Source organism: Enterobacter cloacae complex sp. ECNIH7, assembly GCF_002208095.1.
Taxonomy (GTDB): Bacteria; Pseudomonadota; Gammaproteobacteria; order Enterobacterales; family Enterobacteriaceae; genus Enterobacter; species Enterobacter cloacae_M.
The window spans coordinates 4,983,807-5,097,493 of sequence record NZ_CP017990.1 but is presented as its reverse complement, the minus strand read 5'-3'; the positions used below and the strand labels follow the sequence as shown (position 1 = coordinate 5,097,493).

The following is a 113,687-nucleotide window of genomic DNA, read 5'->3' as shown; positions in this document are numbered from 1 at the left end:
ATTGCCAAAGAACTGGGGCTCTCTGTTACCACCGTCAGCCGCGCCCTCAACGGATATGACGACGTTTCTGACGAGACGCGCGCTCGCGTTGAAGCGGAAGCCCAGCGACGCGGCTATCGGCCTAACACCTTCGCCCGCCGCCTGAAGATGGGCAAAATTGACGCCGTCGGGCTGGTGTTTCCCGTACATCCTGTTCCGCTCAATAACAGCGTATTTATGGACATGGTCGGCGAAATTAGCCACGAACTGGCGCGACATGAGATCGACTTATTGCTCATCGCCGACGACGATCTGGCGGATAAGCACAGCTATATGCGCATGGTGCAAAGCCGCCGCGTGGACGCGCTGATTGTGGCCCACACGCTGGATCGCGATCCGCGACTTGAGCAGCTGCAGGCGGCCGGATTCCCCTTTCTGGCGCTTGGTCGAAGCCAGCTACCGCAGCCGTACGCGTGGTTCGACTTCGACAACTATGCCGGTACGTACAATGCTACCCGCTGGCTGATCGGGAAAGGCCATCAGCGCATTGCCCTACTGGGCGAAAGCAACAATCAGGCGTTTATCACCCAGCGCCGTCAGGGCTATCTGGACGCCCTGCGGGAAGCCGGGCTTTCCAGCGAATGGCTGCGCGCCATGCCGCCTTCGCGCCGAGTCGGGTATGCCACCACCAAAGAACTGCTTGCCCTGCCGCAGCCGCCCACGGCCATCATCACCGACTGTAACACCCACGGCGACGGCGCGGCGATGGCGCTGGCGCAACTGGGGCGTTTATCCGGCGACAACGCCGTCTCGCTGGTGGTCTATGACGGCCTGCCGCAGGATAGCATCGTCGATATTGACGTGGCGTCGGTGATCCAGTCCACCCGCCAGGGCGTCGGGAAACAGATTGCCGATATGGTGCGCCAGCTGATTAGCGGCGACGATATTGAACAACTTCAGGTGCTCTGGCAGCCCGAATTCTCTCCCGGCAAGACGGCCTGAATCTCTCCATTTTCTAAAGTCGATCACAAAACCGAAACATTTTGGTTTGTATCCGAAACGTTTCGGATCAACACTCAGATCTTCCCGATGACAGGAGATGTCTGATGCAAGATTCCGTTTTACGACTTGAAAGCAATACGGTAGACGTGGTGATAAAAACGTACCCGTTCGCCGAAATTCTCTACTGGGGGCCGCACCTTCAGCACTTTTCGTCGCAGGATGTTGCTATGCTCGCGCGTCCTGTTGCCAACGGCAGACTTGACGTCGACTCCCCGGTCACGCTGATGGCCGAGCTGGGGCATGGACTGTTTGGCTCGCCTGGCATTGAGGGGCATCGCCAGGGGCTGGACGGTTCCCCGGTGTTCAAAACCACGCAGGTGCAGCAGGGCGTTAACACCCTGACGATTACCGCCGAAGATGAATGCGCGGGACTGCGCCTGACCAGCGAGCTGACGCTGGATGCCAGCGGCGTGCTGGTGGTTCGTCACGGTTTAACGAACCTGAAAGCGATCCCCTGGCAGGTGGACCGTTTTGCCGTCACGCTGCCGGTGGCCGAGCGCGCGCAGGAGGTAATGGCCTTCCACGGTCGCTGGATCAGGGAGTTTCAGCCGCACCGCGTAAAGCTTGAACATGACAGCTTCGTGATTGAAAACCGTCGGGGTAAAACCTCCCACGAGCACTTCCCGGCGCTGATTGCCGGTACGCCGTCGTTCAGCGAAATGCAGGGTGACGTCTGGGGCGTGCATCTGGGCTGGAGCGGTAATCACCGCCTGCGCGCGGAAGCGAAAACCGACGGTCGTCGCTATCTCCAGGCCGAAGCGCTCTACCTGCCGGGTGAAATGGTGGTTGAGGAGGGCGATACGCTCTGGACGCCGCGCCTGTATGCCAGCTACTCCACGCAGGGCCTGAACGGCATGAGCCAGCCTTTTCACCGCTACCTGCGCGACAACATCATCCGCTTCCCGGAAAACAAACCGCGCCCGGTGCACCTCAATACCTGGGAAGGGATCTACTTCAACCACGATCCGGAGTACATCAAGCGAATGGCCGACGAGGCCGCCGCGCTGGGCGTGGAGCGCTTCATCATTGATGACGGCTGGTTCAAAGGCCGCAATGACGACCATGCCGCGCTGGGCGACTGGTATCTGGACGAGAAAAAATACCCGAACGGCCTGACGCCGGTGATCGACCACGTCAAACGGCTCGGCATGGAGTTTGGGATCTGGGTTGAGCCGGAGATGATCAACCCGGATTCAGATTTGTACCGCGCGCACCCTGACTGGGTACTGGCGCTGCCGGGCTATCCCCAGGCGACCGGACGACACCAGCTGGTCCTCAATCTCAACATCCCGGAGGCCTTTGATTACCTTGTGGAGCGTATGAGCTGGCTGCTGGGCGAGCATGCGGTCGACTACGTGAAGTGGGACATGAACCGCGAGCTGGTGCAGCCTGGACACAACGGTAAAGCCGCCGCCGACGCCCAGACCCGCCAGTTTTACCGCCTGCTGGACGTGCTGGGCGAGCGCTTCCCGCATATTGAGTTTGAATCCTGCTCCTCCGGCGGCGGTCGCATTGATTATGAGGTACTGACCCGCAGCCACCGCTTCTGGGCGTCTGACAACAACGACGCGCTGGAGCGCAGCACCATCCAGCGCGGCATGAGCTACTTCTTCCCACCGGAGGTGATGGGCGCGCATATCGGTCATCATCAATGCCACGCCACCTTCCGCCAGCACGGCATCGCCTTCCGGGGGCTGACGGCCCTGTTTGGCCATATGGGGCTGGAGCTGGATCCGCTCACCGTGGACGAACAGGAGCGCGAAGGCTATCGCCATTACGCCGCGCTACACAAGCAGTGGCGCGACGTCATTCATCACGGCACCCAGTGGCGAATTGATATGCCGGACGCCACCACGCTGGCGCAGGGGATTGTAAGCGAAGATAAGGCGCAGGGGCTGTTTATGGTCAGCCAGCTCGCGATGCCGGACTACAGCCTGATGATGCCGCTGCGCATGGCGGGGCTGGAGGCCAGCGCGCGGTACCGCGTCACGCTGCTCGATCACCCGAATATTCAGATTACGGGCGAGGGAGGGCACACCATGCGCAAGCTACCGGCGTGGATGGAAACGCCGCAAACGGTGAGCGGCGAGTGGCTGATGCAGGCGGGCATTGCGCTGCCGATTCTGGATCCGGAAACCGCCATTCTGATTGGCGTTGAACGCGTGTAAGGGTGACGGGCCGGGCAGCCGGCCCTCCGTTGAGGATAAAAATAATGAACACAACAACCTGTACCCACAAAGACAACCCTAACTTCTGGATCTTTGGGCTGTTCTTCTTTCTCTACTTCTTCATCATGGCCACCTGCTTTCCGTTCCTGCCGATTTGGCTGTCGGACATCATCGGCCTGAATAAAACCCATACCGGGATTGTCTTCTCCTGCATCTCGCTGTCGGCTATCGCCTTCCAGCCGGTGCTTGGCGTGATCTCGGACAAGCTGGGGCTGAAAAAACACCTGCTGTGGATCATCTCCGTGCTGCTGTTCCTGTTTGCCCCTTTCTTCCTCTACGTCTTTGCGCCGTTGCTGAAAGCCAACATCTGGCTGGGCGCGCTGAGCGGTGGCCTGTATATCGGCTTTGTCTTTTCGGCGGGCTCGGGGGCAATTGAGGCCTACATTGAACGCGTGAGCCGTAACAGTTTCTTTGAATACGGTAAGGCGCGCATGTTTGGCTGCCTCGGCTGGGGGCTATGCGCCTCCACGGGCGGGATCCTGTTCGGCATCGATCCGTCATATGTTTTCTGGATGGGGTCTGCGGCGGCGCTGCTGTTGATGCTGTTGCTGGTGGTCGCGAAGCCAAAACCCAACCAGACGGCGCAGGTGATGAATGCGCTGGGTGCCAACCAGCCGCAGATCACTGCGAAAACGGTCTTTAGCCTGTTCCGTCAGCGCAGGATGTGGATGTTTATTCTGTACGTGATTGGCGTAGCCTGCGTCTATGACGTATTTGACCAGCAGTTTGCCACTTTCTTCAAAACGTTCTTCGCCACGCCGCAGGAAGGTACTCGCGCCTTTGGTTTCGCTACCACGGCGGGGGAAATCTGCAACGCGATCATCATGTTTTGTTCGCCGTGGATCATTAACCGCATCGGCGCGAAAAACACGCTGCTGATCGCCGGGGTGATTATGGCGACGCGCATCATTGGCTCGTCATTTGCCACCACCGCTGTAGAAGTGATTGCCCTGAAGATGCTGCACGCGCTGGAGGTGCCGTTCCTGCTGGTGGGGGCATTCAAGTACATCACCGGGGTGTTTGATACCCGACTGTCAGCGACTATCTATCTGATCGGCTTCCAGTTCGCCAAGCAGTCGGCGGCCATTTTCCTCTCCGCTTTTGCCGGGAATATGTATGACCGGATCGGCTTCCAGCAGACGTATCTGATGCTGGGCTGTTTCGTGCTGGCGATTACGGTAGTGTCGGCGTTTACGCTGAGCAGCAGGCAGGAGATAGCCGCTGCCGCGGGTGCGGCAGCGTTAACCGGTCAGTCCAGGTAAAACACCTCTTCCAGCCCGGTACTCACCGGGCTGTTGTCCGGGTTCGACGGCATTACATCACGCATGTGTTTCCACCAGCGCTGGCAGACGTCAGTAGTCGCGACCGCGTTCCAGCGCTCCTCCGAATCAATCTCCACGGTGGCAAAGAGCAGGCTGCGTTCTCTGTCGAGATAGATGGCGTAGCGGTGCGCACCGTGGTCTTTCAGTACCGCTTCCAGCTCGGGCCAGATGGGGTTGTGGCGATGCGCGTACTCCTTATGCGCGTCCGGGTTAACCTGCATAACAAAGGCTTTGCGGATCATAATGCCTCCAGATACAGCTCGCGAACCTCGTTGCGGCTGGCGGTGCGCGGATTGCATGGCGCGCACGGGTCGGCGAGAGCTTTATCCAGCCAGCCTTCAATATCGGCTTTGGTCACGCCGAGCTGGCTGAAGCCGGAAGGGATGCCGACGCGAGCGCTCAGGTCGCGAATCGCCTGAATGGCGGACATGCTGGCGGCTTCAACGCTCATGCCGCGAGTATCGATGCCCATCGCCTGCGCCACGCGGGCGAAGCGGGCAACTGCGTTCGGGCGGTTAAAGCTTTCAACGATCGGCAGCAGGATGGCGTTGCACACGCCGTGCGGCAGGTTGTGCGTCGCGCCCGGCTGGTGCGCCAGGGCATGCACAAGGCCGAGACCCGCACTGTTAAACGCCATGCCCGCCAGATACTGACCAAACGCCATCTGCTCGCGCGCCTCAAGATTATGACCGTCTTCGACCGCTTCCAGCAGCCAGAGGTTGATCAGGCGGATTGCCTCCAGCGCGTTGGCATCGGTCAGCGGGTGCGCGCCAACGGACACGTAGGCTTCTATGGCGTGGGTTAACGCGTCCATGCCGGTTGCGGCGGTCACGGAGGCCGGAATATCCAGCATCACGCTGGCATCGTCCACGGCGATATCCGGAATGATATTCGGATCGATGATCACCTCTTTCACCTGGCGCGCAGAGTCGATGATTACCGCGTTGCTGGTCATCTCCGCCGCCGTGCCTGCGGTGGTGTTGATCGCCACCAGCGGCACGCCCGCGTTTTTCACCTTGCCGACGCCGGCATAATCGGTGGACGGCCCGGGGTTGGCGGTGAGGATTTTAATCGCCTTGGCGGTATCAATCGGGCTGCCGCCGCCGAAGGCGATCACGTAATCACACTCCGCGTCCCGGTATGCCGCAAATCCTTTTTGCACCAGCGCTTCCGTCGGGTTCGGGAACACCTCGTCGAACAGGTGATACGACATCTGATGGGCGTCAAGCGCGGCAAAAAGGCTGTCGAGCAGGCCCAGCTTTACCAGCTGACCGTCGGTGACAATCAGCGCTTTTCCCCACTGCTTGTTCGCCACCAGGTTAACCATATCGCCAATAGCGCCCGCGCCGTGAAGGCTGATTTTTGGAAGTGCCAACATAAAGCTCATGATAATTCTCCTTAACTATCGCCCGTACCGTCCGGTCAGCGAGGGTTTATGCATAGATTTCCAGCGCTGACCGTAGCGGGGTCACGCCGAAGCGCTTGCCGAGCGCAATAAGCTCTTCGCGGGTAATGGTCTGCTTCATTCCTCCCATGGAATAAACCTTCACCAGCACTTCAGCCGATTTCTCGGCGGTGTCGATCAGGCCGAAAGTTTCATCCAGCGTCGGACCGCTGCCGAACACGCCGTGGAACGGCCACAGCACCAGCGAATGTTTTTGCATATCTCTGGCGGTTGCCTGGCCAATTTCGTCGGTACCCGGCACCATCCACGGCAGAATGCCCACGCCATCCGGGAACACCACCAGACACTCGGTGCTGCCTTCCCACAGCTTGCGAGTGATGAAATCGGCGCTGTTTTCCAGCACATAGGTCAGGGCGATCAGGTTGGTGGCGTGGCAGTGCATGATCGCGCGGTCTTTGCCATTAGTCGCCCTGATGCGCTCGCAGTGGGAGAGGAAGTGCGCCGGCAGTTCAGACGTGGGTACCGCCTCATCGGTCAGGCCCCACAGAATGTGGTAGCCCGCGCCGTCGCTATCCACTTTCACCACGCCGAGGTTGGCCTGTGGATCAAGCTGAACGTTGCGGAAGAACTTGCCGGAGCCGGTGACGATAAACGGCGTGTTGGCCAGCAGCGGCATCGGCTGGCTCAGGGCAATATAGCGTGGCTTCTGGTGAAAATCGCTGGTGTAAGGCGCGATATCCGCATCGTCCAGACGCAGCGTCAGGTTGCCGCCGTTGCGCTCGTCCCAGCCTTTCAGCCAGGCGTCGGAGGTGGCTTTGATCATGCCCTGGACGAACCAGGAGTGGGTGATAGTCTGCATAGTCTTTATTTTCCAGTTATCGCGGTGAGGGCAAAATTACCCGCGCTTGCTCAACACGTTGTTCTCGTACGCCCGCACGTTTTCCAGCCACTGGCTGCCTGCCGGAGCGTCGTTACGCTGGCAGTACATCTCCCAAACGGCCTGCCACGGCAGGGATTTCTGCTCTTCCAGCAGCGCCAGGCGCGCGGTGTAGTCGCCGTTTTCTTCCAGCTTTTTCAGCACTGCGGTTGGCTCCAGCAGCGCGCGCAGCAGGGCTTTTTTCATATTGCGGGTGCCAATAACCCACGCCGCGATGCGGTTGATGGAGGCATCGAAGAAGTCGAGGCCAATGTGCACGCGGTCGAACAGGTCATGACGGATAATTTCGCTGGCAATCGCCTGGGTTTCGTCATCCAGCAGCACCACGTGGTCGCTGTCCCAGCGCACCGGGCGGCTGACGTGCAGCAGCAGGCGCGGCACGTAGAGCATGGCAGCGGAGATTTTGTCGGAGATCGCCTCGGTCGGATGGAAGTGACCGGCATCCAGGCACAGCGCGGTCTGGCGGCTGGTGGCGTACCCCATGTAGAACTCGTTCGAGCCGACGGTGTAGCTCTCGGCGCCAATGCCGAACAGCTTGCTCTCCACGGCGTCGATGTGGTGCGCCGGGTCCAGCTTCTCGCTGATGGCCTCATCCAGCGCGGCCAGCAGGCGCTGACGCGGGGCCAGGCGGTCGACGGTGATGTCTTTCATGCCGTCCGGGATCCAGATGTTCATTACTGACGGCGTGCCGAGCTGCTCGCCGAAATACGCCGAAACGCGGCGGCTGGCCTTCACGTGGTCGATCCAGAACTGACGGATTTTGTCGTTGGCGTGCGCGAGGGTAAAACCGTCGGCGCTCAGCGGGTGCGAGAAGCAGGACGGGTTAAAGTCCAGACCAAGCTTGTTGGTTTTCGCCCACTCCACCCAGTTTTTAAAGTGTTCCGGTTTGATCTCGTTACGCGCTACCGGTGCGTCGGACTCCAGATAAATCGCATGCAGGTTCAGGCGTTTTGGCCCCGGGATCAGGCTCAGCGCCAGCTCCAGGTCGGCACGCAGTTCGGTGGCGTTGCGCGCTTTGCCCGGATAGTTACCCGTCGCCTGAATCCCCCCCGTCAGAGAACCGCCCGGGTTCTCGAAGCCGGCGACGTCATCACCCTGCCAGCAGTGCATAGAGACGGGCAGACGGTCGAGCTGGCGCAGCGCCGTTTCGACATCCACGCCGACGGCGGCGAAACGCTGTTTAGCCAGCTCCCAGGCTTGTTCAAGTTGAGTGGTCATGCGCAAAGCTCCTTAGTCAGTCGTTTTTGCTGAAACTGCGCCCGGTAGCGGGCTATTTCATGGCAGGGATTGGGGGTTAAGGTGGTCAGGCAGGTATTCGCGGTGACCACCGAACGGAATTCATCGACATCAGAAAGTTCGTCCAGGGTCATCAGCTGAATACCGATGTTGCCGAGCGTCGAAGCCTCCACCGGACCCGCCACCACGGTGATGCCGCAGGCATCGGCGCAGAGCTGGTTCAGCAGCTGGTTCTGGCAGCCTCCGCCCACGATATGCAACTGGTTGAACGGTGCGCCTCGCAGGTCGACCAGCTCGCTCAGTACATCCGCGTAGAGAAGGGCGAGGCTGTCAAAAATACAGCGCGCCAGCTCGGCAGGACGGGAAGGCACCGGCTGCCCGGCTTCGAAACAGGCGGACTGGATTTCGGCACTCATATGCACCGGGTTAATAAAGCGGTCGTCGTTCGGGTTAATCAGGAACGTACAGGCCTTCAGCTTTTCGGTTTCTGCGATAAGCGCGGGCAGGTCGTTAACGTTTTGCTCTTTCAGCACGCGCTGAAGCAGCCACAGGCCCATGATGTTCTTCAGAACGCGGTAGCGCCCTTCGGCACCGCCTTCGTTAGTGATGTTCGCCGCCATCGCGGCGTCGCTGGTGTACGGCGTTTTGCTCTCAAAACCCATCAGCGACCAGGTGCCGGACGAGAGGTAGGCCGCGTCTCTACTGGCCAGCGGGGATGCAATTACTGCGCTGGCGGTATCGTGACTGGCGACGGCAACGACGGGGATTTCATTCCCCTGCGGGCAAATCCACCGACCTATCACATTTCCGGGGTGCGTTGGCGTGCCGAACCAGGAGGGCGAGGCGCCCGTCCAGGTCAGCAGGGTTTCATCCCAGCTATCGGTGTTGATGTTGACCAGCTGCGTGGTGGTGGCGTTGGTGTATTCCCAGTTCATGTTGCCGGTCAGCCGATAGCTTAAGTAGTCCGGAATGAGTAACGCGTGCGTCACCTTTTTGACCAGCTCCGGCTGCTGCTCAACCAGCGCGCGCAGCTGATAGAGCGTGTTAAACGGCAGAAACTGAATACCGCTGCGGCCATAGATGTTGTCCATGCCAAGCTGTGCGATGGCGTGTGTCATCAGCCCGTCGGTGCGACTGTCGCGATACGAGACGGGCAGGCCGACGCGTTCGCCGCGGCTGTCGAGCAGAACGTAGTCCACGCCCCAGGTATCGATGCCGATGCTGTCGATGCGAATGCCGTCATTGCAGACGTTGTTCAGCCCGGTGCGGATCTCCGCTTCCAGGGCATCAATATCCCAGGTATCAAAACCGTCCTGTTTTTGCAGGCAGTTGGCGAAACGGTGCATTTCGCGAAGCGTAAGTATGCGCCGACCGCAGTCCCAGGTGGCGAGCATTACGCGGCCGCTGGATGCGCCTAAATCGACAGCCACACAATGGCGAAAAGTCATGGTCAGGTCCCTTCTTAAGTCATTGGTGCTGAGTGTAAAAAAGGGACGAAAAGACCACCTTCTCGTCACTGACAGCACGAATCTCGCGCTGGCAAGAAAGCAAAGATGATCGTGAGGAAGTTCACAATTTCCTGTTATGGCAGGGTTTTCTGGCAATGTGACGCTGACCGCATTTCCCGATTTTTCCGTCTGTTTCTTGAAAAACTGACGGCTTTTGCGCCGTTTGCTGTCAAAAATTTAAGGTGAGTGCGGAAGGCCTTAATTACTATTCGAGAACTTTCCTCATTGGTGGGGGCCGTTATGACCGTATTGCACAGCGTCGATTTTTTCCCGTCGGGAACGTCTCCGGTTGCGATAGAGCCCCGGCTCCCGCAGGCTGCGTTTCCTGAACATCATCATGATTTTCATGAAATTGTGATTGTCGAGCATGGAACGGGTATTCATGTCTTCAACGGCCAGCCCTACACCATCAGCGGCGGTATGGTGTGCTTCGTGCGCGATCACGACAGGCATTTGTATGAACATACCGACAACCTGTGCCTGACCAACGTGCTCTATCGTTCGCCGGACGCGTTCCAGTTTCTGTCGGGGTTGAACAAGCTACTGCCCCAGGAGCAGGATGGACACTACCCGTCTCACTGGCGGGTCAATCAGTCCACGTTGCAGCAGGTGCGCCAGCTGGTGAATCAACTGGAGCAGAGCGAGGGCGGGCAGGAGACGTATGCTATTGCCTCCCGCGAATTGCTGTTTATGCAACTGCTGGTGCTGCTGCGTCGCAGCAGCCTTGTGGAAGGGCTGGAAAATAACGACGCGCGCCTGAACCATCTGATGGCCTGGCTGGAAGATCATTTCACCGAGGATGTCTGCTGGGAGACGCTGGCGGATGATTTTTCACTGTCCCTGCGCACCCTGCATCGCCAGATTAAGCAGCACACCGGGCTGACGCCGCAGCGCTACCTTAACCGTCTGCGCCTGATCAAAGCGCGTCATCTTTTACGTCACACCGACGAAAGCGTCACGGATATTGCCTACTGCTGTGGTTTTGGCGACAGCAATCACTTTTCAACGCTGTTTCGCCGGGAATTTAGCTGGTCGCCGCGCGATATCCGTCAGGGAAAGGATGCTTCACTCCAGTAACGCGAATGCAATCACCGTTTTATTGCCGCAAAAAGGCTAATAATATCCGGTAATTCACCGTAGAGGTGGTGGTGTGGCCGCTCAGTTAATTCTTCGCAAAGATGATTTTTTTGCCTCCGCGAGTCAGGCCGTCGCGGTGGCCGACCGCTACCCGCAAAATGTCTTTGCCGAGCATACCCACGAGTTTTGCGAGCTGGTGCTGGTATGGCGCGGCAACGGCTTACACATCCTCAACGACCGGCCCTACCGCATCACGCGTGGCGATCTGTTTTACATCCGCGCCGAAGACAAACACGCTTACGCCTCGGTTAACGATCTGGTGTTGCAGAACGTTATCTACTGCCCGGACAGGCTTAAACTTAATGTCGACTGGCCGGCCCATATCCCCGGTTTTCTCAATGCCAGAGGCGAACCCCACTGGCGCTTAAGCAGCAACGGCATGGCTCAGGTGCGCCAGACGATCGCCCAGCTGGAGCAGGAGAGCCAGAAGCACGATCCCGTGGCAAATCCGATGGCGGAACTGCTGTTCGCCCAGCTGGTGATGACCCTCAAACGTCATCGTTACGCGACCGATAACCCCTCCGCAACCGTCCAGGAAGCGCTGCTGGACAAGTTGATTGCCCGGCTTGCGGGCAGCCTGAACAAAAGTTTCGTTCTGGAAAAGTTTTGCGAGCAGGAGCAGTGCAGCGAGCGCGCGTTGCGCCAGCAGTTCCGCACCCAGACGGGGATGACGGTCAACCACTACCTGCGTCAGCTGCGCATCTGCCACGCCCAGTACCTGTTGCAGCATACCGAGCTGATGGTCAGTGAAGTGGCGATGCGCAGCGGATTTGAGGACAGTAATTACTTTTCGGTGGTGTTTAACCGCGAGGTGGGGATGACGCCGGTTCAGTGGCGTCATCGCAGTCGAAAGGCAGCGTAATCAGTTCGCCATGCCGAGGCCCACGATATTGGCCGCGATAATAATCACCACGCAGCCCAGGCTCAGCACGCCCACCGGACGACGCCCGGCGTTATTCCACTCCTTCAGTACCAGCCCAACCAGTCCGCCACACAGCACGTAGAAGCTCATGTGCAGCATCCAGCTTATGTAATCGTACTGCGGTGGAATGCTGGCGTGGCCCCAGGCGTAGAAAAAGAACTGCAGATACCACATGAGGCCGCCCAGCATCGATAGGAGCACATTGGTGATGATTAAGGATTTTGCCAGTGAGAAATCGGCTTTTACCGACAAATCCTTCACTTTTGCCAGACGAATGAAGCAGAAGCCGAGGTTTACCAACGCGCCGCCGCCCATGATCACCACGTAGCTTGGCAGCGCCACGTACAGCGGGTCGACGCCCAGCGCGGCGGCCGCTTCGTGCATGGGTTTTGCCGCGTTCATGGCGAACGACATGCCCGCCGAGAAGATGCCGCACATCACTGCCAGCAGCAGCCCCTTCTTCAGGTTAAAGTCTTCGGCTTTGATGCCCATCTTGCGCTCTTTCAACTGTCCCGCGCGGGTGACGATACCCACGCCTATCACCGCAACAAGCACGCCAAGCAGCGTCATTTGCCCGCCTTTGGTGTTGATCAACACGTCGACATTGCCGTTAAGAATGGGCGTCATCAGCGTGCCGACGATGAGCGTAATGCCAATTGCGATGCCAATACCCATCGACATCCCGAGGTAGCGCATGGTCAGGCCGTAATTGATGTTGCCGATGCCCCACATCGCCCCGAACAGAAACACTGGCAGGAGGGTGGAGGCACTGAAGGAAGTAAAGTAGCCCCAGAAATCCGGGAGCAGCATGGCGCTAATGGTCCACGGCAAAATCAGCCAGGACACGGTACCGCCAACTGACCACATGGTTTCCCACGACCACCCTTTCACCTTTTTAAACGGGGCATAGAAACAGGCTGCACTGGCCGCGCCTATCAAATGCCAGAAGATACCCATCGTAATCGCATGATTCATTTTTACGTCCTCATCGTTTTTATAGCCGGTGGCTTCCCCCCGGCTTGATGAGTGTAAAAATTAGGCAGTTCAGGAACCTTCAGACTGTTGCCGCAATTTAGTTTTGGATGGCAATCAGCACGTTAACCGGGTGAGCAGACTCACAATTTTGTGATAAGGCAAAAATCAAATAACCTTATAAAAACTACGGCATTGATAATCATTTTCAATATCATTTAATTAACTATAATGAACCAACTGCTTACGCGGCATTAACAGCTGTGCCGCCCGACAATAATGGAGAGGATTATGAGTTATACACTGCCATCCCTGCCGTATGCCTACGACGCACTGGAACCGCATTTCGACAAGCAGACGATGGAAATCCATCACACTAAACACCACCAGACCTATGTGAACAACGCGAACGCCGCGCTGGAAAGCCTGCCAGAGTTCGCTAACCTGTCTGCTGAAGAGCTGATCACCAAGCTGGACCAGCTGCCAGCGGACAAGAAAACCGTTCTGCGTAACAACGCTGGCGGCCACGCTAACCACAGCCTGTTCTGGAAAGGCCTGAAGACCGGTACCACCCTGCAGGGCGACCTGAAAGCGGCTATCGAGCGCGACTTCGGCTCCGTAGACAACTTCAAAGCAGAATTCGAAAAAGCCGCTGCAACCCGTTTCGGCTCTGGCTGGGCGTGGCTGGTTCTGAAAGGCGACAAGCTGGCGGTAGTGTCTACTGCTAACCAGGACTCCCCGCTGATGGGTGAAGCAATCTCTGGCGCATCCGGCTTCCCGATCCTGGGCCTGGACGTGTGGGAACACGCTTACTACCTGAAATTCCAGAACCGTCGCCCGGACTACATCAAAGCCTTCTGGGACGTGGTGAACTGGGACGAAGCAGCAGCGCGTTTCGCCGCTAAAAAATAAGGTTGCATTGACGCCTGTGAGAAGCGAGTCTTATGACTCGCTTTTTTTGTATCTGTATACCCGTCATACTTCAAGTTGCAGGTGCGTTGGCTGCGTTCGCTCACCCCAGTCACTTACCTGAGTAAGCTCCTGGGGATTCACTCTCTTGCCGCCTTCCTGCAACTCGAATTATTTAGGGCATAAAAGGAGCAGCGATGCATTATCCGGTGAATGTATTTACAGGCAAGGTAAGGGAGTACGACGGCAGCCGCCCGAGTGCCATCGCCAAAATTCAGGTCGACGGTGAGCTGACGTTAACCGACCTCGGGCTTGCGGGTGACGAGCAGGCCGAAAAGAAAATCCACGGCGGGCCCGATCGCGCGCTGTGCCACTACCCGCGCGAACACTACCAGCACTGGAAAACCGAATTCCCCGAGCAGGCGGACCTCTTCGTCGCCCCCGCGTTTGGCGAGAATCTCTCCACCGAAGGGCTCACCGAAAAGAACGTGTTTATCGGTGATATCTACCGCTGGGGCGATGCCCTGATTCAGGTGACGCAGCCGCGCTCGCCGTGCTTCAAGCTCAACTACCATTTCGGTATTCAGGATATGTCGGCCCAGCTGCAAAAAGCGGGTAAAACCGGCTGGCTGTATCGCGTGGTGCTGGCTGGGCAGGTTTCAGCGGACGCACCGCTTGAGCTGGCGTCGCGCCTGAGCGATGTGTCTGTTTATGACGCCTGCGCCATTGCCTGGCATATGCCGTTTGACGACGAACAGTATCACCGCCTGCTGTCGGCGGCGGGGCTATCGACCAGCTGGACGAGAACGATGCAGAAGCGGCGTTTAAGCAGCAAGATCGAAGATAATTCGCGGAGATTGTGGGGGAAATAGTCCTCCGCAGAAAGTAGGCCGGGTAAGGCGAAGCCGCCACCCGGCACTAACACCTACGAACGCTTATACAACGGTAGCCACAGCGTTAACCGTAGTCCACCCAGCGGACTGTCATCGGCTTTCACCCAGCCACGGTGCTGCTGCATGGCAGTTTCAACAATCGCCAGACCCAGTCCCGTACCACCTGATTCCCGGTCGCGCGCCTCATCGGTACGATAGAACGGACGGAAAATCTGCTCGCGGTCTTCCGGGCTGACGCCGGGACCGTCGTCATCGACAATGACGGTGATCCCGTCTTTATCCACCGAGAACGCCACCTCAATCTTCGTATGCGAGTAGCGCAGGGCGTTACGCACGATGTTCTCCAGCGCGCTTTCCAGCGTGTTGGGGTTACCGTACAGCGGCCACGGGCCCGGCGGGAAGTTGACGGTGAAGGATTTACCCATCTGTTCCGCTTCGAACGCCGCGTTGTCCAGCACCTCGTGCCAGAGGTGATTCGCTTTCACCGTTTCGCTGACCAGCGCGTTTTTCTGCTGATTGCGCGACATGACCAGCAGGTCGTTGATCATGCTGTCCAGGCGGTGCGCTTCTGTTTCAATACGCTCCAGCTCTTTGCTCTCACCGCTGCGGCGGCGCAGCAGCGCAGTGCCAAGCTGCAAGCGCGTAAGCGGGGTACGCAGCTCGTGCGAGATATCCGACAGCAGACGCTGCTGCGCTGTCATCATGAGATCGAGGGCGCTCACCATCTGGTTAAAACTGGTTCCGGCGGCAAGGAACTCCTGCGGACCTGCTTCCAACTCAGGGTGCTGTCGCAGGTTACCCTGCGCCACCTCATCGGCGGCATTCTTCAGCTTACGCGCCGGTTTTGCCAGGCTCCACGCCAGCCATAACAGCAGCGGCGAGCTGACCAGCATGGTGACAATCAGCAGCAGGAGAGGGCGGTCAAACAGCAGGTTGATAAAATCAGACTGGGAGTTACTCGCCGGACGGATCAGGTAGAGCTGATAATTATCCTCTCCGTCCCTGACGGAGAAAGGCCCCACCATCTCTACGCGGCCATATTTCTTCTTCTGGGGATGATCGGCGTTATCCGCCTGGCCAATGAAGTTGCGGATAATCTGCATTTCATTGCGATCGGCCCCAATCACGCGGCCTTCGCTGGTCACCAGCAGCAGGCGTTGTCCGGGCGGCGCCCATTTGTCGATAGCGCGAAACAGCCTGCGCCACCACATTAAATCGTTCGGCGGATCGTTTGCCAGCTCGGCTTCCACGTGCTGCTCGATCATCACGCCCTGACGTTGCTCGCTGTCGAGAAGCTCCGTCATCTGGCGTGAGTCGAGTTTTGGCAACATCAAAACGAGCATTAAAACAAGTGCCAGCGTCAGCCAGAAGATGGCGAAGATGCGGGCGGTTAAGCTTCCTATCATGAAGCAGAAACCATCAGATAACCGCGACCACGCAGGGTTTTAAACCATGGGTGACCGTCTTTACGCTCCGGCAGCTTACGGCGCAGGTTAGAGATGTGCATGTCGATGGCGCGGTCAAACGGAGTGAGGCGTTTGCCCAGCACTTCCTGGCTTAGATGTTCACGCGAAACCACCTGGCCGAGGTGCTGCGCCAGCAGATACAGCAGGGTGAACTCCGTGCCGGTCAGTTCCAGCGTCTGGCCATCAAAGCTTGCTTCCTGACGGCCCGGGTTCAGGCTCAGGGAATCGACTTCAAGGGTGGGTGAGCTGTTGTCGGTATTTTGCTGCTGCTCGCTCCAGTGCGAACGGCGCAGGATAGCGCGAATACGGGCAACCAGTTCACGGTCGTTAAACGGCTTCGGTAAATAATCATCCGCGCCCAGCTCAAGGCCGAGTACGCGGTCAAGTTCGCTGCCGCGCGCGGTCAGCATGATTACGGGAGTCTGGTGTGTCTGGCGAAGCTCTTTCAACGTATCAATACCGTTTTTCTTCGGCATCATCACGTCGAGCAAAAGTAAATCGATGCTGTCGTCAAGGAGACTCAGCGCCTGCTCGCCATCATGGGCAACCAGGACGTTGAAACCTTCCATGTCGAGCAACTCCTTTAAAAGGGATGTGAGCTCTCGGTCATCATCAACTAACAGGATTTTATTCATTGTTTAAATACCTCCGAGGCAGAAATTACGACATCAAGGCTATCTAATCCATGACTTTACGTTGTTTTACACCCCCTGACGCATGTTTGCAGCCTGAATCGTAGACTGTCTCTCGTTGAATCGCGACACGAAAGATTTTGGGAGCAAGTGATGCGCAAAGTTACCGCTGCCGTCATGGCCTCAACGCTGGCGTTCAGTGCGTTTAGCCAGGCTGCTGAAGCTATCATCAGCGATAACAGTCCCTTACAAGAGGGTGCAACGCAGAACAGCAGCCAAAGCCATATGTTTGACGGCATAAGTTTAACCGAACATCAGCGTCAACAGATGCGAGATCTGATGCAGAGGGCACGACACGACCAGCCCCCTGTTAATGTTAGCGAAATGGAGACAATGCATCGCCTTGTCACCGCAGAAAATTTTGACGAAAGCGCTGTACGCGCTCAGGCCGAAAAAATGGCACAGGAACAGGTTGCCCGCCAGGTAGAGATGGCGAAGGTCCGCAACCAGATGTTCCATCTGCTAACGCCCGAGCAGCAAGCGGTTTTGAACACTAAACATCAGCAGCGAATGGACCAGCTGCGTGAGGTTGCACGGATGCAGCGAAGCTCAGAAACGTCGTTTTTCAGTAGCAATAGCAGTACCCGTAGTAACCAGTAAACCCTGTTTTCCTTGCCATAGACACCATCCCTGTCTTCCCCCACATGATGTGGGGGTTTTTTTTATCAGGTACTTAGAAAAAATCCCTTATAAATCAACCTTTCTTGCAACAGCCATAAGCAGTTACAAGAAGGATATAGCGTTACGGGTGTAGACAAGATGTAGACAACATTGTCACACCGCCAACCCGCCGCCGAGAGGGTTTAACGTTACTGCGTGTTGCAGGTAATCAGGTGCAAGGTGAGCATAAACCATCGTCTGTTGTATGCTGGCGTGCCCCAGAATTTGCTGTAACGCAATAATGTTCCCCCCGTTCATCATGAACCAGCTTGCAAATGTATGCCGAAGCACATGCGTGGCCTGCCCGCGTGGTAAATCGGGCTTAACCTGTCTGAGCCGTTCGCAGAAGTTTTCATAGTCAACTTTGAACAGTGGCCCGGTGTCGCTGGTCTTGATCTCTTTCTCCAGTTCTTCCGATATGGGAACCGTGCGCTTTTTCCCATTTTTGGTCTTAAGGAACGTCACGCGCCCGTGATTAACCTGCTCACCGCGCAGCGTGCTGCCTTCACCCCAGCGTGCGCCAGTGCTGAGGCATAGCAGTGCTACGCGTCGATCGTCGCCGGTCAGAGTGTCCAGTAATTTGCTGATCTCTGATTTGGCGAGATAGGTCATAGCTGGGGGCGCTTCTTTCAGTGGTTCCAGACCCTTACAGGGGTTATCCTTCCTGAACTCTTCCAGCTTTATCAACGTGCTGAACATCCCGGACAAACGGTAAATATCCCGATTGATCGTTGCTGCACTGATACCGTCTTCCAGCCTTTGGCTTCGGTGCTGTGCAATCATTCGCTTGTTCAGTCGGTTAACGGCTGGATCACCCAACGCCCTGATCGTTTTATTCAGGTGCCGTTTTTCAATCTCGCCATTTTCCTGAGTCTGTCCATACAGCAGCCACCAGGTATCTAACAACTCGCTTAAGGTGCGGCGGTCAACGCTCGCGCCCAGCCATTCTTTTTTGTCGGCGTTGGCTAGTACATAACGCTCAAAAAGAACTGCCTCTTGTTTCTTCTCAAATCGCCTGCGGATACGTTTTCCGTTACGTCCGCGCGGCCATACGTCCACTTCATATTGACCACCTTCGAGCTTCTTAATCGACATAAGAAAGCCCTCTGGCGTTTATTTCTCCATCCTGATAACAGATAGTGAAAATGTAATGTTTATAAACGGTTAACCAGTTTGTTTCTCGGAGCGGTCTGATCCAGTTGACTCTGGCCCAATGTGTGCGAGGGCCGGTGCGATTTGACCAGCTTGAGGGGCGGTCTTATCTGTCATGAGCCAGAGCGTGTATTTTGCAAAGCGGGGATGTTGTGTGATCTTTAACAAGATTTCACTACCAACGCCTTCTCTTCTCCCCATCTCGTAATGCTTTTGAGTGCCTGCCGGAATACCTGTCAATTCAAAGAATTGAGTTCTGGATAACCCTTCTGCATCCCTTATAGCTCGAATTTTTTCCCCAATCCCGCTTGACTGGGTCTCATTTGATACCATATCCTTCTCCTTGTTGGGTCTCAATTGATACCATTAAGATGAAATGGCAACCGCCAATATAAGCAGTTACAAGCCGAAATAAGCGCCTAGCGCCAATGGGGATTATGACACATGACTGAGAAAGATTTAGAGGGGTTCATTGAAGTGCGTCACGCCGTTGACGCAGTTCCATACCCAAAATTCGCCGAGTTAATCGGTAAGAAGCCCGCCACGGTTAAGAGCATGATTGAAGACGGTAAGTTGCCGATCATCCCGTGGAAGAACCCGGAAAGCCTGGGTGCCCGTGCTGAGAACTGGATCTATATTCCTGAGTTCAACCGCGCAATGCGTGACGCCTACTACAACCGTCCGAGAGAGCAGCGCGACGCTTGGTTGCTGTGGATCGGTCTTTGAGGTTATCGCGATGAGCCAGAAAACAGCCAACCACGAAAACCGGGTGCGTGAATGCAGCGACATTCTGGACACCCATTTAAAAGATATGCAAACGGGATTCATGATTCGCACCAATAGCGGCGAGTTTATGATCAGGGATAAAAAGCTGATTAAGAAAATAACCAAAGACGTGGCCCGCCATGTTGATGGTGAATTGCTTAAATTGGGAATGTGAGGGGGCTTTTGTGGCTGTGCAATTAATACAGTTAAGTCGTCATTCATATTTATATCGTGGCTTCACTATTCAGAAATGCCCGCGTAATCCTTTTACGTTTAAGCACTCTTATCGTATTTCCAGCAATGGCGATTATTACGGGCGTGACTTTGCTTTAGCGGAAGCCATGCGCACGGTTGATCAGATGTATAAGCAAGGGGGCAGTAATGCACGATGAAGGCCCATCACTGGCAAGCCTACTTAAGCACGGGTGCCAGGTCACACACTTCAAGAACTCACGCGGCTGGCTGGAAACGCCGGACGGAAGATTTTTTAAGCCCGAACCGGCGAAGGTTCAATTTATCAAAGGTAAAAATAAACCGTTTATTTATACCCAAAGAATAAATAAAAGCTTCCTGCTTACACTGGCTGAATTATTTAAAAAGCTAATTAAGTAATTCGGTTTTAAAAAATCAACTCTGTTTTCTCCGCCTCTTTATTAAGTGGCGGCGGTTCAACTCATTCTTTTTTTGAGGAGGAGATTATGACCAGACGTGATCAATATAACTTCATTTTGCATGTTCTTTTACCTGCTATCGAAAATGAAGGCTTAACCATTAAAACCCGCCGTGATGGTGAGTTAACCCTTTCTGCCACTGGATCAGTAACCACTAATTTTATCAGCAACCTGCGCCAGCACTGCATTGAAGAATTGCAGCGCCCTTCTATTCCCGCTTCCCCATACGGAGTTTAACGCGATGAAACATGTAATGATTGATATTGAAGCTTTGGATAAAAAGCCAACTGCGGCGATCGTCTCTCTTGCTGCGGCTGTATTTGATCCCATGACTGGCCGTGTTGATGCGTCAATGTATCGCACCGTCAATATTGAAAGCAGCGAGGCAGCAGGCGGAACCATCGGCGCAGATACTGTGAAATGGTGGTTTAAGAAGTCCCGCGAGGTTCAGGCCGCTGTATTAAGCGATCAGGCTGTGCAGTTGGGCGTTGCTCTCGCTGACCTGAACTTGTTTGTTCTTGCGTATTGCGATGCTGATTCGGTAAAGGTTTGGGCGCGTGGCACTGACTACGATATGCCGATCATCAGCCACGCGATGCAGTCTGTTGGTATCCGGCCAGTATGGAATTTCTGGAACGTTCGGGATGTTCGCACGGTTGAAGAAATATCTTTAATGGTTTGCGGGTACGCCTCCCGCCGTTTAGTTGATGAGAATAAGCACAATGCTGCCGCTGACGTCTGGAACCAGATTGCGCAGCTTTCTGACAATCTGAAAGCTATTGCAGCCGCTGGGAATGATAAATCGGCGGAGGCGGCATTATGATTCGCCCGTTCATCAAATGGGCAGGGGGTAAAACCCGTGTCCTTCCTGACCTGTTGCCGCACCTTCCTAAAGCCGACTGCCTGATCGAACCGTTTGTAGGCGGCGCATCGGTATTTCTGGCGACTGAGTACCGCCGCTATGTGCTGGCTGATATCAACCCGGATCTAATTAACCTGTATCGGGAAGTCACCCGTTACCCGGACTTAGTGATCGATGCGGCCCGCGAACTGTTCAACAGTAAGAACAGCCCGCAGGGATACAACGAAGTCCGCGCCGCGTTCAATAAGCAGGTGGGTACGGTAAAAAGCGGTGGGTTGCGTTATGGCGCTGAAATGGCGTGCATTATGCGCGCTGCTCAATTCCTGTATCTGAATCGCCACGGTTATAACGGCTTATGCCGATACAGCCGGAAGACCGGCTTTAACGTGCCGTTTGGCAAGTATAAGAGCGTCTACTTTCCTGAAAATGAAATCCGCCTGTTTGCCGAAAAGGCCAACGATACAAAGGCAATATTTCTTTGCGCGCCGTTCCAGCTTTCTCTACAGGTAGTCACGGGTGGCGATGTTCTCGTTTACTGCGATCCGCCTTACCTGCCTGAAAGCAAAACAGCCGATTTTACCCAATACCACACCGAACCATTCACGGAAGACAACCACCGCCAGTTAGTCCAGGCACTGCTGGAAGTTAACCGTAAGCATGGCGTGAAGGTCGTCATTTCCAACAGCGATACCGAAGCCACCCGCGCGATTTATCAGCCCTTCAAGATGCACGAAATCAGCGTGCAACGTTCCGTCAGCACTGACAAAGACAACCGCCAGAAGGCCAAAGAAGTGATCGGCGTGCTGCCTGTCTGCGACTGCTGCGGGCGTTACGGCGGCGGTTGCCCTGATTGTGGCGCCGTAATGGGTGATGCGACCTACAACGCGATGGTTGCGGCGGGCACGTTTGGCGATCAGGAGGCTTTTTAATGGCAAAAATCTATATCGCTGGCCCTATGAGCGGTTTGCCTGGATTCAATCGGCAGGCCTTTAACCGTGCAGCCGGGCACGTAGTGCGACGTGGAAACGTTGCCCTTAATCCGGCGATTTTGCCGGATGGATTAGAGCAGGCGGAATACATGGATATTTGCTTAGCCATGTTGCGTTGTGCTGACGGGATCTTCTTGCTGGATGGCTGGCAGCAGTCTGCCGGAGCTAAAGCAGAGCACGCGCTTGCTGAAAAATTGGGTTTAGAAATTCAGTGCCAAGTGATCGATCGGTGTAGCCGAAAGGCGGAGGGGCAGCAGTGACCGCCTACTACAACGAAATCGACCCCTTCGCCGCGCAATGGCTGCGCAATCTGATTGACGCCGGGCATATCGCGCCGGGCGTTGTTGATACTCGCTCGATTGAGGAAGTAACCGCAAATGACCTTAAAGGATTCACACAATGCCACTTCTTTGCCGGGATCGGGGTCTGGTCTTACGCCCTGCGCCGCGCCGGATGGCCCGATGATCGCCCCGTCTGGACAGGTTCATGCCCCTGCCAGCCATTCAGCGCCTGCGGAAAGCGGCAGGGAAAAGACGATGAGCGTCACCTCTTCCCCACATGGTTTCGTCTTATATCGGAGTGCCGCCCTGACGTTATCTTTGGCGAACAGGTTGCGAGCAAAGACGGCCTCGGCTGGCTCGACGATGTACGTGATCACCTGGAAAGAGCGGAATACGCCTTCGCAGGGTTCGATCTCTGCGCTGCGGGCTTCGGTGCTCCGCACATCCGGCAACGCCTCTTCTGGGTGGTCGACACCGAACGCGAGCAATGTCAAAAATGCTTATCAGGATCCCCAGAAGGTCATAGCCAGAATGCTGGCGGGGCGGCAATCGAACCTTCAGGACTTTGCCTGTCTGGCGGGCTGGAACACTCCGACAGCAACGGACGGGAAGGGTGGATATGTGGGCGGAAGGATTCGGAACGGGAAGATTTCAACGGATCGGTTGGATGTGACGGCACAGCTTGCGGGTTGGGCGACTCCAACGGCAGCAATGAAAATTCGTTCACCGGAGCGGTTGCAGGGACGAACACCGGCACCACACGAAGTGGAGATACTGCCAGCGCGGTTAACGGTTTCTGGCGAGATGCTGACTGGCTCTTTTGCCATGATGGAAAGTGGAGGCCAGTTAAACCCGGACTTAAGCCGCTGGTTAATGGGCTTGCCGGACGCGTGGGCCAGTTGCGTGCCTACGGAAACGCCATCGTTGCACCGGTCGCGGAAGCGTTCATAAGTGCATATCTGGAAAGTGCGCAATGACCACGGCAACCCGTGGCCGTCGCGCCCCTTCTCCACCTCCACCGTATCCGGGTAGCACTGATAATGCTATCCCTTACGCGTATGGCGGGAACAAACCATACCAGCCGATTGGCGTTGATGTAGCGCCGGGGCTGGATGGTTTCGACTATCTCACGCCGGACGGCACGCGTAAGCATATCGCGTTCAGTGAACTGGTAGCGGAAGACGAAAAGCCGGAGCGCAGCAAGCTGCTGCGCCGCCGTCTGGCTTCTCTTCCGCAGTATATCCGCCGCCACTTTGCTGCGAAGCTGGATGCACTGGACGCGAAAGACCGCAAAGCGGCAGATCACTGGCTGGTTAATACCTTTGAGCGCCACGTATTAACGCGTATTGATAGCGTGAACAGTGTTTACCAGCCTGACACTGTGATGCCCGGCATTCTGCTGCCAATCCGCGATCAGCTTTTCCGTATGCTCTGGGCAGGGAAGAAAGAGTTAAAAAGACTGGCTTATACGCTTGCCGATATCTTTACGAGCGAGTTTATACGCGAGTCCGATCACCAATTGGCACGCACCGGAGATCCTGAGTTCGCGGCGCTTTCTGGCTATGGCCGTATTGCGTCGCTGGCGGTGCATCTGAAAACGCCGATCCCCGGCTGGACGGCGTATTGCAATGAAGAACTGGAGGCGGAGGACGCGTTACGCGCGGTTCTTCGCCTTGAGTCACCGCAGTGGTGGTTAAACCGCCTGCGCCGTATCCATGCCCGGTGGCGTGAGCATTTGATGATCGCAGCGGGATACGTCCAGAAAAAATCTTCCCCATACAGTAGCGCCCCGTGCCTTACGGAATGGCTGGCCCAGAAAAAGGCTAACCGTGAATACCTTAAAGCTATGGAACTGGAAGACCAGGACACGGGCGAGCGCATTTCTCTGATCGATAAAGTCGCTGGCAGTGTTGCCAATCCGGCCAACCGTCGCCGCGAACTCATGACGAGAATGCGCGGATTTGAAGATTTGGCGAAGCTGGAAGGGCTGGCCGGTGACTTCTACACGCTGACAGCGCCTTCCCGCTATCACGCTATGCAGCATAACGGGCGCCGTAATAACAAATACTGTGGTGCGTCGCCGCGTGAGACACAGCAATATCTTTGCAAGGTCTGGGCGAGAACCCGCGCCGCATGGAAGAGAAAAGGGATCCGCGTTTTCGGTTTTCGTGTTGTTGAACCGCACCACGATGCAACGCCGCACTGGCACTTACTTCTTTTCATGCGCCCGGAAAAGGTCGAACAGGCGCGCGATATCTTCCGAAAATATGCCCTGAGAGAAGACGGCAACGAGCCGGGAGCGTGGGAGCACCGCCTTGAATTTAAACCGATTGAGGACGCTTTAGGCAGCGCAACCGGCTACATAGCGAAATACATTTCGAAGAATATCGACGGCTTCGCGCTGGATGGTGAGAAGGACGACGAAACCGGGGAAGACCTGAAAGAAATGTCACTCCGCGTTAGCGCGTGGGCGTCGCGCTGGTCAATTCGCCAGTTTCAGCAGATCGGCGGCGCGCCGGTCACGGTATATCGCGAACTTCGCCGCCTGGGCAATCGTGAACTTGTTTTACACCCTGAACTCGAAACCGCACGGCAGGCCGCTGATGCAGGCGAGTGGGATAACTACGTATTAGCCCAAGGTGGCCCCCTGGTTGAGCGCGACAAGCTGCGCATCCGTCTGAACTATGAAACCACCGAAAACGGCAACGCCTACGGCGATGACGTCCAGCGCATCACCGGTATCTATTGCCCGATAACGGGTAATGACTCTTTGATCTTCACCCGCACCGCTCAATACAAAATCGTGCCGAAGCGCCAGAGCGCTGACGGTGTGGCCGTTGACGTTGGTTTTTCAGGCGGCAGCGCCGCCCCTCGGAGTTCTGTCAATAACTGTACGCGGGATCCCGCGGCAGGTGCTGACGGTGTTGAACATGCCGCCAGCGAAGCTAAAGGACAGTCAGAAATGACTGTGCCAGCTGAGGGCGTGACGGTGAATTTTGATGCGCTTTCACGGCAGGAAAAGCGAGAACTGGCGCAGCGGCTTAGTAACGATGTGCGAAGTAAGCGTAAAAAACGGCCACCGGAACGGGAAGACGGGGCCGGGCTATCCGTGAAAGAGCAGCAGATCAGTGAACTGCTGGCGCTACGTGGGATTGATGCCAGCGCCGGAATGGTCAGATCGATGATGGCCGGTGCGTCAGTGGCGTGCGGCGATCTTGTTATGACCGTGCAGGACGGGCGGCTGGTATCGCGCAACCGCGCCGCGTCGGGGCTGGATAAGTTGCCGTCGCAGGTGATGGCGGCGAAGAAAAAGACAAGCGACCTTGTGAACAGAATGAAGGCAGCATTTTCGCGGAACTAAGCCGATATAAGCCGCTCTAAGAAGCAAATATCCATTTTTCACACAACCGAAATAGTTATGACTTTCGCCGTTTTCTGCTTATAGTGTGCGCGCTTTTGTGTCATAACTAAGCTAATAATAAACGGCATTTCGCTTACACACGCAGTTAGGAGGCTCTTATGACGAACCATAATCAGATGAGTCAGATATATTCTAAATTCGGCCGGGCCGGGTTTAATCTCTCTTACATCCGCAGGTTGTTGCCTGACTGGTGGGATGAGAAGCTTGCTGACACCCCATCAGGGCGGCAGTATGCGTGCCTGCACCTTGCGCGTATGTTTAGCATTCTCCCGGATAGCCTGAAAGATGGTAGCGAAGGGGTATGCTTTAATTTTGGTGGAAACCATAAATATAAACATCGCCAAAATGTAGCCGAGAACGATTTAGATATCGCTACTGCTGTTGCCTATACTGCGGCCGGTATTGTCGCGTCTAATTTCAAAGTCCCTTACGATGCCAGTGCAGTGCTGGATCCTTTGGCGATAAGAACCCAAATCCTCACAAAGGAATCATGGGTATCACTCGGTGGCCTAGTATCGTACTGCCATTCAATTGGCATTCCTGTTGTTTATCTAAAATCTTTCCCGCAAGCGGCAAAGAAAATGGCCGGACTGGCATTAATGAGCCACGGGCGCCCGGTGATCGTTCTTACTCAGCCTCAGAAATATGGCTACATGCTGTTTGATCTTGCTCACGAGTTAGGTCATATCGCCAGAGGGCATCTGAACGCAGAGAACGGGCAGTGCCATATTGATGCAAAAATTGAGAATGCTTCGACTGATAACATAGAGAAAGAAGCCAACGAATTTGCCTTCCAGGTAATTTCGGGCCAGAAGTCTCTACGTATCGTTCCAACTGCTGGCGCGCTTAATGCTGCTGGTTTGGCTCGTGCTGCCCAGATGTACGGTAGTTGCAACCACATTGATCCTACGCACATTGCACTCAACTATGGTTTTGCCCAGAACCGTTGGGGTGCTGCTGTTAACGCCGTTAAAATGCTTTGCGCAGGCAAGGAGTCTGATCAGGACTTTGTAAGAGCCATGATGAAAAGCGGAATGGATCTAGACAATATCCACGAAGATGATCTTAAGGTTTTAGAAAATCTAATCGGGGAGTAATAAGTGATTGTTCTTTCTGACAATGATGTCATTTTGAAGCTGGCACAGTGCAATCTTTTATCACAACTGCCAGTGGTTTTTAACCAGCCCCCCGAACAGATCTTCATTAACCCTGCTGCTCGTTTTCAGCTTCTGCCGAAAAACCCTGATAAAGCGATCAGGAAATGTGGTAGTCAGGTTGTTTACGAGCAGGTGGGTGCCTTCATCGAATCTGTGCAGGATATCCCGGAAGTTCAAGATTCCCAGCTTATTGAGCTTTTGGGGAGTGTGCCCGGAATTGATGTAGGCGAGCAGCTATTGCTTGCATCGTGCATAGAGAACCCGGAAGCCATTTTCATGACAGGTGATCGCCGCTGTTTGAATGCAATTGTTGCAAACCAACCAGCCCTTGCCGTGGTTCATCAGCGCTTATTGGATGCCGTTGTTACATTTGAGTCGTCGCTTTTGTTATGTGTCCACGGTACAGATCAGGCTCAAGTTTATGAAAATTTGGTGAGCAATCCTAAACCTGACGGCATGTTGAAATTGGCTCTTTCAAACGCAGGCGCTGCAATGTGCGAATGTATTTTTTCCCATACTCGTGAGTTTTACGATTACCTTGCCTTCAAAGATCGACTTCCTGATCGTGAGTGGGGAAGGTAAAAAATTAAGGGCTAACAAAGCCCTTTTTTATTGCGTCAAAAACACTGCAAAAAATTGCACGTAAATGCACAAATATTTCGACATTCGTATTATCAGGGCAGGCCAGGCGGGGCGGGCCTTCCGCTGGTCTGCACATTTGCACAAAAAAGCGGGGTTTCTGCGTGCGGGCGAGGCGGGGGAATGAGCGCGCGCTGAGGGGTGGGATAGGGTCGGTATTATCTGCGCCGATTTTCGCGCCGCTGCGCCTCGCTGCTGCGTCGTTTTCGGTTCGTCGTGGTGGTTTGAGGCAAAAGAAAAGCCCCTGCCAGCGGGCTGCTGAGGGGCTTACGTGCGGTGTGGTCAGTTGCGGCCGTGCTGGCCGTTCCACGGTGGTGGTGGGTGTGTCCGGGCTGGCGTCAGATTGCTGCCTGCAACAGTGCGTAAGGGTTGAAGCGCACCACGTCGATCCCCAGCCAGTCGTTTAACTCTTTCAGGCTTTCTTGTATCGGGGCCAGTTCGTTGATGGAAAACACCTTCGCCGCTTTCTCTACGTCGCCGAAGCCACCGGAGTTATTCGGCATTACCCCCATCAGAACGGGCGGTACGCGGTGCGCGGCTAACAGGTCGTCTCGGGTGGCGTCTTTGATGCCGGTAAACTCATCCTTCGCCGCCACCTGGCTGAACGGCATAATTTGCAGGCCGTCTTTTTTTCCGCCCGCCGCGTAGACAAACAGGTTTTTAAAAGCACCGTTGCCACGTGCATCTTTCAGCGACTTCTTAAGCTTTTCCACATCGTTATTATTCGCTACCGGGTCGGTGAGGTAGACGATCACACCCGCATGACTGCCGTTAATGTAGTAGTTGCGGCGGAACACCGTTGCTTCACCGTTCAGCATGGCGCTTTGTAGTGCGGCCAGATATTCCGGCGCGCCGTAGATCTCCTGGTGCGGGCTGGGGTTCTTGATCTGGCAGACGCTGCCCGGTTCGAACGCGTGATCGTCAACGTAGCGCGGAACAAACCAGAATTGCGCCGGGTCTATGCCGCGCCGCGTATATTTCGCCTGGCTGTGCCGCAGTTCAATCGGCTGGCCGAGTCGGTTGCGGCGGCATTCCATGTAACAGTTACCAAAAATTAAATAATCCTGCACCCAGGCGGTGAACTCCTGCCGGGTCAATAGCGGGTGTGGTATGTAGCAACTGGCGATAACATTGCGTTTAAATATCAGCGGTGACTGGTGATAGGCGGCAACGTCGAACATGCGCGCCAGCCCGTAAGGGCTGATCGGTGGTTCATACCAGCGGCCATTATTATGGCATTCGAGGCACTCCATAAGAGACGCGCGATCGTTGACTGCGATCGGGTCGCCAAAGCTGAAAGATTCCACGCTTTCCAGCGGGGTGGCTGCGTTGCTGGCCGTGCTGGCTGGCGCAGCAGTTGGCGCCCTGAATTTCTTTTTGCCGCTCAATTAAAACTCCTCCACAAAACTGCCGTTATCGCCGGTCACTTCCGCGCCGATCGGTTCGTTGTAAATGCCCTGCATAGTTGCCCATGCCAGATCGCCGTGATTGCTCCCACGGGCCCGATCGGACTGGTAGGTAATAACGCCGCCTGCGGTGACTTTACGCACGGTCATAAACGACTGTGCGAGATCCATCATTCCGGCGTCGAACTCAAAGCGCCCGGCACGAATGACCATCAACATTTTGAGCACCATCGACCGCTTAAGAACCGGTGAATAGTTGTATTTAACCGCCTGCGGGAAGAACTTGATCACCAGTTGATAAACCGCATCGCCGATCCCTGTGCCGTCGATAGCAATGTGCTGCACGTTGTAGCGGGTGGTGATCTCTTTAATAAATTTGGCCTGCTCTTCGTACTCCATGCCGCGTAACTGGTGGCGTTCTACCGCGCGGAACTTACCACCCGGCACGGCTGGCGGTGCCAGCACAACCAGCCCGGCGCTGTCGCCTTTGCCGCTGCTGCCGTTGGGGTCATAGCTAACCCAGACAGGGCGATTACCCAGCGGGCGGGGTGCAAACGGGTTCCAGTCCGGCCATGCGTCCGGCATGTAGCCATCAACGCCGCAGCCCAGAATTGCGTTGTAGTCGAAGGCGCGTTCCCCGGCTTTAACGAACATGCAGCCGTACAGGTTGGCGTATTCGTCGGGGGAGTTTTCGTTACGGATTTCATCGGTATCAACCAGATCGAAGCCGAGCTTCACGGCGTCTTCCAGCGTAACTATCTGGCGCCAGATGTTATCCCCGCCCAGCTTGCCGTTTTTGAGCGTCTTATAACTGGTGTCGATATCCACCCGATCGGCCCGTGAACGGTGCTTATTGAACTGATCGCCAGTCCAGAAGGGATAGGCTTCATGTTCTTCACTGGAAGGTGTCGAAAAGTAGGTGCGGCGTAGCCCTTTGTGGGTCGCCATGCCTGCGGCGACTTTACGCAGGTTGATGAAGTTGCTGATCCAGAAGGCTTCATCCATGTACAGATCGCCGGTGTAGCTCTGTGCCGTCGCGGCAGAGGTGCCGAGAAAGTACAGTGTTGCGCCGTTGCTCAATACGATGGCGTCGCCGCCTTTGAGTTCTACACCGATTTCCTGTGCCAGCTTCTGTATGAACCGCTTGAACTGGAACGCCTGGGCGCGGCTGGCTGACAGGAATATCTGGTTATTTCCGGTTTCCAGCGCACGCAACAGTGCTTCGCGGGCAAAGTACCAGGTGGCACCAATCTGGCGCGATTTGAGGATAAAGCGGTTACGCCGGTTCCACTGTTTGAACCAGCGTTTTTGATGCTCGTATAGCGAATCAAAGACCAGGGCGCGAAGCTGGGTTATCTGTTCTTCGGTGAAATGGTTTTTCGGGGTCTTCGCCTTTTTCTCTTTCTCCTGGTCGCGTCGCTCATGCCGTTCAAAGCGGTCAAGCTGGCGCGCCAGCAGGTCAATTTCTTTGAAGTCCTTCGGGGTTTTGTCGTCCTTTTCCACCAGGCGCAGGTAACGAACGTGCGTGCGATCCTGCACCCGCTGCATGGGGGTGGCTTTATCCCATTCATAGCGGCGGCGCCAACTGTAGATCGTGTTAATGCTCACCCCGATTTCCTTAGAAATCTGAGTGATGCTAAACGCCTGCCAGTAGAGGCTTTTGGCTTTTGTGCTGAGGTCTTCGGCTGTATTCATGGCAACAGGCTATCGCGCTCGCGCGCGCAACAATATCGCCGCTGGTTGTCGCCTGAGTCCGACAAAGTGAAGGCTTTGCGCCTTCCGGCTGCAAAGGGAATGATTGGGGCACTGGTTAATATCAATCGCTTACCAACCCGGAGCTTTGTCACCATGCCAATGACAAATTTTTTCCGCGTCGCAGTCGAAGGCGCAACCTGTGATGGCCGTGTGCTGGAACGTCAGCACATTATCGAAATGGCCGAGCAGTACGATCCCCAGGTCTATGGCGCCCGCGTCAATCTGGAACACATTTTAGGCTGGTCTCCAAACAGTGATTTTCGTGCTTACGGCGACGTTGCTGAAACGAAATATGAAGAAATCGCCGAAGGCCAGTTAAAGGGCAAGTTGGCGCTTCTGGTGAAGGTGGACGCCACGGATGAACTGGTCGAACTGAAGAAGAAACGTCAGAAAATCTACCATAGCATTGAGGTGCATCCGTCCTTTGCCGACACCGGCAAAGCCTACCTTATGGGGCTGGCCTGTACCGATAACCCGGCAAGCCTGGGCACCGAAATGATGAAGTTTTGCACCCAGAACGCCAGCGCCAACCCACTGGCCGCGCGTCACTACGCACCTGAATGCTTCTTCACTGAAACCCTGGAATCATCCCTTGAATTTGCGCAGGAAGAGCCGCCAGCGTCCGACACCGGGAAGAATTTCTTTTCCCGTATCAAGGAAATGCTGACCGGAACCCGCCAGCACTTCGATCGTGAAAATGGCGATATTCGCCAGGCGGTTGAACTGGTAGCAGAAAGCCAGGGTGAATTGCTGGACAAGGTGGAAAAACTGAGCGCAGGGCAGCTTAAGAATAAGCAGACCGCCGAAGCGGTGGAGAAGTTGCGCTCTGAGTTCGACGAGATGAAAGCGCAGCTTTCTACCCAGGACGCCAGCAAATACCGCCGTCCGGAAGCGACCGGCGCAACTGAAAAATCTAACGCCCAGCTTGCTGACTGCTGATCGCCGTCAGTAACGAAGGAACAGTACAGGAAAAATAACTATGCGTAATTCTACCCGTGAATTGTTTGATGCGTATCTTGAGCGACAGGCCGAACTCAATCACATCAACAAATCCCACGTAACAAAGGCGTTCAGCATTGATCCGAGCGTTGAGCAGACGCTTGAAGACAAGGTGCAGCAGTCTTCCGAAATGTTGAAGAAGATTAATATCTACGGCGTTAACGATCAGTCCGGTGAAAAAATCGGTCTGGGTGTGAGCGGGCCGATCTCCAGCACCAACAATTCCACCACCGATCGCCGCCAGCCTGTTTCCGTCACGGCGCTGGATTCGAACAAATACACCTGTAATAAGGTGAACGCGGATACTTTCGCCTCTTATGCGCAGCTTGATGCCTGGGCTAAATTCCCGGATTTCCAGCAGCGACTGAGCAATCAGATCATTCAGCGTATTGCGCTTGATCGCATCATGATCGGCTTTAACGGAACCAGCTACGCGGATAAGTCCGACCGCAACGCTAACCCGCTTTTGCAGGATTGTGGTATCGGCTGGCTGCAACAGTACCGCGCAAACGCGCCGCAACGTGTCATGAAAGATATCACCGTGACCAGCCGCGACGATTCCAACCAGGTGATCGCTAAAGGTGATTACGGTAACTACGACTCGCTGGTTTATGACGCGGTTAACTCACTGATGGACGAGTGGTACAAAGATTCGCCCAATCTGGTGGTGATCACTGGTCGTAACCTGACGGTTAGCCGTTCGTTCCCGATCATCAACGCCGTCAGCACCAATAACCCGAACTCCGAAGCGCTGGCCGGTCAGTTGATCGCATCACGTAAGACGATCGGCAACCTGCCTTCGTTCATCGCGCCTTTCTTCCCTGATGGCAGCATGTTTATCACTTCGTGGGAAAACCTGTCGATTTACTGGCAGGAAGGTGCGCACCGTCGCCGTATCGTGGAAGAGCCGGAATATAACCGCGTCTCTACCTACAGTTCGTCAAATGATGCCTATGTTGTTGAAGATTACGGCTTCGGCTGTCTGATCGAAGGCATTACCGCCGCCGAACCAGCACCGGCACCATAAATCAGCGCAGGCCAGCTAACTGCTGGCCGCTTTGGGGGCATCATGTTGACACCTGCTCAACAACATTTTAACCGCGTGATGGCTGAACGCCGCCACGCCAGCCGTGAGCCGTCGCAGCTTGAAATGACGGCCTACGAAACCATGCTTCACCGCCTGCGACTGGATAAAGCCCGTTTAAGCCGTGTCCAGTCCCAGAAGGCTAAAGCGGATTTAAAACGCGAACTGCTGCCGGACTACCAGCCGTGGATCGAAGGCGTACTTACGGCAGATTCCGGCCAGTCTGACGACGTGTTAACCACCGTCATGATCTGGTGTTGTGACTGCGGAAACATCGCCGAAGCCCTGCGCATTGGTCAGTACGTATTGCGCCATAAGTTACCGATGCCGGATCAGTATCGCCGCACCACCGCCACCGTACTGGTGGAAGAAATTTGCGATCCCGTCCTGGCTGCATTCAAAGCTAACCCGGCTGTTGCGCCGATCGCCGCTGACCTGCTGGAAGCATTGCGGGGCTTAACCCTGAACGAAGATATGCCGGATGAGGTGCGCTCAAAGCTGCTTAAGGCGCTGGGGTATACGCTGCGCCTGACTGACAACGTTGAATCGCTTACCGCTGCGGTTGAATACCTGCGCCAGGCGGCAGTGTTGAACCCGAAAAAAGCAGGCGTAACCCGTGATATTGAGCTTCTGCAACGTGCGCTTAAGAAGTCCGGGCAACCTGCTGACGGTGACGGCGCAGACGGCAAGCCAGAAGCAAACAGCACCGAAACCCAGACGGCAACGCCGCCAGCCCAGCCAAAAGCGAAGCGGGAAACCAAAAAGCCCGCCGCTAAAAGCAAGCCGGCAGCGAAGAAAAGAACCACGCCAGCCCGCCAGAAGGCGGCGTCATAACCGAACGTGCCCCCGCGCACCCAGGCGGCACGGCAGGCGAAAACAGGCAACGCCGCGTCTTCGTCCTGCCGTCCACCGCCTGACTTATACGGAGTAGAGATCATGAGTCTGGTAGCCACTGAGCCAGTACGGCCAGCATCCGATCCCGTGCCGGATGATGGCGGCGCGAAAGTTGAAAGCCTGCCATTCTGGCCGGTCATTTCGCTGGCTGAACTACGCCGCGCGATGCGCCTTGATGGGCAGGTGACAACCGATCGCCTGATGTCGCGAACGGTGGAAGCGGTGGCCCATGTTAATGATCAGCTTTTCCTGTGGCGCCAGGTGCAGATTGATGCGGGCTATGAGTCATTAGCAGAAATTCCGGCCAGTCCGGTGAATGGCACTTCCGTGAAGGTATGGCGCTATAAAAACGCCGTGTATTCACTCACTAAGGCGCTGTTGATTGAAGGCTACCGCGATATTGACACCACCAGTAAAGGCGAAGACCACGCGGCGGCATTGAGCACGCAGATCGATACGCTGTGGCGGGATGTGCGCTGGTCAATCCGTGATATCCAGGACGAAAGCCGGGGTCTGGCGGAGTTGGTGTAATGAACGTTCAGGCGCAGCAAAACGACACGATCGACCTGCTTTGCTGGCGCTATTACGGCAGAACAGCAGGCGTTACCGAGGCGGTGATCGATGCCAATAAGGGCATTTCCGCCGCCACTGAGTTGCAGGCCGGGCAGATTGTCTACCTGCCAGAGATCCAGCCGCCAGCCCAGCGGGAAACCGTGCAGCTATGGGATTAAGGGGGAGGGTATGCACGACACACCACCGGGATTACTCGAACAAACAATGAAATGGATCGCTACTTATCTGCCGACACTGTTTGCGGCTGGTGCGGCGCTGAGTATTTCGGCGCTAATGAGCCTTTACGATGGGCAGTCTTTGCTTAAAACCGCCACCGGATCGCTGGTATGTGGGATTGTCACGCTTGCTGTGGCCGGTTCGCTGGAATATCTGGGGCTTCCGTCCAACGCAGTAACATTCGTGGGCGCCTCAATCGGATTTATGGGCGCGGATAAAGTCCGCAACAAAGTTACCGGGTTTATCGAAAACCGAATCGGAGGGATGAAAGGTGGAGATGAGCAATAACGGCATCAACATGCTGAAAGGTTTTGAAGGGTGCAGGCTGGCCGCTTATCAGGATTCTGTAGGCGTCTGGACGATCGGTTATGGATGGACTCAACCCGTCAACGGCGTGCCGATTGGCAAGGGCATGACCATTACGCAGGAAACAGCCGATAGCCTGTTGCGTAGCGGTCTGGTGCAGTATGAAAAAGGCGTTACGGGGCTGGTTAAAGTCACCATCAATCAAAATCAGTTCGATGCGCTGGTTGATTTTGCCTACAACCTGGGCGTAAAGGCGCTGGAAGGTTCCACACTGCTGAAAAAGCTGAATGCTGGCGATTTCGCCGGGGCTGCGGCTGAGTTTCCGAAATGGAATAAAGCAGGCGGCAATGTGTTGCCGGGGCTGGTTAAGCGTCGGGAAGCCGAGCGCACGTTATTTCTGGCCTGATCATTTTTAACCGTGCTGGCCGTGCGCATCGAGCGCGGTCATTTTTGACAGTGCTGCAGCACGTTCAATATTGACGGTGCGAGCTGGCGAGAGGTTTAGTGATGGGGTTGTCACGCTGGAAAGTGATCGTTTGTCTTGTGCTGGCCGCTGCTGCTGTATGGGGTTTTAGCCACTGGCGTTACAGCGCCGGTTACGGTGATGCCGATCAGCACTGGCGTGAAGAGTGGGCGCAACGTGATGCACGCGATGCCACCGCGCTGGCGAAAAGGCAGGCTGAAGCAAGGGTAGAAGAACAACGCCGACAAGGTGAAATTGATGCGATCAGAAAACAAGCCAGCCAGCAGCTTGCTGGCGTGCAGGCTGATGCCGATCGTGCCCGTGCTGCTTCTCGTGGGCTGCACGACAGGGCCGACAAACTCGCCAGGCAACTGGCAGACCGTGAACGCGCCTGCGGTGCCGGAACTCCCGGCAGAAGCGAGGCAGAAACCAGCGGCGCCGTACTGCTCGCCGACTTGTTCCGCCGCGCTGACGATCGAGCGGGGCAACTGGCAAAAGATGCTGATGAAGCAAGAGCCAGAGGATTAGCCTGTGAGGCTGCGTATGATGCGGTTAAGTCCGGGAGGGATAAGTAATGCTTAAACCCGATTTGCTGCGCCAGATGATAAGCCAGCATGTGCCCTGGCTGCGTGAGAATCCCGATAATCTGGCGGTTTACCTGCGTAAAGGCCGTATGGTCAGCACCGGCCAGCGTGCTGCTGCGTTTGAGTATCGCTATACGCTGGAAGTGCTGGTGATGGATTACCCTGAATCTCTGGATACTATCAGCGTGCCGGTGCTGGCATGGGCGCGCTTATATCAGCCTGATCTGTTGTTTAACCCGGACAGGCAGCAGAACGGCATAACATTCGAAGCCGATATCCTGAGTAACAGCACGATGGACGTGCTGATCCAGATTCAGGCTGATGAAGCAGTGATAGTCACCCGTGAAGATGGCGAGATCGTCACCCGTCATCGTGCTGACCCTGCACCGGGGCCAGAAATTGGCGCGTGGTCACTGGTATTTGTTGATGAGGTCAGCGGCGAAACATGGCAGGACAACAAACCGATCCCCTCTTCCAGCAGTTAGACGACTGGCTAGCCAGTGTGGCCGCGCAGCTTTCGCCGGGGCACCGTCGCAAGCTGACGCGCGACGTTGCGATCGGGCTGCGTAAGCGCCAGCAAAAGCGTATCGCCAGCCAGAAGAACCCCAGCGGTGAAAGCTATCCGGCCCGCCGCCGCAAAATACTGCGCACCCAGGGCGGGATAAAGTTTATATGGAATGATGAGGCCAGGGAGTTACGCAACTGGCGAACCACGGGCAGAGGTGAGCACCGCGCAATCACCGGCTATGACGTGGATCGCGGTGCCCTGCGCACGTTCTATAAGCGCGATATCCAGCGCTATATTGAAATCAATCTCAACCAGTCAAAGCAAAACCGCACCAGAAAGGATCCGATGTTCCGCAAGCTGCGCACCGCACGCTTTCTTAAGGCTTACGGTACGGGCGGCATGGCTGTGGTTGGCTTTCAGGGGCATACCGCCGAAATTGCCAGCGTTCACCAGTACGGTGAAGTCGATAACGTGGTGCCGGGTGCCCGTGCACGCTATCCGGTGCGTGAACTCCTGTGTATGACCGAGGGGGATTTAGACTGGCTGGCCGATACTGTTGTCGCCTTCATGCAAGAGATTTGATTGTCACAAACCCGCCACAATGGCGCCGCGTTGTTTGCGCGCGCGCGACTCCTGATACTGACTGCATAACCCAAAAGCCGAAACGGTCGTAAAGCCTGCTACCAGGTGGAAGCGACGCCGGACAGCGTAACCGGCACCACGGGAAACAGTCAGCACTATGAATTTAAACGAACTCTATCGCCTTATCTGCAATCTCGCCCGCATTGGCACCGTGCTGGAAGTGGATACGGAAAAGTATCTTGCGCGCGTCGAAACCGGCGAGAACAAAACCGACTGGATCCGCTGGGCAGTGCCGCGCGCCGGTGAAGCTGTGACGTGGTGGGCGCCGACAGAGGGCGAACAGGTTTATATTTTGTGCCCCTGCGGTGAGATGGAGACGGCATTCATTGCCGGAAGCCTTTACAGCGAAGACGCACCGCCGCCAGATGCTGGCGCTACCACCTGCGTGATCCTGCACCCGGACGGCGCCAGAATTTCCTATGACCCGGAGGCCAGCGCGCTGGTTGTCAGCGGGGTGAAAACGGCAAGCGTCACCGCGTCGGAATCCATTACCGCCACCGTGCCGGTGGTAACGGTCAAGGCAGATACGCGCGTTACCCTGGACACGCCGGAAGTGGTCTGCACCAATAATCTGAAAACGTCCACCTTTGAAGTGACAGGCGGCGGAAAGCTTAACGGAGCATTTACCGGGGTTATGACCATTAACGGCGTTAAACCAGACGATCATGATCATGGCAACGTACAGTCGGGCGGAAGCTGGACTAAGGGCATTAAATGAGCACCGTCCGCTACAGCGGCATGAATGCTGGTTCAGGCCATGCCATCACCGACAACGAGCATATAGCGCAGTCTATCGGCGATATTCTGTTAACGCCGATCGGTTCCCGTGTAATGCGCCGCGCTTACGGTTCGCAGCTTTTCAACCTGATAGATCAGCCGGTCGATAACGCCATAACGAAGCTGCGCGTTATGTCTGCCATCTACAGCGCCCTGTATTTATGGGAACCGCGGATCTCTCTGACCAGTATCACCCTGAGCGCGCCGGGCGCCGGTCGGCTGGTTGCCACTATCCAGGCCAATCGCACCGACAATCAGACGCCATTTAACGCCGATATCACATTGAGGGGCCAGGCATGAGCGGCACGATCGATTTATCGCAGCTACCGCCGCCCGTGGTGGTTGAACCGCTGGACTTCGAAACGCTTTTCGCGCAGCGCAAGGCCGCATTTATTGCAATGTACCCGGCAGACGAACAGGAAGAGATCGCCCGCACGCTTGAGCTTGAATCGGAGCCGATCACCATGCTGCTGGAAGAAAATTGCTATCGCGAATTGCTGTTGCGCCAGCGGGTGAATGAAGCGGCCCGCGCGGTAATGCTGGCTTATTCCTCAGATAGCGATCTGGATAATCTGGCTGTCAATTTCAACGTTGAACGTCTGACCATTCAGGAAGAAGACGACAGCGTTACCCCGCCAATTGAAGCTGTGATGGAGTCAGACGCGGATTTACGCACGCGTACCCAGCAGGCGTTTGAAGGTCTGAGCGTGGCCGGGCCAACGGCGGCATATGAATTTTGGGGGCGTTCGGCTGACGGGCGCGTAGCTGATATTTCGGCGGTCAGTCCTACACCTGCCTGCGTCACCATTTCGGTGCTGTCGCGTGAGGGTGACGGAACGGCCAGCGATGATCTGCTTTCCGTAGTAGCTGCTGCCCTGAACGATGAAGAGGTGCGCCCGGTGGCCGACAGGGTTACGGTGCAGTCTGCGGAAATCGTGCCCTACCAGATTGATGCAACGCTTTATATCTACCCGGGGCCGGAAGCCGAACCCGTCCGGCAGGCATCGGAACAGCAGTTACAGGCTTATATTGCTGCGCAGAATCGCTTAGGGCGTGATATCCGACTTTCGGCTATCTACGCCGCCCTGCACGTTGAAGGCGTCCAGCGCGTTGAACTGGCGCAGCCTGTTGCTGATATCGTGCTGAGTGACTACCAGGCATCGCACTGCACCGAGTACACCATAACGGTGGGGGGGTACGATGAGTAATGACCTGTTACCGCCCAGCGCCACCAGAATGGAGCGCATCGCCGCACGCGTCTGCGCGTCGCTGGGTGAAGTGCCTGTGCCTTTGCGTCAGTTGTGGAACCCGTGGACGTGCCGCGCCGATCTGCTGCCCTATCTGGCGTGGGCTTTCTCCGTCGATCGCTGGGATGAAGTCTGGCCGACCAGCACCAAACGAAAGGCGGTGGCCGATGCGTTCTACCTGCACAAGTACAAGGGTACAACAGGTGCTATGCGTCGGGTTGTGGAGCCGTTCGGTTTCTTCATCCGGGTTAACGAGTGGTGGAACATCGACACCGAACCCGGCACCTTCACGCTGGATATTGGCGTAGAAGACCAGGGAATAAGCGAAGAAACCTATCAGGAGCTTGAACGCCTGATCGCCGATGTGAAACCGTGCAGCCGCCATATGCTGGGTATGTCGCTTCACCTGCAAACAACTGGCGACGTATATATCGGCGCTTCCAGCTATTCCGGCGATACGTTGACCGTATACCCGTATTTCCCTGAAACCATAGCCGTGGGCGGTGATGATTACACCGGGGCGGCAATCCATTTAATTGACACCGTGGAGATCGCAAGTGGCGACTAAATATTATGCCGTGCTAACCAATGTGGGCGCGGCGAAACTGGCAAATGCCACGGCATTGGGTGTGCAGGTTGAGATCACCCAGATGGCTGTAGGCGATGGCAACGGCGCATTGCCGACGCCGAACCCGGCACAAAAGGCGCTGGTTCATGAGCTGCGTCGCGCGCCACTCAATACCCTGAGTATTGATCCGAATAACGCCAACCAGATTATTGCCGAACAGGTTATCCCCGAAGATGTGGGCGGGTGGTGGATCCGTGAAATCGGCTTATTCGATAAAGACGGCGATATGATTGCCGTAGCCAACTGCGCAGAAACCTATAAGCCGCAATTGCAGGAAGGTAGCGGGCGCGTTCAGATTGTCCGCATGATCCTGATCGTCAGCAGCACCGCCGCCGTGACGCTGAAAATTGACCCTTCGGTAGTGCTGGCAACGCGCCAGTATGTTGATGATCAGATAATCCAAGTGAAAGCCTATGTAGATCAGCAACTGGCGGCGCACATCGCAGCGGCAGATCCTCACAAACAATATGCACCCAAGGAAAGTCCGGCCCTGACCGGAACGCCTACGGCGCCGACTGCTACGGCTGGTAATAACTCCATGCAGATAGCGAATACCGCATTTGTTCAGGCGGCGTTGGTTGCCATGATTGGAGGTGCGCCCACGGCGTTGGATACACTGAAAGAAATTGCTGCTGCAATCAACAATGATCCTAATTTCAGTACAACCATTGGCAACGCTCTTGCGTTGAAAGCTCCGCTGGCAAGCCCGGCTATGACCGGAACGCCAACCGCACCTACTGCGGCGCAGACAGTGAATAATACGCAGATTGCCACTACGGCATTTGTGAAGTCAGCCATTTCTGCACTGGTGGCATCATCCCCGGCTGCGCTGGACACTCTGAATGAATTGGCGGCAGCGCTGGGTAACGATCCAAACTTTGCTACCACTGTTACAAATGCGCTGGCGGGCAAGATGGAAATCAGCAAAAACGGCGCTGATATTGCGGATGTTACTGCATTTTTGAATAGCCTTGGGCTGGGTGTGGGTTCTGCCCTGCCGGTTGGTGTGCCTGTTCCATGGCCGCTGGCAACCCCACCAAATGGCTGGCTGAAGTGTAATGGAGCTGTGTTCAATAAAACCAATTACCCTAAGCTGGCTGTGGCTTACCCTTCCGGCAATTTACCAGATTTACGTGGCGAGTTTTTGCGTGGTTGGGATGACGGGCGCGGGGTGGATAGTGGGCGTGCTTTACTGAGTATGCAATCAGATGATTTTAAAACGCATGAGCATAAATTTTTAGGTTCAGGCGGACAGAGTGGGAGTGCCACTGTTTTTGGGACAACACCCAACACGAACAACATTTACACCAACGCATTTAGTCAGCCTGGTGGTGGTACTCTTAACGCGTTTCAAAACCCAGGCGGCACCGAAACCAGACCACGCAACGTCGCATTTAACTACATCGTAAGGGCTGCATAATGGGAAAGGCGAAACTTGACAGTGAATTTATTGCCACGGTGGCCGGTGATATTACCGTGTTTAATTACGATGGTGAGACACGCGAATATCTTTCTTCAACCGTTGAATGTCTGGCTGTTGGCGTTGGCCTGCCAGCCAACTCCTGCACCGATGCGCCGGGGGAAAGCAAAGAGGGTTTTGCTATTTGCCGTAACGTCGATTTTACCGCCTGGGAATACGTCGCCGATCATCGTGGTGAAACGGTATACAGTACCGAAACAGGCGAATCCGTGATCGTTTCTTTGCCTGGTGATTACCCGGTGGGCACCACCACCGTGGCACCTGCCACATCTTACGATACGTGGAACGGTAGCGAGTGGGTGACGGATACGAAAGCGCAGCACGCGGCGGACGTGGAAACGGCGGAGCAACAGAAAGCTGCGCTAGTGCTTGAGGCGCAGGCAACGATCAGTCTCTGGCAGACGGAGCTACAGTTAGGGATTATCAGCGATGAAGATAAAGCCAGCCTGATCGCCTGGATGAACTACATCAAAGCCGTGCAGACGGTGGACACCTCGAAAGCGCCGGATATTACCTGGCCGGATAAGCCGGAATAAGTTTTCATTCCGGCACGCATGGACGTTTCTGACCGTGCTGGCCATGTGCATCGAGTACAGTCATTTTTAACGGTGCTGTAGCACGGTCAGTTATGGCAGTGCCGCCAGGAGGGGAAGCGGGCAGAGGCCCGCTTTTCTTATATCGAAAGGTTGGTTTTCACCAGAGAGAAGAGATCGTCGGTGGTCGTTTCGGCCAGCTTTTCCCGTATGTCCTCGCTTACCCGTTTCAGGTTGAGCGTAAAATCAATTTTCTTTGCCTTCCCGTCTTTAAAAAACTCAGTCCGGTTTTGCGTGATCTGCTCAATTACATACATGCCGTAGATCCTGCCTGTGCCTTCTATAAGGGGCCATGGGCGCCCGGAAAAAGCCATAGTTTCCAGCATGACAAGCGACACGTCACCGCCGCTTATTTCGGGGTACAGCGTGCCGCTGAGTACGATCGGTTCTTCATCTGCGCCGATGAACTGATAGCGCGGGGATTTCCCCACGCGATCGTTTTTGACGTGCCGCCAGGAGTTGGTTTTATTCGCACTCTGGTAAGGCGTGGTTTGCAGTGAAAAGGGGAACATCCCCAGAATCATCATCATGATATTGCCCTTAGACGTGATCGGTCAGTTGGGAACGCTTGCGCCGGTCGGCCTGCTGCTTCGCTAACGCAAGTTCTTCGCGCACGCGCCTGATAATGGTTTCTTCATCCAGTTTCTGGCCGCTAAAGTCGAAGTTAAGGTTATATACATCGCCACCCGGTGCAGGCATCAGCGCAGCGACGGAAGCCGCAGACGGCGACGCCGAAACGGGCACCCGTGCGGCGGGCTTCTCAACCTGCCACGGCGTAACGGAAGCGATCAGCGATCCGGCCTGCTGCGTCACCCAATCCGTAAGGGATGGTAGCTGGCGCTGCGCCTGCTTAAGCGGTTCCGAATATCCGCCACGGATCGGGATATAGGGCTGCTTATTCTTGAAGACGATTTCGCCGGGGCCGTCTTTCTTCTCCGTGGTATTGGTGGCGATTTTGTCCAGGCTGCTGCTCATCTTCGGCACGATGTTGGCTGGGCCCTTGAGCGAGTTAATTAAGCTTTCCTGCTTTTTCTGCTGGTCAATGGACTGCTGTTGCTTCTGGTTGGTTTTCTTCTGCTGATCGTCTTTCGGCGACCAGTTCCAACCCTTTTTAACCATTTTCTTTTGCTGCGGATCCCACTCCCAGACAACAGGGTCTTTGTGCATACTTTCCGCAGCTTGCTGCGCTGCTTTTGTTGCGTCGGGGATGGCGCCGAGTTTTTCCAGTACCCATCCTATACCGCGCGCTATTCCTTCGATTATTGGTGTTAATGCAGATAGAGCGTTACCGACAACCTTACCGAACGTTTCCCCGGCACTGGTGCAGGAGGCCAGCGCTTCGCTGGAGAACTGGATAGGTTCGAATAGTTTTGTGAACCACTCCCAGACGCCACCGACAGCATTACCGATAGAGTCAAAGAGTGGGGCCAGTGGTGCAAAGGCTGTGCTAAATGCTGCGGTTAAAGGCTGTAAGCCACTCATTAACCCGGTGTAAAAGCCAGTGAAAAAGGCTTTTATAGGTTCCCAGAATTTAATAACGGCGATCGCGGCTGCTGATAAAGCGATTACCAGTATTCCAATAGGGCTAAGAAGTAATGATAACCCGCCACCCAACGCCATCATTACGGTGCGTCCAACGTTCAACAAAGCGCCGAAACCGGAGGTTGCCAGAGTTCTGAGGCCATTACCAAGCCAGGTTATAGCCGTCATAGGCCTTGTGAATAGGGTAAATAGCCCCTGTCCGGCAACAACTGCACCGCGTGAAAGTGCCATTAACGCTGTGTTTAACCCGCCAATAGCTTGTTTGCTAAATTGGGTAATGCCAGACGCAGCAGACCGGAAGAGGGCAGGCCAGTCTTTAATGCTTCGGCCCACGCCAGATAGTGAGGGGATCAGCCCCCGTAATGTGCTGGATAATTTTCCCAGCGAGCCTATGAGTGGAGTTACCCCACCGGAGCCAGCCAGCGTGGTGAAGCTGAGGCGTACAAGCGCCATCGGGCCGAGCACTGCGCCGATGGACAGCATCAGGCCGCCCACGACAACCAGCAACGCGCCTATGGCAGCGGTGACTTTCATGATTGAGCCAACCAGCGCCGGGTTAGCCTCAACCCAGCGGCGGACGCTGCCAACCACCTTACTGACGGTAAGCATGATATCCATCAGCGGTTCGCGGAGTGTTTCCCCTGCTGAACTGAATGCGTTAACCGCGCCGGTTTTGGTCAGTTGCCATTGAGCAGAAAGGGAGGCTTTATTGATATCAGATTCCCGATTCATGGAACCTTTAGCGGCTGCGCCCTGCGTCAATTCTATCTGGCGGCGTAGTTCTGGCAGGTTGTTGGCAAGTTTCTGCGCATCATCGCCGAACTCTTTGCCGAAAATTTGGGTAAGGTTGGCTACCTGTTGATCAGGGGCTAGTTTTTTGGACGCTTCCAGCACTGAAATGATTGTGCCCATTGCGTCCACTGACATGCTCTTCTGAACTTTTTCGGCGCTGAGGCCGAGGGCGTCCAGACCCTGCATAAAGTTTTTGCCCTGAACCGTAGCGATTGAGAGTTCGCGCACCATTGCATTGGTGGCGCTGGCGGCAACTTCGGCAGGGGTGCCGAGCGTCAGAAAGGTGGAACCCAGCGCGGCGGCTTGCTTGTAATCCAGTTGGCTGGCTAGTCCGCCAACGCGCTGGAGCACGTCGATAATATCGGAGCCTTTCGACTTCGCGTTATCGTCCAGGTAGTTTATGGCGTCGCCTAACTGTTCAATGTTTTGGGTAGGGATTTTATACAGCCCAGCAATCTTACCGAGACTTTCAGAAAGCTGGTCGGCGGGAAGTTCGAAGGCAACAGAAGCCTTTGCCGCCATGCTGGCGAAAGACAGCAGATCGGCTTTTTGTTTTTCCCACGGATCATCGCTGTTTGCGACGCCCATACGTGCGCCGCCTTCGACCAGTGCGGCATAGTCAACAGCACCGTTTGCCATTGGCAGCTTTTCGCTGGCATCCATGATCGCCCGCTGCATTTCTTCATATTGCGGGGTGCGGTTGCCGCTGTCGTCACGCAAGCCGTTTACCTGTTTGGCTACGCCCTTCATCGCGTCTTCAAGACTGCTGTAGGATTTCACCGCAGCGGCGACAGGTGCGAGGGTTGCCGCACCCACGGCGGCGGTTTTCATTCCCCCGCTCATCATCTTTTCGCCGGTTTCTTTGGCGCGGCTGTAACGGGCCTGCGCCTGGTTAACAGCGTCAAGCCGTCGCTGCTGTTCGGCAAGCTGGCGGTTGTATTGCGCGGTGCGCTGGCTGATCTGTTCCGTCGCCCGGCTGGCACTGCTGATCGCAATGCCTTCGCTGTAGAAGCTGGCGCGCAACTGGTTAAGTTGCGTCTGCTCGCCTTTCTGCTGCTGGGTTAACTGGCGAATGGCTGCACGTTGCTGATTGAGGGCGGCAACCTGTTCGGCACTGCGCTGGCGTAACGGGCCATAAGCCGCCGCCATTTGCCGGGCCTGTTCTTTCGCCTGGGCCAGTTGTTCGGTGGTTTTTTTATTGGCTGCGGTGAGGCGGTCAAAGCTGGTTGCCTGACGCTCAAGCCCTTTAATGCTGGTTTTGGTTTGATTGATTTGAGACGCCAGCGCGGCGGCACTCTGGCGCGCCGCGTTGACAGGGCGGGACATATTATTCAGGGCGCTGAATGCCACCCTGATATTTAAATTGCGGTCTGCCATTAGTGATCTCCACCACTGCGCGCAGCCGCCTGATCACGCCATAACAGTATTTCCTGTACCGTCATGGCGTCCATCTCTACCGGCCGCCAGTGGAATATGACGGCGATATCTGCCATCAGGTCTTCTATGCGTTCGCAGGGGCATCGGATGATTCGTTGCCCGTATCCGTCGCGGTCAGATCCGAAGAGGGTTGCAAAAAATCAACCACCGCGTTGGCTAACTGGCAAAAATCCCAGGTATCCATTCGGGCAATCTCATCGGCGGTTAATGCCGGAGCGGTAACGCGGGGAAGCAGAATAACCAGCGCGTCATAGTTGGACGTCAGCACGTCATAGGCTTTTAAGCCGCGCAGTGATCCAGCCTGTTTAAGCACGGAAGTGATCGCCACTTCGGTGATTTTGGTCTTACCGCGCGTAATAGGGGCGGTAAGAATAACGGTGTTTTCTTTGGTTTTGCTCATGGTGCCGGGTTTCCTTATAGGCCGATGTTAGCGCGGTGTTTTTCCAGCACATCCACACCGGCAACTTTGTAGATCATGTTGAGCACATCAACTTCGATAATCTCTTCGCCGTTGATGGTCAGCTTGTAATACGTGTTTTTCAGGGTGTACTTATGCGAAGTGTCATCCCCGACTTTTGCCGAACCGGGATCCAGTTCAGTGAAGCGACCACGCGTCTGGATTTCGCACGGTACGGCGTCGCCGGTCGCGTCGTCCTGATAAGAGCCAGCAAAACGTGTTTGCATTCCGTCAGCGGTGGTAACGCCCCATTTTTTCAGCAATCCTGCATCCAGACCGCCAAGCGTGATATCCATATCCAGGGCGCCAGCGTCGAAGCCCAGATCCACCGCAACCGAACCCGGCATACCGCCCGCATGGTAGTCTTCGGTTTTTTTGGTGAGTTTGGCGGGGGTGATTTCCGGCACCATGCCGAAGTAGTTATCCCCGTCAAAGAACATATTGAAATATTTGAGTTTCTTAGGCAGTGCCATAAGCGCCCCCGGTTAGTTATTCACTGCGCTGGAAAACGTAGCGAAATATTCGTCGGTGAACTCCTGTACCAGGCTGAGATTTTCCAGCGGTGGAACAGGGGTGTAGTTGTACTTAATGGTCAGTTGACCATTGCGCAGGGTTTCCGAGGTATTCGGTTCCGGGTCATACCAGCAGCGGGCGCCCAGCAGCTTGCCAGCCGTCACATATGAGGTCAGCTTCTTATTGATGCCGTCCACAATGTCCTTTACCAGCGACGGGGTAAGCGGTTTATCAACATAGGCGAAATGGGCTTCGGCGACGGTATCCGCAACGATCTGCGCGGTTCGGGTATAGCTTTCGAAGATATACGTTTCGGCGTCGCAGGTACGCGATCCCCAGATGCGGTAGCCGTCCTGCTTGATCAGCGTGGTAACGCCTGCTGCGTTCAGTTCGTCGGCGTCGGTATCGGTGCCCTGCAACGTGAAATAGATATCCCGATCCATCCCCAGCACGTTATTAACGGGCACGTTGGAAATGGTTTTATGCCAGCCCTGCGTTGCGTCGATTTTGGCGCGCATCCCAACCGCATGGGCACCCACGGGCACGGTGGCATTCGCCCCGGCGTTGGTGTCGTAGCAGATGAAATTAGGCCAGATAACCATCATTTCACGCTGGGAGAACTGTTTGCGGTATTCCTTCACTTCGGCGATGGTGTTGCAGCCGTTCGCTGCCACGTAAGCAAACGCGCGCAGCTTTTCGGCAATGACGCCGAGTTGTGCGGCCACCGCTTCCGTATCAAGACCGGGAACAGCCAGGACGCGCGGACGTACGCCTACGCGCATTTCGGCAGACAGCAGCGCGTACATGCCGGTAAAGCGTCCGTTTGCATCGGTGCCGCCAATAACCAGTTGATCCTGTGTCTGTGCGGTGCCGCCTTCTGGCGGTTCGATATTTGCAGCATCAGCAACGCGGATCACAATGGTTTGCGGGCTGGTCTGGTCTGAAATCGCTTTCAGGGTGGTAAACAGGGTGCCGGTTTTACCTGCCTTGCCCAGCATGTTAGCCACGCGGGTGATCAGTACAGGGGTATCCAGTGGGAACGCTGTTTCGTCCGCATCATCAGCGGTGCAGACAACGCCGATCACCGCCGAATCAATGTCAGTGATCATCGTGCTAAGGTCGGTGGTTTCCGTGACGGTTACACCGTGATGGTAGTTAGTGGCCATGTATTTGCCTCGCCAGTTTAATGACTGCGAATATCATTGCGGCAATGGCAGGCCGATGCGATGAATAAGGGTTGTCAGCAACCTGCAACAATGACGGGGCGTTGTTCATGCGCGCGCGCGTGGCGACGATGTACCCCATCATGATGAAGGGGTTGATATGGACACGACAGAAAACCGATATTCGCCGCGCCCGGCGTTCAGTATTGAAATTGAAGGTAATCAGCTTACGGCGCTGGATAACCGGCTGATCTCTCTTTCCCTGACAGATAACCGGGGCTTTGAAGCGGACACGCTGGATCTGACTCTGGATGATGCAGACGGGCAGGTAGCATTACCACCACGCGGCGCAAAGATATCGGTGGCGCTGGGCTGGGATAATGATCCATTGGTTTTTAAGGGCGTCTATACGGTTGACGAGATTGGACACGCTGGCCCGCCTGACCAGCTAACGATCAGTGCCAGAAGCGCAGATTTCCGCGATACCTTCAACGTGAAGAGGGAATATAGCTGGCACGATATTACCGTGGGGGATGTGGTCGCCAGCATTGCCAGCCGCTACGATCTGCGTGCGGGTGTCAGCGAAGAACTGGCGAAGATTGAGATAGACCACGCCGATCAGACGAGTGAATCAGATATCAGTTTCTTAACGCGCATGGCCGAAATGCTGGGCGCGGTGGCAACCATTAAAAACGGTATGCTTCTGTTTATCACGCCAGGTAAGGGAGTGACGCAGAGCGGCAAGCCGCTGCCGGTGATCGAGATAGTCCGGTCAAGCGGTGATAAACATCGCTTTAACGTAGCCGACCGCGACGCGTACACGGGCGTAACTGCATACTGGCTTGATCTCAACTTTGGTAAAAAACCATCCACTACCGTGAAGAAAACAATCCGCAGGCGGCGAACCAGCCAGGCCAAAAAGAAAGAGCCTGCATCCAGCAAAAAAGAGGGTGATTATCTGGCCGGGGCCGAAGGTAACGTTTTTGTTATCCGTAAAACCTTCAAGACGGAAAAGGCGGCGAAGCGTGCCGCTGCGGCTAAGTGGCGGGAGTTGCAGCGTGGAGCGGCGACGTTCAGCATCACCCTGGCGCGTGGCCGCGCAGATTTGTACCCGGAACAGCCCGCCAGCGTCTACGGCTTTAAGTCCACGATTGACAGTGGGAACTGGACGATAACGCGGTGCGTTCACGATATTGGTGGGGGAGGGTTTACCACGTCGCTGGAACTGGAAGTAAAAATCGACGACTGGACAGCGGAGAGTGACGATTCAACGTCTTAAGCGTTATACTTGCGTTGATATTAACCAGTCCTGAAAGGAGGCCCGCGTATGGCAATGCGCTGTCCTCGCTGCCGTGCAATAGCAAAAACCAGAACCAGCGTTGAGCTGAGTTTGCTTGTACGGCGCAGCTATCACCAGTGTCAAAATATGTTGTGCGGGTACTGTTTCACCAGCATGACGGAAATAGACGGTTCACTAAACCAGACCCAGCCAGCGCCCGGCGCGATGGTGCCACAAGAAGCTTTTCCACGAAGTCACCACGGCGAAGATCAGTTATCGCTGGCACTCTAAAATAACCCGCCTATATGGCGGGTTAATTTTTATTTATTCAAACAAAATCAACTGATAGGCTTTATGGCGGTTATGTAACCATGTCTATGGAGTCTAGGAAAATGGCATTAGTAAACTGCCCGGAATGCAGTAAAGAAATTAGTGATTCAGCGTTTAAATGCCCGTCTTGCGGCCATCAGGTCAGAAAGCCGAAGCGCTCATTTTTTGGCAAGATCGTTAAGTGGATATTTATCCTGTTTAACATCTTTATGATCTATTGCATTTTTGCCGGGGCTGGCGGCAGTAGTGACGTTATCAATAACGCAGCCTCAGACGCAGAACGGGCCGGAGCCGCAATTGGTACGGGGCTGGGGATGATGATGCTGGGAACCATCTGGGTTATTGGCGATATCATTATCGGAATGTTTGTTTTCTTTACCCGCCCGAAATCATGAAAGGTAATGGTATGAAAAAGATAATCATTGCTCTGGCGCTTTGCTCTTCTGCTGTATCAACAGCGTATGCGGTAGAACCAGTTAAAGCCGATATTAACAATGACGCTTTAATGAAATGCCAATCCGAGGCAAAAAGTGATGCGCGTTTAGCTTGTTACGATAAGGTTCTTCCACCGAAAGTAGCCGAAGAGGCTAAGCCAGTAGTAGGTGTTGGAAAATGGCAGGTATCCACGAAAACTTCACCTGTGGATGATTCAGAGAATGTTTATGTTAGCCTTTCTGCTAATGATTCTTTCCGGTCGCAGTTTGGGGAATCGATCACACCAAGTCTTTACATCACTTGCCGCGAGAAAAAAACAGAACTTTTCCTCAATTGGGATACCTATCTTGGGTTGAATGAAACACAGATGTTATCTCGCTTGGATAAACAGAAGGCAAAAACGAAAACATGGGACATATCTAGCGATACCAAATCCGTATTTTATCGTGGCAATGTCATCGAGTTCGTCAAGGCGCTGAGCCAGGCTAACTCAATGTTTACTCAGATCACGCCTTACAATGAAAGTCCCGTGAGTGCGACATTTGATGTTGCTGGACTGTCAGAGGCATTGAAGCCACTTCAAAAAGCGTGTGGATGGAAGTAATGCGGTGTGCAGCCCCGTAATGCACGGGGCTTTTTTTTGTCGAAGTGTAGTCAAAATGTAGACGAAGATTAGAATAAATCATTTTATTCCATTGTGTTACTGGCCGGATTTCTTCACCATCCCTGTCTTCCCCCACATGATGTGGGGGTTTTTTTTGCCCCGCATCCGCCCTGTTAACCGTTTATTCATCCTTAGACTCCCCATGCTTCCGTTATAATAGCGGCATGACATGACAGGAGCGTTTATGAATCAATCCTATGGAAGACTGGTAAGCCGGGCCGCCATTGCGGCGACCGTCATGGCCTCCAGCCTGTTACTGATTAAAATCTTTGCCTGGTGGTATACCGGCTCGGTCAGTATTCTGGCGGCGCTGGTGGACTCGCTGATGGACATTGCCGCCTCATTGACCAACCTGCTGGTCGTGCGTTACTCGCTGCAGCCAGCGGATGAAGAGCACACCTTTGGGCACGGTAAAGCGGAGTCGCTGGCCGCGCTGGCGCAAAGTATGTTTATATCCGGTTCTGCGCTGTTCCTGTTTCTCACCGGCATTCAGCATCTCGTCTCGCCGACACCGATGAACGATCCCGGCGTCGGCGTCGTTGTGACGATCGTTGCGCTTATATGCACACTTGTTCTGGTAACGTTCCAGCGCTGGGTCGTTCGCAAAACGCAAAGTCAGGCCGTACGGGCGGATATGCTTCATTATCAATCTGATGTTATGATGAATGGGGCTATTCTTATTGCGCTCGGTCTGGCCTGGTATGGCTGGCATCGCGCCGATGCGTTATTTGCGTTAGGGATTGGTATCTATATTTTATATAGCGCCCTGCGGATGGGGTATGAAGCGGTGCAATCACTGCTTGACCGCGCCCTCCCGGACTCAGAACGTAATGAAATTTTTTCTATCGTGACCTCCTGGCCCGGCGTCAGCGGTGCACACGATCTTCGAACGCGGCAGTCAGGGCCGACCCGCTTTATTCAGATTCATATTGAAATGGAAGACAACCTGCCACTGGTTCAGGCTCACGTTATTGCTGAGCAGGTCGAGCAGGCGATTTTGCAGCGTTTTCCTGGTTCAGACGTCATCATTCACCAGGATCCCTGTTCGGTTGTACCCGGTCATGTTGGGCTTTCGTAATTCGTTGTAAAAAAGTGAGCCAGGCCAGCATTTTGTGTATAAATTACCGCCGTTTGGTCTGACCTGAATCAATTCAGCTGGAAGGGATTGATATACTATTTGCAGTATTCGTTGGTCGATAAGTTTCTTCCGGCAACAGATTTCAATTTTGCATTCCTAAGTTCAGAGGTAGTCATGATTAAGAAAATCGGTGTGTTGACAAGCGGCGGTGATGCGCCGGGCATGAACGCGGCAATTCGTGGTGTTGTCCGTGCAGCGCTGACGGAAGGCCTGGAAGTTTTTGGCGTTTATGACGGTTATCTGGGCCTGTATGAAGATCGTATGGTTCAGCTCGACCGTTACAGCGTGTCTGACATGATCAACCGTGGCGGTACTTTCCTCGGTTCCGCGCGCTTCCCGGAATTCCGTGATGAACACGTTCGTGAAGTGGCTATCGAAAACATGAAGAAACGCGGCCTGGACGCCCTGGTGGTTATCGGTGGTGACGGCTCCTACATGGGTGCAAAACGTCTGACCGAAATGGGCTTCCCGTGCATCGGTCTGCCGGGCACCATCGACAACGACATCAAAGGTACTGACTACACTATCGGCTTCTTTACTGCACTGGGTACCGTTGTTGAAGCGATTGACCGTCTGCGTGACACCTCGTCTTCTCACCAGCGTATCTCTATCGTTGAAGTGATGGGCCGTTACTGTGGCGACCTGACGCTGGCGGCAGCCATTGCGGGCGGTTGTGAATTTATCGTCGTGCCAGAAGTCGAATTTAGCCGTGAAGATCTGGTGGCTGAAATCAAAGCAGGCATCGCGAAAGGTAAAAAACACGCAATCGTGGCTATCACCGAGCACATCTGTGACGTTGACGAGCTGGCGAAGTACATCGAAGCCGAAACCAAACGCGAAACCCGCGCGACCGTACTGGGTCACATCCAGCGCGGCGGTTCCCCAGGCCCGTACGACCGTATTCTGGCGTCCCGTATGGGCGCGTACGCTATCGATCTGCTGCTGCAGGGTCACGGCGGCCGCTGCGTCGGTATTCAGAACGAAAAACTGGTTCACCACGACATCATCGACGCGATTGAAAACATGAAGCGTCCGTTCAAAGGTGACTGGCTGGACTGCGCGAAAAAACTGTACTGATCGGCTCTGTTGCCCGGTGGCGGCAAGGTAAATGCAAAACGGTAACCCTTGGGTTACCGTTTTTTTATGGTTGCTCCCTCTCCCGGGGGAGAGGGTTGGAATGAGGGCATCAGGCCGCTCATCCACTTCTTTTATTCCACTACGTTATAGCCAATCTTTTTTTATTCTTTAATCCTCGATTCGCTTTCTGGCACGCTGCATTCATCAAAACACTACACAAGAGAGCTGGGCGATGAATAAATGGGGCGTGGGTTTAACATTATTGCTGGCATCGACCAGCGTTCTGGCTAAGGATATCCAGTTACTGAACGTGTCATACGACCCGACGCGTGAACTGTACGAGCAATACAACAAAGCGTTCGCGGCACACTGGAAGCAGGAAACCGGTGACAACGTGGTGGTTCGCCAGTCGCATGGCGGCTCCGGCAAGCAGGCGACGTCCGTGATAAACGGTATTGAAGCCGACGTGGTGACCCTGGCGCTGGCCTACGATGTCGACGCGATCGCCGAGCGTGGCCGTATCGACAAAAACTGGATCAAACGCCTGCCGGATAACTCTGCGCCATACACTTCGACCATCGTCTTCCTGGTGCGTAAAGGCAACCCGAAACAAATTAAAGACTGGAACGACCTGATCAAACCGGGCGTTTCTGTGATTACCCCGAACCCGAAAAGCTCCGGCGGCGCTCGCTGGAACTACCTGGGCGCGTGGGGTTATGCACTGCATCACAACAATGGCGACCAGGCCAAAGCTCAGGAATTCGTGAAGGCGCTGTATAAAAACGTTGAGGTGCTGGACTCCGGCGCGCGTGGCGCCACCAACACCTTCGTTGAGCGCGGGATTGGCGACGTGCTGATTGCCTGGGAAAACGAAGCTCTGCTGGCGACCCACGAGCTGGGTAAAGACAAATTCGAGATCGTGACCCCGAGCGAATCGATTCTGGCTGAGCCGACCGTTTCCGTGGTCGATAAAGTGGTTGAGAAGAAAGATACCAAAGCGGTGGCGGAAGCCTACCTGAAGTATCTGTACTCGCCAGAAGGCCAGGAAATTGCGGCTAAAAACTTCTATCGTCCACGCGATGCGGCGGTCGCCAAGAAATACGAAGGGGAGTTCCCAAAACTGAAGCTATTCACTATTGACGATGTGTTCGGCGGCTGGACGAAAGCGCAGAAAGAGCACTTCTCCAATGGCGGTACCTTCGACCAAATTAGCCAGCGCTAACCATTAGCCTGTGACACGGTGACCCGGCGTGAGAAATCCGCCGGGTTTTTTATTTGGTCATCATTTTGCGTTACTCTTTTGCCTCTATTGAAAACAGGGAACGCGTTGTGAAAAAAATTATCTTATTGATCCTCATTGTCATCGCCCTTGCCGCTGGCGGCGTGTACTGGATGAAAGCGGGTAATCCGAATGCGTTGCGCCATATCGTTCTCGACCAGTGTGTGCCGAATCAGATCCAGAACCGTAACCCGGCACCCTGTGCGCAGGTGAAAACGGATGCAGGCTATGTGGTATTTAAAGATCGCAACGGGCCGCTGCAATACCTTTTGATGCCAACATATCGCATCAACGGTACCGAGAGCCCGCTGCTGACCGACGCTCATACGCCGAACTTTTTCTGGCTGGCGTGGCAGTCGCGCAGCTTTATGACCCTGAAGCGTAGATCCGAGGTGCCTGATAGCGCCATTTCGCTGACGATTAACTCGCCGACTGGCCGCACGCAGAACCATTTTCATATTCATATCTCCTGCCTGCGCCCGGACGTGCGCGAGAAGCTCAACGCGGCGCAGGGAGAAATCAGCACCCAGTGGCTGCCGTTCCCGGGCGGGCTCGAAGGCCATGAGTATCTTGCGCGTCGGGTGACGGAGAATGAGCTGGTCCAGCGCAGCCCGTTTATGATGCTGGCGGAAGAGCTGCCGGAAGCGCGCGACCATATGGGGCGTTTCGCGCTGGCAATGGCGCAGCAGTCGGATGGCTCTTTTGTTTTGCTGGCGACCGAGCGTAACCTGCTCACGCTTAACCGCGCGTCTGCGGAGGAACTGCAGGATCATCAATGCACTATCCTGAAGTAACCCCACCATAAATCGCGTTTACTCGGGCTGCCTGTCACCGTAGACTTGCTGAAAAATTCTACAGGAGACAGGTATGTCGCTCTGGTTAACGTATCCTCTGCTGCTGCCCTCACTGATTGTTGGCGTCACCATCGTGCTGTGGGCGACGTCGCTATTGCCGGAATTTATCACCGCGCTGCTGTTCTTCACGGCGGCGATGACCGCCAGAATCGCCCCGCCGGAAGTGATCTTCGGCGGTTTTGCCTCGTCGGCTTTCTGGCTGGTATTCAGCGGCTTTGTGCTTGGCGTGGCGATCCGTAAAACCGGACTGGCGGACAGGGCCGCCCGGGCGCTGTCGGCAAAGCTCACCGACTCCTGGGTGTTGATGGTGGCGAGCGTGGTGCTGCTGAGCTACGCGCTGGCGTTTGTGATGCCGTCGAACATGGGACGTATTGCGCTGCTGATGCCGATTGTCGCGGCGATGGCAAAACGCGCCGGTATCGCCGACGGCTCCCGCGCCTGGTTCGGGCTGGCGCTGGCGGTGGGGTTCGGGACTTTCCAGCTTTCGGCGACGATCCTGCCTGCTAACGTCCCTAACCTGGTGATGAGCGGTGCGGCCGAAGGCTCGTACGGCATCCATCTGAACTATGTCCCGTATCTGCTGCTGCACACGCCGGTGCTCGGTATTCTCAAAGGCCTTATTCTGATTGGCCTCATCTGCTGGCTATTTCCCGGTAGCCCAAAACCGCCGAAGGAACAGGCGCCCTCTGAGCCTATGGGGCGGGATGAAAAGCGTCTTGCCTGGCTCCTGGCGGTGGTGCTGGGGATGTGGATCACGGAGAGCTGGCACGGCGTTGGGCCGGCGTGGACGGGGCTGGCGGCGTCGATCATCGTCATGCTGCCGCGCATTGGTTTCATTACTGGGGAAGAGTTTTCTGCCGGGGTGAACATGCGCACCTGTATTTACGTCGCGGGGATTCTTGGGCTTGCGATCGTCGTGACGCAAACCGGTATCGGAACGGCAATGGGCGAGGCGTTGCTTCGCATTATGCCGCTGGATGCAGACAGACCGTTCACCAGCTTCCTGGCGCTGACCGGTATTACCACGGCGCTCAACTTCATTATGACCGCCAACGGCGTGCCGGCGCTTTACACCACGCTGGCGCAGAGCTTCTCGGACGCGACCGGTTTCCCGCTGCTGTCGGTGATCATGATTCAGGTGCTGGGCTATTCCACGCCGCTGCTGCCGTATCAGGCGTCGCCGATCGTGGTGGCGATGGGGCTAGGAAAGGTGCCTGCCAGGGCGGGGATGGTGCTTTGTCTGGCGCTGGCTATCGCAACGTATCTGGTGCTGCTGCCGCTGGATTATCTGTGGTTTAGTTTGCTGGGGAAAGTGTAGTTCGGTGCGAGCGGTTTCCCCTCACCCAACCCTCTCCCAAAGGGAGAGGGAGGAGAAGAGCGGCGGGCAAGCGCAAGCGCCACCCGCCACAAAGGCAATTACGCCTGTTTAGCCGCTTCTGCCGCTTTAACGATCACCGCGAAAGCGTCCGCTTTCAGGGATGCACCGCCAACCAGCGCGCCATCGATGTCTGGCTGGGTGAACAGCTCAGCAGCGTTGGAGGCGTTTACGGAACCGCCGTACTGAATAATCACTTGCTCAGCGACCTTCGCGTCGGCTTTAGCAATGTGGTCACGAATGAATTTGTGAACCGCCTGAGCCTGCGCAGGGGTTGCAGATTTGCCGGTACCGATCGCCCAGACTGGCTCGTAAGCGATTACCGCGCCTTCGAACGCTGCCGCGCCCTGGGTTTTCAGCACTGCGTCGATCTGACGTGCACATACTTCTTCGGTTTTGCCCGCTTCGTTTTCCGCTTCGGTTTCACCGATGCACAGAACCGGGATCAGACCCTGCTCTTTCAGCACGGCGAATTTCTTCGCGATGAACTCATCGGATTCTTTGTGATAGGTGCGACGCTCGGAGTGGCCGATGATGATGTATTTTGCGCCGATATCTTTCAGCATTTCAGCGGAGGTTTCACCGGTGAACGCGCCAGACAGGTTAACGTCAACGTTCTGCGCGCCCAGAATGATGTGGCTGCCGTCAGCGGCGTGTTTAGCCAGATCCAGGTACATATCCGGCGGAGCGATAGCAACCGCGCAGCCCGTCACGCCAGCCAGCTCTTTACGCAGGTTCGCAACCAGCTCGTTTACCATGTGGCGGCTGCCGTTCAGTTTCCAGTTACCCATCACTAAAGGATGTCGCATTTCAATTCTCCACGCTAAATAAGCGAATTAAGGAATATGGCCACCCTGTCGGGCAGCATGGTCTGTGAATCAGTATAGAGATTTTCCCTCGAAAGGCTTTGCTTTTTGTCATTAATTCGCCCCGCCGAGGGTGTCAGATAGTGCCAGCTTAATCGGTTCAACAGCGAAGGTCAGTCCTTTTTCGCCGTTGTCCGCCACAACATAGCGGATCGCGCCTTCGGTATCAGCGTAGTAACGCTTGTTTTTCCCGGCGGTAAGGAGTTTTTGCAGCTTTTGCTGACTTTGTTTTTTCGTCAGCGCAGGGGTAAAGGCCTGCAGTACCGCGCTCATGTACTCCAGCGCTTTCGCCTTAGCGGCTTTCTGCTCTGGCCCCTGTATCGGCAGCCAGGTGATTTGCATGCTTTTGATTTTTAACGTACCGCGCTCCAGCGCCGTGGAAGCATACAAATTCTCATTTATCTTGCTTGCCGCACGGGTCAGTGTAGGGGTATCGCGGGAGCCATCAATGGCGCGAAACTCATCCAGCGGCAGCGTGGGGTTGGTCTGATTGAAGGTTTCACGAAACTGGCTGATGGACTGATCGAACGACGGCGCGCCCGCCAGCAGATAGGGTGCTGTGGTCGGGGCTGTGGTTTCGGCGGCGTGCAGGGGATAACCCGCGCTGAGCAGCGCTAAACACAGGAAAAGAGAACGTGCCGAACTTTTCATCAACATTGCCCCTGGCCGTAAGTGCTCATGATTAAAACGATATCTGGTCGGCTTGTCAAAAGGTCACAACTCCAGGGTAAAATGCGCGCTATACGATAATAAGGAACCTTACATGACCATACAGCAGTGGCTGTTTTCATTCAAAGGGCGTATTGGACGCCGTGATTTCTGGATCTGGATGGTGACGTGGGTTGTCGCCATGCTGCTTCTGTTTTTCGTTGCTTACAACGCCTGGCTGAGCACGCAAACGGCGGCCTTCGCGCTGGTCTGTCTGCTATGGCCAACGGCGGCGGTTGTCGTAAAACGGCTGCACGATCGCGGACGTTCCGGCGCGTGGGCATTTCTGATTATTCTGGCGTGGATGCTGGTGGCGGGAAACTGGGCGATGCTTCCGTCCATCCTGCCGTGGGTCGTAGGCAGGCTGCTGCCGTCGGTCATCTTCGTGATGATGATTGTCGATCTGGGCGCGTTTATTGGCACCCAGAGCGAAAACAAATACGGTAAAGACACCCTTGAGGTGAAATACCGCTGATCACCAGTAGTGTTCGGCGGTCATATGGCCCGGTCGGCGGCGAAGATGTTTCGTCATCTGCCGGGTATCCTTCAGAAGCTGCTGCGTGTCCCGCACCATCTGCGGGTTGCCGCACAGCATGACGTGGCTGGTTTCAGCGTTCAGCGGCAAACCCACCGCGTCTTCCAGGGCTCCACTCTCAATTAACGCCGGCACGCGGCCGGTAAGCGCTCCTGCTACGGTTTCGCGGCTGACCACCGTCTGAATCTTTAACTTCCCGCCGTACTGCTGTTCAAGCGCCTGCATCTGCGGCAAATAGCTCAGGTCCGCGGCGTAGCGCGCAGCGTGTACCAGCACGATGTTTTTAAAGCGCTCCAGATCTTTGCCGTACTGCAAAATAGAGAGATAAGGGCCGATGGCCGTACCGGTTGCCAGCATCCAGAGCGTGTCGCAGTCGGGGATCTCTTCGAGCACAAAGAAGCCTGCCGCTTCACTCACAATTTGCACGTCGTCGCCGGGCTTAAGGGCGGCAAGGCGCGGGCTGAGCTTACCGTCAGGAACGGTGACCAGATAGAACTCGAGATCCGGGTTATCAGGCGCGTTAACGTAAGAATAGGCGCGCTGCACGCGCTCGCCGTCGACGTCCAGCCCCAGCTTCGCAAATTGCCCGGCCTTAAACGGGTGAACGGGAGCATGTACGGTGAGACTAAATAGCGCATCGGTCCAGAACTGTACCTTTGTGACTTTACCTGTTACCCAGTCCGCCATGATCTTCTCCTGTGCTGTTTCTCTGTTCTATCTTCCGTACTTGTGGTGATAATTTCCAGCCCGTCAGGGCCGGAAAGCTCTATCGATCAAACGGTTTTACAGAATGTGCGTCTGCACGTCCGGGTCTTTGCGGTCGAGATAGTGGATTGACTGGATGCGGCGAATGGTGCGTGATTTACCGCGAATCAGCAGCGTTTCAGTGGTGGCCATATTACCCTTGCGGGTGATGCCGTCCAGCAGATCGCCTTTGGTGATGCCGGTCGCCGAGAAGACAACGTTATCGCTACGCGCCATCTCGTCCAGAGGCAGCACTTTATTGGCCTCGATGCCCATCGCTTCGCAGCGCGCCAGCTCGTTTTCCCCGATACGGCGGTTCTCTTCGCTGTCGCCTTTTACCTCATGGCGGGGCAGCAGACGGGCCTGCATATCGCCATCCAGCGCGCGGATCACCGCCGCAGAGACCACACCTTCCGGCGCGCCGCCGATGCCGTACAGCACGTCGACTTCGCTGTCCGGCATGCAGGTCAGGATCGAGGCGGCAACGTCACCGTCAGGGATAGCAAACACGCGCACGCCGAGCTTTTGCATCTGCGCAATAGTGGCGTCGTGGCGCGGTTTCGCCAGAATGGTGACGGTGAGTTCGCTAAGGGGTTTGCCCAGGGCTTTGGCGATGTTTTGCAGGTTCTCTTCCAGCGGCAGGCTAAGGTCGATTGCGCCCTTCGCGCCTGGGCCGACAATCAGCTTTTCCATGTACATGTCCGGCGCGTTCAGGAAGCAGCCCTTATCGCCGACGGCCAGCACCGCTAACGCATTGGCCTGACCCATCGCCGTCATGCGGGTGCCTTCGATCGGGTCGACGGCGATATCCACGGCATCGCCTTTGCCGGTACCGACTTTTTCACCGATATAGAGCATCGGCGCTTCGTCGATCTCGCCTTCGCCGATTACGATGGTGCCGTCAATGTTGACCTGGTTAAGTACTATGCGCATGGCATGGACGGCAGCGCCGTCTGCGGTATTTTTGTCGCCACGGCCCAGCCATTTATAGCCTGCAAGGGCTGCTGCTTCGGTGACGCGGGAAAACTCGATAGCAAGTTCACGTTTCATGAGGTACTCGTGCAATCAAAAGGAATTGCACGAAGTTTATCACAGAGTGGGTAAGGTGCGGTCTGTACTCCCCTCACCCTAACCCTCTCCCCAAAGGGGCGAGGGGGCCTAAAACACCCTCTCCCCTTTGGGGAGAGGGCCGGGGTGAGGGGGATTACTCTTCGTGCTCTTCCCACGCCAGGGCGCGTTTCACCGCTTTTTTCCAGCCGCTGTAGCGGAAGTTACGCTCGGTGGTTTCGATGCCCGGACGGAATTCGCGTTCAATAACCGCTTTTTCCTGCAGCTCGTCCAGGTTCTGCCAGAAGCCTACCGCCAGACCGGCAAGGTACGCCGCGCCCAGCGCCGTGACTTCACGCACTTCAGGGCGCTCAACGCGGGTGCCGAGAATGTCGGACTGGAACTGCATCAGGAAGTTATTCGCTACCGCACCGCCGTCCACGCGCAGGGCGTGCAGACGAATACCGGAGTCAGCCTGCATCGCTTCCAGCACGTCGCGCGTCTGGTAGGCGATGGATTCCAGGGTAGCGCGAATAATGTGGTTAGAGTTCACACCGCGCGTCAGCCCGAAAATTGCGCCGCGTGCATACGGATCCCAGTACGGTGCGCCCAGACCGGTGAACGCAGGCACCACGTACACGCCGTTGGTGTCTTTCACTTTGGTCGCGAAGTACTCGGAGTCGAACGCATCGCTGATCAGCTTCATTTCGTCGCGCAGCCACTGAATGGATGCACCCGCCATGAACACCGCACCTTCCAGCGCATAGTTCACTTCGCCGCGCGGACCGCAGGCGATGGTGGTCAGCAGGCCGTTTTCTGATTTCACCGCCTTCTCGCCGGTGTTCATCAGCATAAAGCAGCCGGTGCCGTAGGTGTTCTTCGCCATCCCTTCCTTGACGCACAGCTGGCCGAACAGCGCCGCCTGCTGGTCACCGGCGATACCGGCGATAGGAATACGGGTGCCGCCTTTACCGCCGATGTTGGTCTGACCGTACACTTCTGAAGACTTACGCACTTCAGGCAGCATCGCGCGCGGAATGTCCAGCGCGTCCAGCATCTTGTCATCCCACTCCAGGGTATTGATGTTGAACAGCATGGTACGCGAGGCGTTGGTGTAGTCGGTGACGTGAACGCGTCCCTGGGTCATCTTCCAGATAAGCCAGGTATCGACGGTACCGAACAGCAGCTCGCCGCGTTTAGCACGCTCGCGTGAACCTTCTACGTGGTCGAGGATCCATTTCACTTTGGTGCCGGAGAAATACGGGTCAACCACCAGACCGGTGGCGCTGCGCACGTACTCTTCCATACCGTCGCGCTTCAGCTGTTCGCAGATCTCGGATGTACGGCGGCACTGCCAGACGATAGCGTTGTAAATGGGCTTACCGGTTTCACGTTCCCAGACAATCGTCGTTTCACGCTGGTTGGTAATACCAATCGCGGCAATCTCGTCGGAACTGATATCGGCTTTCGCCAGCACTTCGACCAGCGTGGAGCTTTGTGACGCCCAAATCTCCATCGGGTCGTGTTCTACCCAGCCTGGACGAGGATAAATTTGCTCAAATTCGCGCTGTGACACGCTGACGATGTTCGCGTCATGATCCATTACGACAGCGCGGGAGCTGGTAGTGCCCTGGTCGAGCGCAACGATATATTTTTTTTCGGTCATGGTATGTGTCCCGTAGTCAGATTACAGCGAAGCTTTTTGTTGTGCGGTAGAAGTCGTTTCCTTCTCCTCTTCCACACAGGTGTCGCACGGTAAGTGGCGACCAATTAATTTGCGGTAGCTAAACGCACCCAGCGCAGCCCCGACAACCGGCGCAAACAGCGGTACCAGGAAGTAAGGAATGTCTTTGCCACCGGTGAAAGCGACGTCACCCCAGCCGGCGATAAAGGCGAAGACTTTTGGTCCGATATCACGAGCCGGGTTCATCGCGAAGCCGGTCAGCGGGCCCATGGATGCGCCAATCACCGCAATCAGCAAACCAATCAGCAGGGGTGCCAGCGGGCCGCGCGGAATGCCGTTTCCGTCGTCGGTCAGCGCCAGGATAACGCCCATCAGAATAGCGGTAATCACCATTTCAACTGCGAACGCCTGCACAAAATTGATATGCGGGTTAGGGTAGGTTGAGAAGATGCCTGCCAGATCCAGACTTTCGACGCTGCCGCGTACCATATGATGCGTCTGTTCGAAGTCGATGAAAAGATTGTAATAAAGCCCGTAAACTAACGCCGCTGCGCAAAACGCGCCGGCAAACTGAGAAAGAATGAAAGGAACAACTTTGCGTCCGTCAAAGCACGCGAACAGCCACAGTGCGATTGTCACCGCCGGGTTAAGATGTGCACCAGAAACCCCTGCAGTCAGGTAGATGGCCATCGCCACGCCCAGACCCCAGATGATACTGATTTCCCACTGACCAAAACTGGCACCCGCCACTTTCAGTGCAGCAACACAGCCCACTCCGAAGAATATCAACAACCCGGTACCAAGGAACTCGGCAATGCACTGGCCTTTTAAGGTTGATGTCTGACTCATAATCGGAATCCTGAAGAAATTGATGTTTATTGTTAGCATGGCCGCCCGTGACAGCCACGATGCCCTGTAGACATAGTGTTAATTTATCGTTAACGAGCAAAAACGAGAAATATCGAAATCAAAATGTGTGGTCTGTGTCAATAAAATGAGCGTTTTCGCGCCATAAAGCACATTTTTGCATCAGTACAGGAATGTGAGCTGAATCATTTCATTAACGAATCAGTTAACAATTTAGGGGTATATGACGCGAACACACCAGGACCAGACCTAAAAGTGTTGCAAACCGCGATCTGCGCGGTGTGTCGCTGGACACAGAGCGCCGCGCTCCATACAATCGACGGTATATGTCGTGCGCGTTTATGTTAAAGCGTCGCCTTGCAATTCAGGAGAGGTAGCATCATGTCTTTAGAAGTGTTTGAGAAACTGGAATCGAAAGTACAGCAGGCGATTGATACCATCACCCTGCTGCAGATGGAAATTGAAGAGCTGAAAGAAAAGAACAACAGCCTGGCGCAGGAAGTTCAGAACGCTCAGCACGGCCGCGAAGAACTGGAGCGCGAAAACAACCAGCTGCGCGAACAGCAGAACGGCTGGCAGGATCGCCTGCAGGCGCTGCTGGGACGTATGGAAGAAGTCTAATTTCTCTCGGGAAATACAGATGAAATAAGCCGGGTAAGGCGTCGCCGCCACCCGGCTTTTTTATGGTTCTCGCTGACTTTTTACTACTCGATATCCAGCGGATCTTCGGAAAGGATAATACCGGTATTATCGGCGTAGAGATGATCCCCGGAGAAGAAGGTCACGCCGCCGAAATTGACGCGCACGTCGCTTTCGCCGATGCCGTCACCTGCCGCCCCTACCGGTATGGCCGCGATGGCCTGAATCCCGATATCCAGGTCTTCCAGATCGTCCACCTGACGTACGGAACCGTACACCACAAGGCCTTCCCACTCATTCTGAACGGCAATGCCGGCCAGCTCAGCATCTATTAATGCACGGCGCACGGAACCGCCGCCGTCGACCACAAGAACGCGGCCGCGGCCATTCTGTTCGAGCAGATCGTACAGCAACCCGTTGTCCTCGAAACATTTCACCGTGACGATTTGACCGCCAAACGACGACCTCCCACCAAAGTTGGAGAACAGCGGTTCAACGACGTTGACATCTTCCTGGTAGATGTCACAAAGCTCGGAGGTATCGTATTTCATAGGTTTAACGCTCAGTTGCTGCGAATGTGTTCAGTATATCGTGCGAAATGCGTTGTTGGCAAAATCATCAATTGTTAATTGATATTTGTCAGCTAACGCAGCGTCTGGCTTAAAACAATCCCGATGACGAACAACAGGTTAGTCAGCAACGCGCCTTTTACCGTACGTTCCAGCATCGGCGGCATGGCGGACGGGCTGAGTTCACGCATCACAAAGCGGGCCTGCTTAATCAGCAGCGGCGCGGCAAGCACAAACAGCCAGCCCCACAAGCTCTGCAAGGAAATCAGGTTAAACAGCGCCAGGCAAACCAGCGCGCCAATGAGCAGACAGGCGTGATAGCGGCGCGCATTGACCGGCCCCAGACGAACCGCCAGGGTGTTTTTGCCGTTCTCGCGATCGCTGTCGATGTCGCGCAGGTTGTTGATGTTGAGCACCGCCGTCGCCAGCAGGCCGCAGGCGGTCGCGGGCAGGAACAGGGCAGGGATCACCGTATGCGCCTGCAGGTACCAGCTTCCCATCACGCTCAGCCAGCCGAAGAACACCAGTACGGAGATATCCCCGAGCCCAATATAACCGTAAGGACGCGTGCCGACGGTGTAGGTGATGGCCGCGATAATGGCCAGTAAGCCCAGCACCAGGAAGCCAATGAAATCGCTGGTGGTCTTAGACGCCACCGTCACCAGCGCCAGGCCGGATACGCAGATCAGCGCTACGGTGATAATCAGCGCGCGTTTCATCTGCGCCTGGGTAATCACCCCTTTCTGCATTCCGCGCAGTGGCCCTATGCGGTCCGGCTTGTCGCTGCCTTTTACCGCGTCGCCGTAGTCGTTGGCGAGATTGGAGAGAATTTGCAGCAGGCCGGCAGTAATCAGTGCCAGCGCGGCGACCAGCGGATCAAAATAACCCTGCCACCAGGCAAGGGCGGTGCCGACGATAATTGCGGCAAAGGCCAGAGGAAGCGTTTTAGGGCGCAGACTTTCGAGCCACGCCTGAGTACGGCTGATGTCAGTCATAAGTATTTAGCCAATAAAAATGGGGGCATTAGCCCCCATTAAACGTGATGAGAATCCAGTAACCGCGATTATAGGATAAAACGGCTCAGATCTTCATCTGCCACTAACGCATCCAGATGTTTACTCACATATTCTGCGTCAATGGTAACGGTTTGACCGTTAAGGTCGCTCGCGTCGTAAGAGATATCTTCAACCAGGCGTTCCAGCACGGTATGCAGGCGACGCGCACCGATGTTCTCGGTGGTTTCGTTGACCTGCCATGCGGCCTGGGCAATACGCTTGATACCGTCTTCGGTGAACTCGAGGTTCACGCCTTCGGTCGCCATCAGCGCTTTGTACTGTACGGTAGCAGAGGCGTTTGGCTCGGTCAGGATACGTTCGAAATCTTCGGTCGTCAGCGCCTGCAGCTCAACGCGGATAGGCAGACGGCCCTGCAGCTCCGGGATCAGATCCGACGGGCTGGCAACCTGGAACGCCCCTGAAGCGATAAACAGGATGTGGTCCGTTTTCACCATGCCGTGCTTGGTGGAGACGGTGCAGCCTTCAACCAGCGGCAGCAGGTCGCGCTGAACGCCTTCGCGGGACACGTCCGGGCCGGAGCTGTTGCCGCCGCGCTTACAAATTTTGTCGATTTCGTCGATAAACACGATACCGTGCTGCTCAACCGCGTCGATAGCGTCCTGCTTCAGCTCTTCCGGGTTTACCAGCTTCGCCGCTTCTTCTTCAATCAGCAGCTTCATCGCGTCTTTAATTTTCAGCTTACGCGCTTTCTGCTTCTGGCCGCCCAGGTTCTGGAACATGGACTGCAGCTGGCTGGTCATCTCTTCCATGCCCGGAGGCGCCATGATTTCCACACCCATTGGCGCGGCAGCGAGATCGATCTCAATCTCTTTGTCGTCCAGCTGGCCTTCACGCAGTTTTTTGCGGAACGCCTGGCGCGCAGCGGACGGTTCCGCCTGCTGCTCTGCCTGGCCCCAGTTGTTTTTTGCCGGTGGGATCAGCACGTCGAGAATGCGCTCCTCGGCCATCTCTTCCGCGCGATAGCGGTTTTTCTCGATCGCCTGGACGCGCACCATCTTGATCGCCGAATCGGTCAGATCGCGGATGATGGAGTCCACTTCTTTACCCACATAGCCCACTTCGGTGAACTTGGTAGCTTCAACTTTGATGAACGGCGCGTTCGCCAGCTTCGCCAGACGACGGGCGATTTCGGTTTTACCGACGCCGGTCGGGCCGATCATCAGGATGTTTTTTGGCGTCACTTCGTGGCGCAGCTCTTCGTCAAGCTGCATACGACGCCAGCGGTTACGCAGAGCAATAGCCACGGAACGCTTGGCGTTATCCTGGCCGATAATGTGTTTGTTCAGTTCGCTGACAATTTCGCGTGGGGTCATTTCAGACATGGGAGATCCTTACGCTTTGGAGGTCAATTCTTCGATGGTGTGGTTGTGGTTGGTATAAATGCAGATATCGCCTGCAATATCCAACGCCTTCACCGCGATATCACGCGCGTTCATGTCGGTATTCTCCAACAGCGCGCGGGCTGCAGCCTGGGCATAAGGGCCGCCGGAGCCGATGGCAATCAGGTCATTTTCCGGCTGAATGACGTCACCGTTACCGGTGATGATCAGCGAGGCGGTTTCATCGGCCACGGCCAGCAGCGCTTCGAGCTTGCGCAGCATGCGGTCGGTACGCCAGTCTTTCGCCAGCTCAACGGCAGCTTTCACCAGATGACCCTGGTGCATTTCCAGTTTGCGTTCAAACAGTTCAAACAGCGTGAAGGCGTCCGCCGTGCCGCCAGCAAAACCGGCGATCACTTTGTCGTTGTAGAGACGGCGCACTTTCTTCACGTTGCCTTTCATGACGGTATTACCCAGCGTGGCCTGGCCATCACCGGCGATTACCACATGGCCGTTACGGCGTACACTTACTATTGTTGTCACGAGCAGACCCCCTGGTTACAGAATCGGGAAACAGAAGCCCTGAGCCTGTGCTCAGGGCTGAATTAAATGATAGATGGGGGGGATTTTGGGGGTTTCAACCCCCGGAAGCGAGTCGAATGCAGTTTGTGTGGCCGGCGATTTTCAACCGCGAAATGGTGCCATCGGCATTTTCTTTGCCTTTGACCGGCCCAATCACCACGCGATTCCAGCCGTTATTGGTGGTAATACGCGAATCAAACCCTTCAAAGGCCAGCTGCGCGCGCACCGTTTCCGCCTGCTCTGCGCCTTTGAACGAACCGCACTGCACCATCCAGCGGCGCTCGTCTTTTTTCTCTGCCGTCTGCTTCGGCGCTTCGGTCTCTTTGGTCACCGGCGCTGCCTGCTGCGTTTTCGGCTGCTGCGCGGTGGTATGCGCTGGCGTCTGGAGCAGATCCTGATACGGCTGAGCCGCCTGTTTCTGCGGCTGCGTTTTCGGCTGCTGCTGGACAGGCTGAGACTGCGCCGTACGCGTCTGCTGTTGGTATGGCTGTTCCGTTACCCGCGGCTGTGCTTTCGGCTGCTGCACCGGCTGGGTTTGCGCCCACTGCTGCTGTTGTTGCTGGATCTGCTGTTGCGCCTGACGTCGCTGCAGCGTTTGCTGGCGCTGTGCCGGCGTCTGCTCATTCCACGGTACTTCGTTCAGCTGCGTAGGCTGCTGGCGCATATCGGCCTGCATTTGGGCCAGCAGCTGACGCTGTTCATCCGTCAGCTGATTCGCATTCTGCACTTCACCACCCGCAGAAGGTTCGGTTGGCGCACGCACCCCGGGCTGACGGCTTTCCAGCTCTTTGATATAGCGCCAGCGCTCTTCAGGCTTCGGAGGAAGGCCATTTCCGGCAACTTTACTGGCCTGAAGCGCCTCAGACTCTTCTTTTTTATGGTGCGTGATAAAGTACAGGCCACCAATAAAGGCGACGACTACAGCCGCAGCAATAGCGACCATTGCTGGCGAGACAGCAGGCAGGTTACGTTGCTTTTTCCTTGAGCTACTCTTTTTGCGTCGCGAAGGTGCCGGCTGGCCGCGACGTACATAATCTCGTTGTGCCACTATCGTTTCGCTGTATTTATTCGTTCGTCAGTCCGCCATGTTACTTAAGCGGCGGGGCTTTGACCAGATAAGGGTATCCGAAAGACGTTTACTTTAAGTCAATGCCTGGGTCGTGCCGCGGACAATCAGTTCACAGTCCAGCAACCGCGAGCCGCTGCTAACTGTTTGACCGTGAAGCTGATCCAGCAGAAGAAGCATCGCTTCGCGGCCGATTTGGTAGCGCGGCTGAGCGACCGTTGAGAGCGGCGGATCGCAAAATTCTGAAAGCGAAATATTGTCGAATCCGATGATCGATAAATCTTTCGGTATCCGCAGGCCGCGGCGTTTGGCGTACGATAATGCGCCCAGCGCCATCACGTCGCTGTGACAAAATACGGCGGTTGGCGGTTCAGGCAGGTCCAGAAGTTTCTCCAGCGCTTGTCCACCCGCGGCGAAGGTAAAGTCACCGCGCGCAATGTAGTGCGGATCGACGGTGACGCCGGTACGGCGCAGCGCCTGCACGTAGCCCTGTAAGCGATAGTGACACAGCGGCATCTCTTCCGGCCCGGCAATACAGCCAATGCGCTTGTGCCCCAGTTCCTGGAGATAGTTTACGGCGTTGAACGCGGCGGTGAGGTTATCAATGTGGACCGTCGGCAGCTCCAGCTCCGGCGCAAACTCGTTGGCCATCACCATCGGCGGTAAATTACGCTGCTCTTCAATGCTGGCATCAAACGGCAGGCGAGAGCCAAGCAGCAGCATGCCGTCGATCTGCTTGGTGATAATGAGATCGATGAAGGTTTTTTCCTGCTGGTTCTGATGAGCACAGTCGCCAATCAGCACCAGGTAACCCTGTTCCGCTGCGGTGACTTCAATACCGCGGATAATCTCGCTGAAGAAGGGGTCACAGATGTCCGGCACAATCACCAGAATGGTGCGCGACTCATTGCGTTTGACGTTACGCCCCATCGCCTGTGGGAAATAGCCCACTTCAAGCGCAGCCTGCTCTACCCGGTTACGGGTCGCCTGGGAGACTTTATCCGGGTTCATTAATGCGCGGGACACGGTTGCCGTAGAGACTTGTGCTTTCTGGGCAACGTCTTTCATGGTCGCCGGTGCAACCTCTTTCCTGGACTTCAACGTCTTCTCCTCGCCTGAACACCGAACTTCTGACATCACCATTTTTACAGATAGTTAATGGAATCGGTTACAGAATTTTCATAAAAAGTGTGAGGAGCGTTAAATTTTTCGATCCGTCTTCAGCCTTCGATGGGATCGACGTCCAGTACCCACTTCACTTTTCGCGCTTCCGGCAGCGTGTTGATGAGCGCTAGCGTGCCGCTGACGATGTGCTGAAGACGAATGCGCGAGGGGTGCTGAAGTAAGATTTGCCAGCGAAAACGCCCGCCGCGCTTTGGTGCGAGTGCCGGCACCGGGCCCAGGATCCACAGCTGATTATCCACCAGCGGGCTGGCCTGCAGGAGATTTCTCAGCTGCTGCAGGAAAAGCGGCGCCTGCTGGTTGTTGTGATCTTCCGCGCGGATGATGACGTGGCTGGTCCACGGCGGCAGCTGCATGGTCTGGCGTTCGGCCAGCGCCTGTTCGGCAAAGGCGTCATAGCCTTTATGCAGCAGGGTTTGCAGCAGCGGATGCTCAGGGTGGTGCGTTTGCAGCACCACTTCGCCCTGTTTACCGGCGCGACCGGCACGCCCTGCCACCTGGGTATAAAGCTGGGCGAAGCGCTCGGCTGAGCGGAAATCTGCCGAAAACAGCGCGCCGTCTACGTCCAGCAGGGCAACTAGCGTCACGTCCGGGAAGTGGTGGCCTTTGGCCAGCATCTGCGTACCAATCAGAATGCGTGCGCCGCCGCGATGCACTTCCGCCAGCTGCTGTTCCAGCGCGCCCTTGCGGCTTGTGGTGTCCCGGTCGATACGAGAAATCGGCACGTCCGGGAAGAAGGGGCCAAGCGCCTGTTCCAGCTGTTCCGTCCCCAGACCGACCGGCACGATATGCGTTGAGCCACATGACGGGCACTGGCGCGGCACCGGGCGCTGGCTGTCGCAGTGGTGGCAGCGCAAATGCCGCTGGGCCTGATGGAAGGTGTAGTAGTGGTCGCAGCGCGGACACTCGGCAATCCAGCCGCAGTCGTGGCACAGCAGTGCGGGGGCAAATCCGCGGCGGTTGAGAAACAGAATGACCTGGTTCCCCGCCTGCAAGTGCTGGCGCATGCGGGTAATCAATGCCGGCGCAAGCCCGGCCTGAACCTGCTGGCCTTTCAGATCCAGCACGTGCTGAATGGCCGGACGGGCATTCCCCGCACGGCGCGTCAGGCGCAGCATGTGGTATTTGCGCTGGCGCACGTTGTGCAGCGTTTCGAGCGCCGGCGTGGCGGAGCCGAGAATAATGGGAATCTGCTCACTGTGCGCGCGATAAACCGCCAGGTCGCGGGCGTGATAGCGCCAGCCTTCCTGCTGTTTATAGGAGCTGTCGTGCTCTTCGTCGATCACGATAACGCCAAGATTTTTAAACGGCGTAAACAGCGACGAGCGGGTGCCGATCACAATCGCCGCTTCGCCGTTTTTCGCTTTCAGCCAGGCGCTGAGGCGTTCGCTGTCGTTCAGGCCGGAGTGCAGCACCTCAACCGGCGCGTTAAAGCGCTCGCGGAATCGGGCGATGGTTTGCGGCGTCAGGCCAATTTCCGGCACCATCACCAGCGCCTGTTTGCCCTGCGCGAGCACGTTTTCCAGCACGCTCAGGTAGACTTCGGTCTTGCCGGAACCGGTGACTCCCGCCAGCAGCCAGGCAGAGAAATGATCGGAGGCGCTATGAATCGCGCCCACGGCGGTGGCCTGCTCGGTATTCAGACGCAGGCGATCCCCTGAAACGGAGAAACTCTCCCGCCAGTCGTAAAGAGCGGGAGCTTCGCTGGCCAGTTCGCTCAGCCCTTTCTTTCTTAAGGCCTGTAGCGCCGTTTCGCTGACCTCAAGCTCGTCGACCTGATGTCGCCAGATTTTTCCCTGACGCAGCGCCGCCAGCGCCTGCTGCTGTTTCTGCGATCGCTTCAGGCTGTTGATATCCACCGCCTGGCCCTGCTCGGTGGCAAACCAGTACCACATCGGCGCATGGCTGGCGCTCTTGCCCTGACGCAGCATAATTGGCAGGGCGTGGAACAGCACGTCGCCGATCGGGTGATGATAATAATCCGCCGCCCACAGCAGCAGTCGCCAGGTGCTGGTAGAGTAAACCGGCTCGCTGTCCAGCACCTCAACGACCGACTTCAGCTCGTTAAGCGGCAATTCGCTTTTATCGCTGACGGAGACGACGATCCCCACGCGCTGCTGTTTGCCAAACGGCACGGTCACGCGGCAGCCCGCTTTGGCGCTCATGCTGTCGGGCAGCAGGTAGTCAAAGGTGCGGGGAAGCGGAACGGGCAGGGCAACGTGAGCGACGGGCATCGAATCTTCCTGACTTGAAAAGTGGCGCGTTAGTATACACATTAGTAAAAGCGGCGTGCGGATCAGTTTGCATACGTTGGTCAAATTCTGTATGATTCGCCGCCTTTGGTGTACTTTACGCCAAAGAACTTACAATCAACATCGCGTGGTGTCTGGCGTTAGGGCTGGAAGAGCGACGCGGCCTTAACTGAGGTTCTCCCATGAAAAAAGATATTCACCCGAAATACGAAATGATTACTGCAAACTGTTCTTGCGGTAACTCTATCCAGATCCGCTCTACCGTGGGTCACGATCTGAACCTGGACGTGTGCGGCAAATGCCACCCGTTCTACACTGGTAAGCAGCGTGACGTTGCAACCGGTGGCCGTGTTGACCGCTTCAACAAGCGTTTCAGCATCCCGGGCGCTAAATAAGTTTCCCGAAAAAAAGGCACCGCAAGGTGCCTTTTTTGTATCCGCTTCTCAGTATTCCCACGTATCCGGGTCAATACCCAGTTCACGCATGATCACCTTCGCCTCTTCCGGGATTTCATCACTGCGCTCTTTGCGCAGATCTTCATCGTTCGGCAACGGTTGACCGGTAAACGCATGCAGAAACGCTTCGCACAGCAGTTCGCTGTTGGTCGCGTGGCGCAGGTTGTTCACCTGACGACGCGTACGTTCATCGGTGAGGATCTTCAACACCTTCAGAGGAATGGAAACCGTAATTTTCTTTACTTGCTCACTCTTCTTACCGTGCTCAGCGTATGGGCTGATATATTCGCCGCTCCATTCAGCCATGAGATACCTTTAATCCTCTCAGTCATTTATTTAAAGGTGCAAAACCTGTAACCACCCGTTTTGAACCGCAATCTTGTCTAGTTTACCGTAGAGACGATACCGTGGCACGGATATTGCCGCTGCAGCGTGCACTAAAGCATATAATTTTAACGGCTATTTGCGCATTGCTCAATCTATACGCAAAGAAGTTTAGATGTCCAGATGTATTGACGTCCATACTTTCAATGTTTACTCTGGTGCCTGACTTTTCACCTCATTCGCCAGGAAGCCCTCACCATGACGCGTAAACAGGCCACTATTGCAGTGCGTAGCGGATTAAATGATGACGAGCAGTACGGCTGCGTTGTCCCGCCGATTCATCTTTCCAGTACTTATAACTTCACCGGATTTAATGAACCCCGCGCGCATGATTATTCGCGTCGTGGCAACCCTACGCGTGACGTGACCCAGCGCGCGCTGGCCGAGCTGGAAGGTGGCGCAGGTGCAGTATTAACCAATACGGGGATGTCCGCCATTCACCTGGTGACCACGGTGTTCCTGAAGCCGGGCGATCTGCTGGTCGCGCCGCACGACTGCTACGGCGGCAGCTATCGTCTGTTTGACAGCCTGGCGAAACGCGGCTGCTATCGCGTGCTGTTTGTCGATCAAAACGATGAAAAGGCGCTGAAACAGGCCCTGGCAGAGAAGCCGAAGCTGGTTCTGGTGGAAAGTCCAAGCAATCCGTTGTTGCGCGTTGTCGATATTGCGAAAATTTGTCAGCTCGCAAGGGATGCGGGAGCGATAAGTGTAGTGGATAATACGTTCCTCAGTCCGGCCCTTCAGAACCCACTCGCACTGGGTGCCGATCTGGTATTGCATTCATGCACTAAATATCTGAACGGCCATTCTGATGTGGTGGCGGGCGTGGTGATAGCTAAAGATCCCGACGTTGTCACCGAACTGGCATGGTGGGCCAATAATATTGGCGTCACCGCGGGGGCCTTCGACAGCTATCTGCTGTTGCGCGGCATCCGCACGCTGTCGCCGCGCATGGACGTGGCGCAGCGCAATGCCCAGGCGATTGTCGATTTCCTGAAAACCCAGCCGCTGGTGAAGAAGCTCTATCACCCGTCGCTGCCGGAAAATCAGGGGCACGAGATTGCCGCGCGTCAGCAGAAAGGGTTTGGCGCGATGTTAAGTTTTGAACTGGACGGTGACGAGCAAACGCTTCGTCGCTTCCTGAGCGGGCTGTCATTGTTTACGCTGGCGGAATCCTTAGGTGGGGTTGAAAGCTTGATCTCCCACGCCGCGACCATGACGCACGCAGGTATGGCACCGGAAGCTCGTGCCGCCGCCGGAATTTCCGAGACGCTGCTGCGTATCTCAACCGGCATTGAAGATTCTGAAGATTTAATTGCCGATCTGGAAAATGGCTTCCGGGTCGCAGCCAAGGGGTAATCATGAGTGTGATAGCGCAGGCAGGGGCGAAGGGTCGTCAGCTGCACAAGTTTGGTGGTAGTAGTCTTGCTGATGTGAAATGTTACCTGCGCGTTGCAGGCATCATGACGGAATATTCACAGCCGGGTGACATGATGGTTGTCTCGGCGGCGGGCAGCACCACCAACCAGTTGATTAGCTGGCTGAAACTGAGCCAGACCGATCGCCTTTCTGCGCATCAGGTGCAACAGTCCTTACGCCGCTACCAGAGCGAGCTGATTGCCGGCCTGCTGCCTGCGGACGTGGCGGACGGGCTGATCGGCGCCTTCACGCATGACCTTGAGCGTCTGGCTGCCCTGCTGGACAGCGGGATTACCGACGCGGTGTATGCCGAAGTGGTGGGCCACGGTGAAGTGTGGTCCGCGCGCCTGATGGCCGCCGTGCTGCAGCACCTGGGCGTGGAAGCGGCCTGGCTCGACGCGCGTGATTTTCTGCGCGCCGAACGCGCCGCGCAGCCACAGGTGGATGAAGGGTTGTCCTACCCGCTGCTGCAACAGCTGCTGGTGCAGCACCCGGGCAAACGTATTGTCGTCACCGGCTTTATCAGCCGCAGCAACGCGGGCGAAACCGTTCTGCTGGGCCGTAACGGCTCCGACTACTCGGCAACGCAGATTGGCGCGCTGGCGGGCGTCTCCCGCGTCACCATCTGGAGCGACGTGGCCGGTGTGTACAGCGCGGATCCGCGCAAAGTAAAAGATGCCTGCCTGCTGCCGCTGCTGCGTCTCGACGAAGCCAGCGAGCTGGCGCGTCTGGCCGCGCCGGTACTGCACGCGCGCACGCTGCAGCCGGTTTCCGGCAGCGATATCGACCTCCAGCTGCGCTGCAGTTACACTCCGGATCAAGGCTCCACGCGCATTGAGCGCGTGCTGGCGTCCGGTACCGGGGCGCGTATTGTCACCAGCCACGACGACATCTGCCTGATTGAGTTCCAGGTGCCTGCGGGCCAGGACTTCAAGCTGGCGCATAAAGATATCGACACGATCCTGAAACGCGCCCAGGTGCGTCCGTTGGCCGTTGGCGTGCATAACGATCGTCAGCTGCTGCAGTTCTGCTACACCGCTGAAGTGGCGGACAGCGCGCTGAAAATTCTGGATGAAGCTGGCCTGCCGGGCGAGCTTCGCCTGCGTCAGGGGCTGGCGCTGGTGGCGATGGTGGGCGCGGGCGTCACCCGTAACCCGCTGCACTGCCACCGCTTCTGGCAGCAGCTGAAAGGCCAGCCGGTGGAATTCACCTGGCAGTCGGAGGAGGGCATCAGCCTGGTCGCCGTTCTGCGTAAAGGGCCAACCGAGAGCCTGATCCAGGGCCTGCACACCTCTCTGTTCCGCGCGGAAAAGCGCATCGGTCTGGTGCTGTTCGGGAAAGGCAACATCGGTTCCCGCTGGCTGGAGCTGTTTGCCCGCGAACAGGTGACGCTCTCGGCGCGTACCGGATTCGAATTCGTTCTCGCGGGCGTGGTGGACAGCCGCCGCAGCCTGCTGAACTACGAAGGGCTGGACGCCAGCCGCGCGCTTGCCTTCTTTAATGATGAAGCCGTAGAGCAGGATGAAGAGTCGCTGTTCCTGTGGATGCGCGCGCACCCGTATGACGATCTGGTGGTGCTGGACGTTACCGCCAGCGAACAGCTTGCGGATCAGTATCTGGATTTCGCCAGCCACGGTTTCCACGTTATTAGTGCGAACAAGCTGGCGGGGGCGAGCAGCACCGATAAATACCGCCAGATCCACGACGCGTTTGAAAAAACGGGGCGCCACTGGCTTTATAACGCCACCGTTGGGGCTGGCCTGCCGGTCAACCACACCGTGCGTGACCTGATTGAAAGCGGCGACAGCATTCTGGCGCTGAGCGGTATCTTCTCCGGCACGCTCTCCTGGCTGTTCCTGCAGTTTGACGGCACCGTACCCTTCACCGACCTGGTGGATCAGGCGTGGCAGCAGGGCTTAACCGAGCCCGATCCGCGCGTTGACCTTTCCGGCAAAGACGTGATGCGTAAGCTGGTGATCCTGGCGCGTGAGGCCGGTTACGATATCGAACCGGATGCCGTACGCGTCGAATCGCTGGTGCCTGCCGGCTGTGAAGAAGGTTCTGTGGATCATTTCTTTGAAAATGGTGAAGAGCTTAACGAGCAGATGGTACAGCGTCTGGAGGCGGCGAACGAGATGGGGCTGGTGCTGCGCTACGTGGCGCGTTTCGAGGCCAACGGAAAAGCGCGAGTCGGCGTCGAGGCGGTGCGTCCTGAACATCCGCTGGCGGCGCTGCTGCCGTGCGATAACGTCTTCGCCATCGAAAGCCGCTGGTATCGCGATAACCCGCTGGTGATCCGTGGTCCGGGCGCGGGGCGCGATGTCACCGCTGGAGCCATTCAGTCCGACATCAACCGTCTGGCTAAGCTGCTGTAACTCCTCACCCTGGCCCTCTCCCCGGACCGTACAGTGGGAGAGGGCACCTGTCAGGACAGATTAAACCAACCGGTTTTTCGCATCCGCTATCGCCTGCGCCACCTGCTTAGGCGACACGCCGCCTTTCGCGGCACGTTTATCCAGACAGGACTGCAGCGCAAGGATCGGATACACATCATCCCCGATAACCGCGCTGAACTTCTGCAGGTCGGCCAGCGCCAGATCTTCCAGCGGTTTACCCTGACGAATGGCTTCCACCACCGCTTCACCCACAATATGGTGCGCTTCACGGAACGGTACGCCTTTCGCCACCAGATAATCCGCCAGTTCGGTAGAGTTCGCATAGCCCTGCTGAGCCGCTTCCTGGCAGCGCGGACGTTTCACCTGAATGCCGTCCAGCACCAGCGCGCCCATATGCAGACAGTCCAGCCAGGTGTCGAGCGCGTCGAACAGCCCTTCTTTGTCTTCCTGCATGTCTTTGTTATACGCCAGCGGCAGCCCTTTCAGGGTCATCATCATACCGGTCAGCGCGCCCTGCACGCGGCCACATTTGCCGCGGATCAGCTCAAGCGCGTCCGGGTTTTTCTTCTGCGGCATCAGGGATGAGCCTGAGGTCACGCGGTCAGACAGCTCGACGAAGCCCGCTTCGCCAGAGTTAAAGAAGATCAGGTCTTCGGCAAAGCGCGAAAGGTGCACCATTCCGATAGACGCATTGGATAGCAGCTCCAGCACGTGGTCGCGGTCGGACACGCTGTCCAGGCTGTTACGGGTGGCTGAGGCAAAGCCCAGCCAGCCTGCCAGTTGCTCACGGTCGATTTCATACGCCGTACCGGCCAGCGCGCCGCTGCCCAGCGGGCTGACGTCCAGACGTTTCAGGGTATCCTGAAGACGGCTTTCGTCACGCGCCAGCATCTCGACGTAGGCCAGACACCAGTGTGCGAAGGTCACCGGCTGCGCGCGCTGCAGGTGGGTATAACCCGGCATCACCGCGTCCTGGTTGTTCTGCGCGGTCTCGACCAGCGCGCTCTGCAGCTGACGGTTAGCCGCCAGCAGTTCGCCAACGGTATCTTTACACCACAGCTTCAGATCGGTGGCGACCTGGTCGTTACGGCTGCGGCCGGTATGCAGCTTTTTACCCAGCTGGCCGACTTTGTCGATAAGCTTGCCTTCCACCCAGCTGTGAATATCTTCAGCATCGCTTTCGAGGATCTGCTGCGGATTAAGACGTACCTCTTCCAGCAGATTGTTCAGCGCCTCTTCCAGCCGTAATTGTTCGTCTGCGGTCAGTACGCCCACCGTCACCAGCGCTTTGGACCAGGCCACAGAGCCGACAATATCCTGTTCGGCCAGGCGGTAGTCGAAGCGCAAAGAGTCGTTGAACTGTTTGAACCGCTGATCCGCTGCCTGTGTAAAACGCCCACCCCAAAGTGCCATAACATGATTCCTTTATTCGTTAGTTCTGCCGGGTGGCGCTTCGCTTACCCGGCCTACGGTCATTCAATAAAAACTTACGCTAAAATACGCGTGCCAATCGGCGTGCCGTTAAACAGCGCCGGCAGTTGTTCCGCGTGGCGCCAGGAGGCGATATCCACCGGGCGGCCCAGCGTGCGTGCGGCATCCAGCGCGGCGTTCACTTTGACGATCATGCCGTCGGTGATAATGCCCTGCGCAATCAGCTGCTCGGCTTTCTCAGCCGTCATTTCCGCAATGCGCTGGCCTTTGCCGTCCAGAATGCCGCTCACGTCGGAGAGCAGGATCAGGTCCGCGCCCAGCGTTGCCGCCAGTGCCGTCGCCGCCTGGTCAGCGTTGACGTTCATCAGCTCGCCCTCTTCGGTCACGCCGATAGAGCTCACCACCGGCAGGAAACCCCCTTCCAGCAGCGTGTTAATTAGCTTAGGCGAACCTGGCTGCGCCAGTCCAACGTGGCCGAGCTCTTCGTCGAGCTGGGTCACTTTTACGCTGTCGCCATCGCCCAGATAGAGGCCAACGGACAAGATGTAGTGTTTCTTCGCCCACGCCAGCAGCGTTTTGTTCGCCGTGCCCGCCAGCGCGCCGGTAATGATGTCAATCTGGTCAGCAGGCGTGACGCGCAGGCCGTTCTTCTTTTTCACCGGCAGGTTGAGCCCTTTCATCAGCTCGTCCACCACGCAGCCGCCGCCGTGCACAATCACCAGCGGACGCTGGTGTGATTCGCGATAGTTCACCAGCGCGGTAAACAGACGCTCCAGCGCTTCTTCGCTGTCCAGCAGTACACCACCGAGTTTGATAATTAATGGGTTCATCATCACACCTTAAATAAGAGCCTGCGTTTCAGGGAAGCCGAAACGAATATTTGCACACTGCATTGCCTGTGCGGCAGCGCCTTTCAGTAAGTTATCTTCTGCGGCCACCACGATGAGATGCTCACCCTGAACGGCAAAGCCGATATCGCAGAACGGCAGACCGACCACGTTTTTCAGCGCCGGCACGCCTTTGTCGTACAGGCGCACCAGCGGTTTGTCCGCATATGCCTGCGTGAAGGCCTCGTTCACCTGCTCTTTGGTCACGCCCGGTTTCAGGCGGCAGGTAATGGTTTCGAGGATCCCACGCGGGAAGCTGCCCAAGTGCGGGGTGAAAATGACGTCCGCGCCCAGATGCGTCGTGATTTCAGGGTGATGACGGTGATTAAACACGCCATACGGCTGAAGGCTCACTTCGCAGAAGCTGTTGGAGATAGCCGCCTTGCGGCCTGCGCCGCTCACGCCGCTGGTGGCGTTGATCACCGGCCACTGGCTCAGATCCAGCAGGCCCGCGTCGATCAGCGGCTTCAGGGAAAGCTGCGCCGCCGTCGGGTAGCAGCCCGGAACGGCAATCAGGTCCGCTTCTTTCAGTTTATCTGCGCTCCACTCCGCCAGTCCGTACACCGCTTTTTCCAGCAGATCCGGATGCTGATGGGTGAAGCCGTAATATTTTTCGTAAAACGCACCGTCGTTCACGCGGAACGCGCCGGAAAGGTCGAAGACCACGCAGCCGGCCGCCAGGAACTGCGGCGCCAGGTCGTGGCTGACCTCGTGCGCGGTGGCTAAAAACACCACGTCGACGCCGTCGGTAAACTCGCTGATGTCAGACATGGGCTGCAGCGGCAGATCGACAATGCCCTTAAGCTGCGGATGCAAATCGGAAATTAACTTTCCTGCATCATTGCTTTGCGCTGACACGGTCAAAGCGGTTATGGTCATATGTGGATGGCGATTCACGTAGCTTACAAGCTCTGCGCCCGCATAACCGCTAGCGCCTACAATCAGCGTATTCAACATCGGGTTCCTTTATGCTCAACGTTAGTGTATTTTTATTCACATTTATTGCATGAATATTGATACTATCACGACCTAAGGTGTGTCAACAATGAAAATGAACTTACCGCCATTTATCGAGATCTACCGCGCCCTGATTGCCACACCGTCCATCAGCGCAACGGAAGAAGCGCTGGATCAGAGCAATGAGTCTTTAATCAATCTGCTGGCGGGTTGGTTTAGCGATCTTGGGTTTAACGTTGAGGTTCAGCCCGTCCCAGGAACCCGCCACAAATTTAACCTGCTCGCCAGCACCGGAACCGGTGCGGGCGGCCTGCTGCTGGCCGGTCATACCGATACGGTGCCGTTTGACGACGGCCGCTGGACGCGCGATCCGTTCACCCTGACCGAGCACGACAACAAGCTTTATGGTCTGGGCACCGCCGACATGAAAGGCTTCTTCGCCTTTATCCTCGACGCGCTGCGTGACGTGGACGTGACGAAGCTGAAAAAACCGCTCTACATTCTGGCGACCGCCGATGAAGAAACCAGCATGGCGGGCGCGCGCTACTTCTCTGAAAACACGTCGATTCGCCCGGACTGCGCGATCATCGGCGAGCCGACGTCTCTGCAGCCGATCCGCGCGCACAAAGGCCATATTTCTACGGCCGTGCGCGTGCTGGGCCAGTCCGGCCACTCCAGCGATCCGGCGCGCGGCGTGAACGCCATTGAGCTGATGCATGACGCCATCGGCCGTATCATGACCCTGCGCGACGATCTGAAAGAGCGCTACCACTACGACGCGTTCACCGTGCCGTATCCGACCCTGAACCTCGGCAGCCTGCACGGCGGCGATGCCTCGAACCGCATCTGCGCCTGCTGCGAACTGCATATGGACATTCGCCCGCTGCCGGGCATGACCCTCAGCGATCTCGACGGCCTGCTGAATGAAGCGCTGGCTCCGGTGAGCGAGCGCTGGCCGGGCCGCCTGACGGTCTCCGAACTGCATCCGCCGATCCCGGGTTACGAATGCCCGCCGGACCATCAGCTGGTTGAGGTGGTGGAAAAGCTGCTCGGTGAGAAAACCGACGTGGTGAACTACTGCACCGAAGCGCCGTTTATTCAGACGCTTTGCCCTACGCTGGTCCTGGGCCCCGGCTCCATCAACCAGGCGCACCAGCCGGATGAATATCTGGAAACCCGCTTCATCAAGCCAACCCGCGAACTGATTACCCAGGTTGTGCATCACTTCTGCTGGCATTAAAACCGCACCGTACATCCCATAGGGGAGAGGACTGCGCGATGCGGTTTTTTCCCCTTTACCCAAAGGGGTGTACGGTCCTGGGGAGGCGATGTCTCACTCCCTACCACCCATCATGAACTTTCTTCATCTTTCCTGAGCAAACCTCACCGTTATTGTTGATTATTTATGTTGACGTCCCTCTGCTTTTCCGTCATTTTTACATCTGGACGTCTAAACGTATAGAAGTTCACAACACAACAAATAACGACATGCGATTGATAGAGGTAAGGTATGAGCTTTTTTCACGCCAACCAGCGGGAAGCACTGAATCAGAGCCTGGCCGAAGTAAACGGCCAGATTAACGTCTCTTTTGAATTTTTCCCGCCGCGCACCAGTGAAATGGAGCAAACCCTGTGGAGCTCTATCGATCGTCTTAGCAGCCTGAAGCCGAAGTTCGTCTCCGTGACTTACGGTGCTAACTCCGGCGAGCGTGACCGTACGCACAGCATCATTAAAGGCATCAAAGATCGTACCGGTCTGGAAGCGGCGCCGCATCTCACCTGTATCGACGCGACCCGCGACGAGTTACGGGCCATCGCCCAGGATTACTGGAATAACGGCATTCGTCATATCGTCGCACTGCGCGGTGACCTGCCGCCGGGCAGCGGTAAGCCGGACATGTATGCCGCCGATCTGGTCGCGCTGCTGAAAGACGTGGCTGACTTTGATATCTCCGTTGCCGCTTATCCTGAGGTGCATCCGGAAGCGAAAAGCGCCCAGGCCGATCTGCTTAACCTGAAGCGTAAAGTGGACGCCGGCGCGAACCGCGCCATTACCCAGTTCTTCTTTGATGTGGAAAGCTACCTGCGTTTCCGTGACCGCTGCGTCTCCGCGGGCATCGACGTTGAAATTATTCCGGGTATTCTGCCGGTCTCTAACTTCAAACAGGCGAAGAAGTTTGCTGATATGACCAATGTTCGCATTCCGCTGTGGATGTCCAAAATGTACGAAGGGCTGGACGATGATCCGGAAACCCGCAAGCTGGTGGGGGCCAATATCGCGATGGACATGGTGAAAATTTTAAGCCGTGAAGGGGTGAAAGATTTCCACTTCTATACGCTGAACCGCGCGGAGATGAGCTACGCCATTTGCCATACGCTGGGCGTTCGTCCAGCGTAATAAGCACAAAGCCCTCGTTTTACGAGGGCTTTTTTGTCACGCGAATAGTTAAAAGGTATTAGCTATCGAATCTGTGGATTAATTCAACTATAACTTATTGCTAGTGGTGTATATCGTAACGGTAACACTGTAAAAGGGAGCATAGCGATGAGCACGTCAGACGAGACCAATAAAGCGGCATCGGTCGGCAAATGCCCGTTCCACCAGGGCGGCGTCGATCACAGCGCGGGGGCAGGTACAGGCAGCCGCGACTGGTGGCCAAAACAACTCCGCATCGATCTTCTTAATCAACATTCCAATCGTTCGAACCCGCTGGGTGAAGACTTCGACTACCGCAAAGAATTCAGCAAACTTGATTACTCCGCCCTTAAAGGCGACCTTAAAGCCCTTTTAACCGACTCTCAACCGTGGTGGCCTGCCGACTGGGGCAGCTATGCGGGCCTGTTTATCCGTATGGCCTGGCACGGCGCGGGTACCTATCGCTCCGTTGACGGACGCGGCGGTGCCGGACGCGGTCAACAGCGCTTTGCGCCGCTGAACTCCTGGCCGGATAACGTGAGCCTGGATAAGGCGCGCCGTCTGCTGTGGCCCATCAAGCAAAAATACGGACAAAAAATTTCCTGGGCCGACCTGTTTATCCTCGCGGGTAACGTGGCGCTGGAGAACTCCGGCTTCCGTACGTTTGGTTTTGGTGCCGGGCGTGAAGACGTCTGGGAACCAGACCTGGACGTGAACTGGGGTGATGAAAAAGCCTGGCTGACCCACCGTGACCCGGAAGCGCTGGCCAAGCGTCCTCTGGCCGCCACCGAAATGGGCCTGATCTACGTTAACCCGGAAGGGCCAAACGCCAGCGGTGAACCTCTGTCTGCTGCGGCGGCAATTCGCGCGACCTTCGGCAACATGGGGATGAACGACGAAGAGACCGTTGCGCTGATCGCGGGCGGCCACACCCTCGGCAAAACCCACGGCGCGGGTGAAGCCACGCACGTCGGCACCGACCCGGAAGCCTCGCCGATTGAAGCGCAGGGCCTGGGCTGGGCCAGCACGCACGGCACGGGTGTTGGCGCAGATGCCATTACCTCCGGTCTGGAAGTCATCTGGTCGCAAACCCCGACCCAGTGGAGCAACTACTTCTTCGAGAACCTGTTCAAATACGAATGGGTGCAGACCCGCAGCCCGGCGGGAGCGATTCAGTTTGAAGCCGTGGATGCGCCGGAAATCATGCCTGACCCGTTCGACCCGTCGAAAAAACGCAAACCTACCATGCTGGTCACCGACCTGACGCTGCGTTTTGACCCGGAATTCGAGAAAATTTCCCGCCGTTTCCTGAACGATCCGCAGGCCTTCAACGAAGCCTTCGCGCGCGCGTGGTACAAGCTGACCCACCGCGATATGGGGCCAAAATCGCGTTACCTTGGCCCGGAAGTGCCGAAAGAAGATCTGATCTGGCAGGACCCGCTGCCGCAGGCGGTGTTCAATCCGTCGAAAGAAGACATTGAAAGCCTGAAGGCGGAAATCGCTGCCTCTGGCCTCTCCGTGAGCGAACTGATTTCCGTTGCCTGGGCGTCAGCTTCAACCTTCCGCGGCGGCGACAAGCGCGGTGGCGCCAACGGCGCGCGTCTGGCGCTGGCCCCTCAGCGCGACTGGGATGTGAACGCCGCAGCGGTTCGCGCGTTGCCGGCTCTGGAAGCTATCCAGCGCACCACCAACAAAGCCTCTCTGGCGGATATCATCGTGCTGGCGGGCGTGGTGGGCGTTGAGCAGGCGGCGAAAGCGGCAGGCGTTTACGTCAACGTTCCGTTCACCCCGGGCCGCGTCGATGCGCGTCAGGATCAGACGGATATCGAGATGTTTAACCTGCTCGAACCGATTGCCGACGGCTTCCGCAACTACCGTGCGCAGGTGGATGTGTCCACGACAGAGTCACTGCTGATTGATAAAGCCCAGCAGCTGACGCTGACCGCGCCTGAGCTGACGGTGCTGATCGGTGGCCTGCGCGTGCTGGGTGCCAACTTTGATGGCAGCAAGAATGGCGTGTTCACCGACCGCGAGGGCGTGCTGAGCAACGATTTCTTCGTGAACCTGCTGGACATGAACACCCAGTGGAAGGCGACCGACGAATCTAATGAACTGTTTGCCGGAAGCGATCGCGCCAGCGGTGAAGTGAAATACACCGCCACCCGCGCCGATCTGGTCTTCGGTTCTAACGCCGTTCTGCGCGCGTTGGCAGAGGTTTATGCCAGTGATGATGCGCATGAGAAGTTTGTTCGCGACTTCGTTGCCGCATGGGCGAAGGTGATGGATCTGGACCGGTTTGACCTGCAGTAACCCCTGTGCCGGGTAGCGCTGACGCTTACCCGGCTTACGGGCAAAAAAATCCCCGCTGATGCGGGGATTTTTATTCACGCTATTTACTCCCACTCCTGCAGGAACCGCTGCCCATACTGGTCGGCCACCAGCAGCGCCGCATACACCTGATCCGGCGTTACGCCGCCGGGCATGTTGTGGATAGTTTCCCCTTCGGCACAGGAGGCTTCCGCGATCAGACGCATTTTGGCCGGAATATCCTCTTTGATGTTCAGCTGCGCCAGCGTGATCGGCAGCCCAACGCTGTGACAAAGCGCCGCGACGGTCTCTATTTCCTCTACCGGCGCGTTTTCCAGTACCAGCTGCGTCAGCGTGCCAAACGCCACTTTTTCACCGTGATAGAAGTGGTGCGCGTCCGGTACCGCCGTCATACCGTTATGAATAGCGTGCGCTGCGGCCAGTCCGCCGCTTTCAAAGCCCACGCCGCTGAGATAGGTGTTGGCTTCGATAATGCGTTCCAGCGCCGGCGTAACCACATGCTGTTCCGCTGCAAGCATGGCCTTTTCACCTTCTTCAATCAGCGTGTTGTAGCACAGCTCGGCCAGCGCGAGTGCAGCCTGCGTACATTTGCCGCCCGCCATGGTGGTCGCGCCGCTGCGCGAGCAGGCGCGTGCTTCGAACCAGGTCGCCAGCGCATCGCCAATCCCGGCGGCCAGCAGACGTGCCGGCGCCCCCGCTACTACTTTGGTGTCGACGATAACCATGTTCGGGTTGTGCGGCAGCATCAGATAGCGGTCGAACTCGCCGCTGTCGGAGTAAATAACGGAAAGGGCGCTGCACGGCGCATCGGTGGAGGCAATCGTCGGGGCAATAGCCACGGGAACGTCCATAAAATGGGCCAGCGCTTTGGCGGTATCCAGCGTTTTACCGCCGCCAATGCCTAGCACCGCCAGACAGTCGGCGCTGTCGGCCAGCTTTTTCAGACGATCGATTTCATTTTGTGAACATTCGCCACCAAACGGCGCGATTTCGGCATGCAGTTCGGCTTTTTTAAAACTCTGGCGCAGGGTCTCTTCGGCAAAACCCAGAACAAATTTATCGCCGACAACCAGCCAGCGATTGGCCAGGGGTTTCAGATAGTCGCCGAGACGGGTAAGCACATCAGCGCCCTGGATGTATTTTCCCGGCGATTGAATGATACGGTCCATAACAGTTCTCCCTTAGAGGTTGAGGTTACCAAACGCGTTTTTCCAGTCCTGCTCGAACTTCTCTATGGCTGACTCTACCGCTGGCGTGCCGAGCATTTGTTGCGCTACGTCTAAGGGAAGCGTGATTGCCTCGCATCCCGCCAGCAGGCAGTCCAACGCCTGCCGCGGTGTTTTGAAGCTGGCGGCCAGCACTTTGCTTTCCGGCGCGTGCAGTTCCAGCAGGGACTGCAGCTCCTGGACCATGCGAATGCCATCACCGCCCTGAGCGTCAACGCGGTTCACATACGGCGCGACATATTTCGCGCCTGCCAGCGCGGCAAGCAAACCTTGTGCCGCGCTATAAACGGCGGTCCCCAGCGTGGTTATATCCTCTTTTTTCAATGCTTTAATCGCGATGAGCCCCTGAGCCGTCACCGGGATTTTCACCACGATGCCGGGGACTGCGTTACTCAAACGTTTTGCCTCCGCTACCATGCCTTCTGCATCGCGGCTCATGGTTTGAGCAAACAGCGTGCCTTCCGGTCCAATGGCTTTTTGCAGGCGCGGGAGCACGTCCCAGATGGATTCACGGCTGGCGGCAATGATGCTCGGGTTGGTGGTAACGCCCGCAATAGGGAAGATGCGGGCCAGACGTTCAACTTCCGCCACGTTGGCGGTATCCAGATACAGTTCCATTACTCTTCCTCGTTTCAGAGTTCTAATTCGTGTTGCAGCAGGGAGGCGATGGCCTCTTCTGAGCTGGCGTTGACCAGCGCACTGCGGAAATCGTCATGCATGATGCGGCGGGCCAGGCGGGAGAAAATACGCATATGCTGATCGCCAGCGGCGTGTTTGTTCAGCGTCAGCATGATGATGAATTGTGCTGCTTCATCTCCCCACATGACGGGGGATTTCAGGCGCGCAACGCTGATGGTGGATTGCTCAATATGCTCAGACTTGCTGTGCGGAATGGCGAAGCTGAAGCCAAGACCGGTAGAGAATACGGCTTCTCGCGCCCACAGGTCGGCCTCCAGCTTGCGAGGGTAGCGGCAACGTCCGGCGAGCAGCAGGTTATCGGTCATCCCTTTCATGACCTCTTCTTTGCTGTTCCAGTCGTTATCCAGTGAAATGCAGCGAGGTGTGACCAGCGGTGTGTCCTGCTGATTCATGCGGAACTGCGCCAGCAGGTGTTCCACTTCAAGCGAAGTGCGACACGACATGGCCTGATTCAGCAGCTGGCGGCAGGCGCGGCTATCAAGCTGTGCCAGGCGCGCTTTGGTTGCCGGAATAGCGGGCGACCCCATGCTCAGCTCGTCCAGTCCCAGACCCACCAGCAACGGCAGCACTGAACCTTTTGCGCCCAGCTCTCCGCACAGGCCAATCCATTTCCCCTGGCGATGGACGGCCTGTACCGCATAATCCAGCGCCCTCAGGAAGGCCGGGTTCAGGCTGTTGTAGTGGCGTGTGACTTTGGCGTTGTCGCGGTCGACGGCCAGCAGATACTGCGTCAGGTCATTGCTGCCGATGCTAAAGAAATCAATTTCTTCGCAGCACTGATCGATAATGAACATCACCGAAGGCACCTCCAGCATGATGCCGAGCGGGATTTTCTCATCAAACGGAATGTGTTCAGCGCGAAGCTGCTGTTTTGCTTCGGCAAGCTTCTCTTTCACCCACAGGATCTCTTCCATGGATGAGATCATCGGGATCATGATCTTCAGGCTGCCGTGAGCAGAGGCGCGCAGGATCGCCCGAAGCTGGGTGGTGAAAAGGGCGGCATACTCTTCGTAAATGCGTACGGCGCGGTAGCCGAGAAACGGGTTGTTTTCGGCCGGGATATTCAGGTACGCCACCGGTTTATCGCCGCCGATATCCATGGTGCGCACGATAATGCTGCGCCCGTTTGCACTTTCCAGCGCCTGACAGAAAATGTTGTACAGCTCGTTTTCGCCGGGCGCGCTGGTACGGTCCATATACAGCATTTCGGTGCGAAACAGGCCAACGCCCTCGGCGCCGTTCCCGAATGCTGCCTGCGCTTCCACCGCGTGGGCGATGTTTGCGGCGATCTCAATGCGCAGGTCATCGGCGGTTCTGGCTTCCCGGTCAAGCCAGATGCGCTGCTGCTCGCGTAGTGCCTGCTGTACCCGTGCTTCCTGGCGGTAGTAGCGCGCCACCGCATCGCTGGCGTTGACCACGACCGCACCGGCATTGCCATCAATAAATACGGGTTTATTGCGCCACTGCAGCAGGCTTTCACTGTCGACGCCGACCAGCGTCGGAATATTAAAGGAACGTGCAAGAATAACGGTGTGCGAGGTTGTTCCGCCGCTTTTTAACAGCAGCCCCTTAAGCAAGGTTTTATCGAGCTCCAGGAACTGGCCGGGCGTAAGATCATCCGCCAGACAAACGGTCGGCTGCGTCAGCTGGCCCGGTGCGGGGAAGCGCTGTTCACCGTAGATTTGCTGCAGCAGCTGATAGCAAACATCGCGCACATCCAGCACGCGTTCCTGCAGATAGCTGCTGCTGGAACGAGAGAACGCATCGCAGAAATGGTTAGCTGTGGCGATTATAGCCTGCGCGCAGCTCAAACCCTGGCTCACTCCTGCAAGGAGATGCTGACGCAAAGAGGTATCCGTTGCCAGCGAACGATGTGCCTCAAGAATGGCGCTGGCGGTGCTGTCGCTGTCCAGCGCGCGCAGCTCAATGTTTTTCACCAGCAGGGTGAGGCCTTTATCCAGCGCTGACTGCTCTTCTTCCACGTTTTTCGCGTCGGGTAAATCCGTCAGTGCATTGAGATCCAGCGAGGTCAGCAAGGTTAACACGCCCCGGGCGCTGCCGCTGCAAACGGGCAGGGCGCGGAAAAGCGTTGGATTAAGGCGCGCGAGGGATTCTGGCAGCGGATCGCGCTCAATATTGATGGCTTCTGCGAGCGGCGCGTCGCAGTGTGGAAACTCTTCCCGGAGCCATTGTTCCAGCTGTTGATGGGCGCTCTGCTCATCTTCACCGTGGATCACCAGACGACAGGCGTCGCCTGCCAGCGTGTCGGTGCCAATAAGTGCCAGTGCGCTCTTGGCATTTCCTTTTCGGTCAGTGCGCAGGTTATGCCACTCGATCTGTGAGATAAACGTATTGCACAGCGTCTCTACATGACTTGCCGGACGCGCGTGAACACCGTTGGGCAATTCACAGGTAAATTCCACTACCAGAGCCATACACACTCCTGAAACTCATCATCATTCATTTGGGAACAGCATACGAGTGCGTTGATGGCGCGCGCCATGTGACAAATCTGCCAAAAGCTGGACAAATGTAATATCACGTGAAAAGTGAGATTTGACTCACAGGTTATGGTGGTTTGTCTTATGCGTAACGTCTATCCGAAATGTCGAGGCGGATCGCATTTTTATTTCGATATTACAAAAATCCAGTAAATGGCCTTTTTGTCTCCTGTCCGCCGTCTTCCTGATTGCCTATTGTTTGCCACAACATCTTTATGGTTTTAAGCCAGGAGCGACATATGAAAGAGTTGGTGCATATTCTCAAGAACACGCGGCAGCATCTGATGACCGGGGTGTCGCACATGATCCCGCTCGTGGTCGCGGGCGGTATTTTGCTGGCGGTTTCGGTCATGCTGTACGGCAAGGGCGCGGTACCGGATGCCGCAACCGATCCCAACCTCAAAAAGCTATTTGATATCGGCGTGGCGGGGTTAACGCTGATGGTGCCTTTCCTGGCCGCCTATATTGGCTATTCCATTGCCGAGCGCGCCGCGCTTGCTCCCTGCGCTATTGCCGCGTGGGTCGGTAACAGTTTCGGTGCCGGTTTCTTCGGCGCCATTATTGCCGGGATCCTCGGCGGGATTGTGGTCTGGTATCTGAAAAAACTGCCGGTCCCGAAAGTTCTGCGCTCCGTCATGCCTATCTTCATCATCCCTATCATCGGCACCTTTGTTACCGCAGGCATCATGATGTGGGGTCTGGGCGAACCTGTTGGTGCGTTGACGACGGGCTTAACCCAGTGGCTGCAAGGGATGCAGCAGGGCAGCATCGTTGTGTTGGCCATCATCATGGGGTTGATGCTGGCCTTCGACATGGGTGGCCCGATTAATAAAGTCGCCTATGCCTTCATGCTGATCTGCGTTGCTCAGGGCGTCTACACCGTGGTGGCGATTGCGGCAGTCGGTATCTGTGTGCCACCGCTGGGATTAGGCCTGGCGACGTTGATTAATCGCAAGAATTTTACCGGTGAAGAGCGTGAAGCGGGTAAGGCTGCATTAGTGATGGGCTGCGTGGGGGTTACCGAAGGGGCCATTCCGTTCGCCGCTGCCGATCCTCTGCGCGTTATTCCCTCCATCATGCTGGGATCCGCATCTGGCGCAGTGACGGCTGCCGTGATGGGGGCGCAATGTTATGCCGGCTGGGGCGGGCTTATCGTTCTCCCTGTGGTGGAAGGCAAACTGGGCTACATCGCGGCGGTTGCCGTAGGGGCGGTGGTGACGGCCATTAGCGTCAACGTGCTGAAGAGTATTGCCCGCAAGAATGCAAAACAGGTCGAGGAAAAAGAGGACGACCTGAATCTGGATTTTGAAATTAACTGAGTGAGGAAGAGAAGATGGCCCGAATTATCGCAGTAACAGCATGCCCGTCTGGCGTTGCCCATACCTACATGGCGGCCGAAGCGCTGGAAAGCGCCGCTAAAGCCAAAGGCTGGGAAGTAAAGGTTGAAACGCAGGGGTCGATTGGTCTTGAGAACGAGCTGAATGCTGAGGATATCGCTGCAGCGGATATGGTGATCCTGACCAAAGATATCGGCATTAAATTTGAAGAGCGCTTTGCCGGGAAAACCATCGTGCGCGTCAACATTAGCGACGCGGTAAAACGCGCCGACGCCATCATGAACAAGATTGATGCCCACCTGGCGCAAACCGCCTGACGCTCTCCCGCCCTTCGGGGCGGGCTCGTTTTCCGTTACAGGAGTTCCCTCATGACGAATCGTACCCAGCGTTTGAAAGACGCACTTTTTGCCAGCCCACGTGAAATCTCGCTTGAGCGTGCTTTGCTCTATACCGCCAGCCATCAGCAGACGGAAGGTGAGCCGGTTATCCTCAGGCGTGCAAAAGCCACGGCGTACATTCTTGACCATGTGAACATCGCGATTCGTGATGAGGAACTGATTGCCGGAAACCGGACCGTTAAACCGCGTGCGGGCATTATGTCGCCTGAGATGGATCCGTACTGGCTGCTTAAGGAGCTGGACCAGTTCTCCACTCGTCCACAGGACCGCTTCGAGATCGGCGAAGCGGATAAACAGATCTACCGTGACGTGCTGTATCCCTACTGGGAAAAACGGTCAATGAAGGATTTCATTAACAGCCAGATGACGGATGAGGTGAAAGCCGCTGTGGGGACGCAAATTTTCAGCGTCAACCAGACGGACAAAGGGCAGGGGCATATCATTATTGATTATCCGCGCCTGCTCAATAACGGCCTGGGTGTGTTGGTGGAGGAATTGCGCGAACGCTGCGCCCGCGATGCGCAGAACACGTTCTATGCCGCCGCGTTGATTCTGCTTGAAGCGTCCCAGCGTCATATACTGCGCTATGCATCACTGGCTGAAGAGTTGGCTGCAAGCAGCGATGCAGCACGGCGTGAAGAATTACGGAAGATGGCAGAAATCTCGCGCCACAACGCGCAGCATAAGCCGCAAACGTTCTGGCAGGCGTGTCAGCTCTTCTGGTACATGAACGTTATTTTGCAGTATGAATCCAACGCAAGTTCGCTCTCCATCGGGCGCTTTGACCAGTACATGCTGCCCTTTTATCAGGCCTCGCTCTCACAGGGCGAAGCGCCCGCTTTCCTGAAAGAGATTCTGGAATCGCTGTGGGTGAAGTGCAATGATGTGGTGCTTTTACGCTCGACCAGCAGCGCCCGCTATTTTGCCGGATTCCCGACCGGGTATACCGCACTATTGGGCGGCCTGACGGAGAACGGTCGTAGCGCGGTGAATGTGCTTTCCTTCCTGTGCCTGGATGCTTATCAGAGCGTTCAGCTTCCTCAACCGAACCTTGGCGTGCGGGTTAACGAACTTATCGACCGTCCTTTTCTGCTTAAAACGGCGGAGACGATCCGCCTGGGCACCGGTATCCCGCAGATTTTCAATGACGAAGTGGTGGTGCCCGCTTTCCTGAATCGGGGGGTGTCGCTGGAAGATGCGCGCGACTACGCGGTGGTTGGCTGTGTAGAACTGTCAATTCCGGGTAAAACCTACGGTCTGCATGATATCGCGATGTTTAACCTGCTGAAGGTGATGGAAATCGCGATGCAGGAGAACGAAGGCAACGCAGCGCTGAGTTATGAAGGCTTGCTGGACCATATTCGCGCCAAAATTAATCACTACATTGCGCTGATGGTTGAGGGGAGCAACATCTGCGATATCGGCCATCGAGACTGGGCACCGGTACCGTTGCTCTCTTCATTTATCAGCGATTGTCTTGAATCAGGGAAAGATATTACCGACGGCGGGGCGCGGTATAACTTTTCTGGCGTTCAGGGAATCGGGATAGCCAACCTGAGCGATTCACTGCACGCCCTGAAAGGGCTGGTCTTTGAACAGCAGCGCTTAAGTTTTGATGAGCTCTTAGCCGTGTTAAAAGCGAACTTTGCCACCCCAGAGGGCGAAAAGGTGCGTGCAAGGTTGATCAATCGCTTCGAAAAATACGGCAATGATATCGATGATGTCGACAATATCAGCGCTGAACTGCTGCGCCATTACTGTAAAGAGGTCGAAAAATACCGGAACCCGCGCGGCGGACAGTTCACGCCAGGCTCTTATACCGTATCGGCACACGTGCCGCTGGGGGCGGTGGTGGGAGCTACACCGGATGGCCGCTTTGCCGGAGAGCAACTGGCTGACGGTGGGCTCTCGCCGATGCTTGGGCAAGATATGCAGGGCCCAACGGCGGTATTAAAATCGGTAAGCAAGCTGGATAACTATCTGTTATCTAACGGTACGCTGTTAAACGTTAAATTTACCCCTGCGACGCTGGAAGGCGATACCGGGCTGCAAAAGCTGGCGGATTTCCTTCGCGCTTTCACCCAGCTTAAGCTGCAGCATATCCAGTTTAACGTGGTGAACGCGGAAACATTGCGTGAAGCGCAACAGCGTCCACAGGATTTTGCCGGGCTGGTGGTGCGCGTTGCCGGATACAGCGCCTTCTTTGTCGAGTTATCGAAGGAGATCCAGGATGACATTATCCGCCGCACAGCACATCAGCTGTGACGTGGTTGAAACGCGCGTCGACGTGGCGCGTATTTTCAACATCCAGCGCTACTCACTGAACGACGGAAGCGGCATCCGCACGGTGGTTTTTTTTAAAGGCTGCCCTCACCGCTGTCCGTGGTGTGCGAATCCGGAGTCGATCTCCCCGAAAATCGAGACGGTGCGCCGGGAGAGTAAATGTCTGCACTGTGCTCCCTGCCTGCGGGACGCTGAGGAGTGTCCCTCCGGCGCGTTCGAGCACATCGGGCGCGACGTGACGCTGGATGAGCTTGAAAACGAGGTGATGAAAGATGATGTCTTCTTTCGTTCCTCGGGAGGCGGGGTGACGCTTTCGGGCGGGGAAGTGTTGCTGCAGGCGCCTTTCGCGACACAGCTTCTACAGAGGCTGCGTCGTTTCGGCGTGCATACGGCCATCGAAACGGCAGGCGATGCGCCTTTGTCGCGATTAATGCCGCTGGCTCACCAGTGTGATGAAGTGCTGTTTGATTTGAAGATCATGGACACGGCGCTGGCCCAATCCGTTTTGGCTATGAATCTCCCCAGGGTGCTGGATAATTTCCGCCAGCTGGTGGCTGACGGGATAAACGTGATTCCCCGCGTCCCGCTTATTCCTGGCTATACGCTTAACGAAACGAACATGGCGCGCGTGCTGGCTTTCCTGTTACCTTCAGGAATACGGCAGCTGCATTTATTGCCCTTCCATCAGTATGGGGAGCCAAAATACCGTCTGCTGGGACAGGTGTGGGGAATGCGGCAAGCGATCCCGCCGACAGAAGATGAGGTGTCAGCGATGCGTCAGCTGGCCGAGTGCGAAGGTTTCAATGTTACCCTGGGAGGCTGAACATGACAGTGATAGCGGGACGTCATCTGGTGGCGGTGACCGCGTGCGTCAGTGGCGTCGCACATACCTATATGGCTGCCGAACGGCTGGAAAAGCTCTGCCAGCAGGAGAAGTGGAGCGTTAACATTGAGACGCAGGGAGCGCTGGGCGTTGAGAGTGAGCTTACGGAAGAGGACATCCGGCGTGCTGATGTCGTATTGCTCATTACTGATATCGAACTGGCGGGCAGTGAACGTTTCGAGCATACGCGCTACGTGAAGTGCGGTATTAACGCCTTTTTACGTGACCCACAAAAGGTGATGGGCGCGGTGCGTAAAATGCTATCCGCTCCGCAGCAAACTCAGATCATTCTGGACTAGCACCCTTTCCGGTGAGCTGGCTGTGATACTGGCGACGGTATTCTGACGGCGAACGCTCCGTGTTCTTGCGAAATAACCGACAGAAATAGTTGCTGTCGACAAATCCGCAGGCATGCGCCACCTCTTTCACTTTTAAATCATACCCTTTTAACAGCTGGCGCGCGTGTTCCAGCCGGGTATGCGTCAGGTATTCATTAAAACCCACTGCGCCCGTTTTCTGGAACAGATGAGACAGGTAGTTTGGGGAGATATAGAACGCCTGCGCGACGGATTCCCGGGTAAGGGGAGTGGCGTAGTGTTCGTCAATATAGACCCGAATCGCTTCAAACAGAGCCTGACTGCGGGAGGCGGTTTGGATCTGACTCCCCAGAAGGTCCACGCAGTGGCTAAGCAGGCTGGCGATAATTAGCCTCGCGGTTTGCTGCTCATGCGGTTGCATCTGGATTTCATGGAACGTCTGTAAGAGTAGCGATCCAATACGCGGACCGCGGCGGGCAACGTGCTGCTTTGCCAGATTTCGAACGTCTTCACCGTCCCAATGCAAAAGGCTAAACCCAAGCTGCTGTTTGCCAAACAGGATACTCAGCGTGGTTGCGGGAGCTTGCCAATGTGGATTATTCCAGCCGCCAGCCGGGACGTATAAAACATCCCCCTGCTGTAAAACGCTGCCAGCCTGGTCTTTCATTGAACCTTCGATCGCGATCTCCAGACGTGGGAAATCGACCTGCAGGGCAAGTTCGGGGGCGGGGATCGCTGGGTTCGCAAAATGCACCTGACGCAGCGGCGTTGTGCCGTTGATCAGGTCAGTCAGGATGTGGGTAATGTCGTGGTGCATGGTGTGGATACCAGGGTATTGCTGGGCGGCGCTAACGCTTACCCGGCCTACGTATCGTAGGCCCGTGCAAGCGTAGCGCCGCCGGGCGTAAAGCATTAGCCGGTGTTACGCATACCTGCCGCAACGCCCGCAATCGTCACCATCAGCGCCTGTTCAACGCGCGGATCCGGCTCTTTCCCTTCTTCTTCTGCCAGACGCGAACGGTGCAGCAGCTCTGCCTGCAGGACGTTCAGCGGGTCGGTGTAGATGTTACGCAGCTGAATAGACTCGGCAATCCACGGCAGGTCCGCCATCAGATGTGAGTCGTTGGCGATGTCCAGTACCACTTTGATGTCGCCTTCCAGCAGTTCGCGCAGCTCTTTACCTAGCGCCCACAGCTCTGGTTTCACCAGACGCTGGTCGTAGTATTCCGCCAGCCACAGGTCAGCTTTCGAGAAGACCATCTCCAGCATGCCCAGACGGGTAGAGAAGAACGGCCAGTCGCGGCACATGGTTTCCAGTTCGTTCTGTTTACCGTCTTCCACCACTTTTTGCAGTGCGGCACCGGCACCCAGCCAGGCGGGCAGCATCAAACGGTTCTGCGTCCAGGCGAAGATCCACGGGATCGCGCGCAGAGACTCTACGCCACCGGTCGGGCGACGCTTTGCAGGACGTGAGCCCAGCGGCAGTTTACCCAGCTCCTGCTCAGGCGTGGCCGAGCGGAAGTAAGGAACGAAATCTTTGTTTTCACGCACGTAGCCGCGGTACAGATCGCAGGAGATATCAGACAGCTCGTCCATGATATGGCACCAGGATGCTTTCGGCTCCGGCGGCGGCAGCAGGTTTGCTTCCAGGATCGCGCTGGTGTAGAGCGACAGGCTGCTGATGGTCACTTCCGGCAGACCGTACTTGAAGCGGATCATCTCGCCCTGCTCGGTGACGCGCAGGCCGCCTTTGAGGCTTCCCGGCGGCTGCGACAGCAGCGCTGCGTGTGCAGGCGCGCCGCCACGGCCAATCGAGCCACCGCGTCCGTGGAACAGGGTCAGCTCAATACCGGCTTTCTCGCAGGTTTTGATCAGTGCGTCCTGCGCCTGATACTGCGCCCAGGATGCCGCCATCACGCCCGCATCTTTCGCGGAGTCGGAATAGCCAATCATCACCATCTGTTTGCCCTGAATAAAGCCGCGGTACCAGTCGATATTCAGCAGCTGGGTCATGACGTCGTTGGCGTTGTTCAGGTCGTCGAGGGTCTCAAACAGCGGGGCGACCGGCAGAGCGTAGTCGATTCCCGCTTCTTTCAGCAGAAGGTGAACGCCCAGCACGTCTGACGGGGTCTTCGCCATGGAGATCACATAGGCGGCCACCGATCCTTTCGGCGCGTCCACGATCGCTTTACAGGTGTTGAGTACTTCGCGGGTTTCGTTGCTTGGCTCCCAGTTGCGCGGCAGCAGAGGGCGCTTCGAGTTCAGCTCGCGGATCAGGAAGGCCTGTTTGTCGGCTTCGGACCAGCTTTCATAGTCACCGATGCCGAGATAGCGGGTCAGCTCGCCCAGCGCTTCGGTATGACGGGTACTTTCCTGACGTACGTCGATACGCACCAGCGGCACGCCAAAACACTTCACGCGGCGCAGGGTGTCGAGCAGTTCGCCATTAGCGATGATGCCCATCCCGCAGGCCTGCAGTGATTTATAACAGGCATACAGCGGCTCCCAGAGCTGTTCGTTCTGGCTGAGCAGACCCTCTGGTTTTGGCAGGCGCTGACCTTTCAGACGCGCTTCCAGCCAGGCCTGGGTGGCCATCAGCTGACCACGCAGTTTCTTCATCAGGAAACGGTACGGCTCGCTGGCGCCTTCTTCTCCGGCCAGCGCGCGCAGTTCCGGCGTCGCTTCAACCATCGACAGCTCGGAGATCAGCACCTGAATGTCTTTCAGGAACAGGTCGGTCGCTTTCCAGCGGCTCAGCAGCAGGACGTGACGGGTAATTTCTGCGGTCACGTTCGGGTTGCCGTCGCGGTCGCCGCCCATCCAGGAGGTGAAGCGGACCGGAACAAAGTCGACCGGCAGGCGGTAGCCGAGGTTCTCTTCCAGCTGTTCGTTCAGCTCGCGCAGGTAGTTAGGCACCCCTTCCCACAGGCTGTTTTCCACCACCGCAAATCCCCATTTCGCTTCGTCGACCGGGCTTGGACGATGCTTACGAATTTCATCGGTGTGCCAGGACTGGGCAATCAGCTGGCGCAGACGGCGCATCAACTGGTTGCGTTCGTAGTCGGCAATGTCTTTGTTATCCAACTGCTTCAGACAGTTGTTCACTTCCACCATTTTGTGGATCAGGGTGCGACGGGTAATTTCAGTGGGGTGTGCGGTCAGCACCAGCTCCAGCGAAAGCGACTCCACCGCTTTTTTGATGGTGGCTTCGTTGAGGTCTGGCTGGTCTTTCAGTTTACGCAGGGTGCGGGCAATGACTTCCGGGTTGCTGGCAGCTTCGCCATTTGGCGAAATGCTGTGGTATTGCTCAGCGGTGTTGGCCAGGTTCAGGAACTGGCTGAATGCGCGTGCAACGGGCAGCAGCTCATCGTTTGAGAGGTTCTGCAAGGTGGTGAGCAGCTCCTGACGACTGGCCTCGTTACCGGCACGGGAAGATTTAGACAGCTTGCGGATGGTTTCAACGCGGTCGAGGATGTTCTCCCCCAACGCGTCTTTGATGGTATCTCCAAGCACTTTGCCGAGCATACTGACATTACTACGCAACGCGGAATATTGTTCGTTCATAAAAACCCAGTCACCCCATCATTTTTGTTTATGCCCAGGCGAAAATTTTCTGGACATTATTTTGTCATCTCCCCTTATAAAGCCACGTAAAACCCCCGTCGTCAATTGCTGCGAAAACGGTTCAGCAAACGAATAAATGAGGGCAATTTACGAAATTTAATTCCCATTGCGTCAGATAAGAGATGCTTATGAGAATGTACCAGGGAAAAGGGGTAAACACGAAAAATGGCAGCTTCGGTTGCCATTTTGCTTTTATCTGCGGGTTTTTTTACGCAAAAAAAAAGCGGACCACGGGGTCCGCAAAAGTTCACGTTGGCTTTAGTTGTTCGAGTTTTGAGAGAAACTCGCTGACGGAGCGGGGACGTCAAGGGTCAAACACGTGCCGCCTCGTCTATGTGGTGTATTATTCAACAGAATGCTTGATAGGGATAATCGTTCGTTGCTATGCTATCTATCGCCATGAACTATCGTGGCGACGGAGGATGAATAATGAATATTCGTGATCTTGAATACCTGGTAGCGTTAGCCGAGCATCGTCACTTTCGCCGCGCGGCAGACTCCTGCCACGTCAGCCAGCCCACGCTGAGCGGTCAGATCCGCAAGCTGGAAGACGAGCTGGGCGTGATGCTGCTGGAGCGCACCAGTCGTAAGGTTCTGTTCACACAGGCAGGTCTGCTGCTGGTGGATCAGGCGCGCACAGTGCTGCGCGAGGTCAAAGTGCTCAAGGAAATGGCAAGCCAGCAGGGGGAGGCGATGTCCGGCCCGCTGCATATTGGCCTGATCCCAACCGTTGGCCCGTACCTGTTGCCGCACATCATTCCGATGCTGCACCAGACGTTCCCGAAACTCGAAATGTACCTGCATGAAGCGCAGACCCATCAGCTGCTGGCGCAGTTAGACAGCGGCAAGCTCGACTGCGCCATTCTGGCGCTGGTGAAAGAGAGTGAAGCCTTTATTGAAGTGCCGCTGTTCGATGAGCCGATGATGCTGGCGATCTATGAAGATCACCCGTGGGCGAACCGCGATCGCGTACCGATGGCCGATCTGGCCGGTGAAAAGCTGCTGATGCTGGAAGATGGCCACTGCCTGCGCGATCAGGCGATGGGCTTTTGCTTTGAAGCGGGTGCGGATGAAGATACCCATTTCCGCGCAACCAGCCTGGAAACGCTGCGTAATATGGTCGCGGCGGGAAGCGGTATTACGCTGCTGCCTGCGCTGGCCGTGCCGCGCGAGCGTAAACGTGATGGCGTGGTTTATCTGCCGTGCATTAAGCCGGAGCCGCGTCGCACTATCGGCCTGGTGTATCGTCCGGGTTCACCGCTGCGCAGCCGCTATGAGCAGCTGGCAGAGGCCATCCGTGGTTCGATGGATGGCCATTTCGACAGCGCGTTAAAACAGGCGGTTTAAGCCGTTCAGCGCAGCTACCCGATAGGCTTCCGCCATGGTCGGGTAGTTAAAGGTGGTGTTAACGAAGTACTCAATGGTGTTACCACCGCCTTTCTGCTCCATTATCGCCTGGCCGATATGAATGATTTCCGCCGCGCGTTCACCAAAGCAGTGAATGCCGAGGATCTCTTTGGTCTCGCGATGGAACAAGATCTTCAGCGTTCCCACGCTCATCCCCACAATTTGCGCCCGCGCCAGATGTTTAAACTGGGCGCGTCCCACCTCGTAAGGCACCTTCATTGACGTCAGCTGCTGCTCGGTTTTCCCGACAGAACTGATTTCCGGGATGGTATAGATGCCCGTCGGAATATCTTCGATCAGGTGCGCCGTCGCTTCGCCTTTTACCAGCGCCTGTGCGGCAATGCGTCCCTGGTCGTAAGCGGCTGAGGCCAGGCTTGGGTAGCCAATCACGTCGCCGACCGCGTAAACGTGCGGCAGGGCGGTCTGATACATGCTGTTGACCTTCAGCTGACCGCGGCTGTCGGTTTCAAGCCCGATATTTTCCAGCTGCAGTGAATCGGTGTTGCCGGTACGACCGTTGGCGTACAGCAGGCAGTCTGCTTTCAGCTTCTTACCGGACTTCAGGTGCATGATCACCCCGTCGTCACAGCCCTCAATCTTCTCGTACTCTTCGTTGTGGCGAATCACCACGCCGCTGTTCCAGAAGTGGTAGGAGAGGGAGTCCGACATCTCCTGATCGAGGAATGCCAGGAGGCGGTCACGGGTGTTGATCAGGTCAACTTTGACGTCCATTCCGCGGAAGATCGACGCATATTCGCAACCAATGACCCCTGCGCCATAGATAATGACGTGGCGAGGCTCATGGTGCAGGCTCAGAATCGAGTCGCTGTCGTAAACGCGCGGGTGCGAGAAGTCCACGTCGGCCGGATGGTAAGGGCGTGAGCCGCAGGCTATAACAAATTTTTCAGCCGTGATGGTTTCAACCGAACCGTCGTGGCATTCGAGTGCCAGGGTGTGTTCATCCACAAAATGCGCATTGCCCTGCAAAATCTCACAGTGGTTACGCTCATAAAATCCCTGACGCATGCGTGTCTGCTGGTTAATAACGGTATCCGCATGATTCAGGATGTCAGCAAAGGATGAACGAAGAAGTCGGGAGTGGTCGCTGTAAAGAGGGTTCTGGTTAAATTCGATAATGCGGCTAACGGCGTGGCGGAGGGCTTTCGAAGGGATGGTGCCCCAGTGGGTGCAACCGCCGCCGACATTATGGTAGCGCTCGATGACCGCTACTCTGGCTCCCTGTTTCACCAGACCCATAGCAGCACCTTCGCCGCCGGGGCCGGAACCAATAACTATTGCGTCGTAATCGTAGGAATGTGGCATGGTAAGGCTTACCTGTTCTTATACATAAAAGCAACAGAATCATAACATCATTGCCAGGGTAACCCAATTATCGTTGTGCTTTTTTCGGGCAGTGGAGCACAAACCGCACGTAAACAATCATTCACAAAGCCAGGCAAACAGATTAATTTTATTCTCTGGTATAGTGCCATCAGGCCTTTGGAAGGATTCAACTATCGTGATGGGCGTAAGAGCACAACAAAAAGAGAAAACCCGGCGTTCGCTGGTGGAAGCAGCATTCAGTCAACTGAGTGCTGAGCGAAGTTTTGCCAGTTTGAGCCTGCGCGAAGTCGCACGCGAGGCCGGGATTGCGCCAACGTCCTTCTATCGTCATTTCCGTGATGTGGATGAACTGGGCCTGACCATGGTCGACGAGAGCGGCCTGATGCTGCGCCAGCTGATGCGCCAGGCGCGTCAGCGTATCGCCAAAGGGGGCAGCGTGATCCGCACCTCCGTATCGACCTTTATGGAATTTATCGGCAATAACCCCAACGCGTTTCGTCTGCTTCTGCGCGAGCGTTCGGGCACATCGGCGGCGTTTCGTGCCGCCGTCGCGCGTGAAATTCAGCATTTCATCGCGGAACTTGCCGACTATCTTGAACTCGAAAACCATATGCCGCGCGCGTTTACTGAAGCACAGGCCGAGGCGATGGTGACGATTGTTTTCAGTGCGGGTGCCGAAGCGCTGGATGTCAGCATTGAACAACGCAAGCAGCTCGAAGAGCGGCTGGTATTGCAGCTCAGGATGATCTCCAAAGGCGCGTACTACTGGTATCGCCGTGAACAAGAGAAACTGGCACATCAAACCGAAGAGTGAAGGTGAGTAATGAAACAGTCAGGTCAGGATAAAGGGACGCTGTTGCTGGCATTGATCGCTGGCTTATCCATTAATGGTACGTTTGCCGCTATTTTTAGCTCAATCGTGCCGTTTTCGATTTTCCCGCTTATTGCGCTGGTGCTGACGGTTTACTGCCTGCATCAACGTTACCTGAACCGCACCATGCCGGTGGGGCTACCGGGGCTGGCCGCTGCCTGCTTTATTCTGGGCGTATTGCTGTACAGCACGGTGGTTCGCGCGGAATATCCGGATATCGGCTCTAACTTCTTCCCTGCGGTACTGTCTGTGGCGCTGGTGTTCTGGATTGGCTCGCGCATGCGTAGCCGTAAAAGCCAGTTATCAGAGTAAAGGGTTTCGTCATTGTAGGCCGGATAAGCGAAGCGCCATCCGGCTTTTTTGGCAGGTGGCGCTTCGCTTACCTGCCCTACAAGCCCCACATTACTTCGCCGTGAGCAGTACGCCGCACTCCATATGGTGCGTATACGGGAACTGATCGAACAGCGCCAGACGTTCAACCTTGTGCGTCTGGCCTAATGTTTCGAGGTTCTTGCACAGCGTCTCCGGGTTACAGGAGATGTACAAAATACGCGGGTACGCCTGCACCATCTTCTCGGTTTCGCTGTCCAGGCCACTGCGCGGCGGGTCGACAAAAATCGTCTCACACTGGTAGCTCTTGAGATCGATCCCTTCCAGGCGGTTAAACTGGCGTACGCCGTTCATGGCCTGCGTGAACTCTTCTGCGGCCATACGAATGATCTGCACGTTGTCGATATGGTTGGCGGCAATGTTGTACTGCGCGGCTGCCACCGACGGCTTTGCGATTTCCGTTGCCAGCACGCGATCGAAGTTACGCGCCAGCGCCAGCGAGAAGTTGCCGTTACCGCAGTAGAGCTCAAGCAGATCGCCCGTTGACCCTTCCGTCGCCTTCAGCGCCCACTCCAGCATCTGCACGTTCATCGCAGCGTTCGGCTGGGTGAAGCTGTTCTCGACCTGACGATACACCATCTCTTTACCTGCCACCGGCAGGCGCTCGTCGATGTAGTCCTGATCCAGCATGATTTTGGTTTTGGTCGCGCGGCCAATCAGGTGAACGTTGATGTTCTGCGCGCGCAGCGCATCGCGCAGCGCTTCTGCCTGCTCGCGCCACTCGTCGTTAAGCGCTTTGTGATACAGCAGAGAGACAATCGCCTGATTGCTTTGCGTGGTCAGGTAGTCAATCTGGAACAGCTTGTTACGCAGTACCGGATTGTTGCGCACGCCGTCCATTATCAACGTCATCAACTGGTTAATGAGCTCGCTCGCCGCCGGAAAACTGTCCACGCGGATACGGGATTTCGTCTGCTGATCGAAAATGATGTGGTACAGGTCGTCGCCGTCGTGCCAGATGCGGAACTCGGCGCGCATGCGGTAGTGGCTGACGGGAGAGCGGAACACCTCGGGAACGGGCGCGTTGAAAGGCGTCATCATACTTTGCAGGCGGACGACTTTCTCTGCCAGCTGCGCGTCGTACTGTTCTGTCGGGAGGTGTTCTGGGGTCATGATGCGTCCTGAGTGATAAAGAATTACGCGGGGATTGTAGGCATTGTTCAGGGGATGTCCAGATTTAATGGGCAATAGCTGTCTGGACATCCATACGTGTCTAATTGTAGCATTCTGTTTCCGGTCTCCTGAGAGTGAAAAGGGAATCCAGTGTAAATCTGGAGCTGACGCGCAGCGGTAAAGTCTGGCGGGATGAGCGTTGTAGACACTGTGAAAATGGGAAGTCTTCATCCTTGTATAGCCACCTAGCCCGAAGACCTGCCGGGATCACGTCGCATTTGGTTTCATCATCGCGTGCTATCGATGAGGCCTGCGGCATCCTTCTTATATTGTGGATGCTTTAACAATGATTAAAAAAATATCGCTGTTGACGGCGTTGTCCGTCACGGCATTTTCGGGCTGGGCGCAGGATAGCGCCGACTCGTTGGTGGTGACGGCAAATCGTTTTGAACAACCTGAAAAAACTATTCTGGCTGCAACCTCCGTTGTTACGCGTGCCGATATTGACCGTTGGCAATCAACCTCAGTCCTGGATGTTATGCGTCGCCTGCCCGGCGTGGATACGGCGCAAAGTGGCGGGATGGGGCAACTCTCTTCTCTCTTTATACGTGGCACCAACTCCAGCCACGTCCTGATCCTGGTTGATGGGATCCGCCTTAACCAGGCGGGCGTCACGGGGTCGTCCGATCTCAGCCAGTTCCCGATCTCCCTGGTGCAGCGTATCGAATATGTTCGTGGACCGCGTTCGGCGGTATACGGCTCGGACGCGATCGGCGGAGTCGTAAACATTATTACCACTCGCGCGAAGGACGGTACCACGCTGAATGCAGGTGCAGGGTCGCATGGTTACCAGAATTATGGCGGCAGTACTCAGCAAACATTGGGCGACAGCACGCGCGTCACGCTTGCGGGTGATTACACCTATACCAAAGGGTTTGATGTGGTTGCGGACGGCAACAATGGTGGCCTTGCCCAGACCGATCGCGACGGCTTTATGAATAAAACGCTCTATGGTGCACTGGATCACGCATTCTCGGAGCGGTGGAGCGGATTTGTTCGCGGCTTTGGCTACAGCAACCGTACTGCCTACGACGGTTACTACAGCTCATTTACCCCCGATGTACTGGTCGATACCCGCCAGCTCTATAGTCAGACCTGGGATGCTGGATTGCGCTTCAACGATGACATCTTCCATTCACAGCTGCTCACCAGCTATAGCCACAGCAAGGACTATAACTACGACCCAAATCTGGGCCGCTACGATTCGACTGCCACCCTGGATGAAATCAAACAGTACAACGTCCAGTGGCTGAATTCCGTTGATGTTGGCCATGGAAACATTGGCGCGGGCGTTGACTGGCAGAAGCAGAGCACCGAGCCGGGTACAAACTACGTGACCAACGGCTACGACCTGCGTAACACCGGCGTTTACCTGACCGGGCTGCAGCAGTTTGGTGACTTCACTCTGGAAGGAGCGGTTCGCAGCGATGACAACTCTCAGTTCGGCCGCCATGGCACCTGGCAAAGTAGTGCGGCCTGGGAGTTCGTGGAGGGTTACCGCTTCGTTGCTTCTTATGGTACGGCCTATAAGGCTCCGAATCTGGGTCAGCTCTATGGTTTCTATGGCAATGACCATCTTGATCCAGAAGAGAGTAAGCAGTGGGAAGGTGCCTTTGAAGGCCTGACGGCGGGCGTGAGCTGGCGCGTCTCTGGCTACCGTAATGACGTCGATAATCTCATCGACTTCGATAATAACCTTCAGCAATATTACAACGTCGGTAAAGCGCGCATTAAAGGTGTGGAAGCGACAGCATCGTTTGATACGGGCCCGTTGACGCATACTGTAGGCTACGACTATGTGGATGCCCGCAATGCCGCAACCAACGAACTTCTGGACCGTCGTGCTAAGCAGCAGGTGAAATATCAGCTCGACACGCAGATCTATGATTTCGACTGGAGCCTGACTTATCACTATCTCGGTACGCGTTACGACACTGACTTTGGTGCTTATCCGTCTGAGAAAGTAAAAATGGGTGGTGTCAGCCTGTGGGATGTCGCAGTTTCGTATCCTGTCACCTCACATCTCACAGTTCGTGGTAAAATAGCCAACCTGTTCGATAAAGATTACGAGACAGTTTATGGCTACCAAACTGCAGGACGGGAATATACCTTGTCTGGCAGCTACACCTTCTAATCCGCGTCCCACCGTGCTGGTGTTTGATTCCGGCGTCGGTGGGCTTTCGGTCTATGATGAGATTCGGCATCTCCTGCCGGATCTCCATTACATCTACGCCTTCGATAACGTCGCTTTCCCGTATGGGGAAAAGAGCGAAGATTTTATTGTTGAGCGTGTGGTTGAAATTGTCACCGCTGTACAAAAGCGCTATCCCCTTGCGCTGGCGGTTATCGCCTGTAATACGGCGAGCACCGTTTCTCTTCCTGCCCTGCGTGAAAAATTCCAGTTCCCGGTTGTGGGCGTTGTTCCTGCGATAAAGCCTGCCGCGCGCCTTACGGCGAACGGCATTGTGGGTTTGCTGGCAACGCGAGGCACGGTAAAGCGTCCTTATACCCGCGAGCTGATCGACCGTTTTGCCAACGAATGCCAGATTGCGATGCTGGGTTCGGCTGAGCTGGTGGAGATGGCTGAAGCGAAGCTGCATGGAAAAGCGGTATCACTCGACGAGCTGCGTCGTATTCTTCGTCCGTGGCTGCGGATGCCCGAACCTCCGGATACCGTTGTGCTGGGCTGTACTCACTTCCCGCTATTACAGGAAGAGCTATTAGAGGTATTGCCGGAGGGGACGCGCCTGGTTGATTCCGGTGCGGCTATCGCCCGTCGTACGGCCTGGTTGCTGGAGCATGAAGCGCCGGATGCGAAATCTACCGATGCGAATATCGCGTTTTGTATGGCCATCACGAAAGAGACTGAGCAACTTTTACCCGTTTTACGCCGTTATGGCTTTGAAACGCTCGAAAAACTGGCGCTGTAGCACGGTTTTGAGCAAAAAAGAGACGGTTGAAAGTTTTTTTTAAAAGAGGGGTTGTCAACGTCTGAGAACTCCCTATAATGCGCCTCCACTGACACGGAACAACGGCTTACAGGCCGCCGGGTTAGCGGGGTTCAGAGATGAACGCCGGCAGAGAAAAGCAAAAATAATCGCTTGACTCTGAATGAGGAAAACGTAATATACGGGACCTCGCAACGGTGAGCTTAACGCTGCGTTGCAACTGCTCTTTAACAATTTATCAGACAATCTGTGTGGGCACTCAAAGTGACATGGATTCTTAATGTCTCCGGACAATAAATGAATACCAAGTCTCTGAGTGAACATACGTAATTCATTACGAAGTTTAATTCACGAGCATCAAACTTAAATTGAAGAGTTTGATCATGGCTCAGATTGAACGCTGGCGGCAGGCCTAACACATGCAAGTCGAGCGGCAGCGGAAAGTAGCTTGCTACTTTGCCGGCGAGCGGCGGACGGGTGAGTAATGTCTGGGAAACTGCCTGATGGAGGGGGATAACTACTGGAAACGGTAGCTAATACCGCATAACGTCGCAAGACCAAAGAGGGGGACCTTCGGGCCTCTTGCCATCAGATGTGCCCAGATGGGATTAGCTAGTAGGTGGGGTAATGGCTCACCTAGGCGACGATCCCTAGCTGGTCTGAGAGGATGACCAGCCACACTGGAACTGAGACACGGTCCAGACTCCTACGGGAGGCAGCAGTGGGGAATATTGCACAATGGGCGCAAGCCTGATGCAGCCATGCCGCGTGTATGAAGAAGGCCTTCGGGTTGTAAAGTACTTTCAGCGGGGAGGAAGGTGCTGAGGTTAATAACCTCAGCAATTGACGTTACCCGCAGAAGAAGCACCGGCTAACTCCGTGCCAGCAGCCGCGGTAATACGGAGGGTGCAAGCGTTAATCGGAATTACTGGGCGTAAAGCGCACGCAGGCGGTCTGTCAAGTCGGATGTGAAATCCCCGGGCTCAACCTGGGAACTGCATTCGAAACTGGCAGGCTAGAGTCTTGTAGAGGGGGGTAGAATTCCAGGTGTAGCGGTGAAATGCGTAGAGATCTGGAGGAATACCGGTGGCGAAGGCGGCCCCCTGGACAAAGACTGACGCTCAGGTGCGAAAGCGTGGGGAGCAAACAGGATTAGATACCCTGGTAGTCCACGCCGTAAACGATGTCGACTTGGAGGTTGTGCCCTTGAGGCGTGGCTTCCGGAGCTAACGCGTTAAGTCGACCGCCTGGGGAGTACGGCCGCAAGGTTAAAACTCAAATGAATTGACGGGGGCCCGCACAAGCGGTGGAGCATGTGGTTTAATTCGATGCAACGCGAAGAACCTTACCTACTCTTGACATCCAGAGAACTTAGCAGAGATGCTTTGGTGCCTTCGGGAACTCTGAGACAGGTGCTGCATGGCTGTCGTCAGCTCGTGTTGTGAAATGTTGGGTTAAGTCCCGCAACGAGCGCAACCCTTATCCTTTGTTGCCAGCGGTTAGGCCGGGAACTCAAAGGAGACTGCCAGTGATAAACTGGAGGAAGGTGGGGATGACGTCAAGTCATCATGGCCCTTACGAGTAGGGCTACACACGTGCTACAATGGCGCATACAAAGAGAAGCGACCTCGCGAGAGCAAGCGGACCTCATAAAGTGCGTCGTAGTCCGGATTGGAGTCTGCAACTCGACTCCATGAAGTCGGAATCGCTAGTAATCGTAGATCAGAATGCTACGGTGAATACGTTCCCGGGCCTTGTACACACCGCCCGTCACACCATGGGAGTGGGTTGCAAAAGAAGTAGGTAGCTTAACCTTCGGGAGGGCGCTTACCACTTTGTGATTCATGACTGGGGTGAAGTCGTAACAAGGTAACCGTAGGGGAACCTGCGGTTGGATCACCTCCTTACCTTAAAGAACCTGCCTTTGCAGTGCTCACACAGATTGTCTGATGAAAAACAGCAGTAAAAATCTCTGCAGGCTTGTAGCTCAGGTGGTTAGAGCGCACCCCTGATAAGGGTGAGGTCGGTGGTTCAAGTCCACTCAGGCCTACCAAACTCCTTTTAAAGGATGAGCGGTACAGAGATTATAAACGATGGGGCTATAGCTCAGCTGGGAGAGCGCCTGCTTTGCACGCAGGAGGTCTGCGGTTCGATCCCGCATAGCTCCACCATCTTTTACTGCGAACACAAGAAAACTTCAGAGTGAACCTGAAAAGGTGCACTGCGAAGTTTTGCTCTTTAAAAATCTGGATCAAGCTGAAAATTGAAACGACACATCTTAAGTGGTGTGTTCGAGTCTCTCAAATTTTCGCAATCAGAAGTGAAACATCTTCGGGTTGTGAGGTTAAGCGACTAAGCGTACACGGTGGATGCCCTGGCAGTCAGAGGCGATGAAGGACGTGCTAATCTGCGAAAAGCGCCGGCGAGGTGATATGAACCTTTGACCCGGCGATGTCCGAATGGGGAAACCCAGTGCAATTCGTTGCACTATCGTTAACTGAATACATAGGTTAACGAGGCGAACCGGGGGAACTGAAACATCTAAGTACCCCGAGGAAAAGAAATCAACCGAGATTCCCCCAGTAGCGGCGAGCGAACGGGGAGCAGCCCAGAGTCTGAATCAGCTTGTGTGTTAGTGGAAGCGTCTGGAAAGTCGCACGGTACAGGGTGACAGTCCCGTACACGAAAGCACACAGGCTGTGAACTCGAAGAGTAGGGCGGGACACGTGGTATCCTGTCTGAATATGGGGGGACCATCCTCCAAGGCTAAATACTCCTGACTGACCGATAGTGAACCAGTACCGTGAGGGAAAGGCGAAAAGAACCCCGGCGAGGGGAGTGAAAAAGAACCTGAAACCGTGTACGTACAAGCAGTGGGAGCACCTTCGTGGTGTGACTGCGTACCTTTTGTATAATGGGTCAGCGACTTATATTCTGTAGCAAGGTTAACCGTATAGGGGAGCCGAAGGGAAACCGAGTCTTAACTGGGCGTTAAGTTGCAGGGTATAGACCCGAAACCCGGTGATCTAGCCATGGGCAGGTTGAAGGTTGGGTAACACTAACTGGAGGACCGAACCGACTAATGTTGAAAAATTAGCGGATGACTTGTGGCTGGGGGTGAAAGGCCAATCAAACCGGGAGATAGCTGGTTCTCCCCGAAAGCTATTTAGGTAGCGCCTCGTGAACTCATCTTCGGGGGTAGAGCACTGTTTCGGCTAGGGGGCCATCCCGGCTTACCAACCCGATGCAAACTACGAATACCGAAGAATGTTATCACGGGAGACACACGGCGGGTGCTAACGTCCGTCGTGAAGAGGGAAACAACCCAGACCGCCAGCTAAGGTCCCAAAGTCATGGTTAAGTGGGAAACGATGTGGGAAGGCACAGACAGCCAGGATGTTGGCTTAGAAGCAGCCATCATTTAAAGAAAGCGTAATAGCTCACTGGTCGAGTCGGCCTGCGCGGAAGATGTAACGGGGCTAAACCATGCACCGAAGCTGCGGCAGCGACGCTTATGCGTTGTTGGGTAGGGGAGCGTTCTGTAAGCCGTTGAAGGTGTGCTGTGAGGCATGCTGGAGGTATCAGAAGTGCGAATGCTGACATAAGTAACGATAAAGCGGGTGAAAAGCCCGCTCGCCGGAAGACCAAGGGTTCCTGTCCAACGTTAATCGGGGCAGGGTGAGTCGACCCCTAAGGCGAGGCCGAAAGGCGTAGTCGATGGGAAACAGGTTAATATTCCTGTACTTGGTGTTACTGCGAAGGGGGGACGGAGAAGGCTATGTTAGCCGGGCGACGGTTGTCCCGGTTTAAGCATGTAGGCGGAGGTTCCAGGTAAATCCGGTACCTTTTAACGCTGAGGTGTGATGACGAGGCACTACGGTGCTGAAGTAACAAATGCCCTGCTTCCAGGAAAAGCCTCTAAGCATCAGGTAACACGAAATCGTACCCCAAACCGACACAGGTGGTCAGGTAGAGAATACCAAGGCGCTTGAGAGAACTCGGGTGAAGGAACTAGGCAAAATGGTGCCGTAACTTCGGGAGAAGGCACGCTGATATGTAGGTGAAGCCCCTGCGGGTGGAGCTGAAATCAGTCGAAGATACCAGCTGGCTGCAACTGTTTATTAAAAACACAGCACTGTGCAAACACGAAAGTGGACGTATACGGTGTGACGCCTGCCCGGTGCCGGAAGGTTAATTGATGGGGTTAGCGGCAACGCGAAGCTCTTGATCGAAGCCCCGGTAAACGGCGGCCGTAACTATAACGGTCCTAAGGTAGCGAAATTCCTTGTCGGGTAAGTTCCGACCTGCACGAATGGCGTAATGATGGCCAGGCTGTCTCCACCCGAGACTCAGTGAAATTGAACTCGCTGTGAAGATGCAGTGTACCCGCGGCAAGACGGAAAGACCCCGTGAACCTTTACTATAGCTTGACACTGAACACTGGTCCTTGATGTGTAGGATAGGTGGGAGGCTTTGAAGCGTGGACGCCAGTCTGCGTGGAGCCGTCCTTGAAATACCACCCTTTAATGGCTGGTGTTCTAACGTAGACCCGTAATCCGGGTTGCGGACAGTGTCTGGTGGGTAGTTTGACTGGGGCGGTCTCCTCCCAAAGAGTAACGGAGGAGCACGAAGGTTAGCTAATCCTGGTCGGACATCAGGAGGTTAGTGCAATGGCATAAGCTAGCTTGACTGCGAGAGTGACGGCTCGAGCAGGTGCGAAAGCAGGTCATAGTGATCCGGTGGTTCTGAATGGAAGGGCCATCGCTCAACGGATAAAAGGTACTCCGGGGATAACAGGCTGATACCGCCCAAGAGTTCATATCGACGGCGGTGTTTGGCACCTCGATGTCGGCTCATCACATCCTGGGGCTGAAGTAGGTCCCAAGGGTATGGCTGTTCGCCATTTAAAGTGGTACGCGAGCTGGGTTTAGAACGTCGTGAGACAGTTCGGTCCCTATCTGCCGTGGGCGCTGGAGAATTGAGGGGGGCTGCTCCTAGTACGAGAGGACCGGAGTGGACGCATCACTGGTGTTCGGGTTGTCATGCCAATGGCACTGCCCGGTAGCTAAATGCGGAAAAGATAAGTGCTGAAAGCATCTAAGCACGAAACTTGCCCCGAGATGAGTTCTCCCTGACCCTTTAAGGGTCCTGAAGGAACGTTGAAGACGACGACGTTGATAGGTCGGGTGTGTAAGCGCAGCGATGCGTTGAGCTAACCGATACTAATGAACCGTGAGGCTTAACCTTACAACGCCGAAGCTGTTTCGGCGAAGAGACAGACACGATTTTCAGCCTGATACAGATTAACAGAATTTGCCTGGCGGCTTTAGCGCGGTGGTCCCACCTGACCCCATGCCGAACTCAGAAGTGAAACGCCGTAGCGCCGATGGTAGTGTGGGGTCTCCCCATGTGAGAGTAGGGAACTGCCAGGCATCAAATTAAGTAGTAAGCCGGTGCATAAATCCGGTGGTTACAGCAGTCTTCGGTGGAGCGGTAGTTCAGTCGGTTAGAATACCTGCCTGTCACGCAGGGGGTCGCGGGTTCGAGTCCCGTCCGTTCCGCCACTTATTAAGACATTAAGCCTGCCTTGTTGGCAGGCTTAATGGCAAAAAAACTTTAGGGGCGTAGCTCAGTTGGTAGAGCACCGGTCTCCAAAACCGGGTGTCGCGAGTTCGAGTCTCTCCGCCCCTGCCATATAGAATCCTTTGCTTCGGCAAAGGATTTTTTTTGCCTAAAACACTGCAGAAAACTCTCTTCTTAATTTTCAGCCAGCATCCCTGCTGGCTGATGCATCAATCCATTACATTGATTTTTAATAGATCTTTTATCTGTGATTGCTTATCACTGTTTTGCAGCCAAATTGCATACAGCGGCCTGGTAAGCGTGGTGGAATCCATCACGGTGTGCAGCCCTGCTTTAGTGTCTGCCCAGCGAACAGGTAACCAGGTACAACCTTTCAGCAGGGGCAGCTGCTGACAGGCGATCTCTGCCGAGCTGGTCGTTAACTGCGGAACATCATCAGGTGCAATCAATCCAGTCTCATGCTGCTGAAAATCTGGCCCCCATTCCAGGCGCAAATAGGTCAGATCTGCCTTCATCATCGAAGGTTCAGAGGCATAAAGCGCCAGGCCAAACTGGCCTACAATCTGGCTGCTAAATTCGTCCATCTTGGGGGCTTCAGTTGTGATCAGAAGATCAAGCTGACGCTCATGAAGCTGCTTAACCAGCGACTGCCGTTGCGCAATTCTCGCTTCAAATTGCAGGTGGCCGTGTGAATGATACAACCGGGTAAGCCACTGACTTAGCATACATTCCCACAGAGAAGCGCTGGCCCCAATCGAGAACTCATTATGCCTCGAAGTATGCGCCACCTCTTTACGTGCTGCCTGCCAGGTATTCATGAGCGTTTCTGCGTACGGCAGCAGTTTCTCACCGGCAGACGTTAAGCGAATATTGTTACGATGGCGAGTAAAAAGATTCACACCCAGTTGATTTTCCAGCTGTCGAATACGAAAACTGACTGCTGACTGCGTCAGGTAAAGGGCTTCAGCTGCTCGCCCAAAGTGGCGTGTTCTGCTCACTTCAAGGAAAGTTTTAAGCAATTCCGTATCCACATCTTTCTCCGCAAAATTATTTGTCGTTATGATTTAAATGTTTTGTTTTACACTCTGTCAAGCGTAACTAATACTCCGCGCCATAAATAGCTCGGCCAAAGAATTAGGAGCGTGTAGGATGGCGGAAAGCTTTACGACGACTAATCGTTTTTTCGACAATAAACATTATCCGCGCGGGTTCTCTCGTCACGGCGATTTCACCATCAAAGAAGCTCAACTGCTTGAGCGCCATGGTTATGCCTTTAACGAGCTGGATCTGGGTAAGCGTGAACCTGCGACCGAAGACGAAAAACAGTTTGTTTCCGTTTGCCGTGGTGAGCGTGAGCCTCAGTCTGAAGCGGAACGTGTGTGGATCAAGTATATGGCACGCATTAAGCGTCCAAAGCGCTTCCATACGCTGTCTGGCGGCAAGCCGCAGATGGAAGGTGCAGAAGACTACACCGAGTCTGATGATTAAAATGAAGAGAAGGGGCTACGGCCCCTTTTTTTTATGCCAGCAACTTCTGCAGATGCAGCAGCAAACGATCGATAGCGCGGTAGCTCAGCGCCTCCTGCAAATGCTTTCTCTCAATGTCAGTGCACCCCTCCACGTCAGCAATGGTTCTGGCCACTTTTAGCAAACGCTGCCACGCACGTATAGACAGCCCAAAGCGGGTCAACGTTTCCTCCAGCCATCCCGCATCCTCACTGTTAAGGGAACAAAACTGCCGGATCCCGGCATTATCCAGCCGGGCATTTAGCCTGTTCTGACGAGCATACTGTCGCGTCTGGGCCGCAATCACCCGCTCGCGTACATCAGCTGAGCTTTCACCCGTGATACCCGTCTGCCTGAGCAGACCCGGCGGAGGAAGGGGGATTTCGAGGGATAAATCGAAACGGTCAAGGAACGGGCCGGATAACTTACCCAGATAGCGCAACGTTTGCTCCGGCGTACAGCGGTTATGGTTGCCCTGGTAGTGGCCCGTCGGGCTGGGATTCATCGCCGCGACCAGCTGAAACTGCGCGGGATAGCTTATTTTGGCCCGCGTGCGCGAGATATGTATTTCGCCAGATTCAATAGGTTCTCTCAGTGCATCCAGCACGCGGCGCTCAAACTCGGGCAGCTCATCGAGAAATAGAATTCCATTATGGGCCAGAGAGATCTCTCCCGGCCCGGGGATAGACCCGCCGCCGACCATTGCCGTCAGTGAAGCGCTATGATGCGGGGAACGAAAAGGGCGACGGCGCCACTGTTTTTGCAACGATGCAGAACTGATGAGGCTATATATGGCAGCGCTTTCCAGCGCTTCATGATTATTGAGCGGTGGAAGCAATCCACTCAACCTGCTCGCCAGCATCGTTTTCCCCGTACCAGGTGGACCAATCAACAGAAGATTGTGCCCACCTGCGGCCGTAATCTCCAGCGCCCGTTTCCCTTGCTCCTGCCCCATAATCTCGCTGAGATCCTCCGGGACGTCGGTTATAACATCGTCACACTCCTCCGGCTCGGACAGTTCATGTCGTCCTTCCAGCCAGGCACAAACTTCCTGTAAATGTCCCGCGATGAGGCATCCTTTCTCGGCGATAAGACTCACTTCTGATGCGTTTTCATTTGCGACAATGATTTGCCGCCCGGCACGTATGGCCTCCAGCGCTCCTGATATCGCACCGGGAACGCCTCTTAACGCGCCTGTAAGCGCGAGTTCGCCAACGAACTCATACGAGCCTAGCCGTGTCGTATTAAGCTGCTCAGAAGCCGCGAGAAGGGCAATGGCGATAGGTAAATCGTATCGTCCCCCCTCTTTAGGCAGATCGGCGGGGGCAAGGTTGATGGTGATCTTCTTCGCGGGGAAGGTATAACCGCTATTTATTATTGCGCTGCGAACGCGATCTCTGGCCTCTTTAACCGTCGTTTCAGGTAACCCGACAAGAGTGAGTCCGGGTAGCCCATTGCTCAAATGAACCTCGACGGAAATAAGCGGTGCCTTTACCCCGAGAGCCGCACGCGTATAAACAACTGACAGTGACATTTGCACTACCTCCTGGTGTGACTATGCCAGCGCCGGTTTTGTCTGTTTAGCGTCATTTTGCGAATTTACGCCGCTCATTCAGAGATTTTAAGCGCACAC

At 55.7% G+C, this 113,687-nt stretch carries 108 protein-coding genes, 4 tRNA genes, 3 rRNA genes and 1 riboswitch (1 of these 116 only partly in view); of the genes, 71 read left to right on the top strand and 44 right to left on the bottom strand.

Features of this window, described 5'->3' with window-relative positions; all coding sequences use genetic code 11:
• From WM95_RS25450 to WM95_RS25440, 3 genes are all read left to right on the top strand, one after another.
• On the top strand, positions 1–981 hold the 3' portion of the coding sequence (locus tag WM95_RS25450) for a LacI family DNA-binding transcriptional regulator (RefSeq protein WP_023309743.1). Its footprint begins 15 nt before the window's first position; 981 of the gene's 996 nt are visible here — the last part of the coding sequence; the start codon falls outside the window, past its left edge; its stop codon occupies positions 979–981.
• A gap of 104 nt (positions 982–1,085) precedes the next feature.
• Entirely contained in the window at positions 1,086–3,209 is a 2,124-nt protein-coding gene (locus tag WM95_RS25445; RefSeq protein WP_063408693.1) for an alpha-galactosidase, read from the top strand.
• A gap of 44 nt (positions 3,210–3,253) precedes the next feature.
• Positions 3,254–4,531 carry an MFS transporter gene (locus WM95_RS25440; protein ID WP_063408694.1) on the top strand — a complete coding sequence of 426 codons (1,278 nt, stop codon included), beginning with the start codon at positions 3,254–3,256 and terminating at the stop codon, positions 4,529–4,531.
• Here the strand turns inward: WM95_RS25440 and rhaM are convergent.
• Genes rhaM through rhaB form a run of 5 tightly spaced genes read right to left on the bottom strand, consistent with a single transcriptional unit; the run spans position 4,519 to position 9,617 of the window.
• A complete protein-coding gene (gene rhaM / locus WM95_RS25435) occupies positions 4,519–4,833 on the bottom strand; it encodes an L-rhamnose mutarotase (protein ID WP_063408695.1) in 315 nt (104 codons plus the stop codon). The two genes, WM95_RS25440 and rhaM, sit on opposite strands and share 13 nt — an antisense overlap.
• Positions 4,830–5,978, bottom strand: a complete 1,149-nt coding sequence (gene fucO, locus WM95_RS25430) for a lactaldehyde reductase (RefSeq protein WP_088545024.1) — start codon at positions 5,976–5,978, stop codon at positions 4,830–4,832. Before fucO ends, rhaM begins: the two co-directional genes overlap by 4 nt.
• 46 nt (positions 5,979–6,024) lie before the next feature.
• Positions 6,025–6,855, bottom strand: coding sequence for a rhamnulose-1-phosphate aldolase (gene rhaD / locus WM95_RS25425; protein ID WP_063408697.1), 831 nt, complete (start codon positions 6,853–6,855; stop codon positions 6,025–6,027).
• A 36-nt stretch (positions 6,856–6,891) separates the two neighbouring features.
• On the bottom strand, positions 6,892–8,151 hold the full coding sequence (gene rhaA / locus WM95_RS25420; protein WP_063408698.1) for an L-rhamnose isomerase: 1,260 nt from the start codon (positions 8,149–8,151) through the stop codon (positions 6,892–6,894).
• Complete coding sequence (gene rhaB / locus WM95_RS25415; protein WP_063408699.1) at positions 8,148–9,617, bottom strand: rhamnulokinase; 1,470 nt, start codon at positions 9,615–9,617, stop codon at positions 8,148–8,150. Before rhaB ends, rhaA begins: the two co-directional genes overlap by 4 nt.
• A gap of 300 nt (positions 9,618–9,917) precedes the next feature.
• Between rhaB and rhaS the strand changes: the two genes are divergently transcribed.
• Positions 9,918–10,754 (top strand): HTH-type transcriptional activator RhaS, encoded by an 837-nt coding sequence (rhaS, locus tag WM95_RS25410; protein ID WP_063408700.1) that lies wholly within the window; start codon positions 9,918–9,920, stop codon positions 10,752–10,754.
• Positions 10,755–10,827: 73 nt separating this feature from the next.
• Complete coding sequence (gene rhaR / locus WM95_RS25405) at positions 10,828–11,676, top strand: HTH-type transcriptional activator RhaR (protein WP_023309734.1); 849 nt, start codon at positions 10,828–10,830, stop codon at positions 11,674–11,676.
• Here rhaR and rhaT read toward each other — a convergent pair whose 3' ends face one another.
• Positions 11,677–12,711 (bottom strand): L-rhamnose/proton symporter RhaT, encoded by a 1,035-nt coding sequence (gene rhaT / locus WM95_RS25400; protein WP_023309733.1) that lies wholly within the window; start codon positions 12,709–12,711, stop codon positions 11,677–11,679.
• 288 nt (positions 12,712–12,999) lie between these two features.
• Here rhaT and sodA point away from each other — a divergent pair, with 288 nt between their 5' ends.
• Positions 13,000–13,620 (top strand): superoxide dismutase [Mn], encoded by a 621-nt coding sequence (gene sodA / locus WM95_RS25395; RefSeq protein WP_004203668.1) that lies wholly within the window; start codon positions 13,000–13,002, stop codon positions 13,618–13,620.
• A 194-nt stretch (positions 13,621–13,814) separates the two neighbouring features.
• Positions 13,815–14,489: a 6-hydroxyaminopurine reductase gene (yiiM, locus tag WM95_RS25385; protein ID WP_059446015.1), complete on the top strand. Its 675-nt coding sequence runs from the start codon at positions 13,815–13,817 to the stop codon at positions 14,487–14,489.
• A 53-nt stretch (positions 14,490–14,542) separates the two neighbouring features.
• On the opposite strand, the gene cpxA is transcribed toward yiiM, so the two are convergent.
• Both cpxA and cpxR read right to left on the bottom strand, forming a co-directional pair.
• A complete protein-coding gene (gene cpxA / locus WM95_RS25380; protein WP_063408701.1) occupies positions 14,543–15,916 on the bottom strand; it encodes an envelope stress sensor histidine kinase CpxA in 1,374 nt (457 codons plus the stop codon).
• The gene (gene cpxR, locus WM95_RS25375) at positions 15,913–16,611 is read right to left on the bottom strand and encodes an envelope stress response regulator transcription factor CpxR (protein ID WP_006179159.1); all 699 of its coding nucleotides are present in this window, start codon (positions 16,609–16,611) and stop codon (positions 15,913–15,915) included. Before cpxR ends, cpxA begins: the two co-directional genes overlap by 4 nt.
• Positions 16,612–16,761: 150 nt before the next feature.
• Between cpxR and cpxP the strand changes: the two genes are divergently transcribed.
• Positions 16,762–17,268, top strand: coding sequence for a cell-envelope stress modulator CpxP (gene cpxP, locus WM95_RS25370; RefSeq protein ID WP_023309730.1), 507 nt, complete (start codon positions 16,762–16,764; stop codon positions 17,266–17,268).
• A gap of 174 nt (positions 17,269–17,442) precedes the next feature.
• On the opposite strand, the gene WM95_RS25365 is transcribed toward cpxP, so the two are convergent.
• Together WM95_RS25365 and WM95_RS25360 are read right to left on the bottom strand one after the other, a co-directional pair.
• Entirely contained in the window at positions 17,443–18,423 is a 981-nt protein-coding gene (locus WM95_RS25365) for a phage integrase (RefSeq protein ID WP_016246739.1), read from the bottom strand.
• Positions 18,424–18,492: 69 nt separating this feature from the next.
• Complete coding sequence (locus WM95_RS25360; RefSeq protein WP_016246740.1) at positions 18,493–18,813, bottom strand: helix-turn-helix domain-containing protein; 321 nt, start codon at positions 18,811–18,813, stop codon at positions 18,493–18,495.
• A 111-nt stretch (positions 18,814–18,924) separates the two neighbouring features.
• On the opposite strand from WM95_RS25360, the gene WM95_RS25355 reads away from it, so the two are divergent.
• The 12 genes from WM95_RS25355 to WM95_RS25300 all read left to right on the top strand — a co-directional run bounded on the left by WM95_RS25355 (position 18,925) and on the right by WM95_RS25300 (position 27,208).
• Positions 18,925–19,206 carry a Cox family DNA-binding protein gene (locus tag WM95_RS25355; protein ID WP_000136421.1) on the top strand — a complete coding sequence of 94 codons (282 nt, stop codon included), beginning with the start codon at positions 18,925–18,927 and terminating at the stop codon, positions 19,204–19,206.
• Positions 19,207–19,216: 10 nt separating this feature from the next.
• Complete coding sequence (locus tag WM95_RS25350; protein WP_088545023.1) at positions 19,217–19,420, top strand: hypothetical protein; 204 nt, start codon at positions 19,217–19,219, stop codon at positions 19,418–19,420.
• Between the two features lie 10 nt (positions 19,421–19,430).
• Positions 19,431–19,637 carry a DUF4761 family protein gene (locus tag WM95_RS25345; RefSeq protein ID WP_000290619.1) on the top strand — a complete coding sequence of 69 codons (207 nt, stop codon included), beginning with the start codon at positions 19,431–19,433 and terminating at the stop codon, positions 19,635–19,637.
• Positions 19,627–19,857, top strand: coding sequence for a phage filamentation protein Fil family protein (locus WM95_RS25340; RefSeq protein ID WP_047749498.1), 231 nt, complete (start codon positions 19,627–19,629; stop codon positions 19,855–19,857). Before WM95_RS25345 ends, WM95_RS25340 begins: the two co-directional genes overlap by 11 nt.
• Before the next feature lie 86 nt (positions 19,858–19,943).
• Positions 19,944–20,153, top strand: a complete 210-nt coding sequence (locus tag WM95_RS25335; protein ID WP_088545022.1) for a hypothetical protein — start codon at positions 19,944–19,946, stop codon at positions 20,151–20,153.
• Positions 20,154–20,157: 4 nt separating this feature from the next.
• Complete coding sequence (locus WM95_RS25330) at positions 20,158–20,739, top strand: 3'-5' exonuclease (protein WP_088545021.1); 582 nt, start codon at positions 20,158–20,160, stop codon at positions 20,737–20,739.
• The gene (locus WM95_RS25325) at positions 20,736–21,707 is read left to right on the top strand and encodes a DNA adenine methylase (RefSeq protein ID WP_088545020.1); all 972 of its coding nucleotides are present in this window, start codon (positions 20,736–20,738) and stop codon (positions 21,705–21,707) included. The genes WM95_RS25330 and WM95_RS25325 overlap by 4 nt, the downstream gene beginning before the upstream one ends.
• Entirely contained in the window at positions 21,707–22,027 is a 321-nt protein-coding gene (locus WM95_RS25320) for a DUF4406 domain-containing protein (protein WP_088545019.1), read from the top strand. The genes WM95_RS25325 and WM95_RS25320 overlap by 1 nt, the downstream gene beginning before the upstream one ends.
• Complete coding sequence (locus WM95_RS25315; protein WP_088545018.1) at positions 22,024–23,025, top strand: DNA cytosine methyltransferase; 1,002 nt, start codon at positions 22,024–22,026, stop codon at positions 23,023–23,025. The genes WM95_RS25320 and WM95_RS25315 overlap by 4 nt, the downstream gene beginning before the upstream one ends.
• On the top strand, positions 23,022–25,409 hold the full coding sequence (locus WM95_RS25310; protein ID WP_088545017.1) for a replication endonuclease: 2,388 nt from the start codon (positions 23,022–23,024) through the stop codon (positions 25,407–25,409). The genes WM95_RS25315 and WM95_RS25310 overlap by 4 nt, the downstream gene beginning before the upstream one ends.
• 158 nt (positions 25,410–25,567) lie before the next feature.
• Entirely contained in the window at positions 25,568–26,566 is a 999-nt protein-coding gene (locus tag WM95_RS25305; RefSeq protein ID WP_088545016.1) for an ImmA/IrrE family metallo-endopeptidase, read from the top strand.
• Between the two features lie 3 nt (positions 26,567–26,569).
• Positions 26,570–27,208, top strand: a complete 639-nt coding sequence (locus WM95_RS25300) for a hypothetical protein (RefSeq protein WP_064165005.1) — start codon at positions 26,570–26,572, stop codon at positions 27,206–27,208.
• Positions 27,209–27,603: 395 nt separating this feature from the next.
• On the opposite strand, the gene WM95_RS25295 is transcribed toward WM95_RS25300, so the two are convergent.
• Together WM95_RS25295 and WM95_RS25290 are read right to left on the bottom strand one after the other, a co-directional pair.
• Positions 27,604–28,653: a phage portal protein gene (locus WM95_RS25295; protein WP_000014576.1), complete on the bottom strand. Its 1,050-nt coding sequence runs from the start codon at positions 28,651–28,653 to the stop codon at positions 27,604–27,606.
• Positions 28,654–30,366, bottom strand: a complete 1,713-nt coding sequence (locus tag WM95_RS25290) for a terminase large subunit domain-containing protein (protein ID WP_023309718.1) — start codon at positions 30,364–30,366, stop codon at positions 28,654–28,656.
• A 153-nt stretch (positions 30,367–30,519) separates the two neighbouring features.
• Between WM95_RS25290 and WM95_RS25285 the strand changes: the two genes are divergently transcribed.
• The 16 genes from WM95_RS25285 to WM95_RS25210 all read left to right on the top strand — a co-directional run bounded on the left by WM95_RS25285 (position 30,520) and on the right by WM95_RS25210 (position 41,363).
• Positions 30,520–31,365, top strand: coding sequence for a GPO family capsid scaffolding protein (locus tag WM95_RS25285; protein WP_064001006.1), 846 nt, complete (start codon positions 30,520–30,522; stop codon positions 31,363–31,365).
• A gap of 40 nt (positions 31,366–31,405) precedes the next feature.
• Entirely contained in the window at positions 31,406–32,452 is a 1,047-nt protein-coding gene (locus tag WM95_RS25280) for a phage major capsid protein, P2 family (protein ID WP_001246220.1), read from the top strand.
• A gap of 42 nt (positions 32,453–32,494) precedes the next feature.
• A complete protein-coding gene (gene gpM / locus WM95_RS25275; protein ID WP_088545015.1) occupies positions 32,495–33,343 on the top strand; it encodes a phage terminase small subunit in 849 nt (282 codons plus the stop codon).
• Between the two features lie 102 nt (positions 33,344–33,445).
• Positions 33,446–33,934 carry a head completion/stabilization protein gene (locus WM95_RS25270; RefSeq protein WP_088545014.1) on the top strand — a complete coding sequence of 163 codons (489 nt, stop codon included), beginning with the start codon at positions 33,446–33,448 and terminating at the stop codon, positions 33,932–33,934.
• The gene (locus WM95_RS25265; RefSeq protein WP_001102549.1) at positions 33,934–34,134 is read left to right on the top strand and encodes a tail protein X; all 201 of its coding nucleotides are present in this window, start codon (positions 33,934–33,936) and stop codon (positions 34,132–34,134) included. The genes WM95_RS25270 and WM95_RS25265 overlap by 1 nt, the downstream gene beginning before the upstream one ends.
• A 10-nt stretch (positions 34,135–34,144) precedes the next feature.
• A complete protein-coding gene (locus tag WM95_RS25260) occupies positions 34,145–34,480 on the top strand; it encodes a phage holin, lambda family (protein WP_000543937.1) in 336 nt (111 codons plus the stop codon).
• Positions 34,464–34,904 (top strand): lysozyme, encoded by a 441-nt coding sequence (locus tag WM95_RS25255; protein WP_088545013.1) that lies wholly within the window; start codon positions 34,464–34,466, stop codon positions 34,902–34,904. The genes WM95_RS25260 and WM95_RS25255 overlap by 17 nt, the downstream gene beginning before the upstream one ends.
• Positions 34,905–35,005: 101 nt before the next feature.
• The gene (locus tag WM95_RS25250) at positions 35,006–35,536 is read left to right on the top strand and encodes a DUF2514 family protein (protein ID WP_088545012.1); all 531 of its coding nucleotides are present in this window, start codon (positions 35,006–35,008) and stop codon (positions 35,534–35,536) included.
• Positions 35,536–36,030 (top strand): phage tail protein, encoded by a 495-nt coding sequence (locus WM95_RS25245; protein ID WP_000917105.1) that lies wholly within the window; start codon positions 35,536–35,538, stop codon positions 36,028–36,030. The genes WM95_RS25250 and WM95_RS25245 overlap by 1 nt, the downstream gene beginning before the upstream one ends.
• Complete coding sequence (locus tag WM95_RS25240) at positions 35,991–36,635, top strand: phage virion morphogenesis protein (protein ID WP_088545011.1); 645 nt, start codon at positions 35,991–35,993, stop codon at positions 36,633–36,635. The genes WM95_RS25245 and WM95_RS25240 overlap by 40 nt, the downstream gene beginning before the upstream one ends.
• 157 nt (positions 36,636–36,792) lie before the next feature.
• Entirely contained in the window at positions 36,793–37,413 is a 621-nt protein-coding gene (locus tag WM95_RS25235; protein ID WP_088545010.1) for a phage baseplate assembly protein V, read from the top strand.
• Positions 37,410–37,772 (top strand): GPW/gp25 family protein, encoded by a 363-nt coding sequence (locus WM95_RS25230; RefSeq protein WP_000108898.1) that lies wholly within the window; start codon positions 37,410–37,412, stop codon positions 37,770–37,772. The genes WM95_RS25235 and WM95_RS25230 overlap by 4 nt, the downstream gene beginning before the upstream one ends.
• On the top strand, positions 37,769–38,680 hold the full coding sequence (locus WM95_RS25225) for a baseplate assembly protein (protein WP_088545009.1): 912 nt from the start codon (positions 37,769–37,771) through the stop codon (positions 38,678–38,680). Before WM95_RS25230 ends, WM95_RS25225 begins: the two co-directional genes overlap by 4 nt.
• A complete protein-coding gene (locus tag WM95_RS25220) occupies positions 38,673–39,287 on the top strand; it encodes a phage tail protein I (protein ID WP_088545008.1) in 615 nt (204 codons plus the stop codon). Before WM95_RS25225 ends, WM95_RS25220 begins: the two co-directional genes overlap by 8 nt.
• The gene (locus WM95_RS25215) at positions 39,277–40,767 is read left to right on the top strand and encodes a phage tail-collar fiber domain-containing protein (RefSeq protein ID WP_088545007.1); all 1,491 of its coding nucleotides are present in this window, start codon (positions 39,277–39,279) and stop codon (positions 40,765–40,767) included. The genes WM95_RS25220 and WM95_RS25215 overlap by 11 nt, the downstream gene beginning before the upstream one ends.
• Positions 40,767–41,363, top strand: a complete 597-nt coding sequence (locus WM95_RS25210; protein WP_088545006.1) for a tail fiber assembly protein — start codon at positions 40,767–40,769, stop codon at positions 41,361–41,363. Before WM95_RS25215 ends, WM95_RS25210 begins: the two co-directional genes overlap by 1 nt.
• 137 nt (positions 41,364–41,500) lie before the next feature.
• Here WM95_RS25210 and WM95_RS25205 read toward each other — a convergent pair whose 3' ends face one another.
• From WM95_RS25205 to WM95_RS25180, 6 genes are read right to left on the bottom strand one after another with little or no spacing between them, the layout of a single operon-like run.
• Positions 41,501–41,950: a phage tail protein gene (locus tag WM95_RS25205; RefSeq protein ID WP_088545005.1), complete on the bottom strand. Its 450-nt coding sequence runs from the start codon at positions 41,948–41,950 to the stop codon at positions 41,501–41,503.
• 10 nt (positions 41,951–41,960) lie between these two features.
• Positions 41,961–45,131, bottom strand: a complete 3,171-nt coding sequence (locus WM95_RS25200) for a phage tail tape measure protein (protein ID WP_088545004.1) — start codon at positions 45,129–45,131, stop codon at positions 41,961–41,963.
• Entirely contained in the window at positions 45,131–45,205 is a 75-nt protein-coding gene (locus WM95_RS27675; RefSeq protein ID WP_322928566.1) for a GpE family phage tail protein, read from the bottom strand. Before WM95_RS27675 ends, WM95_RS25200 begins: the two co-directional genes overlap by 1 nt.
• A gap of 50 nt (positions 45,206–45,255) precedes the next feature.
• The gene (locus tag WM95_RS25190) at positions 45,256–45,591 is read right to left on the bottom strand and encodes a hypothetical protein (RefSeq protein WP_000047593.1); all 336 of its coding nucleotides are present in this window, start codon (positions 45,589–45,591) and stop codon (positions 45,256–45,258) included.
• A 14-nt stretch (positions 45,592–45,605) separates the two neighbouring features.
• Complete coding sequence (locus WM95_RS25185; protein ID WP_088545003.1) at positions 45,606–46,121, bottom strand: phage major tail tube protein; 516 nt, start codon at positions 46,119–46,121, stop codon at positions 45,606–45,608.
• Positions 46,122–46,133: 12 nt separating this feature from the next.
• Positions 46,134–47,327, bottom strand: a complete 1,194-nt coding sequence (locus WM95_RS25180; protein ID WP_088545002.1) for a phage tail sheath subtilisin-like domain-containing protein — start codon at positions 47,325–47,327, stop codon at positions 46,134–46,136.
• Between the two features lie 157 nt (positions 47,328–47,484).
• Between WM95_RS25180 and WM95_RS25175 the strand changes: the two genes are divergently transcribed.
• The 9 genes from WM95_RS25175 to WM95_RS25135 all read left to right on the top strand — a co-directional run bounded on the left by WM95_RS25175 (position 47,485) and on the right by WM95_RS25135 (position 55,698).
• On the top strand, positions 47,485–48,603 hold the full coding sequence (locus WM95_RS25175; RefSeq protein WP_088545001.1) for a phage late control D family protein: 1,119 nt from the start codon (positions 47,485–47,487) through the stop codon (positions 48,601–48,603).
• Positions 48,604–48,651: 48 nt separating this feature from the next.
• On the top strand, positions 48,652–48,894 hold the full coding sequence (locus WM95_RS25170) for an ogr/Delta-like zinc finger family protein (protein WP_001251454.1): 243 nt from the start codon (positions 48,652–48,654) through the stop codon (positions 48,892–48,894).
• 101 nt (positions 48,895–48,995) lie between these two features.
• Positions 48,996–49,328, top strand: coding sequence for a zinc ribbon domain-containing protein (locus WM95_RS25165; protein WP_001229865.1), 333 nt, complete (start codon positions 48,996–48,998; stop codon positions 49,326–49,328).
• Between the two features lie 11 nt (positions 49,329–49,339).
• Entirely contained in the window at positions 49,340–49,972 is a 633-nt protein-coding gene (locus WM95_RS25160; RefSeq protein WP_236901068.1) for a type VI secretion system-associated protein TagO, read from the top strand.
• Positions 49,973–50,216: 244 nt separating this feature from the next.
• Positions 50,217–51,110 carry a CDF family cation-efflux transporter FieF gene (gene fieF / locus WM95_RS25155; RefSeq protein WP_023309697.1) on the top strand — a complete coding sequence of 298 codons (894 nt, stop codon included), beginning with the start codon at positions 50,217–50,219 and terminating at the stop codon, positions 51,108–51,110.
• A 174-nt stretch (positions 51,111–51,284) separates the two neighbouring features.
• Positions 51,285–52,247 (top strand): 6-phosphofructokinase, encoded by a 963-nt coding sequence (pfkA, locus tag WM95_RS25150; RefSeq protein ID WP_023309696.1) that lies wholly within the window; start codon positions 51,285–51,287, stop codon positions 52,245–52,247.
• A gap of 232 nt (positions 52,248–52,479) precedes the next feature.
• Complete coding sequence (locus WM95_RS25145) at positions 52,480–53,469, top strand: sulfate ABC transporter substrate-binding protein (RefSeq protein ID WP_023309695.1); 990 nt, start codon at positions 52,480–52,482, stop codon at positions 53,467–53,469.
• A gap of 107 nt (positions 53,470–53,576) precedes the next feature.
• Positions 53,577–54,320, top strand: coding sequence for a CDP-diacylglycerol diphosphatase (locus WM95_RS25140; RefSeq protein ID WP_063408251.1), 744 nt, complete (start codon positions 53,577–53,579; stop codon positions 54,318–54,320).
• A gap of 73 nt (positions 54,321–54,393) precedes the next feature.
• Positions 54,394–55,698 carry an SLC13 family permease gene (locus WM95_RS25135; RefSeq protein ID WP_063408233.1) on the top strand — a complete coding sequence of 435 codons (1,305 nt, stop codon included), beginning with the start codon at positions 54,394–54,396 and terminating at the stop codon, positions 55,696–55,698.
• Positions 55,699–55,796: 98 nt separating this feature from the next.
• Here the strand turns inward: WM95_RS25135 and tpiA are convergent, their stop codons facing one another.
• On the bottom strand, positions 55,797–56,564 hold the full coding sequence (gene tpiA, locus WM95_RS25130; protein WP_014172206.1) for a triose-phosphate isomerase: 768 nt from the start codon (positions 56,562–56,564) through the stop codon (positions 55,797–55,799).
• 111 nt (positions 56,565–56,675) lie between these two features.
• On the bottom strand, positions 56,676–57,272 hold the full coding sequence (locus WM95_RS25125) for a DUF1454 family protein (RefSeq protein ID WP_023309692.1): 597 nt from the start codon (positions 57,270–57,272) through the stop codon (positions 56,676–56,678).
• Positions 57,273–57,384: 112 nt separating this feature from the next.
• Between WM95_RS25125 and WM95_RS25120 the strand changes: the two genes are divergently transcribed.
• Positions 57,385–57,804: a DUF805 domain-containing protein gene (locus WM95_RS25120; protein WP_023309691.1), complete on the top strand. Its 420-nt coding sequence runs from the start codon at positions 57,385–57,387 to the stop codon at positions 57,802–57,804.
• On the opposite strand, the gene fpr is transcribed toward WM95_RS25120, so the two are convergent.
• The 4 genes from fpr to WM95_RS25100 form a co-directional block, all read right to left on the bottom strand.
• On the bottom strand, positions 57,805–58,551 hold the full coding sequence (fpr, locus tag WM95_RS25115; RefSeq protein ID WP_045355538.1) for a ferredoxin--NADP(+) reductase: 747 nt from the start codon (positions 58,549–58,551) through the stop codon (positions 57,805–57,807).
• A 96-nt stretch (positions 58,552–58,647) separates the two neighbouring features.
• The gene (glpX, locus tag WM95_RS25110; RefSeq protein WP_063408234.1) at positions 58,648–59,658 is read right to left on the bottom strand and encodes a class II fructose-bisphosphatase; all 1,011 of its coding nucleotides are present in this window, start codon (positions 59,656–59,658) and stop codon (positions 58,648–58,650) included.
• 154 nt (positions 59,659–59,812) lie between these two features.
• Complete coding sequence (gene glpK / locus WM95_RS25105; protein WP_023309688.1) at positions 59,813–61,321, bottom strand: glycerol kinase GlpK; 1,509 nt, start codon at positions 61,319–61,321, stop codon at positions 59,813–59,815.
• 21 nt (positions 61,322–61,342) lie between these two features.
• Positions 61,343–62,188 (bottom strand): MIP/aquaporin family protein, encoded by an 846-nt coding sequence (locus WM95_RS25100; RefSeq protein ID WP_063408235.1) that lies wholly within the window; start codon positions 62,186–62,188, stop codon positions 61,343–61,345.
• Positions 62,189–62,587: 399 nt separating this feature from the next.
• Here WM95_RS25100 and zapB point away from each other — a divergent pair, with 399 nt between their 5' ends.
• Positions 62,588–62,827, top strand: a complete 240-nt coding sequence (zapB, locus tag WM95_RS25095; RefSeq protein WP_010436935.1) for a septal ring assembly protein ZapB — start codon at positions 62,588–62,590, stop codon at positions 62,825–62,827.
• Between the two features lie 83 nt (positions 62,828–62,910).
• Here zapB and rraA read toward each other — a convergent pair whose 3' ends face one another.
• From rraA to priA, 7 genes are all read right to left on the bottom strand, one after another.
• Positions 62,911–63,396, bottom strand: a complete 486-nt coding sequence (gene rraA / locus WM95_RS25090) for a ribonuclease E activity regulator RraA (RefSeq protein ID WP_023309687.1) — start codon at positions 63,394–63,396, stop codon at positions 62,911–62,913.
• A 92-nt stretch (positions 63,397–63,488) separates the two neighbouring features.
• Positions 63,489–64,409 (bottom strand): 1,4-dihydroxy-2-naphthoate polyprenyltransferase, encoded by a 921-nt coding sequence (gene menA / locus WM95_RS25085; protein WP_023309686.1) that lies wholly within the window; start codon positions 64,407–64,409, stop codon positions 63,489–63,491.
• A 68-nt stretch (positions 64,410–64,477) separates the two neighbouring features.
• Positions 64,478–65,812 (bottom strand): HslU--HslV peptidase ATPase subunit, encoded by a 1,335-nt coding sequence (gene hslU / locus WM95_RS25080; protein WP_023309685.1) that lies wholly within the window; start codon positions 65,810–65,812, stop codon positions 64,478–64,480.
• Between the two features lie 9 nt (positions 65,813–65,821).
• Complete coding sequence (hslV, locus tag WM95_RS25075) at positions 65,822–66,352, bottom strand: ATP-dependent protease subunit HslV (RefSeq protein ID WP_008501802.1); 531 nt, start codon at positions 66,350–66,352, stop codon at positions 65,822–65,824.
• 94 nt (positions 66,353–66,446) lie between these two features.
• Positions 66,447–67,439, bottom strand: a complete 993-nt coding sequence (gene ftsN / locus WM95_RS25070) for a cell division protein FtsN (RefSeq protein WP_088544999.1) — start codon at positions 67,437–67,439, stop codon at positions 66,447–66,449.
• Positions 67,440–67,532: 93 nt separating this feature from the next.
• On the bottom strand, positions 67,533–68,558 hold the full coding sequence (cytR, locus tag WM95_RS25065; RefSeq protein ID WP_023309683.1) for a DNA-binding transcriptional regulator CytR: 1,026 nt from the start codon (positions 68,556–68,558) through the stop codon (positions 67,533–67,535).
• Between the two features lie 119 nt (positions 68,559–68,677).
• Complete coding sequence (gene priA, locus WM95_RS25060; protein ID WP_047743338.1) at positions 68,678–70,873, bottom strand: primosomal protein N'; 2,196 nt, start codon at positions 70,871–70,873, stop codon at positions 68,678–68,680.
• A gap of 200 nt (positions 70,874–71,073) precedes the next feature.
• Here priA and rpmE point away from each other — a divergent pair, with 200 nt between their 5' ends.
• Positions 71,074–71,286: a 50S ribosomal protein L31 gene (rpmE, locus tag WM95_RS25055; protein WP_003862040.1), complete on the top strand. Its 213-nt coding sequence runs from the start codon at positions 71,074–71,076 to the stop codon at positions 71,284–71,286.
• Between the two features lie 48 nt (positions 71,287–71,334).
• On the opposite strand, the gene metJ is transcribed toward rpmE, so the two are convergent.
• Complete coding sequence (gene metJ, locus WM95_RS25050) at positions 71,335–71,652, bottom strand: met regulon transcriptional regulator MetJ (protein WP_007369220.1); 318 nt, start codon at positions 71,650–71,652, stop codon at positions 71,335–71,337.
• A gap of 276 nt (positions 71,653–71,928) precedes the next feature.
• Here metJ and metB point away from each other — a divergent pair, with 276 nt between their 5' ends.
• Together metB and WM95_RS25040 are read left to right on the top strand one after the other, a co-directional pair.
• Positions 71,929–73,089: a cystathionine gamma-synthase gene (gene metB, locus WM95_RS25045; RefSeq protein ID WP_063408238.1), complete on the top strand. Its 1,161-nt coding sequence runs from the start codon at positions 71,929–71,931 to the stop codon at positions 73,087–73,089.
• Between the two features lie 2 nt (positions 73,090–73,091).
• Positions 73,092–75,524 (top strand): bifunctional aspartate kinase/homoserine dehydrogenase II, encoded by a 2,433-nt coding sequence (locus tag WM95_RS25040; protein WP_023309681.1) that lies wholly within the window; start codon positions 73,092–73,094, stop codon positions 75,522–75,524.
• Between the two features lie 60 nt (positions 75,525–75,584).
• Here WM95_RS25040 and argH read toward each other — a convergent pair whose 3' ends face one another.
• From argH to argC, 3 genes are all read right to left on the bottom strand, one after another.
• Positions 75,585–76,958, bottom strand: coding sequence for an argininosuccinate lyase (gene argH, locus WM95_RS25035; protein ID WP_023309680.1), 1,374 nt, complete (start codon positions 76,956–76,958; stop codon positions 75,585–75,587).
• A 74-nt stretch (positions 76,959–77,032) separates the two neighbouring features.
• On the bottom strand, positions 77,033–77,809 hold the full coding sequence (gene argB, locus WM95_RS25030; RefSeq protein WP_088544998.1) for an acetylglutamate kinase: 777 nt from the start codon (positions 77,807–77,809) through the stop codon (positions 77,033–77,035).
• Positions 77,810–77,815: 6 nt separating this feature from the next.
• A complete protein-coding gene (argC, locus tag WM95_RS25025; RefSeq protein WP_047743344.1) occupies positions 77,816–78,820 on the bottom strand; it encodes an N-acetyl-gamma-glutamyl-phosphate reductase in 1,005 nt (334 codons plus the stop codon).
• A gap of 88 nt (positions 78,821–78,908) precedes the next feature.
• Here argC and argE point away from each other — a divergent pair, with 88 nt between their 5' ends.
• The 3 genes from argE to katG all read left to right on the top strand — a co-directional run bounded on the left by argE (position 78,909) and on the right by katG (position 83,546).
• Positions 78,909–80,060 (top strand): acetylornithine deacetylase, encoded by a 1,152-nt coding sequence (gene argE, locus WM95_RS25020; protein WP_023309677.1) that lies wholly within the window; start codon positions 78,909–78,911, stop codon positions 80,058–80,060.
• A 270-nt stretch (positions 80,061–80,330) separates the two neighbouring features.
• The gene (metF, locus tag WM95_RS25015; protein ID WP_023309676.1) at positions 80,331–81,218 is read left to right on the top strand and encodes a methylenetetrahydrofolate reductase; all 888 of its coding nucleotides are present in this window, start codon (positions 80,331–80,333) and stop codon (positions 81,216–81,218) included.
• Between the two features lie 147 nt (positions 81,219–81,365).
• Entirely contained in the window at positions 81,366–83,546 is a 2,181-nt protein-coding gene (gene katG / locus WM95_RS25010; protein ID WP_045404251.1) for a catalase/peroxidase HPI, read from the top strand.
• A gap of 83 nt (positions 83,547–83,629) precedes the next feature.
• On the opposite strand, the gene gldA is transcribed toward katG, so the two are convergent.
• Genes gldA through ptsP form a run of 3 tightly spaced genes read right to left on the bottom strand, consistent with a single transcriptional unit; the run spans position 83,630 to position 87,924 of the window.
• Entirely contained in the window at positions 83,630–84,733 is a 1,104-nt protein-coding gene (gldA, locus tag WM95_RS25005; RefSeq protein ID WP_063408240.1) for a bifunctional L-1,2-propanediol dehydrogenase/glycerol dehydrogenase, read from the bottom strand.
• A 12-nt stretch (positions 84,734–84,745) separates the two neighbouring features.
• The gene (gene fsa / locus WM95_RS25000; RefSeq protein WP_063408241.1) at positions 84,746–85,408 is read right to left on the bottom strand and encodes a fructose-6-phosphate aldolase; all 663 of its coding nucleotides are present in this window, start codon (positions 85,406–85,408) and stop codon (positions 84,746–84,748) included.
• A 14-nt stretch (positions 85,409–85,422) separates the two neighbouring features.
• A complete protein-coding gene (gene ptsP, locus WM95_RS24995) occupies positions 85,423–87,924 on the bottom strand; it encodes a phosphoenolpyruvate--protein phosphotransferase (protein ID WP_063408242.1) in 2,502 nt (833 codons plus the stop codon).
• A gap of 305 nt (positions 87,925–88,229) precedes the next feature.
• On the opposite strand from ptsP, the gene WM95_RS24990 reads away from it, so the two are divergent.
• The 5 genes from WM95_RS24990 to WM95_RS24970 are packed head-to-tail and all read left to right on the top strand — an operon-like array spanning position 88,230 to position 93,190.
• The gene (locus WM95_RS24990; RefSeq protein ID WP_063408243.1) at positions 88,230–89,309 is read left to right on the top strand and encodes a PTS fructose transporter subunit EIIC; all 1,080 of its coding nucleotides are present in this window, start codon (positions 88,230–88,232) and stop codon (positions 89,307–89,309) included.
• Positions 89,310–89,323: 14 nt separating this feature from the next.
• Positions 89,324–89,644 (top strand): PTS fructose-like transporter subunit IIB, encoded by a 321-nt coding sequence (locus WM95_RS24985; RefSeq protein WP_023309670.1) that lies wholly within the window; start codon positions 89,324–89,326, stop codon positions 89,642–89,644.
• A 51-nt stretch (positions 89,645–89,695) separates the two neighbouring features.
• Positions 89,696–91,990, top strand: coding sequence for a formate C-acetyltransferase (locus WM95_RS24980; protein ID WP_047743353.1), 2,295 nt, complete (start codon positions 89,696–89,698; stop codon positions 91,988–91,990).
• Positions 91,956–92,831, top strand: coding sequence for a [formate-C-acetyltransferase]-activating enzyme (locus tag WM95_RS24975; protein ID WP_063408244.1), 876 nt, complete (start codon positions 91,956–91,958; stop codon positions 92,829–92,831). The genes WM95_RS24980 and WM95_RS24975 overlap by 35 nt, the downstream gene beginning before the upstream one ends.
• 2 nt (positions 92,832–92,833) lie before the next feature.
• On the top strand, positions 92,834–93,190 hold the full coding sequence (locus tag WM95_RS24970; RefSeq protein ID WP_023309667.1) for a PTS fructose-like transporter subunit IIB: 357 nt from the start codon (positions 92,834–92,836) through the stop codon (positions 93,188–93,190).
• On the opposite strand, the gene WM95_RS24965 is transcribed toward WM95_RS24970, so the two are convergent.
• Positions 93,177–94,025: a helix-turn-helix transcriptional regulator gene (locus WM95_RS24965; protein WP_088544997.1), complete on the bottom strand. Its 849-nt coding sequence runs from the start codon at positions 94,023–94,025 to the stop codon at positions 93,177–93,179. The two genes, WM95_RS24970 and WM95_RS24965, sit on opposite strands and share 14 nt — an antisense overlap.
• 95 nt (positions 94,026–94,120) lie before the next feature.
• Entirely contained in the window at positions 94,121–96,772 is a 2,652-nt protein-coding gene (ppc, locus tag WM95_RS24960) for a phosphoenolpyruvate carboxylase (RefSeq protein WP_023309665.1), read from the bottom strand.
• 489 nt (positions 96,773–97,261) lie between these two features.
• On the opposite strand from ppc, the gene oxyR reads away from it, so the two are divergent.
• Complete coding sequence (gene oxyR / locus WM95_RS24955; protein WP_023309664.1) at positions 97,262–98,179, top strand: DNA-binding transcriptional regulator OxyR; 918 nt, start codon at positions 97,262–97,264, stop codon at positions 98,177–98,179.
• On the opposite strand, the gene sthA is transcribed toward oxyR, so the two are convergent.
• Positions 98,162–99,562: a Si-specific NAD(P)(+) transhydrogenase gene (sthA, locus tag WM95_RS24950; RefSeq protein WP_008501785.1), complete on the bottom strand. Its 1,401-nt coding sequence runs from the start codon at positions 99,560–99,562 to the stop codon at positions 98,162–98,164. The genes oxyR and sthA overlap by 18 nt on opposite strands.
• Positions 99,563–99,758: 196 nt before the next feature.
• Here sthA and fabR point away from each other — a divergent pair, with 196 nt between their 5' ends.
• Entirely contained in the window at positions 99,759–100,397 is a 639-nt protein-coding gene (gene fabR / locus WM95_RS24945) for an HTH-type transcriptional repressor FabR (protein ID WP_008501784.1), read from the top strand.
• 9 nt (positions 100,398–100,406) lie between these two features.
• Positions 100,407–100,766, top strand: coding sequence for a YijD family membrane protein (locus WM95_RS24940; RefSeq protein WP_045355521.1), 360 nt, complete (start codon positions 100,407–100,409; stop codon positions 100,764–100,766).
• Positions 100,767–100,856: 90 nt separating this feature from the next.
• Here the strand turns inward: WM95_RS24940 and trmA are convergent, their stop codons facing one another.
• Entirely contained in the window at positions 100,857–101,957 is a 1,101-nt protein-coding gene (gene trmA, locus WM95_RS24935; RefSeq protein ID WP_023333837.1) for a tRNA (uridine(54)-C5)-methyltransferase TrmA, read from the bottom strand.
• A gap of 104 nt (positions 101,958–102,061) precedes the next feature.
• Positions 102,062–102,237: riboswitch (cobalamin riboswitch) on the top strand.
• A 66-nt stretch (positions 102,238–102,303) separates the two neighbouring features.
• Between trmA and btuB the strand changes: the two genes are divergently transcribed.
• The 9 genes from btuB (at position 102,304) to WM95_RS24885 (ending at position 110,659) form a co-directional block, all read left to right on the top strand.
• Complete coding sequence (gene btuB, locus WM95_RS24930) at positions 102,304–104,151, top strand: TonB-dependent vitamin B12 receptor BtuB (RefSeq protein WP_063408246.1); 1,848 nt, start codon at positions 102,304–102,306, stop codon at positions 104,149–104,151.
• Complete coding sequence (murI, locus tag WM95_RS24925; RefSeq protein ID WP_063408247.1) at positions 104,096–104,947, top strand: glutamate racemase; 852 nt, start codon at positions 104,096–104,098, stop codon at positions 104,945–104,947. The genes btuB and murI overlap by 56 nt, the downstream gene beginning before the upstream one ends.
• Before the next feature lie 383 nt (positions 104,948–105,330).
• Positions 105,331–106,872: ribosomal RNA gene (locus WM95_RS24915) — 16S ribosomal RNA — on the top strand.
• A gap of 69 nt (positions 106,873–106,941) precedes the next feature.
• Positions 106,942–107,018 (top strand) — tRNA-Ile (locus WM95_RS24910).
• Positions 107,019–107,060: 42 nt separating this feature from the next.
• Positions 107,061–107,136 (top strand) — tRNA-Ala (locus tag WM95_RS24905).
• Positions 107,137–107,307: 171 nt separating this feature from the next.
• A 23S ribosomal RNA gene (locus tag WM95_RS24900) occupies positions 107,308–110,212 on the top strand.
• A gap of 69 nt (positions 110,213–110,281) precedes the next feature.
• A 5S ribosomal RNA gene (gene rrf, locus WM95_RS24895) occupies positions 110,282–110,397 on the top strand.
• Together the 16S, 23S and 5S rRNA genes with 4 tRNA genes alongside form the textbook arrangement of a ribosomal RNA operon.
• Positions 110,398–110,452: 55 nt before the next feature.
• Positions 110,453–110,529 (top strand) — tRNA-Asp (locus WM95_RS24890).
• A gap of 54 nt (positions 110,530–110,583) precedes the next feature.
• A tRNA-Trp gene (locus WM95_RS24885) sits at positions 110,584–110,659 on the top strand.
• Positions 110,660–110,757: 98 nt separating this feature from the next.
• On the opposite strand, the gene hdfR is transcribed toward WM95_RS24885, so the two are convergent.
• A complete protein-coding gene (gene hdfR, locus WM95_RS24880) occupies positions 110,758–111,579 on the bottom strand; it encodes an HTH-type transcriptional regulator HdfR (RefSeq protein ID WP_063408186.1) in 822 nt (273 codons plus the stop codon).
• 118 nt (positions 111,580–111,697) lie between these two features.
• On the opposite strand from hdfR, the gene WM95_RS24875 reads away from it, so the two are divergent.
• Positions 111,698–112,036 carry a DUF413 domain-containing protein gene (locus tag WM95_RS24875; protein ID WP_008501577.1) on the top strand — a complete coding sequence of 113 codons (339 nt, stop codon included), beginning with the start codon at positions 111,698–111,700 and terminating at the stop codon, positions 112,034–112,036.
• A gap of 31 nt (positions 112,037–112,067) precedes the next feature.
• On the opposite strand, the gene WM95_RS24870 is transcribed toward WM95_RS24875, so the two are convergent.
• Positions 112,068–113,588, bottom strand: coding sequence for a YifB family Mg chelatase-like AAA ATPase (locus WM95_RS24870; protein WP_063408185.1), 1,521 nt, complete (start codon positions 113,586–113,588; stop codon positions 112,068–112,070).
• Positions 113,589–113,687 lie beyond the last annotated feature (99 nt).

Excerpts from the sequence above, each read along its gene's own strand:
- WM95_RS25445 (WP_063408693.1), top strand. The coding sequence starts at position 1,086 with ATGCAAGATTCCGTTTTACGACTTGAAAGCAATACGGTAGACGTGGTG.
- WM95_RS25440 (WP_063408694.1), top strand. The coding sequence starts at position 3,254 with ATGAACACAACAACCTGTACCCACAAAGACAACCCTAACTTCTGGATC.
- rhaM (WP_063408695.1), bottom strand. The coding sequence starts at position 4,833 with ATGATCCGCAAAGCCTTTGTTATGCAGGTTAACCCGGACGCGCATAAG.
- fucO (WP_088545024.1), bottom strand. The coding sequence starts at position 5,978 with ATGAGCTTTATGTTGGCACTTCCAAAAATCAGCCTTCACGGCGCGGGC.
- rhaD (WP_063408697.1), bottom strand. The coding sequence starts at position 6,855 with ATGCAGACTATCACCCACTCCTGGTTCGTCCAGGGCATGATCAAAGCC.
- rhaA (WP_063408698.1), bottom strand. The coding sequence starts at position 8,151 with ATGACCACTCAACTTGAACAAGCCTGGGAGCTGGCTAAACAGCGTTTC.
- rhaB (WP_063408699.1), bottom strand. The coding sequence starts at position 9,617 with ATGACTTTTCGCCATTGTGTGGCTGTCGATTTAGGCGCATCCAGCGGC.
- rhaS (WP_063408700.1), top strand. The coding sequence starts at position 9,918 with ATGACCGTATTGCACAGCGTCGATTTTTTCCCGTCGGGAACGTCTCCG.
- rhaT (WP_023309733.1), bottom strand. The coding sequence starts at position 12,711 with ATGAATCATGCGATTACGATGGGTATCTTCTGGCATTTGATAGGCGCG.
- sodA (WP_004203668.1), top strand. The coding sequence starts at position 13,000 with ATGAGTTATACACTGCCATCCCTGCCGTATGCCTACGACGCACTGGAA.
- yiiM (WP_059446015.1), top strand. The coding sequence starts at position 13,815 with ATGCATTATCCGGTGAATGTATTTACAGGCAAGGTAAGGGAGTACGAC.
- cpxA (WP_063408701.1), bottom strand. The coding sequence starts at position 15,916 with ATGATAGGAAGCTTAACCGCCCGCATCTTCGCCATCTTCTGGCTGACG.
- cpxR (WP_006179159.1), bottom strand. The coding sequence starts at position 16,611 with ATGAATAAAATCCTGTTAGTTGATGATGACCGAGAGCTCACATCCCTT.
- cpxP (WP_023309730.1), top strand. The coding sequence starts at position 16,762 with ATGCGCAAAGTTACCGCTGCCGTCATGGCCTCAACGCTGGCGTTCAGT.
- WM95_RS25365 (WP_016246739.1), bottom strand. The coding sequence starts at position 18,423 with ATGTCGATTAAGAAGCTCGAAGGTGGTCAATATGAAGTGGACGTATGG.
- WM95_RS25360 (WP_016246740.1), bottom strand. The coding sequence starts at position 18,813 with ATGGTATCAAATGAGACCCAGTCAAGCGGGATTGGGGAAAAAATTCGA.
- WM95_RS25355 (WP_000136421.1), top strand. The coding sequence starts at position 18,925 with ATGACTGAGAAAGATTTAGAGGGGTTCATTGAAGTGCGTCACGCCGTT.
- WM95_RS25350 (WP_088545023.1), top strand. The coding sequence starts at position 19,217 with ATGAGCCAGAAAACAGCCAACCACGAAAACCGGGTGCGTGAATGCAGC.
- WM95_RS25340 (WP_047749498.1), top strand. The coding sequence starts at position 19,627 with ATGCACGATGAAGGCCCATCACTGGCAAGCCTACTTAAGCACGGGTGC.
- WM95_RS25335 (WP_088545022.1), top strand. The coding sequence starts at position 19,944 with ATGACCAGACGTGATCAATATAACTTCATTTTGCATGTTCTTTTACCT.
- WM95_RS25330 (WP_088545021.1), top strand. The coding sequence starts at position 20,158 with ATGAAACATGTAATGATTGATATTGAAGCTTTGGATAAAAAGCCAACT.
- WM95_RS25325 (WP_088545020.1), top strand. The coding sequence starts at position 20,736 with ATGATTCGCCCGTTCATCAAATGGGCAGGGGGTAAAACCCGTGTCCTT.
- WM95_RS25320 (WP_088545019.1), top strand. The coding sequence starts at position 21,707 with ATGGCAAAAATCTATATCGCTGGCCCTATGAGCGGTTTGCCTGGATTC.
- WM95_RS25310 (WP_088545017.1), top strand. The coding sequence starts at position 23,022 with ATGACCACGGCAACCCGTGGCCGTCGCGCCCCTTCTCCACCTCCACCG.
- WM95_RS25305 (WP_088545016.1), top strand. The coding sequence starts at position 25,568 with ATGACGAACCATAATCAGATGAGTCAGATATATTCTAAATTCGGCCGG.
- WM95_RS25290 (WP_023309718.1), bottom strand. The coding sequence starts at position 30,366 with ATGAATACAGCCGAAGACCTCAGCACAAAAGCCAAAAGCCTCTACTGG.
- WM95_RS25285 (WP_064001006.1), top strand. The coding sequence starts at position 30,520 with ATGCCAATGACAAATTTTTTCCGCGTCGCAGTCGAAGGCGCAACCTGT.
- WM95_RS25280 (WP_001246220.1), top strand. The coding sequence starts at position 31,406 with ATGCGTAATTCTACCCGTGAATTGTTTGATGCGTATCTTGAGCGACAG.
- gpM (WP_088545015.1), top strand. The coding sequence starts at position 32,495 with ATGTTGACACCTGCTCAACAACATTTTAACCGCGTGATGGCTGAACGC.
- WM95_RS25270 (WP_088545014.1), top strand. The coding sequence starts at position 33,446 with ATGAGTCTGGTAGCCACTGAGCCAGTACGGCCAGCATCCGATCCCGTG.
- WM95_RS25265 (WP_001102549.1), top strand. The coding sequence starts at position 33,934 with ATGAACGTTCAGGCGCAGCAAAACGACACGATCGACCTGCTTTGCTGG.
- WM95_RS25260 (WP_000543937.1), top strand. The coding sequence starts at position 34,145 with ATGCACGACACACCACCGGGATTACTCGAACAAACAATGAAATGGATC.
- WM95_RS25250 (WP_088545012.1), top strand. The coding sequence starts at position 35,006 with ATGGGGTTGTCACGCTGGAAAGTGATCGTTTGTCTTGTGCTGGCCGCT.
- WM95_RS25245 (WP_000917105.1), top strand. The coding sequence starts at position 35,536 with ATGCTTAAACCCGATTTGCTGCGCCAGATGATAAGCCAGCATGTGCCC.
- WM95_RS25240 (WP_088545011.1), top strand. The coding sequence starts at position 35,991 with ATGGCAGGACAACAAACCGATCCCCTCTTCCAGCAGTTAGACGACTGG.
- WM95_RS25235 (WP_088545010.1), top strand. The coding sequence starts at position 36,793 with ATGAATTTAAACGAACTCTATCGCCTTATCTGCAATCTCGCCCGCATT.
- WM95_RS25230 (WP_000108898.1), top strand. The coding sequence starts at position 37,410 with ATGAGCACCGTCCGCTACAGCGGCATGAATGCTGGTTCAGGCCATGCC.
- WM95_RS25225 (WP_088545009.1), top strand. The coding sequence starts at position 37,769 with ATGAGCGGCACGATCGATTTATCGCAGCTACCGCCGCCCGTGGTGGTT.
- WM95_RS25220 (WP_088545008.1), top strand. The coding sequence starts at position 38,673 with ATGAGTAATGACCTGTTACCGCCCAGCGCCACCAGAATGGAGCGCATC.
- WM95_RS25210 (WP_088545006.1), top strand. The coding sequence starts at position 40,767 with ATGGGAAAGGCGAAACTTGACAGTGAATTTATTGCCACGGTGGCCGGT.
- WM95_RS25205 (WP_088545005.1), bottom strand. The coding sequence starts at position 41,950 with ATGATGATGATTCTGGGGATGTTCCCCTTTTCACTGCAAACCACGCCT.
- WM95_RS25200 (WP_088545004.1), bottom strand. The coding sequence starts at position 45,131 with ATGGCAGACCGCAATTTAAATATCAGGGTGGCATTCAGCGCCCTGAAT.
- WM95_RS25190 (WP_000047593.1), bottom strand. The coding sequence starts at position 45,591 with ATGAGCAAAACCAAAGAAAACACCGTTATTCTTACCGCCCCTATTACG.
- WM95_RS25185 (WP_088545003.1), bottom strand. The coding sequence starts at position 46,121 with ATGGCACTGCCTAAGAAACTCAAATATTTCAATATGTTCTTTGACGGG.
- WM95_RS25180 (WP_088545002.1), bottom strand. The coding sequence starts at position 47,327 with ATGGCCACTAACTACCATCACGGTGTAACCGTCACGGAAACCACCGAC.
- WM95_RS25175 (WP_088545001.1), top strand. The coding sequence starts at position 47,485 with ATGGACACGACAGAAAACCGATATTCGCCGCGCCCGGCGTTCAGTATT.
- WM95_RS25170 (WP_001251454.1), top strand. The coding sequence starts at position 48,652 with ATGGCAATGCGCTGTCCTCGCTGCCGTGCAATAGCAAAAACCAGAACC.
- WM95_RS25165 (WP_001229865.1), top strand. The coding sequence starts at position 48,996 with ATGGCATTAGTAAACTGCCCGGAATGCAGTAAAGAAATTAGTGATTCA.
- WM95_RS25160 (WP_236901068.1), top strand. The coding sequence starts at position 49,340 with ATGAAAAAGATAATCATTGCTCTGGCGCTTTGCTCTTCTGCTGTATCA.
- fieF (WP_023309697.1), top strand. The coding sequence starts at position 50,217 with ATGAATCAATCCTATGGAAGACTGGTAAGCCGGGCCGCCATTGCGGCG.
- pfkA (WP_023309696.1), top strand. The coding sequence starts at position 51,285 with ATGATTAAGAAAATCGGTGTGTTGACAAGCGGCGGTGATGCGCCGGGC.
- WM95_RS25145 (WP_023309695.1), top strand. The coding sequence starts at position 52,480 with ATGAATAAATGGGGCGTGGGTTTAACATTATTGCTGGCATCGACCAGC.
- WM95_RS25135 (WP_063408233.1), top strand. The coding sequence starts at position 54,394 with ATGTCGCTCTGGTTAACGTATCCTCTGCTGCTGCCCTCACTGATTGTT.
- tpiA (WP_014172206.1), bottom strand. The coding sequence starts at position 56,564 with ATGCGACATCCTTTAGTGATGGGTAACTGGAAACTGAACGGCAGCCGC.
- WM95_RS25125 (WP_023309692.1), bottom strand. The coding sequence starts at position 57,272 with ATGAAAAGTTCGGCACGTTCTCTTTTCCTGTGTTTAGCGCTGCTCAGC.
- WM95_RS25120 (WP_023309691.1), top strand. The coding sequence starts at position 57,385 with ATGACCATACAGCAGTGGCTGTTTTCATTCAAAGGGCGTATTGGACGC.
- fpr (WP_045355538.1), bottom strand. The coding sequence starts at position 58,551 with ATGGCGGACTGGGTAACAGGTAAAGTCACAAAGGTACAGTTCTGGACC.
- glpX (WP_063408234.1), bottom strand. The coding sequence starts at position 59,658 with ATGAAACGTGAACTTGCTATCGAGTTTTCCCGCGTCACCGAAGCAGCA.
- glpK (WP_023309688.1), bottom strand. The coding sequence starts at position 61,321 with ATGACCGAAAAAAAATATATCGTTGCGCTCGACCAGGGCACTACCAGC.
- WM95_RS25100 (WP_063408235.1), bottom strand. The coding sequence starts at position 62,188 with ATGAGTCAGACATCAACCTTAAAAGGCCAGTGCATTGCCGAGTTCCTT.
- zapB (WP_010436935.1), top strand. The coding sequence starts at position 62,588 with ATGTCTTTAGAAGTGTTTGAGAAACTGGAATCGAAAGTACAGCAGGCG.
- rraA (WP_023309687.1), bottom strand. The coding sequence starts at position 63,396 with ATGAAATACGATACCTCCGAGCTTTGTGACATCTACCAGGAAGATGTC.
- menA (WP_023309686.1), bottom strand. The coding sequence starts at position 64,409 with ATGACTGACATCAGCCGTACTCAGGCGTGGCTCGAAAGTCTGCGCCCT.
- hslU (WP_023309685.1), bottom strand. The coding sequence starts at position 65,812 with ATGTCTGAAATGACCCCACGCGAAATTGTCAGCGAACTGAACAAACAC.
- priA (WP_047743338.1), bottom strand. The coding sequence starts at position 70,873 with ATGCCCGTCGCTCACGTTGCCCTGCCCGTTCCGCTTCCCCGCACCTTT.
- rpmE (WP_003862040.1), top strand. The coding sequence starts at position 71,074 with ATGAAAAAAGATATTCACCCGAAATACGAAATGATTACTGCAAACTGT.
- metJ (WP_007369220.1), bottom strand. The coding sequence starts at position 71,652 with ATGGCTGAATGGAGCGGCGAATATATCAGCCCATACGCTGAGCACGGT.
- metB (WP_063408238.1), top strand. The coding sequence starts at position 71,929 with ATGACGCGTAAACAGGCCACTATTGCAGTGCGTAGCGGATTAAATGAT.
- WM95_RS25040 (WP_023309681.1), top strand. The coding sequence starts at position 73,092 with ATGAGTGTGATAGCGCAGGCAGGGGCGAAGGGTCGTCAGCTGCACAAG.
- argH (WP_023309680.1), bottom strand. The coding sequence starts at position 76,958 with ATGGCACTTTGGGGTGGGCGTTTTACACAGGCAGCGGATCAGCGGTTC.
- argB (WP_088544998.1), bottom strand. The coding sequence starts at position 77,809 with ATGATGAACCCATTAATTATCAAACTCGGTGGTGTACTGCTGGACAGC.
- argC (WP_047743344.1), bottom strand. The coding sequence starts at position 78,820 with ATGTTGAATACGCTGATTGTAGGCGCTAGCGGTTATGCGGGCGCAGAG.
- argE (WP_023309677.1), top strand. The coding sequence starts at position 78,909 with ATGAAAATGAACTTACCGCCATTTATCGAGATCTACCGCGCCCTGATT.
- metF (WP_023309676.1), top strand. The coding sequence starts at position 80,331 with ATGAGCTTTTTTCACGCCAACCAGCGGGAAGCACTGAATCAGAGCCTG.
- katG (WP_045404251.1), top strand. The coding sequence starts at position 81,366 with ATGAGCACGTCAGACGAGACCAATAAAGCGGCATCGGTCGGCAAATGC.
- gldA (WP_063408240.1), bottom strand. The coding sequence starts at position 84,733 with ATGGACCGTATCATTCAATCGCCGGGAAAATACATCCAGGGCGCTGAT.
- fsa (WP_063408241.1), bottom strand. The coding sequence starts at position 85,408 with ATGGAACTGTATCTGGATACCGCCAACGTGGCGGAAGTTGAACGTCTG.
- ptsP (WP_063408242.1), bottom strand. The coding sequence starts at position 87,924 with ATGGCTCTGGTAGTGGAATTTACCTGTGAATTGCCCAACGGTGTTCAC.
- WM95_RS24990 (WP_063408243.1), top strand. The coding sequence starts at position 88,230 with ATGAAAGAGTTGGTGCATATTCTCAAGAACACGCGGCAGCATCTGATG.
- WM95_RS24985 (WP_023309670.1), top strand. The coding sequence starts at position 89,324 with ATGGCCCGAATTATCGCAGTAACAGCATGCCCGTCTGGCGTTGCCCAT.
- WM95_RS24980 (WP_047743353.1), top strand. The coding sequence starts at position 89,696 with ATGACGAATCGTACCCAGCGTTTGAAAGACGCACTTTTTGCCAGCCCA.
- WM95_RS24975 (WP_063408244.1), top strand. The coding sequence starts at position 91,956 with ATGACATTATCCGCCGCACAGCACATCAGCTGTGACGTGGTTGAAACG.
- WM95_RS24970 (WP_023309667.1), top strand. The coding sequence starts at position 92,834 with ATGACAGTGATAGCGGGACGTCATCTGGTGGCGGTGACCGCGTGCGTC.
- WM95_RS24965 (WP_088544997.1), bottom strand. The coding sequence starts at position 94,025 with ATGCACCACGACATTACCCACATCCTGACTGACCTGATCAACGGCACA.
- ppc (WP_023309665.1), bottom strand. The coding sequence starts at position 96,772 with ATGAACGAACAATATTCCGCGTTGCGTAGTAATGTCAGTATGCTCGGC.
- oxyR (WP_023309664.1), top strand. The coding sequence starts at position 97,262 with ATGAATATTCGTGATCTTGAATACCTGGTAGCGTTAGCCGAGCATCGT.
- sthA (WP_008501785.1), bottom strand. The coding sequence starts at position 99,562 with ATGCCACATTCCTACGATTACGACGCAATAGTTATTGGTTCCGGCCCC.
- WM95_RS24940 (WP_045355521.1), top strand. The coding sequence starts at position 100,407 with ATGAAACAGTCAGGTCAGGATAAAGGGACGCTGTTGCTGGCATTGATC.
- trmA (WP_023333837.1), bottom strand. The coding sequence starts at position 101,957 with ATGACCCCAGAACACCTCCCGACAGAACAGTACGACGCGCAGCTGGCA.
- btuB (WP_063408246.1), top strand. The coding sequence starts at position 102,304 with ATGATTAAAAAAATATCGCTGTTGACGGCGTTGTCCGTCACGGCATTT.
- murI (WP_063408247.1), top strand. The coding sequence starts at position 104,096 with ATGGCTACCAAACTGCAGGACGGGAATATACCTTGTCTGGCAGCTACA.
- WM95_RS24875 (WP_008501577.1), top strand. The coding sequence starts at position 111,698 with ATGGCGGAAAGCTTTACGACGACTAATCGTTTTTTCGACAATAAACAT.
- WM95_RS24870 (WP_063408185.1), bottom strand. The coding sequence starts at position 113,588 with ATGTCACTGTCAGTTGTTTATACGCGTGCGGCTCTCGGGGTAAAGGCA.